Origin of the sequence: Butyrivibrio sp. YAB3001 (assembly GCF_900112195.1) — a bacterium.
In the GTDB taxonomy this organism is placed as follows: domain Bacteria; phylum Bacillota; class Clostridia; order Lachnospirales; family Lachnospiraceae; genus Butyrivibrio.
Window position 1 is genome coordinate 57,672 of sequence record NZ_FOKR01000009.1, and the last position, 108,375, is coordinate 166,046.

Annotated in this window: 97 protein-coding genes, 4 tRNA genes, 1 other RNA gene and 2 riboswitches (1 of these 104 cut by a window edge); of the genes, 88 read left to right on the top strand and 14 right to left on the bottom strand. The window is 39.6% G+C overall.

All coding sequences use genetic code 11. From position 1 onward, the window contains the following. The 23 genes from BM086_RS10835 to BM086_RS10940 form a co-directional block, all read left to right on the top strand. On the top strand, positions 1-244 hold the end of the coding sequence (locus BM086_RS10835; RefSeq protein ID WP_092326262.1) for a 4Fe-4S dicluster domain-containing protein. The gene continues 1,229 nt to the left of window position 1, outside the view; only the last 244 of its 1,473 coding nucleotides appear in the window; its start codon lies off the left edge, out of view; its stop codon occupies positions 242-244. A 120-nt stretch (positions 245-364) separates the two neighbouring features. Then, on the top strand, positions 365-3,433 hold the full coding sequence (locus BM086_RS10840) for a response regulator (protein WP_092326264.1): 3,069 nt from the start codon (positions 365-367) through the stop codon (positions 3,431-3,433). A 29-nt stretch (positions 3,434-3,462) separates the two neighbouring features. Then, on the top strand, positions 3,463-4,233 hold the full coding sequence (locus BM086_RS10845; protein WP_092326267.1) for a response regulator: 771 nt from the start codon (positions 3,463-3,465) through the stop codon (positions 4,231-4,233). 5 nt (positions 4,234-4,238) lie between these two features. Then, on the top strand, positions 4,239-5,162 hold the full coding sequence (gene pyrF / locus BM086_RS10850; RefSeq protein ID WP_092326269.1) for an orotidine-5'-phosphate decarboxylase: 924 nt from the start codon (positions 4,239-4,241) through the stop codon (positions 5,160-5,162). A gap of 40 nt (positions 5,163-5,202) precedes the next feature. Then, a complete protein-coding gene (gene pyrE / locus BM086_RS10855; RefSeq protein WP_092326271.1) occupies positions 5,203-5,880 on the top strand; it encodes an orotate phosphoribosyltransferase in 678 nt (225 codons plus the stop codon). Between the two features lie 136 nt (positions 5,881-6,016). Beyond that, positions 6,017-6,169 (top strand): hypothetical protein, encoded by a 153-nt coding sequence (locus BM086_RS20925; protein WP_175560219.1) that lies wholly within the window; start codon positions 6,017-6,019, stop codon positions 6,167-6,169. A gap of 3 nt (positions 6,170-6,172) precedes the next feature. Continuing rightward, positions 6,173-6,535, top strand: coding sequence for a DUF6142 family protein (locus BM086_RS10860; protein WP_092326273.1), 363 nt, complete (start codon positions 6,173-6,175; stop codon positions 6,533-6,535). A gap of 20 nt (positions 6,536-6,555) precedes the next feature. Continuing rightward, entirely contained in the window at positions 6,556-8,658 is a 2,103-nt protein-coding gene (locus BM086_RS10865; protein ID WP_092326276.1) for an aminopeptidase, read from the top strand. An 87-nt stretch (positions 8,659-8,745) separates the two neighbouring features. Then, complete coding sequence (purE, locus tag BM086_RS10870; RefSeq protein ID WP_092326279.1) at positions 8,746-9,246, top strand: 5-(carboxyamino)imidazole ribonucleotide mutase; 501 nt, start codon at positions 8,746-8,748, stop codon at positions 9,244-9,246. A 79-nt stretch (positions 9,247-9,325) separates the two neighbouring features. Then, the gene (gene purM / locus BM086_RS10875) at positions 9,326-10,351 is read left to right on the top strand and encodes a phosphoribosylformylglycinamidine cyclo-ligase (protein WP_092326512.1); all 1,026 of its coding nucleotides are present in this window, start codon (positions 9,326-9,328) and stop codon (positions 10,349-10,351) included. A gap of 50 nt (positions 10,352-10,401) precedes the next feature. Then, complete coding sequence (purN, locus tag BM086_RS10880; RefSeq protein WP_092326282.1) at positions 10,402-11,040, top strand: phosphoribosylglycinamide formyltransferase; 639 nt, start codon at positions 10,402-10,404, stop codon at positions 11,038-11,040. A 53-nt stretch (positions 11,041-11,093) separates the two neighbouring features. Then, complete coding sequence (gene purD, locus BM086_RS10885; RefSeq protein ID WP_092326285.1) at positions 11,094-12,380, top strand: phosphoribosylamine--glycine ligase; 1,287 nt, start codon at positions 11,094-11,096, stop codon at positions 12,378-12,380. After that, positions 12,377-13,834 carry an SH3 domain-containing protein gene (locus BM086_RS10890; protein WP_092326288.1) on the top strand — a complete coding sequence of 486 codons (1,458 nt, stop codon included), beginning with the start codon at positions 12,377-12,379 and terminating at the stop codon, positions 13,832-13,834. Before purD ends, BM086_RS10890 begins: the two co-directional genes overlap by 4 nt. A gap of 113 nt (positions 13,835-13,947) precedes the next feature. Beyond that, positions 13,948-14,331 carry a GntR family transcriptional regulator gene (locus BM086_RS10895; protein ID WP_092326291.1) on the top strand — a complete coding sequence of 128 codons (384 nt, stop codon included), beginning with the start codon at positions 13,948-13,950 and terminating at the stop codon, positions 14,329-14,331. A gap of 39 nt (positions 14,332-14,370) precedes the next feature. Further along, positions 14,371-16,920, top strand: coding sequence for an ATP-dependent Clp protease ATP-binding subunit (locus BM086_RS10900; RefSeq protein ID WP_092326294.1), 2,550 nt, complete (start codon positions 14,371-14,373; stop codon positions 16,918-16,920). 87 nt (positions 16,921-17,007) lie between these two features. Continuing rightward, on the top strand, positions 17,008-17,418 hold the full coding sequence (locus tag BM086_RS10905) for an endosialidase (protein WP_092326297.1): 411 nt from the start codon (positions 17,008-17,010) through the stop codon (positions 17,416-17,418). A 100-nt stretch (positions 17,419-17,518) separates the two neighbouring features. After that, positions 17,519-18,898 (top strand): DNA repair protein RadA, encoded by a 1,380-nt coding sequence (radA, locus tag BM086_RS10910; RefSeq protein WP_092326301.1) that lies wholly within the window; start codon positions 17,519-17,521, stop codon positions 18,896-18,898. A gap of 166 nt (positions 18,899-19,064) precedes the next feature. Beyond that, positions 19,065-20,102 (top strand): hypothetical protein, encoded by a 1,038-nt coding sequence (locus BM086_RS10915; RefSeq protein WP_092326304.1) that lies wholly within the window; start codon positions 19,065-19,067, stop codon positions 20,100-20,102. 52 nt (positions 20,103-20,154) lie between these two features. Further along, positions 20,155-21,120, top strand: coding sequence for a transglutaminase domain-containing protein (locus BM086_RS10920; protein ID WP_175560220.1), 966 nt, complete (start codon positions 20,155-20,157; stop codon positions 21,118-21,120). 17 nt (positions 21,121-21,137) lie between these two features. Next, a complete protein-coding gene (locus tag BM086_RS10925) occupies positions 21,138-21,548 on the top strand; it encodes a hypothetical protein (protein WP_092326310.1) in 411 nt (136 codons plus the stop codon). 94 nt (positions 21,549-21,642) lie between these two features. Next, positions 21,643-22,305, top strand: a complete 663-nt coding sequence (locus BM086_RS10930) for a hypothetical protein (RefSeq protein ID WP_092326313.1) — start codon at positions 21,643-21,645, stop codon at positions 22,303-22,305. A gap of 103 nt (positions 22,306-22,408) precedes the next feature. Beyond that, positions 22,409-23,482 carry a substrate-binding domain-containing protein gene (locus BM086_RS10935; RefSeq protein ID WP_242952175.1) on the top strand — a complete coding sequence of 358 codons (1,074 nt, stop codon included), beginning with the start codon at positions 22,409-22,411 and terminating at the stop codon, positions 23,480-23,482. A gap of 121 nt (positions 23,483-23,603) precedes the next feature. After that, positions 23,604-23,676: transfer RNA gene (locus BM086_RS10940), tRNA-Pro, on the top strand. Positions 23,677-23,783: 107 nt separating this feature from the next. On the opposite strand, the gene BM086_RS10945 is transcribed toward BM086_RS10940, so the two are convergent. The 3 genes from BM086_RS10945 to BM086_RS10955 form a co-directional block, all read right to left on the bottom strand. Further along, a complete protein-coding gene (locus BM086_RS10945; protein WP_092326316.1) occupies positions 23,784-25,106 on the bottom strand; it encodes a tyrosine-type recombinase/integrase in 1,323 nt (440 codons plus the stop codon). A gap of 46 nt (positions 25,107-25,152) precedes the next feature. Then, positions 25,153-26,034 (bottom strand): plasmid recombination protein, encoded by an 882-nt coding sequence (locus BM086_RS10950; protein ID WP_092326319.1) that lies wholly within the window; start codon positions 26,032-26,034, stop codon positions 25,153-25,155. A 186-nt stretch (positions 26,035-26,220) separates the two neighbouring features. After that, complete coding sequence (locus BM086_RS10955; RefSeq protein ID WP_092326321.1) at positions 26,221-26,808, bottom strand: hypothetical protein; 588 nt, start codon at positions 26,806-26,808, stop codon at positions 26,221-26,223. 542 nt (positions 26,809-27,350) lie between these two features. Here BM086_RS10955 and BM086_RS10960 point away from each other — a divergent pair. After that, a complete protein-coding gene (locus tag BM086_RS10960; RefSeq protein ID WP_092326323.1) occupies positions 27,351-27,794 on the top strand; it encodes a replication/maintenance protein RepL in 444 nt (147 codons plus the stop codon). A 51-nt stretch (positions 27,795-27,845) separates the two neighbouring features. On the opposite strand, the gene BM086_RS10965 is transcribed toward BM086_RS10960, so the two are convergent. Beyond that, entirely contained in the window at positions 27,846-28,088 is a 243-nt protein-coding gene (locus BM086_RS10965) for a helix-turn-helix domain-containing protein (protein WP_092326326.1), read from the bottom strand. A gap of 123 nt (positions 28,089-28,211) precedes the next feature. Next, a riboswitch (cyclic di-GMP riboswitch) is annotated at positions 28,212-28,285 on the top strand. A gap of 92 nt (positions 28,286-28,377) precedes the next feature. Here BM086_RS10965 and BM086_RS10970 point away from each other — a divergent pair. The 10 genes from BM086_RS10970 to BM086_RS20935 all read left to right on the top strand — a co-directional run bounded on the left by BM086_RS10970 (position 28,378) and on the right by BM086_RS20935 (position 34,053). Further along, the gene (locus BM086_RS10970) at positions 28,378-28,941 is read left to right on the top strand and encodes a hypothetical protein (protein WP_092326329.1); all 564 of its coding nucleotides are present in this window, start codon (positions 28,378-28,380) and stop codon (positions 28,939-28,941) included. Positions 28,942-28,957: 16 nt separating this feature from the next. Then, entirely contained in the window at positions 28,958-29,869 is a 912-nt protein-coding gene (locus tag BM086_RS10975) for a hypothetical protein (RefSeq protein ID WP_141107734.1), read from the top strand. 21 nt (positions 29,870-29,890) lie between these two features. Then, complete coding sequence (locus tag BM086_RS10980) at positions 29,891-30,553, top strand: hypothetical protein (protein ID WP_092326334.1); 663 nt, start codon at positions 29,891-29,893, stop codon at positions 30,551-30,553. Positions 30,554-30,593: 40 nt separating this feature from the next. Then, positions 30,594-31,463 (top strand): hypothetical protein, encoded by an 870-nt coding sequence (locus tag BM086_RS10985; RefSeq protein ID WP_092326337.1) that lies wholly within the window; start codon positions 30,594-30,596, stop codon positions 31,461-31,463. Between the two features lie 77 nt (positions 31,464-31,540). After that, complete coding sequence (locus BM086_RS20930) at positions 31,541-31,678, top strand: hypothetical protein (protein WP_175560221.1); 138 nt, start codon at positions 31,541-31,543, stop codon at positions 31,676-31,678. Positions 31,679-31,981: 303 nt separating this feature from the next. Further along, entirely contained in the window at positions 31,982-32,599 is a 618-nt protein-coding gene (locus tag BM086_RS10995; protein WP_092326343.1) for a hypothetical protein, read from the top strand. Then, positions 32,596-32,880 carry a hypothetical protein gene (locus BM086_RS11000; protein ID WP_092326345.1) on the top strand — a complete coding sequence of 95 codons (285 nt, stop codon included), beginning with the start codon at positions 32,596-32,598 and terminating at the stop codon, positions 32,878-32,880. The genes BM086_RS10995 and BM086_RS11000 overlap by 4 nt, the downstream gene beginning before the upstream one ends. 201 nt (positions 32,881-33,081) lie before the next feature. Next, on the top strand, positions 33,082-33,327 hold the full coding sequence (locus BM086_RS11005; protein WP_175560222.1) for a hypothetical protein: 246 nt from the start codon (positions 33,082-33,084) through the stop codon (positions 33,325-33,327). 50 nt (positions 33,328-33,377) lie between these two features. Continuing rightward, the gene (locus BM086_RS20520; RefSeq protein WP_141107735.1) at positions 33,378-33,806 is read left to right on the top strand and encodes a hypothetical protein; all 429 of its coding nucleotides are present in this window, start codon (positions 33,378-33,380) and stop codon (positions 33,804-33,806) included. Between the two features lie 94 nt (positions 33,807-33,900). Further along, positions 33,901-34,053 (top strand): hypothetical protein, encoded by a 153-nt coding sequence (locus BM086_RS20935; protein WP_175560223.1) that lies wholly within the window; start codon positions 33,901-33,903, stop codon positions 34,051-34,053. A 155-nt stretch (positions 34,054-34,208) separates the two neighbouring features. On the opposite strand, the gene BM086_RS11010 is transcribed toward BM086_RS20935, so the two are convergent. Beyond that, on the bottom strand, positions 34,209-35,498 hold the full coding sequence (locus BM086_RS11010) for a GHKL domain-containing protein (protein ID WP_092326348.1): 1,290 nt from the start codon (positions 35,496-35,498) through the stop codon (positions 34,209-34,211). Continuing rightward, a complete protein-coding gene (locus tag BM086_RS11015) occupies positions 35,495-36,217 on the bottom strand; it encodes a LytR/AlgR family response regulator transcription factor (RefSeq protein WP_175560224.1) in 723 nt (240 codons plus the stop codon). The genes BM086_RS11010 and BM086_RS11015 overlap by 4 nt, the downstream gene beginning before the upstream one ends. Before the next feature lie 126 nt (positions 36,218-36,343). Between BM086_RS11015 and BM086_RS11020 the strand changes: the two genes are divergently transcribed. The 13 genes from BM086_RS11020 (at position 36,344) to BM086_RS11075 (ending at position 52,198) form a co-directional block, all read left to right on the top strand. Further along, on the top strand, positions 36,344-38,296 hold the full coding sequence (locus BM086_RS11020) for a glycoside hydrolase family 2 protein (RefSeq protein ID WP_092326353.1): 1,953 nt from the start codon (positions 36,344-36,346) through the stop codon (positions 38,294-38,296). Positions 38,297-38,329: 33 nt separating this feature from the next. Next, positions 38,330-39,862: an MFS transporter gene (locus BM086_RS11025; RefSeq protein ID WP_092326356.1), complete on the top strand. Its 1,533-nt coding sequence runs from the start codon at positions 38,330-38,332 to the stop codon at positions 39,860-39,862. 55 nt (positions 39,863-39,917) lie between these two features. After that, entirely contained in the window at positions 39,918-43,121 is a 3,204-nt protein-coding gene (locus BM086_RS11030) for a glycoside hydrolase family 3 C-terminal domain-containing protein (protein ID WP_092326359.1), read from the top strand. Between the two features lie 2 nt (positions 43,122-43,123). Next, on the top strand, positions 43,124-43,570 hold the full coding sequence (locus BM086_RS11035) for a hypothetical protein (protein ID WP_092326361.1): 447 nt from the start codon (positions 43,124-43,126) through the stop codon (positions 43,568-43,570). Positions 43,571-43,868: 298 nt separating this feature from the next. Further along, entirely contained in the window at positions 43,869-44,984 is a 1,116-nt protein-coding gene (locus BM086_RS11040; RefSeq protein ID WP_092326364.1) for an iron-siderophore ABC transporter substrate-binding protein, read from the top strand. Between the two features lie 100 nt (positions 44,985-45,084). Then, positions 45,085-45,975, top strand: a complete 891-nt coding sequence (locus BM086_RS11045) for a FecCD family ABC transporter permease (RefSeq protein ID WP_334292757.1) — start codon at positions 45,085-45,087, stop codon at positions 45,973-45,975. Beyond that, the gene (locus BM086_RS11050; RefSeq protein ID WP_092326367.1) at positions 45,972-47,006 is read left to right on the top strand and encodes a FecCD family ABC transporter permease; all 1,035 of its coding nucleotides are present in this window, start codon (positions 45,972-45,974) and stop codon (positions 47,004-47,006) included. The genes BM086_RS11045 and BM086_RS11050 overlap by 4 nt, the downstream gene beginning before the upstream one ends. Then, a complete protein-coding gene (locus tag BM086_RS11055; RefSeq protein ID WP_092326369.1) occupies positions 47,006-47,809 on the top strand; it encodes an ABC transporter ATP-binding protein in 804 nt (267 codons plus the stop codon). The genes BM086_RS11050 and BM086_RS11055 overlap by 1 nt, the downstream gene beginning before the upstream one ends. A 70-nt stretch (positions 47,810-47,879) precedes the next feature. Then, positions 47,880-48,140 carry a hypothetical protein gene (locus BM086_RS20940; RefSeq protein ID WP_092326372.1) on the top strand — a complete coding sequence of 87 codons (261 nt, stop codon included), beginning with the start codon at positions 47,880-47,882 and terminating at the stop codon, positions 48,138-48,140. A 46-nt stretch (positions 48,141-48,186) separates the two neighbouring features. Further along, positions 48,187-50,355, top strand: a complete 2,169-nt coding sequence (locus tag BM086_RS11065) for an alpha-L-rhamnosidase-related protein (protein ID WP_092326374.1) — start codon at positions 48,187-48,189, stop codon at positions 50,353-50,355. A gap of 235 nt (positions 50,356-50,590) precedes the next feature. Then, a complete protein-coding gene (locus tag BM086_RS11070; RefSeq protein ID WP_092326377.1) occupies positions 50,591-51,634 on the top strand; it encodes a hypothetical protein in 1,044 nt (347 codons plus the stop codon). Between the two features lie 114 nt (positions 51,635-51,748). Continuing rightward, entirely contained in the window at positions 51,749-51,895 is a 147-nt protein-coding gene (locus BM086_RS20945) for a hypothetical protein (protein ID WP_175560225.1), read from the top strand. Positions 51,896-51,919: 24 nt separating this feature from the next. Further along, positions 51,920-52,198: a hypothetical protein gene (locus tag BM086_RS11075; protein WP_092326381.1), complete on the top strand. Its 279-nt coding sequence runs from the start codon at positions 51,920-51,922 to the stop codon at positions 52,196-52,198. Between the two features lie 707 nt (positions 52,199-52,905). On the opposite strand, the gene BM086_RS20950 is transcribed toward BM086_RS11075, so the two are convergent. After that, on the bottom strand, positions 52,906-53,067 hold the full coding sequence (locus BM086_RS20950) for a hypothetical protein (protein ID WP_175560226.1): 162 nt from the start codon (positions 53,065-53,067) through the stop codon (positions 52,906-52,908). 151 nt (positions 53,068-53,218) lie between these two features. On the opposite strand from BM086_RS20950, the gene BM086_RS20530 reads away from it, so the two are divergent. After that, positions 53,219-53,467 carry a hypothetical protein gene (locus BM086_RS20530; protein ID WP_141107736.1) on the top strand — a complete coding sequence of 83 codons (249 nt, stop codon included), beginning with the start codon at positions 53,219-53,221 and terminating at the stop codon, positions 53,465-53,467. Between the two features lie 12 nt (positions 53,468-53,479). Here BM086_RS20530 and BM086_RS21935 read toward each other — a convergent pair whose 3' ends face one another. Further along, complete coding sequence (locus BM086_RS21935; protein WP_092326387.1) at positions 53,480-53,716, bottom strand: helix-turn-helix domain-containing protein; 237 nt, start codon at positions 53,714-53,716, stop codon at positions 53,480-53,482. Positions 53,717-53,828: 112 nt separating this feature from the next. Here BM086_RS21935 and BM086_RS11090 point away from each other — a divergent pair, with 112 nt between their 5' ends. From BM086_RS11090 to BM086_RS11100, 3 genes are all read left to right on the top strand, one after another. Continuing rightward, positions 53,829-54,419 (top strand): OB-fold protein, encoded by a 591-nt coding sequence (locus BM086_RS11090; protein WP_092326390.1) that lies wholly within the window; start codon positions 53,829-53,831, stop codon positions 54,417-54,419. A 935-nt stretch (positions 54,420-55,354) separates the two neighbouring features. Further along, positions 55,355-55,600, top strand: coding sequence for a GNAT family N-acetyltransferase (locus tag BM086_RS11095; RefSeq protein WP_092326392.1), 246 nt, complete (start codon positions 55,355-55,357; stop codon positions 55,598-55,600). A gap of 288 nt (positions 55,601-55,888) precedes the next feature. Continuing rightward, complete coding sequence (locus tag BM086_RS11100; protein ID WP_092326395.1) at positions 55,889-56,980, top strand: HD domain-containing protein; 1,092 nt, start codon at positions 55,889-55,891, stop codon at positions 56,978-56,980. Positions 56,981-57,051: 71 nt separating this feature from the next. Here BM086_RS11100 and BM086_RS11105 read toward each other — a convergent pair whose 3' ends face one another. Next, entirely contained in the window at positions 57,052-57,825 is a 774-nt protein-coding gene (locus BM086_RS11105; protein ID WP_175560227.1) for an AraC family transcriptional regulator, read from the bottom strand. 345 nt (positions 57,826-58,170) lie between these two features. Between BM086_RS11105 and BM086_RS11110 the strand changes: the two genes are divergently transcribed. After that, on the top strand, positions 58,171-60,120 hold the full coding sequence (locus BM086_RS11110) for a beta-L-arabinofuranosidase domain-containing protein (protein WP_092326401.1): 1,950 nt from the start codon (positions 58,171-58,173) through the stop codon (positions 60,118-60,120). A 153-nt stretch (positions 60,121-60,273) separates the two neighbouring features. On the opposite strand, the gene BM086_RS11115 is transcribed toward BM086_RS11110, so the two are convergent. Next, a complete protein-coding gene (locus tag BM086_RS11115; protein ID WP_092326405.1) occupies positions 60,274-60,627 on the bottom strand; it encodes a hypothetical protein in 354 nt (117 codons plus the stop codon). A gap of 329 nt (positions 60,628-60,956) precedes the next feature. Between BM086_RS11115 and BM086_RS11120 the strand changes: the two genes are divergently transcribed. Beyond that, positions 60,957-62,033: a tRNA dihydrouridine synthase gene (locus BM086_RS11120; protein WP_092326408.1), complete on the top strand. Its 1,077-nt coding sequence runs from the start codon at positions 60,957-60,959 to the stop codon at positions 62,031-62,033. A gap of 266 nt (positions 62,034-62,299) precedes the next feature. Here the strand turns inward: BM086_RS11120 and epsC are convergent, their stop codons facing one another. Next, a complete protein-coding gene (gene epsC / locus BM086_RS11125; RefSeq protein WP_092326411.1) occupies positions 62,300-63,193 on the bottom strand; it encodes a serine O-acetyltransferase EpsC in 894 nt (297 codons plus the stop codon). A gap of 288 nt (positions 63,194-63,481) precedes the next feature. Between epsC and BM086_RS11130 the strand changes: the two genes are divergently transcribed. From BM086_RS11130 to BM086_RS11195, 14 genes are all read left to right on the top strand, one after another. Continuing rightward, positions 63,482-65,188, top strand: a complete 1,707-nt coding sequence (locus tag BM086_RS11130; RefSeq protein ID WP_092326414.1) for a flagellar hook protein FlgE — start codon at positions 63,482-63,484, stop codon at positions 65,186-65,188. A gap of 225 nt (positions 65,189-65,413) precedes the next feature. Then, a riboswitch (cyclic di-GMP riboswitch) is annotated at positions 65,414-65,500 on the top strand. A gap of 261 nt (positions 65,501-65,761) precedes the next feature. Beyond that, the gene (locus tag BM086_RS11135; protein WP_141107737.1) at positions 65,762-66,415 is read left to right on the top strand and encodes a hypothetical protein; all 654 of its coding nucleotides are present in this window, start codon (positions 65,762-65,764) and stop codon (positions 66,413-66,415) included. Next, positions 66,408-66,986, top strand: a complete 579-nt coding sequence (gene lepB / locus BM086_RS11140) for a signal peptidase I (protein WP_092326420.1) — start codon at positions 66,408-66,410, stop codon at positions 66,984-66,986. Before BM086_RS11135 ends, lepB begins: the two co-directional genes overlap by 8 nt. 47 nt (positions 66,987-67,033) lie before the next feature. Further along, positions 67,034-72,730, top strand: coding sequence for a Spy0128 family protein (locus tag BM086_RS11145; protein ID WP_175560228.1), 5,697 nt, complete (start codon positions 67,034-67,036; stop codon positions 72,728-72,730). A 90-nt stretch (positions 72,731-72,820) separates the two neighbouring features. After that, positions 72,821-74,323, top strand: a complete 1,503-nt coding sequence (locus tag BM086_RS11150; RefSeq protein ID WP_092326425.1) for a SpaH/EbpB family LPXTG-anchored major pilin — start codon at positions 72,821-72,823, stop codon at positions 74,321-74,323. Positions 74,324-74,646: 323 nt separating this feature from the next. Then, a complete protein-coding gene (locus BM086_RS11155) occupies positions 74,647-75,510 on the top strand; it encodes a class C sortase (protein ID WP_092326428.1) in 864 nt (287 codons plus the stop codon). Between the two features lie 9 nt (positions 75,511-75,519). After that, entirely contained in the window at positions 75,520-76,617 is a 1,098-nt protein-coding gene (locus BM086_RS11160; protein WP_092326431.1) for a Cna B-type domain-containing protein, read from the top strand. 79 nt (positions 76,618-76,696) lie between these two features. Then, entirely contained in the window at positions 76,697-77,338 is a 642-nt protein-coding gene (locus tag BM086_RS11165; protein ID WP_092326434.1) for a sortase, read from the top strand. A gap of 206 nt (positions 77,339-77,544) precedes the next feature. After that, a complete protein-coding gene (locus BM086_RS11170; protein ID WP_092326437.1) occupies positions 77,545-78,318 on the top strand; it encodes an adaptor protein MecA in 774 nt (257 codons plus the stop codon). A 9-nt stretch (positions 78,319-78,327) separates the two neighbouring features. Further along, positions 78,328-79,218, top strand: a complete 891-nt coding sequence (locus BM086_RS11175) for an arginase family protein (protein WP_092326440.1) — start codon at positions 78,328-78,330, stop codon at positions 79,216-79,218. Positions 79,219-79,487: 269 nt separating this feature from the next. Beyond that, positions 79,488-79,820, top strand: coding sequence for a hypothetical protein (locus BM086_RS11180; protein ID WP_092326443.1), 333 nt, complete (start codon positions 79,488-79,490; stop codon positions 79,818-79,820). Positions 79,821-79,840: 20 nt separating this feature from the next. After that, positions 79,841-79,923, top strand: a tRNA-Leu gene (locus tag BM086_RS11185). 57 nt (positions 79,924-79,980) lie between these two features. Then, positions 79,981-80,064, top strand: a tRNA-Leu gene (locus BM086_RS11190). A 184-nt stretch (positions 80,065-80,248) separates the two neighbouring features. After that, positions 80,249-81,424 carry a hypothetical protein gene (locus tag BM086_RS11195; RefSeq protein WP_092326445.1) on the top strand — a complete coding sequence of 392 codons (1,176 nt, stop codon included), beginning with the start codon at positions 80,249-80,251 and terminating at the stop codon, positions 81,422-81,424. A gap of 54 nt (positions 81,425-81,478) precedes the next feature. On the opposite strand, the gene BM086_RS21615 is transcribed toward BM086_RS11195, so the two are convergent. Continuing rightward, positions 81,479-81,610: a hypothetical protein gene (locus tag BM086_RS21615; RefSeq protein ID WP_255367806.1), complete on the bottom strand. Its 132-nt coding sequence runs from the start codon at positions 81,608-81,610 to the stop codon at positions 81,479-81,481. A 337-nt stretch (positions 81,611-81,947) separates the two neighbouring features. Between BM086_RS21615 and BM086_RS11200 the strand changes: the two genes are divergently transcribed. The 10 genes from BM086_RS11200 (at position 81,948) to BM086_RS11245 (ending at position 92,049) form a co-directional block, all read left to right on the top strand. Next, complete coding sequence (locus BM086_RS11200) at positions 81,948-82,535, top strand: MBL fold metallo-hydrolase (RefSeq protein ID WP_092326448.1); 588 nt, start codon at positions 81,948-81,950, stop codon at positions 82,533-82,535. A gap of 188 nt (positions 82,536-82,723) precedes the next feature. Continuing rightward, positions 82,724-83,260: a hypothetical protein gene (locus BM086_RS11205; protein WP_092326451.1), complete on the top strand. Its 537-nt coding sequence runs from the start codon at positions 82,724-82,726 to the stop codon at positions 83,258-83,260. A 187-nt stretch (positions 83,261-83,447) separates the two neighbouring features. Beyond that, positions 83,448-83,531 (top strand) — tRNA-Leu (locus BM086_RS11210). 285 nt (positions 83,532-83,816) lie between these two features. Further along, positions 83,817-84,215, top strand: a complete 399-nt coding sequence (locus BM086_RS11215) for a hypothetical protein (protein WP_092326453.1) — start codon at positions 83,817-83,819, stop codon at positions 84,213-84,215. 24 nt (positions 84,216-84,239) lie between these two features. Next, positions 84,240-84,563, top strand: a complete 324-nt coding sequence (locus tag BM086_RS11220; RefSeq protein WP_242952176.1) for a hypothetical protein — start codon at positions 84,240-84,242, stop codon at positions 84,561-84,563. A 291-nt stretch (positions 84,564-84,854) separates the two neighbouring features. Then, on the top strand, positions 84,855-85,862 hold the full coding sequence (locus tag BM086_RS11225) for a deoxyguanosinetriphosphate triphosphohydrolase (protein ID WP_092326456.1): 1,008 nt from the start codon (positions 84,855-84,857) through the stop codon (positions 85,860-85,862). A 3-nt stretch (positions 85,863-85,865) separates the two neighbouring features. Further along, positions 85,866-87,647, top strand: coding sequence for a DNA primase (dnaG, locus tag BM086_RS11230; protein ID WP_092326459.1), 1,782 nt, complete (start codon positions 85,866-85,868; stop codon positions 87,645-87,647). 317 nt (positions 87,648-87,964) lie between these two features. Then, positions 87,965-89,191, top strand: a complete 1,227-nt coding sequence (rpoD, locus tag BM086_RS11235; RefSeq protein ID WP_092326520.1) for an RNA polymerase sigma factor RpoD — start codon at positions 87,965-87,967, stop codon at positions 89,189-89,191. 3 nt (positions 89,192-89,194) lie between these two features. Continuing rightward, on the top strand, positions 89,195-90,031 hold the full coding sequence (locus BM086_RS11240) for a class I SAM-dependent methyltransferase (RefSeq protein ID WP_092326462.1): 837 nt from the start codon (positions 89,195-89,197) through the stop codon (positions 90,029-90,031). Positions 90,032-90,396: 365 nt separating this feature from the next. After that, a complete protein-coding gene (locus BM086_RS11245; RefSeq protein WP_092326465.1) occupies positions 90,397-92,049 on the top strand; it encodes a nucleoside kinase in 1,653 nt (550 codons plus the stop codon). Positions 92,050-92,232: 183 nt separating this feature from the next. On the opposite strand, the gene BM086_RS11250 is transcribed toward BM086_RS11245, so the two are convergent. Beyond that, positions 92,233-92,778 carry a QueT transporter family protein gene (locus BM086_RS11250; RefSeq protein WP_092326468.1) on the bottom strand — a complete coding sequence of 182 codons (546 nt, stop codon included), beginning with the start codon at positions 92,776-92,778 and terminating at the stop codon, positions 92,233-92,235. Between the two features lie 151 nt (positions 92,779-92,929). On the opposite strand from BM086_RS11250, the gene rnpB reads away from it, so the two are divergent. The 11 genes from rnpB to BM086_RS11305 all read left to right on the top strand — a co-directional run bounded on the left by rnpB (position 92,930) and on the right by BM086_RS11305 (position 106,476). Beyond that, an RNA gene (gene rnpB / locus BM086_RS11255) (RNase P RNA component class A) lies at positions 92,930-93,280 on the top strand. Positions 93,281-93,636: 356 nt separating this feature from the next. Further along, the gene (kduI, locus tag BM086_RS11260) at positions 93,637-94,500 is read left to right on the top strand and encodes a 5-dehydro-4-deoxy-D-glucuronate isomerase (RefSeq protein WP_092326471.1); all 864 of its coding nucleotides are present in this window, start codon (positions 93,637-93,639) and stop codon (positions 94,498-94,500) included. Between the two features lie 127 nt (positions 94,501-94,627). Then, positions 94,628-95,467, top strand: a complete 840-nt coding sequence (locus BM086_RS11265; RefSeq protein WP_175560229.1) for a gluconate 5-dehydrogenase — start codon at positions 94,628-94,630, stop codon at positions 95,465-95,467. A 191-nt stretch (positions 95,468-95,658) separates the two neighbouring features. Continuing rightward, entirely contained in the window at positions 95,659-96,618 is a 960-nt protein-coding gene (locus tag BM086_RS11270; protein WP_092326474.1) for a bifunctional 4-hydroxy-2-oxoglutarate aldolase/2-dehydro-3-deoxy-phosphogluconate aldolase, read from the top strand. A gap of 126 nt (positions 96,619-96,744) precedes the next feature. Continuing rightward, complete coding sequence (locus tag BM086_RS11275) at positions 96,745-97,770, top strand: sugar kinase (protein WP_092326477.1); 1,026 nt, start codon at positions 96,745-96,747, stop codon at positions 97,768-97,770. A gap of 253 nt (positions 97,771-98,023) precedes the next feature. Further along, positions 98,024-99,289, top strand: a complete 1,266-nt coding sequence (locus BM086_RS11280; protein ID WP_092326480.1) for an HD-GYP domain-containing protein — start codon at positions 98,024-98,026, stop codon at positions 99,287-99,289. Positions 99,290-99,393: 104 nt separating this feature from the next. Further along, positions 99,394-100,443 carry a LacI family DNA-binding transcriptional regulator gene (locus tag BM086_RS11285; RefSeq protein ID WP_092326486.1) on the top strand — a complete coding sequence of 350 codons (1,050 nt, stop codon included), beginning with the start codon at positions 99,394-99,396 and terminating at the stop codon, positions 100,441-100,443. A 222-nt stretch (positions 100,444-100,665) separates the two neighbouring features. Next, positions 100,666-101,622 (top strand): ABC transporter permease, encoded by a 957-nt coding sequence (locus tag BM086_RS11290; RefSeq protein ID WP_092326488.1) that lies wholly within the window; start codon positions 100,666-100,668, stop codon positions 101,620-101,622. 43 nt (positions 101,623-101,665) lie between these two features. Beyond that, positions 101,666-102,586 carry a carbohydrate ABC transporter permease gene (locus BM086_RS11295; RefSeq protein WP_092326491.1) on the top strand — a complete coding sequence of 307 codons (921 nt, stop codon included), beginning with the start codon at positions 101,666-101,668 and terminating at the stop codon, positions 102,584-102,586. A 63-nt stretch (positions 102,587-102,649) separates the two neighbouring features. After that, complete coding sequence (locus BM086_RS11300) at positions 102,650-104,296, top strand: ABC transporter substrate-binding protein (protein ID WP_092326494.1); 1,647 nt, start codon at positions 102,650-102,652, stop codon at positions 104,294-104,296. 311 nt (positions 104,297-104,607) lie between these two features. Continuing rightward, complete coding sequence (locus tag BM086_RS11305; RefSeq protein WP_092326497.1) at positions 104,608-106,476, top strand: glycoside hydrolase family 35 protein; 1,869 nt, start codon at positions 104,608-104,610, stop codon at positions 106,474-106,476. Positions 106,477-106,677: 201 nt separating this feature from the next. On the opposite strand, the gene BM086_RS11310 is transcribed toward BM086_RS11305, so the two are convergent. After that, positions 106,678-108,258 (bottom strand): serine hydrolase domain-containing protein, encoded by a 1,581-nt coding sequence (locus BM086_RS11310; RefSeq protein ID WP_092326500.1) that lies wholly within the window; start codon positions 108,256-108,258, stop codon positions 106,678-106,680. Positions 108,259-108,375 lie beyond the last annotated feature (117 nt).

The following is a 108,375-nucleotide window of genomic DNA, read 5'->3' on the forward strand; positions in this document are numbered from 1 at the left end:
TGGCGGACTTGAATGTAAGAAAGCACTTACCCTTTTGAAGGTAGGAAAGCTTCCTGAAGATTTCATAGAAGGAATGGTATGTCCGGGCGGCTGTGTTGGAGGACCGTCAAGACATAAGAATATTACAGAGATAAATAAGGCAAGAGAGAATCTTTTGGCGAAGGCAGATGACAGAAAAGTATTGGAAAATCTAAAGAACTATCCTATGGATAAATTCTCTATGCACAGAGACGGGCATATGTAATTACAGTCAACGACATAAAGCAAATGCAGATGTCATTTACGATATACGTTAAGTTGAACTACTGATTGTTGATTTTTTATAACCCCGTTTGATTCCCGCAGTATTGCAGGAGGTAAGGCAATGGATAGCAAGAAAACAGGCATCTTTTTTGGCAATTTCTACAGGTCCAAGGAACCAACAAAGATTATCGTAAACATGATGCTGGTGCTTACCACGGCATATTTATCCATCATGTACAGTAACCATGTCTTATACGTCCATAATGGCAATCAGATCGTTGCGGGGGCTGTTTATGCATTTAAGTACATTCCCATTATCCTGGCTACAGCCTATGGAGGGGCTGTGCCGGGAATGATGAGTGTGCTTATGATCTTTTTTTACCGCTCTATTATTTCCAGCAGCTTTTCTTATCTTACATTCATATATCTAATTGTTGTATGTGTTATTGACAGATTTTCCAAAAATCATTTTTTTTCAAAAATCTATAAAACGCTGATAGTTGTAGTTACTCTGCAGTTTGTATTGGGGGATCTGTGGGGGATTCTATTATGGCTTTTGTCGGGTAAAACTATATCAAGTCTATCTGCCGATAAGCTTATTTATTTCTTTTTAAACGAATTTGCAGGTGCATTTATTGCATGCATGATAGTTTTTCTTACTTATAAGTATATGCCTGATGAAAAGAAGCGCTATTTTAGTAACGGAAAATACTATATAGACAATTCTCTTTTATCAGATGATGAGAGATATGAGGTTGAAGGCCATTCCAGAGTTGGGCGCGTTGTGATGCGAGTCATAGTGTTTGAAGCGATTATTCTGGGCGTATCTGCTGAAATTGCATCAAATACCCTTGTCCCTACCATGAAATATATAAACGCATCCAAGGATCAGGTCATAGTTATCGAGGAAGATTATGACTATATAACAAATACTGAATTCTTAGAAAGCAGAGTAAGTTTTAAGCTGTCAAAAGAGGCAGCAGATTCTCAGGCCGCTGAGGTAAAATATTCCATGAGTCTTGGACTTAAGGATTCACAGTTTAGTGTAAAGCTTGCAATGCTTATTTCGATAATTGTCATCCCGCTTGCGGTTTTTGTGAACAGATATGCTCAGAGAAGAATTGCTGAGCCTATCAGGGTTCTGTCAAAAGCTGTCTCGGATATTTATAATTCTCAGGAAGGCGAAATTAACGAAAAAGTAAATGAGGTTCACGAACTGAGATTATCAACAGGTGATGAGATAGAGAATTTATATCGTGCGGTAGACCTGACCTTTTACAGGCTGATGGAGTATATCGAACTTGTTAAGAGCAGGCAAAACATTGAAGATCAGCTGGAAGTTGAAAAGAGTGCAAACGAAGCAAAATCAAGATTTTTGTCTAATATTTCCCATGAGATAAGAACACCTATAAATGCTGTTCTTGGTTTTGATGAGATGATTCTCAGAGAGAGTACTGATGAATCGATTATTGGTTACGCCAGAGATATCCATGGCGCAGGCAAAACTCTTTTAACACTTATAAATGATATACTTGATTTCTCCAAGATTGAGGCGGGGAAAATGGTTATTATCCCGGTTGAGTATGAGCTTAGTTCTGTGATAAATGATCTTGTAAATATGGCTTCAATGAGGGCAAAAGACAAGAATCTGAAGTTTAATGTTGAGGTGAACAAGGAACTTCCGCATATTCTTTACGGTGACGAGGTACGCATTAAGCAGTGTATCCTGAATATTCTTACTAATGCGGTCAAGTATACGGAAGAAGGAAGTGTTTTACTGAATATTGATTATGAGGATGTGATTCTTTCAGATGAAGATGATGAAGATGAGGAAGATACTACATATGATGATTATATTCTTTTGAAGGTAAAAGTAACAGATACCGGAATTGGCATCAAAGAGGAGGATATAGAAAAGCTCTCTACTGCATTTGAGAGAATAGATGAAAAGAGAAATCGTACAATAGAAGGAACAGGACTTGGAATAAATATCGTTAACAGTCTCCTTACCATGATGGATTCAAAGCTAAATGTGGAGAGCGTATATGGAAAGGGATCGGTTTTTTCTTTTAACATAAAGCAAAAAGTTATATCCAGAGAACCTATAGGTGATTTTGCAAAGACATATAAGGAAACGGTCCGTAATGATAATGAATACTCGGAGAGCTTCCATGCGCCTGATGCAAAGATACTTATTGTGGATGACACAAGGACAAACCTGACAGTAATAGAGGGACTTCTTAAGAAGACTCAGATTCAGATAGATACTGCCACAAGTGGAAAAGAAGCACTTGAAAAGGTAAAGGTAAAGAAATACGACATTATTTTCTTAGATCACAGAATGCCGGAGATGGACGGAATCCAGACTTTCCATGCAATGCAGGAGCTTTTAGATAATCCGAACGCTGATACACCGGTTGTTGCCCTTACGGCAAATGCCATATCGGGTTCAAGAGAGATGTATTACAGCGAAGGCTTCTCGAATTATATGTCAAAGCCTGTGGACCCGGGCAAGCTTGAAGAGATGATACTTGGCTATCTACCTGGGGAAATTGTTAAACGACCGGGAGATGAAGGATTTGTCTCTGATTCCGGAAAAGGAGATGAAGAGAGCATTGCTGCAATGCAGGAGCTTCTTACTATTTCAGGAGTTGATATTGAGTATGCGCTTGAGCGGTGCGGCTCACCTGAGGCAGCAAGAGATGTTATGAAGGATTTCAGACTTGCCATATCTGAAAGATCTGAGATCATCGAGAGAACTGAACGTGAGGGAGATATAGCAAATTATACGATATACGTGCACGGCCTTAAGAGCTCAGCAAGAGCCATAGGAGCCATAGACCTCAGTGAAAAGGCAGAATATCTTGAAAAATGCGGCAATGAAAATTGGGTTGAAGAGATACATGAGCTGACGCCTGAGCTTTTGGAATTATATAGAAGTTATCTTTCAAAGCTTGAGATACTTGCTACTGAAGATGACGAAGGAAAAGAACTTATAGATCCTTCAGAACTTGAAGGCGCTTATAATTCAATAAAAGAATTTGTATCGGGTTCTTATTTTGACAGCGCAGATGATATTATGAAAATGCTTGAAGATTATAAGATACCTGATGAATACAAGAAAAAGCATGAAGAGGTCAAAAGATTATTAGCTGCTGTTGACAGAGATGGACTTCTGAATATACTTTAATAGTAGCGTTTAAAATAGAAAGGAACAAAATGGATAAACATGTTTTGCTGATAGGCAATCAGAAAAGTTTCATGCTAAATGCTATTGGTAAGGGACTTGAAAAAGAAGGCTATAAGGTGACCAGTGCTTCACCGAGCGGAGAAGAAATCAGGAATATTGCGAATAAGCCCGGGATATATCTTTTATATCTTGGCGATCTTACCGCAGAGGATTCTGAGGCTTTTAAGTACCTGAATGAGGCTATAGACGCAGAGCATTTCCTTCTTTATCTTATAGGTAATAAGGAAGAACTTAATCTTGCTCTTATGTATATTGCCAAGGAAAAGGTGCAGGAGAGCTATCTTAGACCTTTGGATGTCAAGCTTTTGGCTGAACAGCTGGATACAGTTGTTGACTATAGCGCTGTCGATGAGAATCTCAAGAAAAAGATCCTTATCATCGATGATGACGGTGCTATGCTCAGAATGATGAAGACATGGTTCTCAGTAAGATACAGAGTATACATGGCCAGTTCAGGTAAAATAGCGCTTACATTCCTTCAGCAAAATCCTGTGGATCTGGTCCTTTTGGATTATGAAATGCCGGTTATGAGCGGCCCTGAGGTTTTAAAAGAGATGAGAAACACTCAGAGCATAAAGGATATTCCGGTCATTTTCTTAACTGCCAAGGATGACAAAGAAAGCGTAATGAAGGTAGTAAGTCTTAAACCTGAAAAGTATCTTCTTAAGTCAATGTCCAAGGAAAAACTAACAGGCGCTATCGATGATTTTTTTATATCAAAAGCTAACAGGAAAAGGTAACTAATATGATATCAAGATTGATTGACAGAATTGTAGACACAGGCGCACCTATTGTTGTAGGGCTTGATCCTAAGCTTTCTTTTGTACCTGATTCCATAAAAAAAGACTGCTTTGAGGAAAAAGGAGAAAACCTGGAAGGAGCAGCAGAGGCTTTTTGGCGCTTTAATAAGGAAATAGTCGACAATATTTACGATATTGTTCCGGCTGTTAAACCACAGATTGCCATGTATGAGGAATTGGGAATACCGGGACTCATCGCTTTTAAGAAAACTGTTGACTATTGCAGGGAAAAGGGACTTATTGTTATCGGCGACATAAAGAGAGGCGATATAGGTTCAACATCGGAATCCTATGCTGTTGGCCATCTTGGAAGCGTCAAAATAGGTGACAAAACTTTCAGAGGTTTTGAAGAAGATTTTGCAACTGTTAATCCATATCTTGGTTCAGATGGTGTAAAGCCATTTATCAATGTTTGTAACCGTGAAGATAAAGGCATTTTTGTGCTGGTTAAGACATCAAATCCGTCAAGCGGAGAGTTCCAGGACAGACTTATTGATGGAAGACCGCTTTATGAGTGGGTTGGTGAAGAAGTAGAAAAATGGGGGCTTGATTCCATGGATGGCTCATACAGCAATGTGGGAGCTGTTGTGGGAGCAACATATCCTGAAATGGGTAAGACACTTCGCAAGATAATGCCTCATGCATATATTCTTGTGCCGGGGTACGGCGCACAGGGCGGAAAAGGTAAGGATCTTGTTAATTTCTTTAATGAAGATGGCCTTGGAGCTATTGTAAATTCCTCAAGAGGAATCATTGCTGCATGGCAAAATGAGAATTACAAGGAATTTGCAGATGGCAGAGTGGGCGAAGCTGCCCGTGCAGCAGTTCTTGACATGAAAGAAGATATTTCATCAGCACTTGCTAAATAAAGTAAATACAATGTTTTTAATATAAAGGAGTGAGAGGGGTATGGAAAGATACAAGGAAGAGTTTATCGAGTTTATGGTGGACAGCAATGTCCTGAAATTTGGTGAATTTACATTGAAGAGTGGACGTAAATCACCATTTTTTATGAATGCGGGAGCATATGTTACCGGCTCACAGCTTAGAAAGCTTGGAGAGTATTATGCAAGAGCTATTCATGATACCTTTGGTCTTGAATTTGATGTGCTTTTTGGACCTGCTTATAAGGGAATTCCGCTTTCAGTTATCACTTGCGTGGCTATCAGCGAGCTGTATGGCAGAGAAATCAGATATTGCTCCAACAGAAAAGAGATAAAGGACCACGGTGACAAGGGTATCCTTCTTGGATCAAAGTTAAGAGACGGTGACAGAGTTCTTATTATCGAGGATGTTACAACTTCCGGTAAGTCTATTGAGGAGACAGTTCCGATCATTCAGGAACAGGCTGATTGTGATATCGTTGGTCTCATGGTTTCTCTTAACAGACAGGAAAAAGGCCAGGATTCAGACATGAGCGCCCTTGACGAAATCAAGGAAAGATATGGTTTTAGCGCACATGCCATTGTTACTATGGATGATGTTGTAAGTTATCTGTATAACAGACCTATTGACGGAGAAGTGATCATCAATAAAGATATCAAGAAGTCAATCGACGAATATTACGCAGAGTATGGCGCAAAGTAATTCATGAATCGGCCGGGAACTGCGAAATGGTTTCAGGGGAATGATTTAGTTAGCTGTATTATGGAATTTATTTAAACACTTATAGGGTTTACAGACATAATCTTACTACTGATCTTGTGATTTATAAGGAGAAAAAATGGACGAGCGTACATACAAAGTAATGGGGAATACAGGTGCTATAAATATCGCATTTGGGGTAATTGCTATTGTTGCCGGAATAGCTTCAGGAGTGCTTTTGATCATCAGTGGCGCAAAGCTTCTTGGCAGCAGAAAAAGAGTGATCATTTAATATATGTCTAAGGAAAGCAGATTTAAACTTCATATTAAAAAGCTTGAACCTGTAAGAGACAGGTTTATGTTTACTGATAACAGACATCCCGAGAAGGGCATCATGAGTGCCGTCTTGGGGTGTATTTCGGTTACCTCTTTAATACTTACTGTCGTACTGACCTATAATGAGGGCGGTCAGGCAGATTTAAAATACGCCGCGGCGGCATTTGTTGCGGCGATATTTTCTGTTGTGGGACTTATAATTGGTATTATGTCCAGATTTGAAAAGGATATATTCAAACTTTTCCCCAATATCGGAATAATTCTTAATGCAATCGCGGTTGCGTTTGTTGTTTTTTTGATAGTACTTGGGGTTATAGCTTAAAAAATAGATAAGGAAAAAATATGAGTAATAGTGAAGAATTAATTTACGAATTTGAAAGCGGAAACGAAGTGCTTAAGGAGAGATATGCACTTGCAGTTGAAAGACTTGGCAGCATTGAAGAAGAGCATCTTTCAGATGAAAAATATGATATATATTTTCATTTTGTAAAAGATTTTATTTTGATGCTTACAGAAACCTATGACTTTATCAAAAATGGCGGTTTTGACAGTGTCTCAATTGAAGAACTGGCTGAGCTAAACAGAAAGCTTTACGAGGATATACTGCCATCAAATTATGATAAGAGCTATGGGAATCCTACTTTTGCCTGTGAGGAGTTTGGCGATGACTTCGGACATCTTTTGTCAGCTCTTTATTTTGAAGTTCGCGGACTTATAACAAATGTATTTAAAAATGAATTATTTGAGCTGACAGTAACCATTGAGCTGTTCCTGGAAGTGTATGGGGCTTTCCTTTCTGCAGATCAGAATGGAGCTAAGCCTTCATATGAAGAAATAAGGAAAATCATGTACTGGTTTGGTAGCGATTACGCTGAGCAGTTCAGAGAGAATGGCTTTGCCGAGATGGTTGTCTCAGACAAGAATTTTGTCAGAGATATAGTTCTTGAAGCTGATCTCACAGACCTGCGTTATCTGTACAGATTCGGAGAGTATATAACAGATAATGAGCTGAAAACAGCGCAGCATTTAAATTCACTCTCTCAGGAAGAAATCGACAAGCTGGCAACAACCTTTACTGAAGGTTACAGAATAGGTTTTGAGATAACCGGAAAAGATATATCTATAAAAAAGACTGCTTCGCTTCATTATAATATTGGATTTGAGAGAATGGTCAGAAAAGCTATAGATAATCTTGAAAAGATCGGGCTTAAATCCACAATCCAGCTTTTCCCAATGAGCATTTACGGAATGGGAGGCAGTGCTTCAAGAGGAGGAACTTACGGAGCTATCCCTAATAAGCAGTTTAACTATGATCACAAAGAAGATGTGGCTCTTTTCCTGGATAACAGCTTTGTGACCAGAAAGCTTGAGGCTGCAAGGGCAGCAGGTGAAAAATATAAAAAAGAGGCAAAACTATTTGGAGGCCCTGCAGTAATCGAAGTCTTTGGTGAAGTGCCATTTTCTCCTAAGACAAATGAAAAGGCTGTAAAACTTTCTCCTGCACAGCAGAAGATGCTCAGTGAGTTCAGAATCCAGAACAGTCTGATAGTAAATGATTACATAATAAATAAAGAAAGAAGCTTTACGATTATTTCTTTCCCGGTTCCTGATATCGGTGAAAAGTTTAATGATATTTTCAATGAAACAGTAAGGATAAACACTCTTGATTATAAGCTGTATCAGGGTATTCAGCAGAAGATAATCGATGCTCTCGATGAAGCTGAATATGTGATTGTTAAGGGTATGGGTGATAATCATACTAAGATGAAGGTCATGCTCCATGAACTGAAGGATAAGGCGCATGAGACTAATTTTGAAAACTGCGTTGCAGATGTAAACATACCTGTGGGCGAAGTATTCACATCTCCTGTTTTGACAGGAACAGAGGGAACTCTTCATGTGACAGGAGTTTATCTTGAGGGCTTGTTCTTTAAGAACCTCGAAATTAAATTTAAGGATGGCTGTATAACCGATTATAGCTGCAGCAATTTCGACACTGAGGAAGAGGGTAAGAAGTATATCAGTGATAACATTCTCTTTAACCATAAGACACTTCCAATCGGTGAGTTTGCAATCGGAACAAATACTACAGCCTATGTAGTAGCCAGAAAATATGGCATTGCAGATAAACTTCCAATTCTTATTGCTGAGAAGACCGGTCCTCATTTTGCAGTTGGTGATACCTGCTACTCATATGAAGAGGATACTGTAACATATAATCCGGATGGAAAGAGCATTATTGCAAGAGATAACGAAATATCTATAAAGAGAAAGACCGAACCTGATAAAGCATACTTTAGCTGCCATACTGACATAACAATTCCATACGATGAGCTTGGTGAGATCAAGGCAGTCAGACATGATGGAAGTAGTATTACCATCATAGAAAAGGGGAGATTTGTTCTTGAAGGAACAGAAGAATTGAACAAGCCAATGGATGAGTAAAAAACAATAAAAATAGTGGAACAAAATGTGGCGTTATGTTATGATACAAAAGATTTGTGTAGTTTTTTGATTCAATGGAGGATTGGTATGGCCAAGGTTGGAATTGTGATGGGTAGTGATTCTGATATGCCTGTCATGGCAAAGGCTGCTGACATTCTGGAGCAGCTTGGAATCTCGTATGAAATGAGAATTATTTCAGCACACAGAGAACCTGATGAGTTCTTTGAATATGCAATGACCGCTGAAGAAAAAGGCTTTAAGGTAATTATTGCGGGAGCAGGAATGGCAGCGCATCTTCCCGGAATGTGTGCGGCAATTTTCCCTATGCCGGTTATTGGAATCCCAATGCATACAACATCCCTTGGAGGCCGTGATTCATTATATAGCATTGTTCAGATGCCTACCGGAATACCTGTGGCAACTGTAGCCATTAATGGCGGAGCCAATGCGGGTATCCTTGCAGCTAAGATTCTTGCTACAAGTGATGATGCTTTATTACAGAAATTAAAAGAGTATTCTGCATCTTTAAAGGAAAGCGTTGTAGCTAAGGATGCGAAGCTTCAGGAAGTCGGATATAAGAATTATTGATAATTTAACTGTTTTTTGTTTGTTTTGTCGTAGTAATAAAAACTTTTATGTATTAAAGGAATGAGGAGAAATTATGGCACTGGATTACAAGAAGGCAGGCGTTGATATCGAGGCAGGCTACAAGTCTGTGGAGCTTATGAAAGAGTATGTGAAGGAAACTATGAGACCGGAAGTTTTGGGTGGTCTTGGAGGCTTTTCCGGAGCGTTTTCATTAAGCAGGATAAAGGATATGGAGGATCCGGTTCTTTTATCCGGAACTGACGGAGTTGGAACAAAGATTAAGCTTGCTTTTCTTCTTGATAAGCATGACACTATCGGCATCGATGCAGTTGCAATGTGCGTAAATGACGTTGCATGTGCAGGTGGTGAGCCATTATTTTTCCTGGATTATATAGCTTGTGGAAAGAATATTCCTGAGAAGATCGCAGCAATCGTTAAGGGAGTTGCAGAAGGCTGCAAACAGTCTGAGGCAGCGCTTATTGGCGGTGAAACAGCTGAACATCCGGGTCTTATGCCTGAGGATGAGTATGATGTTGCAGGCTTTGCGGTTGGTGTTGTTGACCGCAAGGATATGATCGATGGAAGCACTATAAAGGATGGAGATGTTCTTATTGGCGTAGCTTCAACAGGTGTTCACAGTAACGGTTTTTCATTGGTTCGTAAGGTCTTTGATATGACCAAAGAAAGTCTTGAAACATATTATGATGAACTTGGAACTACACTTGGAGAGGCTCTTTTAACACCTACAAGAATATATGTTAAAATGATGAAATCCATCAAGAATGCAGGGGTAAAAGTTAAGGGATGCAGCCATATTACAGGCGGCGGATTTTATGAGAACATTCCGAGAATGCTTCCTGATGGAATAAAAGCAGTAGTTAAAAAAGATAGTTACGATATTCCTCCTATTTTCACTCTTATGCAGAAGAAGGGTGGAATCGAGGAGCATATGATGTATAATACGTACAATATGGGCCTTGGAATGGTACTTGCAGTAGATAAGGCAGATGTTGATAAAACTCTTGAGGCTATCAAGGCATCAGGAGATAAGGCATGGGTTGTTGGTAATTGCGCAGCTGGTGAAAAAGGCGTTGAGCTTGTATAAATGCATAGTTTCAATACATAAAAAAAACACCCGCGGGAGGAACAACCTTAATGAAGATTGCAGTACTAGTATCTGGAGGTGGAACAAACCTACAGGCCATTATTGACAGCATAAATGATGGGAGAATAACCGGAACTGAAATATGTCTGGTTTATAGCAATAATTACAATGCATACGCTATCGAGAGAGCAAAGAATGCAGGTATACCTGTTGTAGTAAAGAGCCCTAAGGAATTTGAAACAAGGGATGATTTTAACAAGGCTCTTTTGCAGATATTGCTTGATGCAGCGCCGGATCTTATTGTACTGGCAGGATGCCTTGTAGTTATTCCGGATTGTGTTGTGAAGGCTTTTCCTAACAGGATTATCAACATTCATCCGTCTCTTATTCCTGCTTTTTGCGGAACAGGCTTTTATGGGCTTAAGGTTCATGAAAAAGTTCTCGAAGGAGGAGTCAGAGTGTCCGGAGCCACAGTTCATTTTGTAGATGAGGGAACAGATACCGGTCCTATTATTTTGCAAAAACCTGTAATGATAAGGCAGGATGATACGCCAAAGTCATTACAGCAGAGGATTATGGAACAGGCAGAGTGGATTATTTTACCCAAGGCCATAGATCTTATTGCAAATGGCAAAGTTAAAGTTGAGAACCATAAGGTTATCATAGAAGGTTACAGTACTGATATATAATGGGGAGTACATTTATAAAAAATGTACTGTTTTGAGGAAGGGAAGTATTTTTAATGAAAGTTTTGATTGTTGGCGGAGGTGGCCGTGAGCATGCTATTGCTGAGGCTGTTTCCCGAAGTAAGCAGGTTGATAAGATTTATTGTGCGCCGGGAAATGGCGGAATTGCAGCTCTTGCTGAGTGCGTGCCGATTACTCCTATGGAGTTTGATAAGCTTGTTTCTTTTGCTAAGGAAAACGAGATTGACCTGACAATAATTGGAATGGATGATCCACTTGTTGGAGGCATAGTTGATGTTTTTGAAGCTGAAGGATTAAGAGTATTTGGACCAAGAAAGAATGCGGCTATTCTTGAAGGAAGCAAGGCTTTCTCCAAGGATCTTATGAAAAAGTATGGAATTCCTACCGCAGCTTACGAAACTTTTGACAATGCTGGGGATGCACTTACTTATCTTGAGAATGCTAAATTTCCTATCGTGTTAAAGGCTGACGGACTTGCACTTGGTAAAGGAGTTCTTATCTGTCAGAATCTTGATGAGGCAAAAGCCGGCGTTAAGGAAATAATGGAAGATAAAAAGTTTGGCGATGCCGGCAATCACATGGTCATAGAGGAGTTTATGACCGGGCGTGAAGTTTCTGTTTTATCTTTTGTAGACGGAAAAACATATAAACTAATGTCTTCTGCTCAGGATCATAAGAGAGCAGGAGATGGCGATACAGGACTTAACACCGGTGGTATGGGTAATTTTTCACCAAGTCCGTTTTATACTGATGAAGTTGACAGGTTTTGCCGTGACAACATTTATGGGAAGACTGTTGAGGCTATGGCATCTGAAGGAAGAGAGTTTAAGGGCGTTATTTTCTTTGGACTTATGCTTACACCTGATGGACCGAAGGTTCTTGAATATAATGCAAGATTTGGCGATCCTGAAGCACAGGTTGTACTTCCAAGATTAAAGACAGATATCATAGATGTCATGAATGCCTGTATTGATGGCAAACTTGATGATATGGATATAGAATTTGAGGACAAGGCTGCAGTTTGTGTAGTTCTTGCAAGTGATGGATATCCTCTTAGCTATGAAAAGGGTAAGCTTATCACGGGGCTTGATAAGTTTGATGGAAAAGACGGATATTATTGTTTCCATGCAGGAACCAAGGCTACTGAGCAAGGCATTGTGACAAACGGCGGAAGAGTCCTTGGAATTACAGCTAAGGGAGATACGCTTAAAGAGGCCAGAGAAAAGGCTTATGAAGCTACAGAATGGGTTAGCTTCGAAAATAAGTACATGCGTCATGATATAGGAAAAGCTATAGATGATGCAAAGGAGGTAGTAAAATGAATAAGTTGGGAAAGAGAGTAGCAGGTATTATGCTTGCTGCCGGCGTTGCAATTTCGGTTTTTGCCGGCACAGGAGTTTCAGCGTTTGCTTATACTCAGACAACCGGAAAGGTTACTTCTGATAATGTAAAGGTCAGATCATCAGCAAGCACGACTGCATCACAGGTATCAAGTCTTAAGAATGGTGATACGGTTGATATTGTAGATGAGGCAACAGATGCTTCAGGTTATGTTTGGTACAAGATTTTTGTAAACAAGAGTGAATACGGATATGTTAGAAGTGACCTTGTCAGTAAGTCCGGTTCTTCTGACGGCGCAGCTTCACAGCCTGCAACTCAGACAGCGGTTTCACTTCCTGAAACACAGGCAAGTGCAGTTGAGCAGAAAAATGCAACAGTTATTGCTGATAATGCCAATGTCAGAAAAGGCGCAGGCACAGCATATGATTCAGTAGGAAAAGTTTCAAAGGGTGATACAGTTGTTATTACCGGTGAAGCTACAGGTACAGATAATAAGAACTGGTATCAGGTTACTTTTGGAGCTAATTCTTCAACAGGTTATCTTAGAGGCGATCTTGTAGAGATATCAGATACTCCTGTTGAGAATGTTGAAAATACAGAAACAACTGAGGCAGAGAATTATGATGTTACTGCAGAAAACGGAGAATCCGGAGAAACAGCACAGGATCAGCAGCCTGTGATTGATTCATCAACAGGTGATGGAGCATATTCTTTGGTTTATACCTCAGATGATGAAGGCAATTCAGTATGGTATCTGTATGACAACGAAGGCGGTTACCGAGTTAAGGTAAAAGAACTTATTGAGGCTGCCCACAGCGCAGATGCTGTTTCAAAGCTTCGTAAGAATGCTGATAACTATAAGACAATAGCAATTATTCTTGGACTTATATGCCTTATTCTTGTAGGCGGTGTAGTATTCCTTGGAATTAAGCTTAGAGAATCTCTTTATTATGAAGAGGACGAAGAAGAGGAATATGATCGTTACTCTCAGGCACCAAAGAAGCAGAACGATAATAACTCACGCAGACCTGCAAGAGAGAACGAAAATGAGAGACCTGCAAGAAGACCTGTAGAAAGACCTGAACAGGATGAGAGACCTTCAAGAAGGGTTTCAAATGATGAGCGTACAGTAAGACCTACAAGAAGACCTGCTGAAGAAGAGTATGAGAACCGCTCAGCTCGCAGACAGCAGAGACCTTCAGATGAGCGTGAGGATTCACGTGGCTACAGAAGATCAGATGATGATTATGAATCAGAGAGACCTTCAAGAAGACCATCAAGAGAGCAGCAGGAACGTCCTTCAAGAAGAGGTCCTGAGGACAGACGCAGTCAGAATGTGGACAGAGATCCGGCTCCAAAGCGCAGAGCACGCAACTTTGTGGGCGAGGACGATGATTTTGAGTTTGAGTTCCTTGATCTCGATGATGACAAATAAATAGAATTCATTAAGTGGGAGATTACATTTGCGAAGAATGTGATCTCTCTTTTTTATTGAAAAATGTGTAATATCTGTTATACTAAAGTTGTCACAGAAAAGGAGGCGATGGCATGATCATAGAGATAGATTTTAATAGTGATGAAGCAATTTATGTTCAATTGTGCAATCAGATAATATTAGGAATTGCTACGTCTCAATTTCGAGAGGGCGAGCAATTGCCAAGCGTAAGACAACTTGCAGAGACGATTGGAATTAACATGCATACTGTTAATAAGGCGTATTCTATTTTGCAACAGGATGGCTTTGTGAAGATAGACAGAAGGCGTGGAGCGATAATTGCCATTGATATTAACAAGCTGCAGGCACTTAAGGAAGCCAGGTCAGAATTGGCAGTGGTTTTAGCCAGAGCAATTTGCAAAGGCATTTCAAGAGATGAGATACATGGTCTTGTTGATCAGCTTTATGATAACTATGAACGCAACACCATGGCTTGAAGATACTAATGTTTATGATATTTACGAAAGGAAGTAAAAATGGATTCTAAGTTTACAGTAATGGCCGCTGATGCTCTTAAACTTGCTAAACGAACAGCCAGAAGCCTTAAACTTAACTATGTGGGCACTGAGCATATCCTTATGGGACTTATCCTTGAGGATGGTAGCGTGGCATCACGAATCCTGATCGATAACGGGATTGATGAGAATCGCATGATGGATATGATAAGGGATCTTATCGTACCGGACAGCAGCGTTCGTACATTGGATAGAGATGGCTTTTCCCCAAGAGCTGAGAAGGTCCTTGAGGAAGCTCACAGAATGGCTGAGCGTTTTAAGGCTGACAAGACAGGTACAGAGCATATTCTTTTAGCACTTATTAAGGAAGGGGAGAATGTGGCTGTTAGACTTATCAGCACACTTAATGTTCCGATTCAGAAGATTTATGCAGAAACCCTTGCCGCCATGGGAGAAGATCCCAATCTGGTAAAAGAAGATCTTGGCAAGAAGGTTGCTGCAAGAACCGGCAAGAAAGCATCAATCCTTGCACAGTACAGCCGTGATATGACTGCGCTTGCTTTGGAGAACAAGCTTGATCCGGTTATTGGAAGAGAAAGAGAGATAAAGCGAGTTATACAGATTCTTAGCAGAAGAACCAAGAATAACCCATGCCTTATCGGTGAGCCGGGAGTTGGTAAAACTGCAGTTGTTGAGGGACTTGCTCAGCGCATTGCCGCAGGGGATGTGCCCCTTACGGTTCAGAATAAGAGACTGGTCACACTTGACCTTTCCGGTATGATTGCAGGTTCCAAGTATCGTGGTGAATTTGAAGAGAGAATAAAGAAAGTTATCAAGGAAGTTTCCGAAGATGGCAATATTATTCTTTTTGTGGATGAGATGCATACGCTTATAGGTGCCGGCGGCGCTGAGGGAGCGATTGATGCTTCAAATATTCTTAAGCCTTCTCTTGCAAGAGGCGAGATACAGATGATCGGCGCAACTACTATTACAGAATATCGCAAGTATGTAGAGAAGGATGCTGCGCTGGAAAGAAGATTTCAGCCTGTCAATGTTGATGAACCTACCAAGGAAGAGGCAACAGAGATTTTAAAAGGCATTGTGAGCAAATATGAAGAGCATCATAAGGTGACAATAACACCGGAAGCTATTAAGGCTGCAGTTGATCTTTCTGAGAGATATATCAACGACAGAAATCTTCCTGATAAGGCAATTGACCTTATCGATGAGGCTGCAAGCGCAGTAAGACTTAGAACTATGGGTGTTTCACCTAAGGTAAAAGAGATAGAAGAGAGCATTCAAAAGCTTGATGGAGACATCGAACAGGCTTTGAAGGATGCTGACTTTACAAAGGCAGGAGAGCTTAACAAGGAACAAAATCAGCTTATTTCAAAGCTTGGCAGAGTAAAGAATGCTGAAAAGAAGAAAGAACAGTCAGCAGGATTTGTTGTAAATGAGAATGATATTGCAGAAGTTGTTGCTGAATGGACAAGAATACCTGTTAAGAAGATTGCTGAAAAAGAATCTGAAAAGCTTCTTAAGCTTGAGTCAGTGCTTCATAAGAGAGTAATAGGTCAGGAGGATGCAGTAAAGGCTGTATCCAAGGCAATAAGAAGAGGAAGAGTAGGACTTCAGGATCCGAACAGACCTATTGGTTCATTCCTTTTCCTGGGACCTACAGGTGTAGGTAAGACAGAACTTTCCAAGGCGCTTGCTGAGGCTATGTTTGGTGATGAAAATGCCCTTATCAGAGTTGATATGTCCGAATACATGGAAGGTCATTCGGTTTCAAAGATGATCGGATCTCCTCCAGGATATGTTGGCTATGATGAAGGCGGACAGCTCAGCGAGAAGGTAAGAAGACATCCATATTCCGTTATCCTTTTTGATGAAATTGAAAAGGCACATCCGGACATATTTAATGTTCTTTTGCAGGTGCTTGATGACGGACATATCACAGATGCCAAGGGAAGAAAAGTAAGCTTCAAGAATACTATTCTTATCATGACATCCAATGTGGGCGCGCAGAAGATAGTTGATCCCAAGAAGCTTGGATTCGGTGCGGGCTCTGATGCCAAGAAGGACTACGAAGACATGAAGTCGGGAGTTATGGAGGAAGTTAAAAAGCTTTTCAAACCCGAATTCATAAACCGTATAGATGAGATCATGGTATTCCATACTCTTAATGAGAAGGAAATGATGGATATCATAACGCTTCTTTCACAGAATCTTAGTAAGAGATGCAAGACGCAGATGGGCATAAATCTTACTATTTCACCTGCTGTTAAGAAGTTCCTTGTGGATAAGCATTCTGATGCTAAAATGGGTGCAAGACCATTAAAGAGAGCTATTCAGTCTGTGATAGAAGATGCCATGGCAGAAGAACTGTTAAAGGGTAATATTAAGGCTAATTCAGACGTTACTGTAGGGCTTAAGGATGAAAAGATTGTTTTTACAACTTCAGAGGGAAAAACATCTGTAAAAAAAGCTAATGTAAAGACTACGAAAACTACAAGAACAACTAAAACAAAGGCTGCTGTTACCACCAAAAAGAAAAAATCAAAAGTTTAAAAAGTTTTAATATAAAATGATTCCAATATGAATTATAATGTAGGTGTTCAGATACATAATAGTAGTTTTTACGACAGGAGGTTTGATATGGCTGTCATAGAGCAGTTGATACGTGCTGAGGATGACGGAAGCATCAGTTTTGGCAATTATAAGCTTCCGGAGAAAAAGAAAGTTGAGAATTTCGAACACAACGGGGATCTCTTGAAAGTCAAGACGTTCAAGGATATTACAAAGCTTGAGAGTAATGAAAACTTCGTTTACGAATCAGTGCCGGGAACAGCGGTTCACGGTTTTAAAGAAACAGATAAGGGAGTTGAATTTGACGTCGAAGGTGACAATGATGCGCAGATAACTCTTGGACTCTTGGAGAATACAGAGTATAGTGTGTTTGTAAATGGCAGTAGTATCGGTAAGATGAGCACAAATCTTGGAGGAAAGCTTAATCTGAGCGTTGAGCTTGCATCAGAGGGAAAAGCAAACGTAAGAGTTGAAATGTAATTAAAGTCATTAAGGTACGGTTCTTGTCTATTCATTATTTGGAACGAATAGATGAGAACCGTCTTTTTTTAGGTGTGTATTTAGTGAGATTGGAGGAGTAATGGCGAATAAAATAAAGACAGTATTTTTTTGCCAAAGCTGCGGTTATGAATCATCAAAATGGATGGGGCAGTGTCCGGGGTGCAAACAGTGGAACACTTTTGCAGAAGAAGTGGTAAAACCTGCGGTTAAAGGTAGTGTTAAAACAAATTCTATTGGTCTTTCCGATGGAGAAGCTTCAAAACCTCTTACACTTTCAGAGATAGTTATGAAAGATGAGGACAGGGCAGATACCCATATAAATGAGCTTAATCGTGTGCTCGGCGGCGGACTGGTAAGAGGTTCGCTTATACTTGTGGGCGGAGATCCTGGAATTGGAAAATCCACTCTTTTGTTACAGGTGGCAGGAAATCTTGCAAGGGATAAAAGAGATATCCTGTATATCTCAGGCGAAGAATCATTAAGGCAGATAAAATTAAGGGCCAACAGAATCGGTGATTTTTCTGAAACATTAAAGTTTTTGTGCGAAACTAATCTTTCAAATATTGAAGAGGCGATACTTAGAGCCAAACCAGAGGTTATTATTATTGACTCTATTCAGACCATGTTTAATGAGTCTGTATCATCTGCGCCCGGAAGTGTTTCTCAGGTCAGAGAATCCACGGCAGTGCTTCTCAGGATTGCAAAAAGCATGAATATTTCGGTGTTTATCGTGGGACATGTGACCAAGGAAGGACAGGTGGCAGGACCAAGAGTTTTGGAGCATATGGTCGACACTGTTTTATACTTTGAAGGAGATAGGCATGCATCCTATAGAATTTTGAGGGCGGTTAAAAACCGTTTCGGTTCAACCAATGAAATTGGTGTCTTTGAAATGCAGGAGCAGGGGCTTGTGGAGGTGGCTAATCCTTCTGAATTTATGCTGGATGGAAGACCTGAAAATGCCAGCGGTTCGATAGTTACCTGTTCTGTGGAGGGTACAAGGCCTATACTTATAGAGGTTCAGGCGCTTGTCTGTCATACGAATTTTGGATTCCCGAGAAGACAGGCAAATGGTACGGATTATAACAGAGTGAATCTTTTAATGGCTGTTCTTGAGAAGAGAATAGGGCTTCAGCTTGGCGATTTTGATGCCTATGTGAATCTGGCTGGCGGAATGAAAGTTGCGGAGCCTTCGCTTGATCTTGGTATATGCCTTGCGATAATATCGAGTTTTAAGAATAAACCTGTAAGTGATGATATGGTTGCATTTGGTGAAGTCGGACTTTCCGGCGAGGTAAGAGCGGTTAACATGGCGGAGAGCAGAGTCCAGGAGGCTCAAAAGCTTGGCTTTAAGACATGTATAGTGCCTAAAGCACTTGAAAATAAGCTTAGATCAGCTGTAAAAGGCATAGAGATCATTGGTGTTTCCTCGGTTGTGGATGCGATGAAATTAATTTGATATAAAACTTTTTATGGAGTTATTTTTTTTCAAAAGATGTCGATAAGATTAATGTGTGGAGCCTTATCGACATCTTTTTTGTCGTGAAACATTAAGGCGCATATTTACTGAGTTTGTTAAAAATGCTGAGTCGGAATAATAACGCTTTACAGTGGAGGAAATAACGATGACATGTAAAAGGTGTTTGAGAAAAGTAATTAGGATCAGCGCATGTCTGATCATGGGAATGAGTGTTCTTTTTTCTACTTATACAAGCAGAGTCTATGCATCAACATATTCGGATGCAGTTGGAATATCTGAGGATACCTATAATACCCTTATAAAAGGCACAACGGTCTATAATGGTGTTGATTATGCCAAAAAAGACGGATATAACCCGCTTTATTATTTCCTTAACTATGCGGATCTAAGAGCTGCATATGGCGCAGATCCGGCTAAACTTGTAGAGCACTGGGCAATATTTGGACGAAATGAAAAGCGTACGTCAAATACGCAGCTGGCGCTTGCTCCGCAGGCAAATAGCAGTAAGAAAGAATATGTTGTGCCCTCCAATCAGAAGACGAAAACCAAAAAGGATGGTATGGTGGTTATTCCGCAGGAAATTCACAGTAACGGTGGAATGAACAGAAGGCAGGAAACGGAAGCTAGAAGTGTTGCGCTTCAGCTTGCTCAGAACATATACAATCAGGTAACTACAAATGGCGGTGGTACGCAGATTGAAATGGTATGCTATGCGACAGGAATCGTAAAAGCATATCTTGATATTGGAACATTTACAACAGAGGGAAAACTGTACAGAACGGCCTACGGAGTATTTATAGCTCATGAGTATTCGAGCGCAGGCGCAACAAGAGCATTGGGACTGATTTTGGATTATCTTAATCAGTTATGTCAGGCAGACAAGGATAAAGAGTATCCACCTCTTCAGTGGGTTCATGTAAATGCGAATACCTGGGATGACCAGTGGTGTCAGATTGTATGCGACAACCATGAAGCTTATGCCGATGCTATTGTTTCTCAGGCCGGATACGGAAAGCATCCAAATCAGGGCGGAAGTAAGCAGGATGTTCAAAGCTATTATCAGTATGCAACAGAGAACGATATCATCAACACAAGGCCTCCTTATGTCGATGGTGATTATAAGATTACGGAGAACCAGCAAAAGAATCAGAATCCGATGAGCGGTCAGAAACCGGAATACTAAGAAATACTGATCAAATAAGTGCTTATACGTCATATCTATGCGGATATATATTATGAAAATTATTGCAAAAAGAAATCTATATGCATGTTTACTGGTATTTTTCTTGTTTTTTTTTAACACAGTCAGAGTAAATGCCAGTGGAATAGATACAATTGATTCATCTACATTTAAAAGTGACTATAGCATCTCAGAGGTTCATATTGGGAGCAGCGTTAGTGAAATAACATCAACTGCATTTAGAAATCTTGTGAATCTTCGTGAGATAACAGTAAGTGAGAAAAACCCATTTTTTGCTTCGTACAGTGGATGCCTGTATGATAAAGGAATGACAGAGCTGGTCTGCTTTCCTCCTGCCCTTAAAGGTGCGATAATTCCGGATACGGTAATAAGTATCAGGGAAAATGCGCTTCATGGTCTTTCTGAGGATTTAAAGGAGCAGGTAAGAAGTGTGGTGGAGGAACAGGCAAATTGGAATCTTCCTGAGGCGGAAGTTCCCGGCGAGCATTTTGTTCATACCATTTATGGAGTCAGATGGCGCCAGAATGATGGAAACATTGTTTTGCCATACTCAAATATAATGTCACTTGCAGGCACAATTGTTGACGCGAGTTCAACAGGCGATATGACGCAGCCAAAACAGTTAGAGGAAGCATTCAATTTCTTTTCCGATGCTATTACGTATGAAAGAAGTATGGATGTGCCCTCAGGCGACTGGATAAAAGAATATGCATCTAAAACTCTTAGTGAGAAGAAAGGTAATTGCTACGGCTATGCAGCTGCATTTGGATATGTTGCAAGAGGACTTGGATATGAGGCAAGAGTTTGCACGGGCACGGTGGAATCTGCACTTGGCGGACGGGCAGCACATGCATGGACTGAGATCAAGATGAATAATAAGTGGTATATCTTTGACACTGAGATGCAAAATGCCAAGGGAAGCGGCTATTATAAACAGACTGATGCCACTTACCCGGCAGGACCGATTGAACGACAGGCAATATACACGATTGAGTTTTGAAAAAGGCAGGGAAGAATATGAGAAAATTTGTTGGGTTTTCATTGATCTTTTCAGGAGTTATTTTTTCGGTGTTTTTAGCGAATCTATTGCTATATTGCTTTGTGCCTTCATACAGGAATGCTCTCGAAAGAAGGATAGGAAAAGATGATGATATTCCGGTAATTGTCATTGAGAAAACACAGAATGCCTCTGAAACAGAGGCTCTTTCGCAAGAGGAAGATAATATATCGGAAATACCTGTTCCTTTGGCGGCAACCTATATTGGGACGGAAGATTCTGTTATTGAAGATGGCGAAGAAGAATCTTTTGATGAGAAACCGCAGATAGTTGATAAGGACTATTATGAGGATTGTGGGACAGGAAGGGTTTATTGGGTAATCCGCTATTCCGATGGCACCACAGAGATAGAGAATGTATCACTGCCATGATTATAAAGGGTGTATACTTAAATTGTGGCAGTTTTTTACTACGATGGAGATGATAGATTGTAGATGTCGATATAATGAATAATACAGGAGCAAAATGCATCAGGCTACTCATATTACTTATGGTGAGGGAAAAGTTAATATCTTGCTTGATTCTACAAGCCTGAATGAGGTCGCGTCTCCGGAATTCAGATTTGCTGACTATTCCGATGTTGTGACCAGTTGTTTTACGCAAAAAGAACTTGATAGGATAAGCGAAGGTGAAAATGCGGATCTCGTCTTTTCGTTTGTGGTTTCTGACAAAGCGGAAGATGAGAGCATACAGAGCGGATTTGATGCTGCTTTAAAAGAGTATGAGGATGAGTATGGCACTTTAAATGAGGGAATATACATAGATGTAACTGCGTCCAAAAATTTTACCGATGGCTATGATGTAGAATTTTCAAATACCAGGGAAGAAGTTGATATCCAGATGGATATTCCCCTTTACCTTGTTAAAGAAGACAGAGAATATTTCTTTTTATCAAATTATATGGGAGAGTATGTGTTAGTAGAGGATTCATCACCTGATGCCGATGTGCTTACAGTAAAAACAAATGTCATCAGTGATGGATTTCTTGTTTTTCAGGATAGAGAAGAAAAGATTACTGATAATTCCGGTGGCGGCTTCCATATAAAGGGACAGTATGTCTTTGTTTTGGCTACTATTATTCTTGTTATGCTATGGTTTATGTTTGACCATTTGCATAAGAAACAGTAAACTATAATCTTCTATATTTTTGGGATTTGTGCTAATATATTCCTTGGGCTAAATTTAGCTTTTTTAGCTAAAAAATAGCGCATGGCATGGGGAGCGTGAAGTTGTGGGAATTAAAGGAAATAGAATTCATATAGCCCACTGTTTGGTTACATTATGTGTGGCTTTTTCTTTGTTAGTTGGTTGTAATGGGACTGGTAATCTTGTGACTGGTGATGTGGCTGCTACTCAGAGCTCATTTCGGGACAAGCACGTTGGTGTCTGTATTTATGAGCTAAATGACAGCTTTATGTCTCTTTTTACCAACGAACTTATCAGATACCTTGTTTCTGAGGGTTTTTCTAAGGAAAATATTAAAGTATACGGTGGCTCCAATAACGAAGCGGTTCAGCTTTCTCAGGTTAAGGCGCTGGTTGACGAGAGAGTGGATGCACTTGTTATTAACCCGGTAAATGCATCGGTGGCGCATACTATTACTGAGCTTGCTACAGGCAATTCGATTCCTGTTGTTTATATAAACAGAGAGCCTACAGGAGATGAGGAAGATAAATGGGAAGAGTATAACCTGAAAGCTACCTATGTTGGCTGTGATGCGAGACAGTCAGGGATTTACCAGGGTGAACTTGTTCTTGGAATCGGAATGGACAAGCTTGACCGCAATCGGGACGGAATCTTGCAGTATTATATGATAGAGGGCGCGCCGGAAAATATCGATGCCGGATTCAGAACGGTATACTCTGTTTCAACTATTAAAAATGCCGGAATAGAGATGGAATGTCTTTTGGATGAAGTTGGAAACTGGGAGGAAAAAAAGGCAAAACTCATAACAGATAAGGGGTTAGAGCAAGGGCTAATTCCGGAGGTTATCATATGCAACAATGATGCAATGGCGCTTGGCGCAATTAAAGCTTTGCAGGATAACAATCTTGTACCCGGTAAGGATGTGTTTGTAGTCGGCGTTGATGCCCTTCCAGAGGCACTCGACAAGATTAAAGAAGGAACTCTGGTGGGTACAGTCTTTAATGATTATATTCGACAGTCCCATGAGGCAGCAGACGTAATGATCAATTATCTTCAGGGAAAAGACAATGAGCATTATGTTGCCTGTAACTATGTTAAAGTTACCAAAGACAATGCTGATGCCATTTTGAATGAGATTGATAATAAGAAACAGAAGTAAAAAGTTAAATGTTACTTCTGTTTGACGACCTGATGAGAAAAGGTTAAATGAGAAAAATTTCAAAAAATAAAAAATAAGTGTTGATTTTCTAATTACACCGTTATATAATAGAGAACGTCGTCGGGGTGTGGCTCAGTTGGTAGAGCACTATCTTAGGGAGGTAGGGGCCGCGTGTTCGAATCACGTCACTCCGATTGAATTGAGAGGCTACGAGTTCAGTATTTAACTGGCTTGTAGCCTTTTTGCTTGTTTGAAACAAGTGGTTCCTAAGTGGTTCCTACGAAAGGCTTAACCATGCTGGTTAGCCGAATACCTTTTCCCACCTCTCGTCTGCAACTGCTTCATTACTGGCATTTCGCATATAATGAAGAGTAGTAGACTTGCATCTGTGACCACTATTATGCTGGATTGTTAATAAATCCATTCCTGCTTTTGCTTGTTCTGTTACAGCGTAGAATCTGATTTTGTGACTACTAAGATATCTTACACCACACGCTTCGCAATATTTCTTCAGATATTCGTTGAATTTGTTAGTCTTAACAGTTGTTCCTGCTTGATTTGTAAGAATAAACTCGCTATTACCACTTAGAAGCTTGAGCTGTGATAATATGTTTCTTGCAGTCTTCGAAACCGGTAGCCATCTGTCACCATCTTCACCAGACTTTGTGTAATCAAGCTCCAACTGACACCATTTGCCATTTTCGTCCTTACGGTCAACAATCTGATTGTGAATGTATATCTGTCCTTTGTTTTCGTTATAATCAGTCCAGCGAAGAGCTTTCAGTTCTCCAATCCTTACATCCAAGCAGAACATCAACATAATTCCCAGAGTGTAAACATTCTGAGGAAGAGATTGAAGATAAGTGAATAGCTTTTCTCTCTCTTCAGGTGTATACACCTTATCCTTATTGTTCACAATCTTACATTTAAGGCTCTTTGTTGATACTGTTTTGGCAATATTGGAGCTTACGATATCATTAACTACAGCGTAGTCATATATCATATTGATGATACCCTTGATATTACCTAGCTCAGCTCTTGAGATTGATCTTCCAGAGGTAAAGCTCTTATAGAAATCAAATATCTTCTTGGCTGTGAGCTTAGATAGTGGAATAGTTGTTATCGGATTTCCCTTATAATACTTGTCCCACGTATTAACATTTCTGTCATAGGTCTTAGAGGATATATCAGCATCTGCTTTTCTTTCAGCCAACCATTTAACATATAGTGCTTCTAAGGTTGTGTTCTCGATATCTCCAAAAAGATACTTGTGAAGCTTATCCCACATCTGTAGTTCTGAAACTGCGCATTGTGGCGCAGGATTATCCTCTACAATGAGTGCTTTGGGAACACGAGCCTTGTATTGATTTTTGGATGGACAGTAATATACTATCTTCGAAGTATCCCTGACATAGGGAGCAAACTTCTCTACCACATCTTTCTTTAATTTATCTAATGTCATTTGATATATTGCGACATCCTTTGAGACGATTTTATCAGTTAAAATGGCATCTAACAATTGCAATTTTTCATCTTCCGACAAAGAAATATAGAAAGTATCGATTAAAGGCTTGTCTTTCTGATGAAAAGAGGTGATGACATTTTTGCTATTCAGTTGTTCCAATGCCAACACCTCCTTCCTTCTGATATGTGGCAATGTAAGTATTCTATTATCTTGTTAAACAGTCTCTGTTAACGATATGTTCCTTGCTGACAATTTGATGTGCCAGCTTTGTTGCACCATGCTCCAAGCTATTGATGGTCTTATTCAGATCATTATGGTAATCAATCAGTCCGTTTATTCGATTTATGAGAAGACTTTTCTGTTCTTCAAGCTGTTTGTTTTTACGCTCAAGCTCTTCAATCATCTTTTGCTGACGATATTCATTTATGTTCATGTGCGCCTGCTTCTCTCTCTTTGGATGGTCAATCTCTAGTCCATGTAAGTTGCATATTCGTTCTAACTCTTGATTTTGAGCCTTTTCCCATTGAATTTGAGCTGTATCGTGAATGTTCTTAGAATCCAGTCCATATCCCATCTGATTCAAGGATTTTACAAGGGCATTTTGACGTTTCATACCTCTGCTGAGGTTATCTGCGACTGGAATATAATCTATATGCACATGATTAGCGCCAGCTTCATCGGCATGATAGTAGCAACCTATCATTACAAGATTAGGATTCCTCTCGCTCCAACTAGCACAGAATTCTTTTAAAATCTGTTCAGATGTAGTTGAGTCAGGATGATTTTCATAAGATCCTACTGCAATAATCATTTCATACACAGAGTGTTTCTTCTTGTCCTCTTGTATTTTCTTATAGTAGTTTTTTATCTGTCGTTCAGAGTGTCCCTTTTGCTTCTGGTTTTCATTGTATTCTTTGACTGCTTCATTAAAGATGGTTTTATAGGCTTCTTCTGGTTTTATATCCAGCCAAGTTTCATGCCTTCCATTTAAGTCAACATGTTTTTCTTTGGATACAACTTTTGAGTTACGTAGGTTGTGTTGCCTAGCGATGTTAGTTCCGTTATGGGTTGATATCGTGTATTTCATTCGTGTGTCCTTTCTTTTCCTCAGAATGTTCTAGTAATAATCTCTGATATGTTGAGAGATTATTATTAGCACCTCTGAGAAACGAAAAGACCCACTCATAGTAACCTAATACTACTTGTGGGCCTCCCCTCAAGTGATTAGGGCAGGAGGAATATCCTCCTGCACCTCCTTTTAGAAAAACTAAGATTAATAATTCAAATCAAGTTTTTCAAGCTCTCTTCTTTCATCTGTTAAAGAGACGTTAGAATCAGAAAAGTCTGAGTCAAGATTCTGCATAAGTTCGTTGTAAGCTCTTCCCATGTTTAAAAATCTTGCTGACTGCAGTCCAGCCACATTTAAAAGATTGGTATATTCTTTATATGTGTGTATGAGCCTTTCTGCGTTCAAATCAATCAGCTTTCTATACACAGAGTTTTTCTGATACTTGATTGGATCAAAATAGCCCAAACCAAGCGGACTAGAAAAACAGAGTCTTGCATAATCGAACGTAGCATTTGGGAGTCCAAGATCACAGTAAGTACTTTCATATTTTTCGTAGTACATCTGTAACTCGTTGTTGATTCCTTCGACATCTGCCTCAGAAAGCGGTGTCAACTCTTTGACTGTTTCTTCGAGGGCTTCGTTTTCCGTCTTGAGGCTACTGTTTTTTGAACTCAGATGCCTGTTCTCTCTACGTAACTTCTCGAGTTCCTCTTTGATAGAACGTAACTCTTCGTCTTTTTTCTCAAGCTCGGTTTTAAAAAAGTGTTTTGTTTTAAAAATAGTGTTTTCCATAATATCTTCTCCTTTCTGGAAAACGGGCAGCGTCAGTATTATAGGTAGAAAAGCAACTGCCCTCTTGCTTTCCTGCATTTAATTTGGTTTTTTGTGTGGAATGTCTAAAAAGAAATAGCATTTTTCAAAAAATATCTTAAAAAAGATTATCGGATATGTATTCAGTTGAAATATTTAACCGTAATAAACAGTAGATACTTTTTCTTCTGATAATAAGGTGTGTATTGTCTTCTGATGAAAACACAGGCTAATAAAGGATGATTTGGTATGAAATATATAAATAGGAAGGAATCGGAAAGGTTACTACGGAGGTTAGTACCTAAAGATAAGAATAAAATCTGAAACAAAAAGCATATAAACCTAGTGAATAAGCGGGATTGAAGCGGATGGATTTGTTCGGATTATCTTAATAAGATGTTCTATTTTTTTATATTATCCCAAAGACGTTTGCATAGCATGTTCTTTTTCTTCTTTAAAAAAAAACTTCCATATTATCTGTAGCGCGCTAGAAACAAAAAAATTTTCAGAAAGGAAAAAGAAACATGATTAGAGAAAATAGTAAGACAAGAAAGAAGATGAAAACTGTAGGTATGCAGGAATATGTTAACGCTGATACTGGAGAACTGAAGCAGTTTAAGGTTGAGTCCGTTGAGGAGAGAGATTTTAACTTTTATAAGGTATGGATGCCGGCGTTTATCACCTCCCTCTGTGCTGTCAGCAACCAGAAGGCTAAAGTGATGTGCTGGATTATTGATAACATCAACAAAGAGAACCAGCTTATTTATACTCAGAGAGTAATCGCTTCTAAGACCAACTCGAGTCTTGAAACTGTAAACTCAACAATTAAAGAGTTGCTCAAGAAGGATTTTATGAGAAAAGTAGGTAAGTGCTACATGGTTAATCCCAACATTCTTTTTAAAGGTACTATGAATGTGAATGCTCGTTTAAGGGCTGTTGACGAATATTTGGGTGCTAAAAGAGGCTGATAGAAAGAAGAAAAACATGAAAAAAGAGGCTACATAATCACATGCAGCCTCTTAATCTTTTACAGGGTCTATATTCTTAAACAAATCATCAGAGAAAAAATCATAAATACTTATTCCCAAAGCATCGCATACTAATTGAATAGTTATGATACCAGTATTCTTGCTAGTGCCATATATAATGTTTTTTAATGTCGAACGAGGCATTCCTGCCTTTACTGATAATGCGTTTACTGTTAAACCGTATTCCTTACATAAGTCTAAAATGCGTTGTTTTACTGCTTCTTCTATGTCCATTTTGTTCTCCCTTAATTAAAGACTACTAAAGGGAATAAATTTTTGTGGACTTTATAAAGACCATGTGATATAATCACTTTCGCTTTCGATAAATCATTAATCAATGAGTGGTTAATTGATTTATATGATAAAGGGCAAAATTAGAGTAATCTAATGACGCAAAGCTAAAGGGTCCTACGGGATAGCCAGTTGCAAGTGATTGGTAGCGATGCGTATGTATCGCTATTTTTTTTGCTCTTTTTTAAGCAAGAAGACAAATTGTTATGATTATGATTAAGGAGATGCAGAAATGAAAAATGGTAATGAAATGAGTAGAGAAGAACTAATAAGTGCGTTAAAAAATGCTTTAAATGAATGTTCTTCAATAGCATTTAAAGACATTGAAGGACAGGAACAGCTGGTTTTGAGTGAATACGAATTAGAAACGGATAGATTAGAAAGGAAAACTGAAACCAAATCAACAATAACGTGTTTTTTTGCTAGCTGGTTTATTTTTGGAATTTTTGTTGATTTTTTTACTTATGTGTTCATGAATGCAGATTCAGGTTCAAGTGCTTATGGTACCTTTTGGGGATTAGTTATAGCAATTGTTTTCACGAATATCAGGAAAAAAAGAGCAATGAATAAACAAGAAAAAATGTCTGATGAAAAAGGTAAGAAAATGGATGAATTGGAAGAGAAGAGAAAAGCTTATCTGCACCAACATCCTGAAATATTTGGATTTATACCGGATATATATGTTGATAGTAACGTTATTGCAATACTATTATACTATGTCACCAACATGCGTGCGGACAATCTAAAAGAAGCTTTAAATCTTTTTGAACAAGAAAGAGCTGCTGGAATTTTTTAAAAATGGAGAGTTAAAAGTGAAAAAGAATTTATTAAAAGTATTATCGTGTTTAGCATGCATGTGTTGTGTATTGATTATCTGTCCTGCACTAAATGTGCAAGCAAAAAAAGGGTGGGTTAAAGTTCAGGAATGTAGTCCTGGAGCACCTGTTATTTATAGTGAATATGAAATTCCAGATGATCCATACGAACGTTTGAATAATTGTATAAATTTTTTAAGAAAACAGGGATGGAGTGAAGAGAATATTGCAGATGGAATACCTCAGGTATTAGAAAGCCTTGGCTTACCACCTGAAGCAAATCCATATAAGAAAACTCCTAAGTACACTCAAGAGCAGATAGATGCAGCATGGGAGGAAGTTTCAAGAACAGATGCTACTTGTACTAAAGGAACTACTGTAGAGTACAAGAATTCACTTACAGGCAAGACCAAATCTGAGGAAATATCAGAACCTATTGCTCATTCTTATGAAAAGATTACAACTGAGCCAACATGCACATTAGAAGGGCTTGATACATTCACATGTTCAGGATGTGGAGATTCTTATGAAGAGGTGCTTCCTGCAGTAGGACACAGTTACGAAAAAGTAACTGTGGATCCAACCTGTACTGCTGACGGAACTGATACTTACACATGTACTACATGTGGAGATTCATATAAGGAAAGTATTCCGGCACTTGGCCATTCTGAAGGAGAAGCTGTGATTTCAAAGAAGCCTAGAGCTTTTTCTGAAGGTGAGCAGACTATTAGCTGCATTACTTGCGGAGAAATACTGGAAAGCATTATTCTTCCACAGACGTTTCCAATCTCGTTAAAAACTACGATTATTATCGGTGTTGCTGCGATTGCTTCTCTTTGCTGCTTGACTGCAGGTTGGCGCTTAGTTAGAAGTAATAAGAAAATAGATGTTATTAATGACAATGTTTAATGTTGTCTAGGAGAAAAATAAATGACTAATAAAAAAATAATACTTATAACAGCGCTTGTTAGCGCTTTGCTGATGAATGTAACTGCCTGTGGCAAGGCAAATGACTCAGCGACTGTATCTGTTAAAGATGATACTGTACAGATTGAAACAAATCAGATTGAAAAAGATATAGAAATGAGCGCTGAAACAGCAGATATAAAAGTTAAGGAATTACCAGTTGAAGATTTTGAAGCACTTGTGAATACTGGCTATGACGGATATGCTCCTATTGATTATGGTCAGGGAATAAGTATAACGCAAACTGGAAATGGTGTTGAGTTTGGCCGAGATGGAGTGAAGGATGGCGGACGAATTTGGAATGAATTACTCCATAAGGACAAAAAGCTAGTGTTTGCTGATGGCCATTATATGGCATGGTGTGGTAATGATGTAGTCTATTATCTGGAATTTGAAGCACCTATTGACAATATGTATTTTGGAGAATTGTTTGGCACATTGCGAGGTGAATTATGTCATTTTATGATTGCTAACACTTCTGGCGACCAAAATGTTTACTATCTGCATGATACAATTTCTCTTGATAATTATACGATGCTGGTAAATGGTTTAGAGGATAATAGCGAAGAAATATATGAAATCTATATATTTGATTCAGAAGGTAATTTGATTGACAGATACGAGTAATAAATGTAAAAAAATAAGAGTTAAAGGTGTCTTTTAGAAGATGAATAAAATAATAAACAAAATAATAAATAAAATATCATTAGGATTGTGTACGGTAGCTTTGCTTGGTATTTTTAGCTCTATTGAAGCAGATGCTAGAGTTCAAAATCAGTCTGACGATATATTTTATGTAGATAGTTGGAGTGGATTTCAGAGAAACGAAACTAATCTTCCTGTTGATGCATACATTGGGGATGGATATTATTCATGTGGTTCTGCAGATTTGTCGGTAGTTATTACTGCGATAAATGAGGCTCATGGTGATGAAAGTGAAGATAAGTATCATCAGGGATACCCAGAAGGTTCAATGAAGACAGCATTTCAAATGATGATGGATGGTTGGTTGCCAGCGGACTGTTATTACATGATGTTTGATTTTGGTTACTATACTGAGTATGTTGACTATTTCAAAACAAAGGGATGGATTAGTCCATCTTACCAGTTGCCAGATACATTCTATACAATGGAAACAAAGAAAGATTATTCTAAACCGTATGTGTTCTATTATTGTGGCACATACACAAAACTCACATCATATAGCTATACACATGCAACAGATTGTAAATATCTTGCGGAGTATAATAATAGACAGAGAAGATTAGATTCCACACCAGTGCATAATTACGAGATTACTGATCATAGAAATGGATTAGGTGAATATATTCCAAAGTCCTATTTAGAGGACAACGGTTTACTTGGACAGCCATTGCCATATATTGAACTTTTAAAAAATTGGATAGGTAATAGTGCAAAATTTAATGCTTATGATTACTATATGGCAAACCCTGAATTGCAGGAAAAATATGGCCCTGACCCAATTGCTCTTTATTATTATTGTATCGAACAAAATCCAAACTTATTAATTCAATAATCAATTAGTATAGATATAGGAAAAGTGGCCGTAGCACTCTAGAGCGAAAGCCACTTTGTTTTATATAAAGTAATGGTATGGAAGTAGTTACAGCGGTAAAGAAATACAATAATTTTCTGAACAATGAATATGAATTGATAGTGGTTCCTAAAGTGGTTCTTAAGAAAAAAGGATGCCGCAAACCTCCTTTCCATGCATGTTTCAGAGATGGGTGATTATTCGAATCACGTCACTCCGATTAGTAAAATAGAGGCTTTCAGCTTTTTTGGCTGGAAGCTCTTTTTTTATAAGGTTGACAGTTTAATGACAAAACAAGGTTGGCTTATTTTAGTCTTTGTTATTGTAAGTGCACTGCCAAAAGATAGACATATTATTGATATAAGCATGCCCTAAAAAGCCACAATATAGTGTCGTGGGATCATTAAAACGTTGTGATATTATCGGAAAAAGAAGTGGAGAGTATGATTTTATGATGTGATATAATTGGGATAGAAATAGATATAAGGATATGAAAATAAATGCAGGAAAGCATAGTTGCACAGAAAAAAAGAAACAGGCCAATAGCAATAACGGATGTTGCTATAGAAAAGGTTCCAAGAACACATATATTTGGTTTTACAAATGAGCAGAATCAGTTTATACAGGAAATGCACAGAGAAGTTTTGAGAGTTGCTAAAGAGCTTTGTGAGAAATATAAAAGTAATAGCATGGAGGCAGTCATACTTCTCGATTCTCATACATGGGACAGTTGGATTATTAAGGGTAAAAAGGATAGAATTGTAGATATAAAGAATAATCCTAAGGCTAAGGAAGTACTTGACACAAGTACTAAAAATTCGTTACTTTTATTGCATAATCACCCAAGTACAGGAACTTTCTCAGCAAGGGATTTGAGGACGTTTTGCAACAATGATTCCTTGTATATAATGACAGTAGTTGGGAATGATGGTTCAGTATATGTGCTGATGAAAAATGTTGGATTTGATCCAAGTGCAGTTCTGGAAGAGTACGGACGTCTTGCAGAACAGTTTGAAAAGCAGGGTTGTAAATATAATGCTACAGAAGCTATAAAGTATATGCTAAAGAATGCCGAGAAGTATAATATGTCATACAAGAAAGGTAGGAAAAAGATATGAGAAAACAGAATAATACCGTATCAAAACCTCAACCTTTTATTGCACCTGGTTCGGAAAAAAAGCTGACTCCTGAGGAGATAAATAAAAGAAAAATAAAGTTTGAACGGTTAGAAAAGATTGGCGAAAAGCATACCATTATAACAGGGTATGATGCAGAAGGGGAAACAGAGAACCCCTATAGGATAAAGGCGATGATTTTGATAAATCAGGACAAGGATGTACCTGAGGAGCTTATAAGGCAGATTGAGGAATATGATAAACAGCTATTGAAAACAAAATAATGTAAAAATACATGCTCTACTATGAATAGGTAGGGCAGTTTTTTGTTGTAGGAATATCAGATTTGAAATTAATAATAGAACTTCAAGAATTTAAATTAAGGCACAATCCCTTATAAATCAGGATAATCTTATTGCAATATCACCACTGACAATGAAATATATCAGCGTTTTAATAAATCCAGATTAGGATATAAAAATGATATGAAATTAAGAACTGATTTGGACGTGCATATGCTTAAGAGTATGCAGGAAGTACTTGAATATGGATTTGAGGAAAAGTTGAACAAGACATGCACCATCATGGATTCGCGGGGAGCAATTGCCGGAGAGAATAACACGTTGATCTGCTATATCAGTTATTTTGAACTACCGCTCATGAAAGAGATAATTTCTGTACATTCCGGAAGTTTTAGTACGGTTTCTACTATAGATGAGATATTAAGATAATCGGGATACATTATATTACAAGGACACAGATTGATAAGAGGATAATTATATTGAAAAGTATTTGTACGATTAGGAACTTCATACTGGCTCTTTTATCAATGGCCATCATTATCGGTGGTCTGTTCTTTGGTGCGCATGAAACTCTCGAATTAACAGAAGACTATGATTATATATTACAGTCATCATCAGAGGCTACATGTTTGCCACTAAGGTCTCATCTGATGATCAAGGCGAGTGACTCTTGTATTATCTCAGCTTCTGAGGTAAGGGATGTAAGAGTTGTAAGTGAAGTATTAAAAAGAATAGAGAATAATTCTTCCAGTAAAAGAATTGTCATCTTGTCTTTAATAATCTGTATATTGATTTCTGAGGGGGCTTTCTACACTTCTGTTTTACCCTCAATCTATCCTTGGACGAGCTTTATATCGTCAAGGCATAGCATAATGTGCTACATCCATAATCAGGATGGGGCAAAATAATCTCTTTTTTTTCCAAACAGTGAAGAATAGTTAAAAAAATGGACAGGCAAGGTCTGTCCTCATTTGCGTGTCATACGCAGGAAATGGAGAGAAAATGTTAGTTTCAAATATTATTGTTGGTATTTGTTGTGTGTTGGCCTTTGGAGCAGTAGCTTGGGCGGTAATAAATGAATTCAAACCTGAATCCAAAGATGAGACAAACGAAAGTATAGAAAATGAAGATGGAGAGGAAGAAGATCATGAGTGATATTCTTATATTTGTTCTGCCTAAAAAACCACTGCCCAATATATAAAACATCATTTTTCAGAATATCTGTTTCAGCAGATCCTATATCACCAGAATCTGTTTCAACAGATTCCATTAGAACGACTTTCTGCAGATAGCTATCTTTGGACATGGTTTCAGCTTTTTAACGGAAGAATGATATTTAAGTGGAAGATATCGTTCTCCGTATTTGTGTTGAGGGCTCCTTCGAACTTGTCTACAAGCAGCTTGATGCTCTTGATTCCATAGCCGGTTCCGGCACTGCTGACGTCTCTGACCGGCAATTCATCTTCAAAGACTATATTTCCTTCATAATAATTCCAGATATGTATCACAACAGAATCACCAAATTGCTTGAGGCTCACATCTATGAGGCGTTTGTCGGAATCGGTGACCAGATCCGCAGCAGCTCTTGCATTGTCGATGGCATTGGCAAACAAAAAATACAGAGACATACTGTCATATTTTCCAAGGCAATCAGTGTAGCTGACGCAGTTAAAGCGGATGTGCTGACGGGTGCAGAGAGTGCTCATGTTGCGAAGAAGTACATCCAGAACGTCATTACCTGTTTTAACAAGAGGAGAGAAGTTGGAAACGGATTCTCTTATGGGACCAAGATCAGGAAGATCTAGATTTTCCTTGTCGGCGAGTCTCTCAATACGGTCAAGCATATGCTTGAGGTCGTGGGTCTGCACACCGATGAATTCTACCATTGTTTTCCACTGTTCGTACTGCTTTTCCGAGGCAGTAAGAAGCTCTTTTACAACTAGAGCCTCGGCCTTCTGCTGTTGCCATCTGTAGAGATAGAGCTGGATGACAAGGGCAAGGATACAGCATATGATCGCATAGATACAGGATGCAGCCTCATAAAATATGTTTCCTCCCGGATGATCGGCAATCAGTCTGTTAACTCCGATGCAGGTTATGATGATAAGAACGGAAACGGCATTTAAGCGCATGGAGCTATTCTGAGGTTTGTAATGCCTTGCAAGAAGAAGATAGGTAAGAAGATAAACTACAAAAAACACGCACAGATCTGACAGAATATAGAATGACGAGATCCATGAAAGCTTACTAAACGCAGGTATGAGCATGAAAAGTGTAAGCACCTTATTTGCAATGTGCTGCGTAGCAACTCCGGCTATACAGGCTGGGAAAAGAATCAGAAACGGAGCGTCAAAAAGAATACAGATCCCTATTATACTTACTGCGATCACAATAAGAAGATACATAAGTCTGATGAAAGTGGATGCGGTCTGATAAAGGTCCACAAAGGACATCAGAAAAACAGAGATGATGAGAAAAGAAATGAGCTTTGGATAAAACAAAGCTCGTTTTTTTAAAGAATATACGAATAAGAATTCTGCGATAAAAATTTCAAGAAAGTAACCAACTGCTCTATAGCTGTTTAACCAATCAAAGATCATTTATATCCCCCTCCAAGATACATGTTAAGCTGCTCCATAAAGGCCTTCTTCTTAGAACGGCCTATTTTTATCCTGTCACCGCCAACAGCGATCTCATCTCCGTACAGCCCTGTAACATAGGAAAGGTTAACCAGGGCGGAGGCACTGCATCTTGCAAAATTGCATCCGGACAGCTCATTTTCTCTTTCACTTAAGCCACCATAGGAGTCTATGACGCCGTCAACAGTGTGGAACATAAGATCATGGCCCATTACATCGATGTACATTATATCATTGGAAGAAACTATTCTTGTTCCCTCTTTTTCTTTTATCTTAACAGGCTGACCGCTTCTACTTGAAAGGAGCTTGATCGCTTTGTCAATTTTGACAGAAAGATTGCTGTAGCTGATGGGTTTTAAACAGTAATCAAGAGCATTCACACTGTATCCCTCAGGGGCGAACTGAGGCATGTTGGTCACAAAGAACAAGATGACTGTATCGTCGATATTTCTCAGTTTCCTGGCGGCGTCCATACCGTTCAAAAATCCTTTTCCCAGGTCAACATCCATAAATACGATGTCAAAAGCTTTTTTGTAGTTATCCAAAAATGTTTCGGCCTTATTGAAAATTTGGGTATTAAAAATAAAACCCTTCTCAGATCCGTATCTTGAAAGGCATTTTTCAAGGAAAGAGGAGTACTCATTATCATCTTCCACAATGGCTACAAGTAATTGTTTCATAGGCTTATTGTACAGCATTTTATAGATGATTGTAAATTACGCTGTAAAAGGTGCAGATTATTCCATCTTGATTGAAGTTACATTCCGGAATTTTGTAAAATTTTGACAGATTAAAGGAGTCGTGAAATGAAAAAGTTCTACAACATCAACAACGGTTGGAAGTTTTATTTGGAAAAAAATGATCCGGTTATGGTCAATATTCCCCATACCTGGAATAACATTGACGGACAGGATGGGGGAAATGATTATTTAAGGACCCTGGCCAGATATGAGAAAGAGATAGATTGTCCTTCTTTTGACAGGGAAAAAGAGGACGTGTACATCGAATTTGATGGTGTTAACTCGGAGTGCGATGTATACCTGAATTCGCAGAAAGTTATAAGACATGAAGGCGGATATTCAACCTTCAGAGCAAATATTACAGATCACCTTGTTGAGGGAAAAAATTTCCTCAAGGTCAACGTGGACAACAGACCAAATCAAAGAGTATATCCTCAGAAAGCCGATTTTACATTCTACGGCGGAATCTACAGGGACGTAAGACTCATTGTTGTAAATAAAGAAAGATTTGATCTTGATCACTTCGGAGGACGCGGACTAAAGGTGAGTGCCCGTCCGATCGAAGGCTACAAGAAGGCAGACGTCAGAGTGAGCTGCTATCTTAATACAAACAGAGGCAATGTAAGGATTATTGTCTCTGATATGGAGGGAAAAGAGTTTTTTTGCCAAAATGCAGGCAGATCTTTGAACGAAGCACATCTTGAATGCTGCATCCATGAAGTGGAGCTGTGGGACGGAATTGAGAGACCATATCTTTATAACGCCAAGGCTCAGCTTGTTATAGACGGAGAAGTCGCAGATGAAGTTGAAACACGCTTTGGTGTCAGGGATTTCCACTATCATCCAAAGACCGGTTTTTATTTGAACGGCAGGAGCTATGCACTTCACGGTGTCTCAAGACATCAGGACAGAAAAGGCCTTGGAAATGCCATCACAGATGAGATGCACAAAGAGGATATGGACCTTATCTGCGAAATGGGTGCAAATACCATAAGACTTGCACATTATCAGCACAGTCAGACTTTCTACGATCTCTGCGATGAGAGAGGAATGATAGTCTGGGCCGAGATTCCATATATTTCAGAGCATATGCCTGAAGGAAGGGCCAATACCATCAGCCAGATGAAGGAGCTTATAGTTCAGAACTACAATCATCCTTCAATTGTCTGCTGGGGTATATCCAATGAGATAACAATATCCACCAAGGACAAGGCAGATATGCTGGACAATCACAGACAGCTCAATGACCTTTGTCATGAGATGGATAATACAAGATTTACAACACTGGCATGTTATGCAATGTGCGGACCGTTCAATAAGGTGGCACACATTACAGATACAGTCAGCTGGAACCTTTATCTGGGCTGGTATGTTCCGGGGCTTTTCCTCAATGATATCTGGATGAGATTTTTCCACATGGTTTATCCGGACAGAAGCCTTGGTTATTCAGAGTACGGATGCGAGGGAATGCCGAACCTTCACAGTGAGCACCCAAGAAGAGGAGATCACACAGAGGAGTATCAGGCAATCTATCACGAGTACATGCTCAGATGCTTTGAAAGAAATCCTTTCATGTGGGCGACTCACGTTTGGAACATGTTTGATTTTGCAGCTGATGCAAGAAACCAGGGTGGCGAGCCGGGAATGAACCACAAGGGCCTTGTTACCTTTGACAGAAAGGTTAAAAAAGACAGCTTCTATCTGTACAAAGCATGGTGGAGCAATGATCCGTTCGTCCATATAACTTCAAAGAGATTTAAAGACAGAACGTCAGGAAAGATAAAGATTAAAGTCTATTCCAATCAGAATGAAGTAACTCTTTTCAAGAACGGAAATAAGATCGCAACAAAACATGGACAGCATGTTTTTGAATTCACAACGACGCTGGAAAACGAATGCACCTTTAAGGCTGTCAGCGGCTCTTTTAGCGATGAAGCAGTTTTCAGGAAGGTGAGCAGACCAAATCCTGACTATAAGCTTAAGGAATCCGGAGACAATGGCGCAAACTGGACAAAATAAATCAGAAATATCAAAAAGATTCGGAGATAAAAAATGGGAGAAACAGTTACGAAAAACGACGGGATCAACAGAGCAAAGCTTTATCAGCTGGTTCTTTTCCCACTGAACAATGGGGCGACAAATGTCTACTATGTTCTGGTACTTGCCTACATAGCAACATTTGGTTCAAACGTGCTTGGGCTTGGAGTTTTGTTTGCTTCAGTGATGGTTACGGGAATGAGGGTGTTTGATGCTTTTACAGACCCGATAATCGGAGCACTTATGGACAGGACCAACGGTAAGTTTGGTAAGTTCAGACCCTTTATGGTTATAGGAAATCTGATAATGGCACTCAGCATTATCACCATGTATGTGATAACACCGGGAATCCCGGAATCCATGATGGGACTTAGGTATGCAGCATTTGTAGGACTATATGCGATCTGGGTTATCGGATACACTTTCCAGACATCCTGCACAAGAGCCGGGCAGACAGTTCTTACTTCAGATCCTAATCAGAGACCACTGTTCACCATTTTCAATACAGTCGGATCTCTCGCCGGAATGGGTGTCATGCAGTTCCTTGCACCGATCATCAGGGCAAATGTTGCAGATTACTCTAAGGCAGAGTTTTACAAAGTTCTTACACCAATTGGAATTACGGTATCAATTCTTTTGACTATCCTTGCAATTATCGGTATCTGGGAAAAAGACCAGCCGAAGTACTTTGGAATCGGAGGCAGCAAGCAGGAAAAAGTAAAGATCTCCGAATACATCGAGATCATCAAAAACAACAGCCCTATGAAGAGGCTGATGATCGCAGGAGCAGGCTGCAAGCTGGCCCTTTCGATCGCAACAAACACTACGGTTTTGTGCATGCTCTACGGATCAATGATGGGCAACTATGATGGTCTTTACCTTCCGATGATGATAGTTGGTTATATTTTCTCGGTTCCTTTCTTTGTCCTTACAGTAAGGACCAGCCAGAAGAAGGGACAGAGAGCATCACTCCTTCGATATGTATCTCTGGCACTTATCTGCTATGTGGGAGTACTTGTTCTTCTCCTTGCATGGAAGCTGGATGTACCGGCACTTAACCTTGTGCTTATATCAAACGGAAAATTCAGTATAAACCTTTATACGGTTTTATTCATATTATTCTTTGGAGTTGGCTATGGAGCTTATTACTCCACAGCAGATATGCCAATTCCAATGGTAGCTGACTGTTCAGACTATGAGACCTACAGATCCGGAAAATATATTCCGGGAATAATGGGAACTTTGTTCTCACTGGTAGATAAGCTTGTTTCTTCTTTATCTGCCACAGTTGTAGGAATAGCTGTAAGTCTTATCGGAATCAAGTCTCTTCCAACTGCAGAGACGCCCTTTGCACCGGGGATGAATGCAGTTGTTATCATACTTTTTTGCATAGTACCAATGATTGCATGGGTTATCACGATCATAGCCATGAAGGGCTACATTCTCACAGGGGATGAGATGAAGAAGATCCAGGATGTCAACCAGAAGCGAAAAAAAGCCATTGCAGAAGGTATGAGTATCGAGAAGGCAATGAAAGAATTCACCTGATAAGTGAAATCAAAAGGCAATGGAAGAGTATAGAAAAAACCAGGAGGAAAAAACATTGAAAAAGACAGGACTTTTCAGGGGCATGGCCGCTGTGACGACATTTCTTTTGTCTGTTTCCGTTATTGCGGGAAACACATTGGAGTCATTTGCATCTACTATTGACACTGCCCTTGGAACACAGAGTGAAATGATGGTAACAGATGACAAGGATGCCGTGTATGACAAGTTTGCACCACCGGCAAACCTGCTTAATGAGGATGGGACGGGCAATTCTCATGCACTCATTCAGGCAGCCATCGATCTTAACAGACAGCAGGCGGCAGAGGGATCAGTTCTTTTAAAGAACAACGGAGTACTTCCACTCGCAAGCGGATCTAACGTTTCATTATTCGGAATCCGCTCTCAGGTGCCAATCCTTGGATCAAGCTTTGGTGTTAAGGCTTGCGGAGGATTTATTAATCTTGATGAAGCACTTCAAAATAACGTTACAGATTTTGCAAATCATATCACAACTTCTCTTTCACAGAACTGGGCAACAGGCCAGGTTGAGAGAGGATATACAACTGATGGATGGTCAGGAGACGAGTTTGAGTTTGACGGTGCAGGCTTCAAAGTAAATCCTACTATGACATCAATCTATACAAAGCTTAACGAGACTTATCTTCACACAGAAAATGCAGGCCCTTCCGAGGAGTATGATCCGGGTGAGCCATCTGTAAAAGAGATCGAGTCAGTAAATTCTTCTTACAAGGACAGCTTTGCAAAGTATGGCGATGCAGCTATCGTTGTTATCGGAAGACCAAGCGCAGAGAGTGAAGACTATCTTCCGGGCGGAATTGTTTCAGGCCTTGGAGCAGAGGAGCCTCTTGCACTTACAACAAATGAAAAAGATATGATCGCTCTTGCAAAAGAGTGCAGTGACAAGGTTATCGTTCTTGTTAACAGCGCTTCTGCAGTAGAGATCGGAGATCTTAAGGGCGATGCGGATATTGATGCGATCCTCTGGATCGGTGCACCCGGCTCATATGGAATGCTCGGTGTTGCAGATATCCTTAGCGGAAAGGTAAGCCCTTCAGGCGGACTTGCAGATATTTTCCCTACATATAACCTTTCAGCACCTGCTATGCAGAACATGGGTAACTTCTCTTACAAGAATGCAGCTGATGTTATCACAAGAGAAAACAGCAGCAACTACATCATTGAGGCTGAAGGCATCTATGTTGGATACAGATATTACGAGACCAGATATTATGATGCTGTTCTTGGACAGGGCAATGCTGCATCAAAGGCAGGAACCTATGCTTCAAAGGGCAACTGGAACTACGATGATGAAGTAGCGTACGGCTTTGGCTACGGTCTCTCATACACTACATTTGATATGGAGTTCGACGGAGAGCCTGTAATCGAGGTTTCCAAGGAAGGCGATGTTACAACAGCTACTGCAACCTTCAATGTAAAGGTCACAAATACAGGTAAGGTAGCAGGTAAAAAGAGCGTTCAAATCTACGGACAGGCTCCTTATGAGCAGGGTGGAATTGAAAAGAGTGCAATTGTCCTTCTTAACTATGGCAAGACAAAAACTCTTCAGCCCGGCGAGTCAGAGACTGTTTCTGTAAAGGCTGATCTTCAGTACATTGCAACTTACGACAGCTCTTTTGACAACGGAGACGGAACAAAGGGAACATATATCCTTGATCCCGGAACATACTATTTTGCATTCGGTAACGGTGCACATGATGCCCTCAACAACATCATGGCTCTTCAGAATGTAGATACAGCAAGCCTTGTGGGCGAAGCTAATCCTGCATATGCATTCCAGACAGAGATCACAGAGGACGTCATTTCAAGAACTGCCTTTGCTTATTCAAAGACAGGAGACAAGATCTCTAACCAGCTTGATTATGCTGACTGGAACTATTTCCAGGACGGTGAGGTTACATACCTTAGCCGTGCTGACTGGGATAAGACATATCCTAAGACTTACAGCGATATGACTCTTACAGACCAGGGACTTATCGATTACTTAAACGGTAAGTACTATACACTTAAGACAGATGATGATACATCAGACATCAAGTGGGGCGTTAACTCTGACCTCATGTTCTATGAGATGGCAGGCGCATCCTTTGACGATGAGAAGTGGAATGAGCTCCTTGATAAGATGACTCTTGAAGAGGCTCAGTATATTGCAACTTTTGGTGGCCCAAGTATTCCCGGAGCATCATCAATCGGAACTGTTGAAACTTACATGACAGAGAATGCCGGAAACGGTATTGCGGTTAACCTCAATGCGTCAAAAGACACTGAGGCTCCATGGAACATCAAGAGCGATGATCCAAACGGAAACTGGCACCCTGAAGTATTCGGCAGCAGCCCTCTTACAGCAGCTGCATTTAACCCTGAACTTTCCTATGCTCTTGGTGAGTTCATCGGAATCGAGTCACTCTTTACAGGTATCCCGATCCTTTGGGGCCCTGGACTTAACACACACCGTCATGCATACAACGGACGTAACGGTGAGTACTATTCTGAGGATCCTATCCTTTCAGGATATACAGCAATGGAATTTGCAATCGGAGCACTTAACTATGGTCTTATCGCAGCACCTAAGCACTATGCGTTCAACGACCAGGAGACTAACAGAGCAGGCGTTGCTCCTTTCATGACAGAGCAGAGAGCCCGTGAAGTTGAGCTTAGAGCATACCAGATCGCATTCGAAGCAACAAAGTATGACACAGATTCTTATGACGCAGGTATGAGAGGCCTTATGGTATCCTTCTCAAAGATCGGACCTGTTGAGTGTACAGTAAGTACAGGACTTATGACAGAAATCCTCAAGAAGGAGTGGGGCTTCACAGGATATGCAGTAACTGATATCTATGATGACTTTGATCTCTACACATCAGTTCTTACTTCAGGTGCAACCTGCTACGATACAAGAGGTATGTCAGGCTTCTATACAGATACAACTCTTGACAGCCCTAGATTTGCAAACCAGGCTGACGGCGCAGCTATCAGTGCCACAGTATTTGCAGGTGATGCAAATGCTCAGCAGGCGGTAAAAGAGTCTGCACATAATGTACTTTATGCAATCGCATCCAGTAACCTTATGAACAGATACAATGCAACAACTCATGTAGTTAAGCTTAACACATGGTGGAGAACAGCATATAGAACAGCAATTGGAGTTTGCGCTGCTCTTACAGCTATCTTTGCTGTATTGTATATTCTTTCAAAGAGAAAAGAGAAGGAGGCGTAATAATGGCAGACTTTATGAAAAAGCAGAGCGTTGGAGCTTACTTTAATATAATTGCAGCAGTACTCGGCGTTGTCGGAATTGTTGCAGCTGCTATCTGCAGCAATATGACAGTTACCTATGCACTTGGCAATCTTGGAACAGTTATAGCACTTGGATGTAGCGGAATTGTTTTGGCAGTTCTTGCGGTAGTACTTCCAAATAAGTTTGGAAACCATGATATTCTTGGCACTATTTCAGTTTTGGGAGCGATAGCTCTTTTCACTACAGCCTTTGGAAAAATCCTTTCAGAGAGAATCCTTCTCATCGCAGGACTTTTCAGCTACGACTCAGTTAATACTGTAGGCTGGCAGGTATTTAGCGTAACAGTAGTTGCATTTGCAGGTTTCATTGTGGGAGCGCTTGTTCTTATAATCGGTGCCTTCACCCGTTCTGTAAAGGAAAACGCATAATTTGTACAAGATAATAATTCTTGAGGAAGACTCCCGGCAGCTGCCGGGAGTTTTTTGATCGTATAGGAAATTGCTCCGCAAATCCCTATACGATCAAAAACGCTCCGCTATGGATGCGCAACTCGCGGAAATGAAAGTATTGCTTACGCAATCCGCTCGTGCGCGAAAGAGTCGCGAGCGACTCTTTGTTCCATATAATAAAAGATATAAAAATTGTGCAAGATTATGTTGACAACAATCGTAATTTATGAGAATATGGATGGGCGTTAGCAAATGCTAACAAGAGAGGAGCTTATTCATGAAGAAGAAATTATTATCTACAATTATGGCAGCAGTTATGGGTTTATCAGTAGTGGCTTGCGGAGCTTCAAATGAGACACAGACTGCCTCAAATTCAGTTAATACAGAGACAGAAGTAAATTCAGAAACAGAGGTAAAATCAGAGACAGCTGAGGGTAAGGCAACAGAGGATGCTTCTACAGACGAGATTTCAGCATCTGAGGATGTTTTCCCGCTCACTATCACACACGGCCTTGGCGAGACTGTTATTGAGTCAAAGCCTGAGAATGTTGTGGCAATTGCGTGGGGCAACCCCGATGTACCTCTTGCTCTTGGAGTTATGCCGGTTGGAATTTCAGAGGCCAATTTTGGACCAAGAGATGAGAATGGACTTCTTGCATGGACTGCCAAGGCTTTTGAGGATGCAGGCGTAAAGCCGAATGTATTTGATGATACAGACGGATGGGATTATGAGGCAATTTCAGATTGTGCTCCTGATGTGATCCTTGCAGCTTATTCAGGACTTAGTCAGGAAGAGTATGACAGATTATCAGAGATAGCACCTGTTGTTGCTTACCCTGAGATTGCATGGTCCACAACCTGGCAGGAAGAGACAGTAAATGATGCCATTGCACTTGGCATGGAGAAAGAGGGCAGAGAACTGGTTGAAGATACAGAGAAGCTCATTGCTGATAAACTTTCTCAGTATCCCGAGCTCGAAGGCAAGAGAGTTGCTTTCTTCTGGCTTTCAGAGGATGACCTTGGAACCTTCTACATTTACACAAGCAATGATCCAAGAGCTGCCTTCCTTTCAGACCTTGGATTTGTAACACCTGACAGCGTAAAGAGCCTTATCACAAGTGATCAGGATTTCTCAATCACAGTAAGTGCTGAGAATGCAGATCTTTTGACTGATGTAGATATCATCATCACTTACGGAACAGAGTCACTTGTAGATGCAATGCAGGCCGACGGAAGATTTGCAAACATTCCGGCTGTGAAGAACGGAGCATTTGTGCTTCTCGATTCAAATGATGTTCTTGCAGCAGCCAGCACACCAACAGTTCTTTCCATTCCTTATGCAATTGATGACTATTTGAAAGCGCTTAATGATGCAGCAGAAAAAATTCAGTAATTACAAGTTAATAACAGGGCTGGTGGTGGAGATCGCCTTCGTGCTTTTGGGAGTTTTTCTCTAAATATCCTATGGCAGCAAGAGCATTCCTTTTTCGGATGTGACGGGCTTTTTTACAGGGGCACTTACAGATGACTTCATTTCAGCAGTTATCTCAGCCAGAATACCCAGAACAGTTTTTGGGCTTCTGGCCGGTGCTGCGCTTGGGGTATCGGGAGCACTGATGCAGGCTATCACCAGGAATCCTATTGCTGACCCAAGTATCCTGGGAGTCAACACCGGGGCTTCGCTTCTTGTGGTGATCGGGATAGCATATCTTAATATTTCCTCCGGAATAAAGCTTATCGGACTTTCTTTTACAGGAGCGCTGCTTACAGCTCTTTTTGTATACGGGATTGCATCAGTGGGCTATGGCGGTGCAAACTCGATAAAACTTGCCCTGGCGGGAGCTGCGGTATCAACAGCTCTTGGAGCGCTGGTAAACACCATTATGCTTCCTGATTCACAGGTCATGAAGGAGTTCAGATTCTGGCAGGTGGGCAGCATAAGCGGAGCTACCTGGGATGATGTAAGGCTGCTTATTCCGTTTTTTGTTGTCGGTGCAGGGTGTGCACTTCTTTGCGCATCCCCTTTAAATGCACTGGCTCTTGGAGATGAGATGGCTGTATCCCTTGGGGTAAAGGTTGGACAGATAAGGCTGTTTACTGCGTTTGCAGGAGTGCTTTTATGCGCGTCAGTTACTGCTCTTGCAGGACCTATCGGCTTTGTGGGACTTATGCTTCCACATGTTTGCAGGCAGCTTTTTGACAATGATCTGAGAATAATAATTCCAATGTCCATGATCGGAGGAGCAGGTCTTTTAACCTTTTCCGATGTACTTGGAAGAATACTGGGAAGACCCGGGGAGCTTGAGGTTGGAATTATTACTGCAATAGTCGGCGCTCCGGTATTTATCTGGATCGTTTGGAAGACAAAGGCAAAAGGTATATGACAAATTCAATAGATAATGATTTAAGAAAAATATATAAAAAGCATGACGTTCAGAACGCCTTTTGCATCGTGGCTCTTGTTGTCATCATCGGCATCCTTTCAGTGTTTATGATGACTCTTGGCAATACTGATTATTCGTTAAAAGAGGTGTTTGGATACCTGTTTAGTAATGAAACAAAAGGAGCTGCATATACCATAAAAACCTTGAGGCTTCCAAGAATGCTGGTAGGCGGTTTTGCGGGATTTGCTTTTGGCATTTCAGGATTTACTTTTCAAAATCTGTTAAGAAATCCTCTTGCTTCTCCGGATATTATAGGAGTTACGGCAGAATCCTCTGCGGCAGCTGTTTTCTGCATTTTGATCCTTGGAATATCCGGTGCGGCTGCTTCCTTTTTTGCCGTGGCAGCAGGACTTATCATAACTACACTGATATTTCTTTTATCAGGAAAAGGACATGCATTCTCAAGCAGGATGATCCTCATAGGAATCGGAATGCAGGCGGTTTTGAATGCACTGATATCATGGATGCTGCTGGTGGGCTCAGAGTATGATGTAGGAACTGCGCTCAGATGGCTTCGCGGAAGTCTTAATCTTGTGCAGATGAGTGATGTTCCGGTAATTGTGACAGTGACTGTTATTTGCAGCGGACTGCTTCTTATATGTAACAGATACCTTCGTATGATGCAGCTTGGTGACGAATATGCAACGACACTCGGAGTACCGATGACAGCAGTAAGAGTATGCTGTATGGTCTGCGCGCTTGTGCTTAGTGCAACAGCGACAGCTGCCACAGGCCCGATCGCATCGGTTGCATTCTTATCAGGGCCGATTGCCCAGAAATGCACCAGGAACGGCAAAAATGCCATGGCTGTTGCAGGCCTTGTGGGAACGATACTTGTTTTTGCATCAGAACTTGTCAGCAAGAACGTTTTTGAGACGAAGTACCCTGTTGGTGTTATAACAGGACTTTTAGGGGCACCGTATCTTCTTTTGTTACTGCTAAACCTGAACAGAAAGGGAGAAAAGATCTAATGGATGGATTTGCACTTAGTCATGATTTCTGTGCCAAGAACATCAGCACGGGATATGAAGAAAAACTGATACTTGAGGATATGAACATTACCATCCCTGCCGGAAAGTTCAGTGTTTTGATCGGACCAAACGGCTGCGGAAAATCAACTTTATTAAAGAGCTTTGCACGTCTCTTAAAACCAAAGTGCGGAAACGTTCTTCTTGACGGAAAATCAATTTACGAACTTCCAACCCAGCACCTGGCAAAGGAGATTGGGCTTCTTCCCCAGTCGCCGATTGTCCCTGCGGGCATAACAGTGGCAGACCTGGTTGCGCGAGGAAGATTTCCTTATCAGAATCTTTTCGGGCAGCTGTCAAAGGCTGACTATGAGGCTATTGCCTGCGCTATGGAAGCAATGGGAATAGCGGAGCTTGCAGATAAGAGTGTGGATTCACTATCCGGCGGCCAGAGGCAGAGAGTATGGATTGCGCTGGTCCTTGCGCAGGACACAGATATCCTTCTTCTCGATGAGCCAACCACCTACCTCGACATTGCATATCAGGTAGAGATCCTGGACTGCCTGGCAAAACTTAACAAATTAAAGAAGACCACAATAGTGGCCATCCTCCACGACATCAACCTATCCATCAGATATGCTGACCACATCTTCGCTATGAAGAAAGGACAGCTCCTTGCAGAAGGAACTCCAAGAGACATCATCACAACCGATCTCATGAAAGAAGTCTACGGCATGGAGAGCTCCATCATCACCGATCCCGAAACCGGAGACCCCTACGTTATACCAAGGAGCAAAGCCGGCTGATGTTTTGAAAATTATGATGTGAAAATTACCGATTTTGCGGTTCGCCTTTTTGGCGGACCGCTATTTTGTTATGTTCAAAAAAGTAGTGCCGCCGAATGGCGCAGAAATGATTTTATGTTTATCCGCAGCAAATAGAGAAAGAAATCACAGGCATAAAACTATGTCTTTTGTAAAGGGTCTTCCGGTAAAACGGAGGGCTTTTTGCTTTTTTTTAAATTGTGATAAAAAACATGGGATTGTTTTGGTCAGACAGCTGAAAAAGCTTGATGAGAGAGCAAAGATTCCGACATTTATAACAGCCATGACACGTGGCATTATTGGAACTTGCTAAAGAGATAACAGGAGAAGTATGATGTTACTTGGGAGGACATTAAAAGATGAACGCAAAATGGATATGGAAACAGGGCAAAAACGGTGAAAACACATGGATGGATTTTGTAAAGAGATTCACGCTTGAAGGCGCACCGGAAAGGGCTATAGCGCAGATAGCTGCCGATTCAAAGTATTGGCTCTATATAAACGGTGAAATGGTCGTAATCGAGGGCGGCATCAAGCGCGGGCCGTCAAGGAACTCTACATATTATGATGAGGTGGATATTACAAGGCATCTTAGTGATGGTGAAAATACGATTGCCGTGCTTGTGTGGCATTTCGGTCAGCAAGGCTTTTCTCACTATTCAAGCGGTATGGGCGGACTGCTGTTTGAAGCGGATATTGATGGCATGATCGTATCGTCGGACAGCTCGTGGAAAATCATGAAGGATCCCGCGTATGTTGTGGCGGACGAAAATGACTTCAAGGCGAATTTCAGGCTTCCGGAATCAAACATATATTATGACGCATCAAGGGCTTTGGGAGAATGGTATATGCCATCGTTTGATACAAGCGATTGGGATAATGCCGATGTTGTCGGTAACGCTGGCACGGATGCGTGGGGCGAGCTAAGAAAGCGTATCATTCCGCAGTTTAAGGACTACGGTATTGAGGACTACATAAACAGCGCCGATTATACAGGGTTTACTGCCACAAAGGACACTGTGCTTGAAATGCGTTTGCCGTATAACGCGCAGATAACTCCGTATCTGAAGGTCACAGCACCTGAGGGGAAACGAATAGATATCAAGGCTGATAATTATATCGATACCTTATACGATACGCAAAGCGTTATGGCAGTTTATTATACAAAAAATGGAGAGCAGGAATACGAATCGCCAGGCTGGATAAACGGTGAAAAAATGTATTACAGCATTCCCGCAGGTGTTACGGTGCATGAGCTGAAATACCGCGAAACGGGCTATGACACGGAATTTGCAGGCAACTTTGAGTGTGATGATGAATTTTTAAACAAGCTATGGCAGAAATCGCTCCGCACGCTTTATATCACTATGCGCGACAACTTTATGGACTGCCCCGACAGAGAACGTGCGCAGTGGTGGGGAGATGTCAATGTAGAAATGCAGATGATGATGTACTCCCTTGACGAAAAGGCTCTTTTGCTCTACAAGAAGGGTGTGGACGCAATGGCGGGCTGGGCGGAGGATAGTGGCTATATGCTTACGGTGGTTCCGTCAGGAAAGGATCAGTTTGAGCTGCCTCTGCAAAACCTCGCGGGAATATGGGGCTTTTGGTATTACTATGAATATACGGGTGATAAAACAGTACCCGAGCGTGCATACAATATGTCAAAAGATTATCTTTTAAGCTATGCTATGAAGAACGGTCTTGTAGAACATAAAACCGGCAGCTGGGACTGGCCGGACTGGGGCGACAATGCCGATATCGCTCCTATGGAAAATGCATGGTACTATATGGCGCTCACTGCCTGCCGCAGCATGGCGGAGCTGCTCGGATACAGCTCTGACCTTCCGCTGTATGATGAGCGCCTTGAAAGCATAAGGGCAAATTTTGACCTTATGTTTTGGAAAGACGGTCATTACTATGACAATACCGAAAACGGCGCACCCGATGACCGGGCAAACGCGCTTGCCGTTCTGTCAGGACTGGCGGATAAGGATAAATACAGCGATATATTAAAAATAGTACTCACGACCGAGAATGCGAGCCCGTATATGGAAAAGTATGTGCTTGATGCGCTGTGCAAAATGGGACATATTAATGAGGCTGTAGACCGCATAAAAAAGCGTTATAAGGAAATGGTCGAATTTGACTACTCCACGCTCTGGGAATACTGGAACAGGGAAGGAACATTAAATCATGCATGGTCGGGTGGTCCGCTTATTACGATGTCAAAGTATATAGCTGGCATCCGTCCGCTTGAAACGGCGTACAGACGCTTTGAAATAAAGCCATATTTGGGCGGGCTGAAGCATATAAAATGTACCGTTCCGTCGGTTGCCGGAGCTATTGTGCTTGAAATAGACGCTGGCGCGGCAATAGAAATGAGTGTCAGAATACCCGAAAACACTACCGCTGAAGTATATCTGCCGCTAATAAACAACGAGCTGCCCAAAAAAACGGAGCTTGAATTTACCGTTTTGGACGGTTACGCGCGATTCATCCTCACCGGTGGGGAATACAGATTATGATTCACACTCAAATCCGTATCTATAGAATTTGGAGAGGAATACACTACAATGTGCGTTTGTACAGTTACAGGTGGTGGTGGAACTGACCCAAAGATAGATAAATGGTTGTGAATCCAAATGGTAGTTTTGATGTCAGGGCTTGACTAAAAGTTATTTTTTGCCGATATACAAATAGAAAACCATAACTATGCATGATACATGATAGTGTCAGATTTATCACAGGTGGAGGTGCTTTATGAGGATACAACATAACACGGATGTTCAAATAAATCCTTTTCAAAATCAGGATAATGTCAGGACTGCCGCAGGTGCGGGAAAAACCGCTCATAAGAGTGGTAATCTGTCCTCAGTATCCGGGGCTAATCTCAAGGGTGAAAGCCTTGTTCAGCAGAGGCGGGGCCTTGCAAGAAAGCAGGCACTTAAGGTTGTGTCAGATGCATTTGGCAGCGAGAAGAAGCTGGATGCCCAGATGCAGGGGATAAAGGACGAGATAAAGCGTCTTCAGGATGTGATAAACGAAAAGACTGCTGATACGATGGAGAATGATGCCAGGATAAAAGAACTTCAGGAACAATACGGAATTGATCCTGACGGTGAGGAGAGCAAGGAACTTTCAAAGCTTGCATTTAAAGCAAATCATTCCAAAGAAGGACTCTCGGATGAGAAAAAGAGTCAGATGTCCGAGTACCAGCAGCAGGCGCTGTACTATGTTGCAAAGAATCAGCAGAATGCTCTCGATATTGATCAGGCTAAAGCGCAGCAGGCAGGTAATGTCCAGGGGTATGCTGACATGAAGAGGGAACGCGCTAAGTCTCAGGATATGATTAAGGCACAGGATGCAGCTGAAGAGATTATGGATGCTGCAAATGGCGAGTCGATAGCTCTTTTGACACAGGAAGCAGTTGAGCATGTAGATGAAGAGCAGAAAGAGCGCGAGGAAGAGGCCAAAGAGGCTGCCGAAAAGAAGAAAGAAGAGAAGAAGGAAGAAGCAAAGAAGCTGGAAAAAGAAGCTATGCAGCAGGAAATGATAGAGAATATCAAGGAACACGCTGCAGAGAGTAATAGGACCAGTGCTGATACCAAACGAGCCATTGCCAGAAGAGAACGTGCAGAAGCTGACAGTATGGGAGTAGAGGAAGCCCAGAGAACTATTATTTCTGAAAGTGCATCTATGGAAGATACGCAGAATGCTGTTAATTCCGAAATAACAAATATCCTCAATAAGCTTAGTCTTCTTTCAAATGATGTTAAAGGTAGTACCGTAGATAGCCAGATATAAAAGTATTCATGACATAAATGATGCTATTGGTGACATTCCTGTTATCTGATAGAGGGATTGCGTCGATAAGAGAGCAGAGAAGTCTTTAGTTCATGTACACGGAGGTAGATGATTATGACAGGAATCAATATTACTTCAGTGAACAGACAGGCAAAAGATATTAGCCGGGCTATGAAAGACTATAATCATAACCTGATCAGAACTCAGGAAAGGATGCTGGCAAATAAGAAAACCAAGACCAATGATGATCCTGCATCATGAAAATATTTTGGCATTGAGGTTAATGTGCCAAGTGAAGTAAGAAAATCAACTAATGCGTATGCAAGCACAGAGATTGCAACAAATCAGGATCTTATTGCAAGCATCCGTAACAACATCAAGAACACAGATCTTTCAGACAAAAATTCTGTCAACAACTTAATAGCCTCGTATGAAGATATGATGAGACCTGCTTATAATGCACAATACCCAGATGTGCTTAAGGCGAACTTGGATGATGCACTTTCTAAGGATATAAGCGAATTTCTTAAACTTATCGAATATGCAGACAAGTTGGTTAGATAGCAGAGTTATATACTGCAACAGATTTTATACGGATATATTCAGAGAGAAGCAGGAAATCCTTTGCAACTAAAATTGCTAATACCATATTTGACAGAAGGAATTATGAGGAAACATTCTTTAGAGATCTTGTGGAGGCAAATAGTGAGGTTGTGATATCGAGTCCAAGGCTAACAAGGTACAAAGTATCAAAAGCAATAGCTCTTTTGAAATCAAGGCAAGAATCCGGTGTAGTTGTAACTTTAATCAGCTAGGAGTTGATAGAAAAAACATGTTTGCGTTTTAAAGGACAATTGGGCTGAGAATTGGAAAGAGATAGTTATATCGATGTGTTAAAAATCTATGAAGAATGCTGTTATTGCTTGTAAAACAGTATCCTTTATCGTATTATTTAGTTAGAAATAGTTGACTTTGTTGTGGTGATAATGTATCATATAGATTTATTGTATTAAAAGATATGCAGGCTCACTTGCTGAGGGATTCACGTCGGCTGAACCGGGCACTCCCCTGCTTAAAAAATAATCGTGAACGATTGCCGATAGTAAAGCTTTTGGCTCTGGACAAGAGCTTTACTTTATTTTTGGAGATAATCATGGACATTACAGATATCAGGAAATGCGCTCAGGCATTTGCCACTTATCCAGAATATTACTGGGCTTGCTGTTTTTTTTGTAACTTTTTTGAAGTGGTTCCTAAGTGGTTCTTGAACATTAACGATAGATTTCTTCAAGTCGTTTGTCCTTTACTGCGCTTTTTTCAGCTCTTCTGACATATCCAAGCTTTGTATCAAGATTTTTGTGTCCGTGATGGTACTGAACACGTTCTATTGATATCCCTTCTTTAATCTGTTCTGTAACAGAATAGAAACGCATCTTGTGGCTGCTTAGGTATCTAATTCCACTTGCAAGGCAAGGAATAACACAAGATAGAATTGATAATGCTAAGGATATAGACTTAATCCAGTATTTACAGGATAGATATCAAGATAAGATCAGACAGCGCAAGACGGGAGAATTGGTTCTCTTGTCTAATAAATCATTTGTTGTATATAAAGACCATGCCTATGACTTTGGAGAAGTCAAACATCCATATAAAGATAGCATTTTTGTTGAGCAAATGCTGAGCGGTTGCACGTTCATGGAAGCCGTTGAACGATTAGAAATATGGCTCGCTGAGCAAAAAGGCGGTATTCATATGTTTGATAATCTTGATTCAAAAAGAAATGATGATGTTGACGAAGGGATGATGCAGATTCCATATGGATTATGGTAATAGTAAAAGCCTCTAATCAGTATTAAACTGATAGGGGCTTTTTTCCTCTTTTTCGGGGATAAAGCGAAGGATATCTTTGACATCACAATGCAGAACTAAGCATAAGTCATTTATGGTTCTGGTTGAGATATCTTTATTATGTTTCAGTCTATGAAGCGTGCTGTGAGAAAAGTTGTGCTTATTAGTAAGCGTGTACCAATTTTCGCCAGAACGCTTTAACGTTTCCCAAAATGGCGCATAATCTATCATTAGTTAAATTCCTCTAAAAAAAGGGTAAAATATCTTGCGTTTGTTGAATATCTTCTATAAAACGAATATAATAAGAATATATTCGTAATAACGTATATTTTGGAGGTGGAAAATGGCTGATAATCAGAATGCAAATCTTAAACCTTGTAAGCATTGCGGACAGATGATGGCAAAAAGCGCAAAGGTATGTCCTAACTGTGGTGGAAAAAATAAACCACCAATCTACAAGCGACCATGGTTTATTGTTATAGCAGTTATTTTTGTTCTTGGTGTAATTGGAAGCATTGGCGGTGGTGGGAATTCATCTAATTCTGGAAGCAGTTCAACTACTACTAAGACAGAGACAGCCAACACTACAACACAAGAAACAAAAGAAGAAGTTATAGAATACACACATTATGATGTGTCTGAAATGATGGACGACCTTAATGGAAACGCTATGAAAGCACAAAACAAGTATAAGGGTCAGTACATTGAAATTACTGGAAGGTTGAATACCATAGACAGTGATGGAAAATATATATCAGTGACAAGGTCTGATGATGAATGGGCTATACTTGGTGTTCATTGCACAATAAAGACAGATGAGCAGCGTAATAAAGTTATGGATATGACTATAGGTGATACTGTTACAATTCGTGGAAAGTGCACAGATTGTGGTGAGGTTTTAGGATTTTATCTGGATATTGAGGAAATAGAATAATATAAATAAAAAGTGACGTTCTGAGAAAGAGCGTCACTTTTTTAATAAGTGGTTCCTAAGTGGTTCTTAAAAATAGCGTAACCATGCGGTTTATCCAAACACCTTTTCCCATCTCTCGTCAGATACCGCTCTGAAATTGTAAAACTTCCGTAAAAAAACTTGCATCTTATTGACACAATCCCAGCAAAATCAATATATTGTAAATAGATAAGCAAACACTTGAGGTTTGCTTGAGCGATGAAGTCGTATGGAGAGCTGGTATGCTTTGCACGATGGAGCCATAGGTGGGTTTGATAAGTAACCACAAGCCAGCTAGGAGTAATCTGAAAGAAAATTATCAAATAATGTTTTTTTAAAAAACGTTTGTCTCTTTTCATTGACACAAGCCGTGCAAACGCTTATATTGTAAGTATAAAAAAGGTGCTACCCGTACAGCAACGGTTAGTCCGAAATTTGACGATTATTAAAATAACCGCTTAGTTTGCAGACCGGGCGGTTATTTTAATGCTTGCTATTCCTACCGATGGAATAGCCAAGACCAAAGAACGTTGCACAAAGCGCAAGTACTGAAATCATGCCTTCCATGGTTATCATAGGGCAGGTTCCTCCTATAGTTATTCCCTTGCGGGTTTCTATATAAACAGGGCTTGTACTCCCTGATAGAGGACTAACCGCAACCGTTTAGGTAGCACCAATAGCATAATTATATCAATAAATTTTGCCTTGTAAATCCAAAATGTTATTAAGGATACAAGGCTATAATATTTCGTAAATGGTTCTCAAAATGGCTGCAAATAAAGCGGTTATTTATTAAGTGGTTCCTAAAGTGGTTTCTAAGAAAAAAAGGATGCCGCATACCTCCTTTCCATGCGTGTTTCAGAGATAGGTGATTATTCGAATCACGTCACTCCGATTGAATATTAGGACCGCAAATAATGTTGGCTTTTGTTCAGAAGGATTATCACAACCAGGGTATCGGTAAAGCTCTCTTTGAGCATGTTTTGCATGAGATAAGTGCTGCTAATAATTCTGCTTCAACTATTACAGTTAATGCATCACCATATGCTGTAGGATTCTATGAAAAACTTGGCTTTACTGCAACTTCAGAAGAGCAGGAAAAACATGGAATTCGATTTGTGCCGATGAAGTACGCGATTGAAGATATTAGATTTGAGTTATAAATAAAGCCGGTATTCACAGCAGTTTGCAATCGTTATTCGATTGTAAGCTGTTTATTTATGAATCCTTGGGGTTCATCAAGAAAGAAAGCGGGAATCTGCTGACTGCGTATTGGAAAGTGCCAGACGATAAGGCTGTGCAGAATTGTATGAATTGATACGTGATAGGATAGGTGCAATAATTGGGAGCCCTGAACAGTAAAAACTACAGTTAAATAAATATACAATAACTTTTACAGTTAATATAATAATATATTAGTATATGGGCTAAATACGAAATGGGGGATTTCTATGATTCTAAAAACATCGCAGAACGGTCAGGAACTTGAGAATGGAAGTGAAATACTTGAATTTATAGATGTTCCGGAGGAAGACGCACTTAAACTATATTCACCTGTAACTAATGCGCTTGTTGTGGTGAAATGCGGCAGCAGGCATCTTCTTGGCTTTAATAAATGGCGCAGGCGCTTTGAGATATTCGGAGGGTGTCGTGAGGAAGGTGAAACTCTAAGGGAATGCATTGTCAGAGAAACTGAGGAGGAATTAGGCCTTAAGGATGTTGCTTTCGAATATATAGGGCTTGTGCATTACAATATGGCGCCGTCATACTTTAGCAAGGAATGGCATGAGGAATATGGTGCATTGTATGGACTGACTGTTTCAGAGGATAGATTGCCTGAAATAGAAAAAGCACGAACAGATAAGGAAGAGATAGAAAGACTTGCCTTTTACGACGATATTAAGGGAAAAGAAGTTGTTGCTCAGATAGACGAATATCTGCTAGGTTTGTATGACGATGTTGTACCAACGATAGATGTGGCAAAAGAGCTTTTAAAAGAGGCAGCAGGCCTTAATCCCGGTCCGTGGGAGAGGCATAGTGAAAATGTGGCATTGGCTGCAAGAATGATAGCCAAGGAGTGTGATGATCTTAACCCGGATAAAGCATATGTTTTAGGGCTTCTTCATGATATCGGAAGAAGATTTGGTGTAAGCTTTTTGGCACATGTTTATGATGGGTATCATTTTCTTTTGGAAAGAGGCTATAAGGATGCAGCGAGGATTGCGTTAACACATTCTTTTAACCTGTGCAAACTTGAAGATTATGTAGGAAAATTTGATATCTCAGAGGAAAAGCAGGATGAGCTCAGGAGCCTATTAGCATCAATTAAATTAGATGATTATGATTATCTCATACAGCTTTGTGATGCGCTGGCGCTGCCTGAGGGAATCGTGCCTGTTGAACAGAGGATGAACGATGTAAAGAGCAGACATGGTTACTATCCTCAGGATAAATGGGACAGAAATCTTTTCCTGAAAGAATACTTTGAGAATAAGATGGGAAAAGACTTGTATGAGGTTCTAATGCAGACAAATAAAAACTAAATGATATTAAAGTGTGTAGAATCAACAAAAATCATTGGTTGGCTTTCATGATATATAGCCTTTGATGCACCTCATACATGATAAAGAAGCCTTTTTGCAAAGGTGTTTCTGTAGTTGCTTGGAGTTAATCCTATTGTGGCTTTGAAGGTTCGGGAGAAGTTGTGAACATCTGAAAAGCCGACAGCGCTTGCTATTTCTGTGATTGACTTGTTACTGTCGGTAAGGAGAAAGCAGGCGGTGTCCATTTTTTGAGAAATTACAAATTGCTTTAGTGAACTTCCGTGTATTTCGCTGAAAAGGTGAGAGAGGTATTTGGGGCTATAGCCAAAAGTATCTGCAATCTCACCTATTTTTATATTCTTAGAGATGTTGCGTTTTATATAATCTGCGATATCAGAGTAAATCTGTTTCTGGCCGAGAGGGTCTTTTTCTAATGTGTTTTCTGCGGTAAATTGACCATAAAGCATCGCTATAATGGCTGTGGTCATAACGTCCAATGTCATATCCGGATAATTGTTCCTTTCAAGATCCTGAAGCTGCTTCATTTCGATGGCTATTTTTTCAAAACGAGGTATAGGCGCAGTCTGAGGAATGATAAAACATCCATGTTTCTGATATGCCGGAAATTCGTCACTGTCTATAATTGCAGGAAAAGGTTCAATATCTGCTGTGAAGTGAACCCAATAGAAAGCGCAGTAGGACTTCTTGAAGCCTTCACGCATGGATTTGCTTGGGGGCAGGATAAGGTATTCGCCGGCATTTACCGTGAAATCTATTTCCATATATTCCAGGTAAAGAGTTCCTTCTGTGACAACAATAAGCTCATAATCGCATAAAAGCGGCATTTTAAGATGCTTCCAGTCTGAGGAGAGCGCCACAAATTTGCCTGAGCGTAAATAATGAAGGGGATTTTTTCCCGGGAAAATAAGATAATTTGATTTGTTAGTCCTTTTTATAGCCATTTGTCTGCCAATCCTTTTAACACCAAAAATGAAAAAATAACACCATTTGGATAAATATTAACACAAATTGTAAAAATTAATCCACTATAGCACGATGAAATAAGGAATTATTAAGTTTGGAAAAAATGACACTTTATCGATAAGTCAGCTATTTAACCACTTTGCAATATGGGATAATCTAGTACAGTGGTTTTTGAATATTAAGAAATTCAGATGGGGTGAAAAGAAATGGAAAGTTTATGGAAAAGCGTTCCTCATGGAAACGTCAAAGTGACAGATGTTTATTACGATGAGGCACTCAAGATTGATGTGAAGAACATGCTTCTTCTAGATGTGGATAGGCTCCTGGCGGGATTCAGGGAGGCAGCAGGATTTATTGCGGGTCTTGACGCGGATGCCAGAGAAAAGCTGATGAAGGGTAAAAAACGTTATGGCGGTATGTGGGAAGATGGCATGATAGGCGGCCATACACTTGGGCACTATATCACTGCGATGGCGCAGGCAATGGCAAATCCGGGACTTTCACAGGAGATGCAGGCTGAAGTTGCAAAAAAGCTTGAATATGTGATTGACGCGCTCAAAGAGTGTCAGGATTACACTGTCGGAACTGAGTATGAGGGATTTATTTTTGGTGCAAATCTTCCTACAAAGGAGTTTCAGGAAAATCCGGCTCTTCAGTTTGATAACGTGGAAAAAGGACTTGGAGAGATTTTTACACAGGCATGGGTTCCGTGGTATACAATGCACAAAATTCTGACGGGATTAAATGCTGCGTTTAGAGTAGCAGGAAATGAAAAGGCTTTGCAGGTTGCAAATTCACTTGGAAAATGGATTTCAAACCGTACAAAGAAGTGGGATAAAGAGACGCACAGAACTGTACTTGGAATAGAGTATGGCGGGATGAACGATTGCCTCTATGAACTTTATCAGATAAACAAAGATCTCAATGAGAAAAACAGTAATCTTTGCGATTCTTCATATGAGGAGTTTAAGGAAGCAGCTCACTGTTTTGATGATGAAACGCTTTTTGAGAAGATTTTTTCGGGAAAAGAAAATGTTCTAAATAATACACATGCAAACACTACAATTCCGAAGTTTATTGGCGCGCTTGCCAGATATGAAGTTGATCATAATGAAGCAAAATACCTGGAATATGCAAAAGCGTTCTGGGATATGGTTGTTCTGCACCATACATATGTGACTGGTGGCAACAGTGAAGATGAGCACTTCGGAGAAGACGATGTTCTTGATAAGGAACGAACAAACGTCAACAATGAAACGTGCAATACCTACAACATGCTTAAGTTTTCCAAGAGACTTTTTGAGGCTACCGGGGAAAAGAAATATCTTGAATATGTGGAAAGAACTCTGATAAACGCAATCATGGCTTCACAGAACCATGAAACCGGATTTACTACATATTTTCAGCCCATGGCAACAGGCTACCACAAGGTATTTAACACTCTTGATGGCAATTTCTGGTGCTGCACAGGAACAGGTTATGAGAATTTTACCAAACTTCAGAGAGGCATATATTATCAGGGAAAAGAAAAAATGCTGATTGCGTTGTATCTTGCTTCGGAGTGCAAGATGGGAGACTATTCGATAAAACAGGATTGTGATCTTTCAAAAAGTGATGAGATAAGAATTACAATCACACCAAATGAAGGAAGAACAGTTAATGACGATATATGGCTTCGCAAACCGGAATGGATTTGTGGCAAACCGGATGTAAAGATTGAAGGAACTAACGAAAAGGCAGAAGAAAAAGAAGGATTTTTTGTCATACCAAACGATTTTTTAACGAAAGAAACTACAATTGTTGTCAGATTCCCCATGTCTATATCATGCACGAATCTTCAGGATGGCATGGATACATATGCTTTTTCATATGGACCATTTGTATTATCGGCAAGGCTCGGAACTGCCAAAATAAGCACAACTTCCCATGGAGTTGCTGTAAGTGTTTCGGCATCCAGGAGTGTTGAAAGTGACCACTTAAAAGTTACAGCTGAAAAATCAGTGGATGAATATATCAAAAACATCGATAAGTACCTGATAAAGAGAGAAGGTCAGATGGAATTTGATCTTACCGGAGTATCTAAGGATCTGGTATTTACAACTCACTATAACCAGTACAAAGAAAGCTATGGTATATATTGGGCATTCGAGTGCTGAAAAAATCTCTCCTATGGAAAAAATAAACCATAGGAGAGATATCTTTGTAAATTTGCGTGTATATACTGTGACTCTGTTAGAATATGATTAAAATGACTTGCATGGCAATTGACTTGGAAGGGTCAATTTGCCCACTATACATGAATAATCGAATCAATTAGCGGAAGCCTCTGATTCTGTAGTCTCAGTTGAGGTTTCTGTTTCAGTTGTTTCCTCTGAAGAACTCTCTGCAGAAGCTTCGGAAGTGTCTGCTGTTCCTTCCTCAGTTGTCTCAGATACAGTTGCATCAGTAGCATCTGTTGATACTTCTGTAGCGGAAGCATCAGAAGATGAGTTTGATGCGCTGACTTTATTCCAAACAATTGAACCGGCAATGGCAATAACGATGGCAGCAACAACGACTATGCTGGAAATCTTTATGATTTTATTTCTCTTTTTCTGCTTGGCGATTCTTTCTTTACGACCTGCTTTTTCTTTTTTGTAAGCGTCTATTTTTTCCTGACTCATAGTTTTTCCCCATTTCTATAGTTTTGAATTTGTGTTGTGCATTTACACAAGAATATATTATACTCCAATTGTGAATAAAATGATAAATAAATATGTGGGATTTATGTTTTAAACTATACATTCTTTGTTGCACGAAAAATGTAGTAAATGCGTGCTTCTGAAAATTTTTTAATAACATATATCATATTAAATCATTAAGCCTGTGTGTCTGTGAATATTTATCAGCATTGCCAAAGCAATTCTTTAGTGCTGAATATTATCACATCAGTATAACTATATTTATAATACAAAATGAAAACGCTTACATTTTAATAAGGATGGAATAGAAAATGAAATTTTATTTTGCGCCGATGGAAGGGATTACACTTTATCCTTTGCGAAATGTTCATCATATGATGTTTGGGCAGCAGATTGACAAATATTACACACCATTTCTTACTGCTGCACACACATTTCATTTTAAGAAAAGAGAAAAAAGAGATGTGCAGCCGGAATTTGCCCGAGGGTTTGAAAACTTCGGAGAGGAGATAGTGCCGCAGATCATGTCAGGGAGCGCAGATACGTTTGTCTGGGCAGCCAAGCAGATGAAGGAACTTGGATATAATGAGGTCAACCTCAATGTGGGATGTCCTGCGCCGACGGTGACAAACAGGCATAAGGGAGCAGGTCTTTTACTGGATGTTGAGCATCTTGATAATATGCTATCGGGCATCTTTGATGAAATGACTGATTCATATGAAAAATCGCAGATATCTGTAAAGACAAGGCTTGGCTTTTATGATGAAGAAGAGGCAACGGAACTCATGAAGGTCTATGCCAAATATCCGATAAAAGAGCTTATTATCCATGCGAGAGTAAGAGAGGATTTTTATCGCGGGCAGCCAAGAATCGATGCCTATAAGAATGCTGTCAAAGTTTACCGAGAAAACGGCGGCAAGGCTGAAATCTGTTACAATGGCGATATTACAAGTGCGGAAGATTTTTGGAAGCGCTTTTCGAATGAGAAGCCTGAGGGAAAAGAATGTTCAACTACAGATTTAAGTATTGATAGCGATAATACTGCTAGTCAGGAAAAGAATGGTGCCTATACAGATGGCTATCCTGACTCAGTTATGATAGGAAGGGGCCTTTTGGCAAATCCTGCTTTGGTAAGAGAAATAAATGGCGGAGAGAAGCTTAAGCCTGGTGAATTAAAAGAATACCTCGACAGATTATACCGTGGGTATGAAGAATTTATCCCCGAGGAAAGAAATGTTATCTTTAAAATGCTGGAGCATTGGGCGTTTCTTATTCCTCATTTTGAAAACAGTGAAAAATACATTAAAGCGATTCGCAAATCAAGAAGTAAGAGCGAGTACATGGCGGCAGTCAACAATATTTTCGCTGGTACTGAATTTACTAATTAAACAATAAATTATTTATGTGAAATTACAGAGATACGAATTTAATGTGCCCTTTCTGTGAAAATGGTTCAGTGACAGATATGTTTTGTGGAGAATTTGCAAGGTGCGAAAACTGTAATCATTTAAGAATACATATAAATTTGGCATGAATAAAAAAATCAGAAATGATAGCGTGATAACTGATCATTTCTGATTTTTTGTTTCATGTAATATTCTTATCGATTAAAATCGCTTTGCTATGAATGCGCTTTCTTGGGATTAGTGTATATTTATTTCTGCATCGAAATCTTACTCTCCGGTGGAACAGATTCCGTGATGAAAGCATTTGCTCCGATAACTGAGCCTTCACCAATGACTGTCTCGCCACCAAGTATGGAAGCTCCTGCGTAGATAGTAACATTGTTCTCGATTGTGGGATGTCTTTTGACACCCTTAAGTGCCTGTCCGCCGCGGGTAGAGAGACCACCGATGGTAACGCCCTGGTAAATCTTGACATGTTCGCCGATTATGGAGGTTTCACCGATTACGATTCCTGTGCCGTGGTCGATCATCAGATATTTTCCAATGGTTGCTCCCGGATGGATATCTATTCCGGTCCTGCTGTGAGCATACTCGGTCATCATACGAGGGATAAGCGGCACTTTTAAAAGATAAAGCTCATGCGCGATTCTGTTTATTGAAGAAGCAAGAAGTCCCGGATAGGAGAGGATTATCTCCCCTTTGCTGTATGCGGCAGGGTCGCCATCGTAGCAGGCCTGCAGGTCTGAGTTGACATATTCTCGTATCTTGGGAATCTTTTTGAAGAATTCATGTGTGATGCATCTTGCTCCGCAATCCAAAGTTTCATCGGTCGCGTTAATATATTCGGGACTGTGATGGAAAGCAATTGCAATCTGCTTTTGCAGGTTGTAAATTACGTCTTCTATGACAATTGCGATGCGATTGTTGTCATTATAACTTTTGTAGATTTTGTCTCTTGAGTAGCCGGGATAAATGATTCGCAGCAGCTTTACCACGATATCTTTTACCGCATCCCTGTCAGGCTGGTTATATACATCCATCTGATCAATGTCGCGACCATTTTCATAATCAGCGAGAATAAGATCAACAATGGATTTTATCTCATCTTTGAGTGCATCATTATTACTTTTATTGAAGTCCATTTTTGCAGTCCTGCCTATCTTTAGTATTCGTAAAGGTCAGAATTTTCCGCACCTTTTCACCATTATACAATCAATATTCATATGTTAAAAGAAAAAAATAGCCTTCCACTAAATAATTGCAATAAAAATGTCGATAAAAAGAGTGCAGATGTTATATGGTTCTTTTCTAAATGTGAAATTCACGTTACTGTTCATACAAAAAATGCGCATTTCGTGAGGAAATGATTTGGTCACATTTGTACACGGACGTACGGGGAAAAGACGCAAATTTTTGGAGGTACGTGTACTATGTTGAGATCACTTTGGTCTGCTGTTTCCGGCCTTACAACCCATCAGATGGAAATGGATGTTATAGGTAATAACATCTCTAATGTTAATACGTCAGCGTTTAAATCCGAGACTACAGGGTTTAAAGATATTCTTTATCAGACAATGAGATCGGCAGGAGCGCCCGGTAACAACAGGGCAGCAACTAACAGCTCCCAGATTGGTCTTGGTGCAAGAGTTGGCTCTATTTATACCAATATCACAACTCAAGGATCGGCAATCACGACGAATAATCCATTTGATTTAATGATTACTGGTGATTCGTTCTTTGTAGTGTCTGCAGCTGCTGGTGCCGCTAATCAAGACACGTTTTTTACAAGAGATGGTAGCTTTTTGATTGATTCTAATGGATATCTTGTTACTCAAGATGGTCTTTATGTTAACTTTTTAGAAGGAACTGGCGTTGGTGGTGAAGTACCGCTTATTTCAGATGCTACTAAGTCAATAGCTGGTACTGCGACAAGTGAAGCTGTTTTTAAAGGTAACATTGATAGATATGATAATGGTTTGACCGATGGAAAGACTATAAGTCTTGAAGTGTTTGGAGCGGATGGTAATGTCTATAATCTCAAATTTAATTTGACAGATGCCGGCGATAATGATGATACGACATATTTGTTGTCTTTACAGCAAATTATGGATAAGGATGGGAATACTATACGAGGTAATTCAGATAAACTATTATTAAAGTATGGTGCAGCTGATGGCGAATTGGAAGGGATTATTCCATATACCACTATGTATTATGGTGATAATGAAGAAACACTAGATGAATCTGGAAAAGTAACTGAGACACAATTTAGTGTAAATGGTACTATAGGTGTTCATTCTGAATATGGACACAACGTAGTTGGAAAAGATGGGAAGACATATACACTCATTTTTTCTACAGATTATAGTGAGGAAGAAAATGCAGATTATGATTTCTCATTAACTGGTGTAATAAAACCAGATGGTGAACGAGTTGATTTTGATGAAAGTGTAGCACTGGATTTTGATGGACTAACAGGACAATTAGTTACTGTCAATGATACTGCGGAAAGTTCATATACTTTTAAATTTGATAAATACGATAAAAAAGATGATAGAAATCTTGATATAGGACCTGTTGTTGTTGATTTTTCTGAATTGAAAGAGGCTGTTGTTACTGGTAATACATATAAATATGATTTTACTGGCGATGCTTCAGTGCTTGGTTCAATTACGGTTGATTTTGCATATACACATAATTATGCGGGACAGAATTCTGGTCATGTTAGTAGCATAAATGCATTAAAGGGAAATATCAATGGCGAAAACAAAGGATATGCTAATGGTGAAATGTCTGGAATTTCAATATCAAACGATGGTTCTATTATTGCAAGTTATACTAGCGGAAGGACGGTTACATTAGCTCAAATAGCAGTTGCTCAGTTTACTAATGCTATGGGACTGGACAAGGTTGGAACAAACCTATATAAAGCATCGGCTAATTCGGGTGATCCTATGTATTATGATATAACAACAATAGATGGAACTATCTCATCAGGCGTTTTGGAAGGCAGTAATGTTGACCTGGCAAAAGAGTTCACAGACATGATAACAACTCAGCGTGGATTCCAGGCAAACAGCAAAGTTATCACCACTTCTGACGAGATTTTACAGATATTAAAGGGATTAAAACCGTGATGAAATAGCGTCAAAAAAATGGAAACCTGAAAAATTTTACATCTTGGAATGAAATTTTGAATCAATGAGCTGGACTGATGTTCAGCTCATTTTTACGTGGAAACTGTGAAAATTTTATGAAAAAGTGGTTGTATTAATAATCCGATGGGTATATATTTATCTCACGCGGCAAAATAATCTTAGCTAAAAAAAAGTAAAATTAGCTTAATATAGTTAAGATTCATACTAAATAAAGGGCAAAGCCATTGAAAGATGGTGACGCAAAGCTAAAGGGTCTTAAACGTTTCGGACGAAAGACAGCCAGTTGCTGGTGCTTGATAAAGCATCAATTATATGGCCGGCCTGTTAGTGATTAAACAGACGGTTATTTTTTTTGAGAAGTTAAAGTGCGCGGTAGTTCAAGGATGAACGGATCACATTGGTAATGTGGTCATGTTACAGGGAGTTATTTCTTTTGCGACTGACGTAGCTTTGCATTTGCCTTAAACAGTTTTTTAACTGGAGGGGTATTCTGCATAGTTATGTTTCATGCAGAATACCCCTTTCTTATTACGTAATTTAGGACAGAAACAAATGGCAGACATAAATCTTAAAAAGCTTAGCAGAGCTGAGCTTCTGGAAATGATGATCTCATTTTCGGAGGAGACAGAGGCAGCCAAGCAGCATGAAAAAGAGCTCAAGGAAGAGCTCGAAAGAGAAAAACTTCAGATGCAGCATGAATTTGCGGAAGAAAGAGCTGCAATGCTGAAAAGCTTTGATGATGAGAAAGCTGAGATGAGAGCCAAGTTCAACGAACAAAAAGCCCTTATGCAGCAGAAATTTGATAAAGATATTGCAGGACTTAAGGCAAGACTTACCAGAGAAAAGAATGAAATGCAGCAGCAGGTTGATGACGCGCTTACTAAGATAGAAAACTCACAATCCCTTGCTGAAGCTTCAATACAGCTTGGCGGAATAATGGAATCAGCACAGAAGGCTGCAGATCTTTATGTCAACACTCTTAAAAAGAGTGCTGAAGAAGAGTACAAGGCTCTTATGAAGGAAATTCAGGAGAGCAAATTAAAGGTTAAGAGAGCAGAGGCGCTTCAGCTTAAAAAAATAGCTGAGATGACGGCAGCAGATCTGCCTGTCAGTGAAATATCAAACAGCGCTTCTACTAAAGAAAGCAGTTCTAAAGATGCAGACAGTAAGCCTGTAAAACGCACCAGAAAGAAAAAAGATGAGTGAAGAGAAGTTACAAAAGCCCTCATTGGAAGCATTAAAAAAAGAGCTTAAGAGGGAGAAGAACAAAAAAGAATATAGAAATGTTCTACGAAACACTCTTTTAGTAGTTGTTTTTGTGGCGGCGCTTGCAGTGCTGATCTCAAGCTTTTTCCTTACAGTATTAAAGGTTACGGGAGACAGCATGACGCCAACCCTTGAGACAGGGCAGATAGTAATAGCACAGAACAGTCAGGAATTTGAGGTTGGAGAGCTTTTAGCTTTTTATTATAACAACAAGGTATTGGTAAAAAGAGTAATCGGTTCACCGGGGGATTGGATCGATATTGATGCAGACGGAAATGTTTCGGTAAACGGAATAACACTTGAAGAAAGCTATGCATCTGATAAAAGCCTGGATCCTACTGATATAACTTTTCCTTATCAGGTGCCTGAAAACAGGTGGTTTGTATTAGGAGATCACAGAAACGTTTCGATAGATTCAAGATCAAGCGTGGTGGGCTGTGTAACAAAAGAGCAGCTTATCGGGAAAGTAATCTTCAGAGTTTTTCCGTTTAAGGCATGCGGAAGACTTTGATCGTAACAAAAGTTTGTTGGGATAAATAAATTTTAGAGGTAATGGGAATGCGCAAAACAGATCAGAATCGCGCAGAAAACTACATTAAGAAGCATCGTAACAACAGGAGATGGCTTGCCTTTGCATTATGTGTTTCGATTTTTACCGGAACAGTAACCTTGTATATGCTAAACAAGCCTGCGACAGCTATGACAGAAGATGGTGCTAAGCAGGTAGGTCTTGTGCTAGAGACAGCAGATGATGAATTTGAACAGGGGCTCATCGAACAGATGAATAAATCAGCTGCTGAAAATGAAGAGGAAAAAGAAATATCGGAATCTGCAGAACAGGCTGAAGAAAGTGCAAGTGAAGGCTCTGAAACTTCAGAGAGTAATGATAATGCAACTTCTGAATCCGGAGAGGATAAGGAAGATTCATCTAAAGGTACTGATGAAAGCATAGATGATTCTTCTAAAGAAGCTTCTGATGATGCAGCAAATGAGCAGTTATCCGATGAAGATAACGCATCAGATGAAAAGACTTCTGAATCAGATAAGAAGAGTGATAATGCTGACAAAGATAAGTCATCAGACGATGAAAAAGCCGACAATGAATCTTCAAAAGAAGATGAGGCTAAGGATGAAGCTGATTCAGAGGATACTTCCGAAGATAAAGATAGCAAGAAGTCATCTAAGGATAAGAAGTCTAAGGATGGAAAATCCAAAGACACGAAGACTGATGAAGAGAAGATAAAGGAAGAGAAATCTGAGGAAAAGGATTCTGACAAGAAAGAAAAAGAATTATCTTCTGAGGATATAGAGCTTTTAGAGGATGTTGTTCTTACTGTTTCCTATGTAGATGAGGATGGAAATAGTATTGCGGATGAAAAAGAGATTAGTCTTTCAGACAGTCTCGATTTTGAAAGCGAAGCACCTAAGCTTGACGAATATACATTTAAGCAGGCAACCATCGATGAAACAATAATTCAAGTTATCACCGTCAAGAGGGATGAAGAGGAACACAGATATTACGAAGTAACTCTTGAGGATGGCAGCGTAGTTTCTATTAAAGAAAACAAGACAGTAGTTCTTACCTATACTTCTGATAGCAAGGAAGAATCTGCTGAAGAAGAAAAAGATAAAAAAGAAGTAAGTTCAGTTAAGCTTACAGCAAGATATGTTGACAAGAATGGCGAAGAAATATCAGAAGCGTCAGAACTTAATGTTCTTGAAGAACTCTCAATTTCAAAGGATACAGCAGAGAACATTGATGGTTATTTCTACACCGGTGCTGTATATGATGAAAAGAATGTTACAAAGATAACACCTATTTTCATGGATGAAGAAGAACTTGCTGCAGAATCTGATGACAGCAAAGATGGTGAATCTTCTGATAAGAAGTCAAAAACAGAAAATGGTGATCAGTACGCATCTGGCAAGGAAGCAACAAACGAAGATAGAAAGACAGCTGACACTGAAAAGACTGGTGATGAAGCTGTAGATACCAGTGAAGGCAACGATGCTAAGGCTGGAAACGAGGCTCTACCAGAAAATGAAACTCAAGAGACCACAGACCAGCTTGTAGGCGGATACATCTTTACTACAGAAGATGGTCAGGAACTTGAGACAAGAGAAGATGCCGAGATTTCTTTTACCTATATAAAGGCTTCTGAAGAGACAGAGTTTGTTTACTCTGATGACAAGGTGACAGTAACAGCAGTAACCAATGAAAAGGGACTGTTCCCTGAAGGAATTGAATTTAAGGTTACTGAGATCACTTCGGAATCTACTAATTACAATTACGATGCTTACCTTAATGCATTAAATGATAATGCTCAGATGATAGCCGATGAGGCAGGCCTTGAAGGCACAAATGAATACGATGACAGCAACACACTCATGTTTGATATCGCGTTCATGTATGAGGGAAAAGAAATCCAGCCTTCAGAGGGAAAAGTCAGCATAAGCATTGAGTTTAAGGACAATCAGCTTACTACTGATCTTGCAGCTTCTGCAGAGGAAGAGATTACAGTGCTTCACCTTCCTATTAAAGAAGAAGTAAAAGAATCAAATGAAATCAGCAGCACTGAAGAGGCAACTGAGATTACAGCTGATGACATTGAAGTAAAACCTTTGAATGATGCATCAGCAGCAGTTGAAAACGAAGAGAAGGTTGAATTTAGTTCTGAGAGCTTTTCTGTATACGCGGTTACTGTTTACCAGAAGCACGATGCAGGTACAGATACTTTTAAGACAGTTCTTGGAGATGCTGTGAACTTTGGTATGGTTGCAGATAATCTCTATATCGGAGAATCTGAGACAAACTTTGCAGTAAAGAATGCTTATACCACATCTCATTCAGGTAACGATCTTACTAACCCTGCTGAGCAGACTTTCATAGCAGGAAGGCTTGAGGGTAACTTCCAGATCAAAGGATACCCGGCCTACTTTATGATACCGGCTGAGTATACCAAGCAGATCACACATGCGTCAGGCGATTGGTATCTTAAGTTTGATACTGCATATAGCACCTATGAGCTTGATTCTTTAGTTGAAGACATGATGGTGTACGTAAGAGAGGCATCTCGCGATCTTGCTTCAAGAAAAGCTACAGCAAAGATTGTATATGATACAAAAAGTCAGAAATACAACCTTGATATAAGGTCATATGGTCCGGGAACATATTACGTATCGTTGGATGACGTAGAAATGGGCAACATAGCCCGAACTAACACGGCTGATAATTCAGACAAGCTTCATATTTATAAGAATTCAGACCAGGTAATAGTATTTAATGTTACGGCTTCACCTACAGTAAAGATTCAGAAGTTTTCAGTAAGTACTGATTCTGGTGAACTGCTTGGTTCTGATACTATGGCAGGTTCAAACCAATATAGCGCAGTGAGCCGCACAATTATATGGAACTTTATCAATGCTACAGAAGTTGAAAGTGCCGGTGGTGTAGTAGGCGTATTCATTTCAGGCCAGAAGAATGCCAAGTGGGTCAATTATTCAACATGTGGAGGATGGGTTGCATTCCCTACTGTAGAAATTGAGAGCGGTGAGTGGCATAACACCTACACAGAAGTAACACAGATAAGCGGAACAGCTCAGTTCCAGGCTTACAAGAATATTGACGGAGAGTTCGCTACAGCTTCAGGATTTAAGTTTACTTTATATAAGAAGGATTGGAGTGCTCAGGATGGATGGAAAGAAATCCAGACTGTAAGCAACAGCGCAGATACTCCTCATAATATTGTTTTCACACCAATTACATATGGTGGTGAGAAAGGTAATGATAAGTCAAATTATCAATACACATCAATAGGTTATGAGGGAGCAAGCGAGACCTTTGTTTATAAGATCGTAGAGAGCAGCGGTGCTACAGATTCGCAGGGTAATGCTTATACGGCCGATAAGACTGTATATTATGCAAAAGTAACTGTCACAATGAAGAAGATGAATGAAGTTACCAAGCATATGTATTATCAGGTGAGTGCTCCGGAGTACTTCACTGACGAAGCTTGCACTAAAAAGTATTACAGCAAAGACGGGGATATAATTCCTACATTTAATAACACTACTACGAAGGGAAGCGTCGGAATATCTCTTCACAAGTTTTTGAATAATGGAGATCCCGGTGATTTCAAGTTTACATTTACTGTTAAGGTCGTTGATGCAAAAAATAATCGACTTGAGACTTTGACAGATTCACTTACTAATGTAGGCGAGGATATATCATTTAGCTTTAACTACAATAATAATTACATTTACAATGACAGTGTTTACTTCGTTATCAATGAGAATGATATAAAAAATGATGATTCTTCAGGAATAAAGATAACAAAAGATGACAGTTATATTGTAGTCAGAGTAGTGTACATTGGAACTCCAAATCAGGTGGCATATTATTACAGATTAAAGCCTACGGATGAGGAGATTGAGGTAAGAGCTACAGGAAAGAAAGGCACGGCAGATATCCCAAGATATATATGGGGAATCACAAAGCAATCAAAGTACGCGATGGATTCAAGCAAAGCTGGATTCTATAACACAGGAACAGGGTGGCTTCGTATCCATAAGATGGTAGTTAATGACTTTGGTTCAGGCTTTGTGCGCAATAACACAGGAACAGCGCTTTTATCAAATGTCAAGTTCAGGCTTACCAATAATGCTACGCAAAACTATATAGTCGTTAAGGGATTTACAGGTAAAGCAGGTGACGTTGGTCAGGAAAAAGCCAAGGAGTATGATGCAAACACTCATGCACCAACAGGCAGGGAATTTTCTGTTGTTTACAACCAGAGTGCACAGTGGACAATCCTTGATCTTCCGGTTGGAGAGTATACAGTTGATGAGGTTGCAGACGGATTGACCTTTAGTTACAGCGAGGAAAATAACTTAAGCACAGTCATTGAAGAGACAAATCTTTCCAGAGTTACAAAGTATGATGTGACTTGGGATGAGGAAGTGCAAGGCGCCTGGGAGTATGGAACAGGTGGTGGAAACAGGAGAATGGTATTCTCTGTAGACTTAGCTAACCACAGTGTTAAGGCTCCATCAAATGTAAAAGTAGGCGGTGCTGTAGCTACGGTTCAGGTATGTAACTATTACAGTATTCCTATTGGACCAATACAGGTAACCAAAAACTTTAGCGGCGGAGTATGGGATGAAAATCTTTCTTTTACTTTTAAGCTAGAGCCAATAGCTTACTACGCTAAGGATTCCGAGGATAATCCGGTTACACTTAAGACGCAGCCGATGCCTTATGGAAGCGATACAGCAATAGTTACAGCAGCTGATGCCAAGAGAAATGAAAACGGCTCTTATACTGCAATAGCAAAGTTTGAGTCAATACCATACAGATTTAAAGGAAATTATTATTACAAGATAACTGAGGTTGCTACAGGAATAGATGGAATTACTTACGATGAGTCAGTTTATTATCTGAGAGTTGATGTTGAGGAGAAATATACTAAGTTCGAAAAGACATATACAGAAGATAATCTGACCAAATATGCTAAATATACCAAGACCACAACATTACTTGAAGATTTCTACTATCTCGGTGCAAAAGTAACTTATTCAGATGATGAGGATTTTAATAATGTTCTTGCTGAATGTAATCTGGAACTTACCGGAAAACCTGATACGTCAAAGAAGTATGACAATCATTTCACTGTGACATACACTAAGGGCTCAGTCGACAAAGTTGCTTTTAACAATACTCTTTCAGGCAAGGTGACAGTTAACAAGGTTTGGCTTGATTCTGATGGAAATATTGATTCAGCTGAACATTCACCGCTCACGCTGATCATCTGGCAGAGAGTAAATAATGGTCCTTGGCATGCATACGGTAATATTCAGTTATCCAAGAATAACAATTGGACATTTGTTAAGGAAGGACTTCCTATTACAGATGAGCATGGTAATTTGTATGAATACACCGTAAAAGAGCCTGACAGTTACGTGAAGACATATCATGTAACCTATGCTGTAAATGGTGGACAGCCTATTGATGGTAATAGTCAGGGCAAGATCACGGTAGACAATGAAAGCAATATCGATACCGGATATGTCCTTGGAATAGATTCAACAGGAAAGAGCTATGGTGTTGTTACCATAACAAACAGGGCGGTTTGTACAAATGTCATTCCATCAACAGGAGGCAGCGGAACAGCTCCATTTACTACTGCAGGCATTATAATTACAGTTTTTGCGGCTATCGGATTTCTTTTTACAAGAAGAAAGAAAATGATGCTGTGAACTAAACTGGAGAGAACTTCGGTTTATAAATCATTACGATTTTTAAGCAATATATTTAATCAAAAAGACAAGATTCAAAAGGAGAGGAAAATGAAAGGATTTAAGAAACTACTAACAGGAATTCTTGCAGCAACTATGATTTTTTCCATGGGGATAACTGCAGGAGCAGCAAGCACAGCAGATGCTACAACAACAATTAAGTCAAGTATCGAGATTGACAGTAAGAATGCTAATCAGGATGCACCATACGATGAGAAAAAAGCACCGATTATTACTTATGATTATTATAAGATTTTCGATGCAGATATTCTTTCAATTGATAAGACCAACGATAAGAATTCTACTGTAGCTTACTATGTAACAAATGGCGAGTTTGCAGATCTTATAAAAGGCACAAACCTTTTCAAAGTAACTGCTGCTTCAACTGCATCAGGAAGCCGTTGGAATATTGAGCTTGCAAAAGACGGTATTACAGGCGAAGACATTGCAAAGGCGCTTAATGATGACGCAATTAAGGGACATGCATCAGTAAAACATGGTGATTTTAAGTCAGCTAACGGAACAGCTAAGGTTGAAAATCTTGATCCTGGATATTACCTTATCGTTTCAAGCCTTGGTACAGTAGCTGCAGTTCAGACAGTTGGTGACGTAAAAATCAACGAAAAGAACACATATCCTACAGTTACAAAGATTGATGATCAGATTGATGTTGAGATGTTCAACACAGTTGTAACTTATAAAATTACAGTTAATGTTCCTCAGAACGTTGCAGATGAAAAGCCTATCAAGGTAGTTGATACAGCAACAAAGGGTCTTACATTTGATACAAAAAATGAGTCAATAGTAGTAAAAGTTGATGATACAGAGGTTAAAAAATTGACATGGACAGCTGGAACATCAACAGATGCTAAAAATGTTTATGTAACAGAAATCCCTTATGATGTAGTATATGGTAACCGTGGAAAGAACATTGTTCTTACTTATACAGCAACAGTAAATGAGAATGCAGTTGTACTTGTAAAAGAAACTAACACAGCTCATATTGAGTATGATAACTACAGTTCTTCTGAAACAGAGGAAGTTGACGTTGTAACACTTGGCCTTAAGATCAAGAAGGTTGACGGAAGCAATACAACAAAGACACTTACAGGCGCTGAGTTCACACTTTGGGATTCAAAAGAAGGCGGAAAGCAGATCCCTGTTATAAAGGTAGTGAAGGATAATGGTGAAGTTATCTACCGTGTTGCAAGTAAAGAAGATCTTACAGCAGAGAAGCCAAACGGCGATAATATTGCAGTAGATGAGAATGGTCTTGCTACAGTAATTGGTCTTAAAGCAAAGGAATATTACCTTCAGGAGGAAGTTGCTCCTACAGGATACAACAAGCTTAATGAGAGAGAAACATGTGATATTAATTATGATACAGAGATAAAAAATAAGGAGCTTACAACATTTTCAATTATCAACAATTCAGGTTCAATTCTTCCTTCAACAGGTGGTGTTGGTACAACAATCTTCTATGTTGTTGGCGGAATGCTTATAATCGCAGGTGTTGCATTCTTCATGCTTCGCAGAAAGGCTATTGCTGACTGATATAAATGATATCAGGGGCAAAAGGCTGAAACAGCGATAAGATTGCTTGAAAGCGTGTGAAGAATCTATATGTACTTGGGGAAGTATGTAGTTTGAAATCTTTCTATGCTATAGAGCAAGAATAAAAAGATAAAAGTTTTGGGTGAGTCAGAATAAAAGAGATAAATATAAATAAGAAATAAAATTTGAATCTTGTTTCTTGGGGATAAATAGAAACTTACTGTATTTTCCGAAAGAATCATTGAATAGATGAATATGTGTCAGCTATTGCAATGTATTCTTTCGGAGATACAGATTAAGATTCAAGGCATTTTTTTAACGAAATGAGTAAGAAACTAAAAAAGCAGATACCCAATATAATATTCGGTTTGATTTTTCTGGTGGGAATAGTTATTTTCCTATATCCGTCAGTGAGTAATTATATAAATTCCAAGAATCAGAGTAGAGTAATATCCGACTACGAAGAAATGCTTGGAAATATTTCAAAAGAAGATTATTCAAAGATATGGCAGGCGGCAAATGAGTATAATGAAAAACTTGCCGAGCAGCCCCTTCGTTTTAAGTTAACAGACGAAGAACTACAAGAATATAACAGCATACTTAATCCAACAGGAACCGGAATTATCGGTTACATTGAAATTGAAAATATCGGAGTGAATCTTCCAATTTATCATGGAACGCAGGAATCGGTCCTGCAGGTCGGTATTGGTCATCTTGAAGGTACTTCTTTTCCTACGGGAGAAAAGAATACACATACGATACTATCAGGACATCGAGGACTTCCTTCATCAAAGCTCTTTTCAGACCTGGACCAGATGATAGTTGGAGATACATTTCTGTTACATATATTAGATCAGACTTTTGCATATCAGATAGATCAGATAAACATTGTTTTGCCGGAAGAAACAAATGACCTGGCAATTGTTGATGGAAAAGAATATGTCACGCTTGTTACCTGTACACCCTATGGTGTCAATACCCACAGGCTTTTAGTTAGGGGGAAGCGTGTTGATTATAATGAAGAAACAAAACTTATTGTGCCTTCGGATGCAACGAGATATACGCCTTTGATGGTGGCGCCTTTTATAGCAGCTCCGATGCTGCTTATAGCATTTATAATCTATTTAGTTGTTACGTCCAAATGGTTTAAACGCAGGCACAAATCTGCGGGTAAGCCGTTAAAATGAGGAATTCTTATGAAAAGAACCGGTTTATTACCAAAATTTAATATGCATATTCTATTGATGGCATTTATAGTGCTATCAATGAGTATGTCGCTTAAAGCCAATGCAAGAGATCTTATCGATGTATCGCAAAAAGGAGATCTATCCCTCACTTATCAGTGCGCTGAGGCGGAAGATTCTGATAAGCTTGTTTCTATATCGGGTGAGACAGTAAGCATATATAAGATTGCAGATATCAATAGTTCAGGACAGTACACACTTCTTGACAGCTATTCCAATATCAGTGATTTTCCTGTTACAGATATCAATAAGATAACCGATCAGGAGTCATGGAAAGATATCGCTACCTCAGTAGGAGGCTACATTTATTATAATAATGTTGCACCGACAGCTTCTGCAGTTACTGATGAAAGTGGTCTTGCACATTTTGATAATCTTGATCTTGGACTGTATTTTGTTGGAAATGTTTCACAGAAAATCGATGATTGTTTATATGCATTCTCATCATTTGTGGTTTCTGTACCCGGCATTGATGACAACGGTGAATGGACAAACTCAGCATATTATGTAATCGGTACGGTTAAATGTAAAAAGACTATTTTCCCTCATGAGATATCATATGAGTTATTAAAGGTATGGGATGATACAGGATATGAGGTTTTCAGACCATCAAAGATTACAGTAACCATATATTGTGATGGAAATGAATTTGATACAGTTGAGCTTGGAGTGGATAATAACTGGAAATACACCTGGGAATATGAAGAAGGCCATGAATGGACTATGGCAGAGCATGTTGAAGGGGATCTTTCTTATACCACTACACTTACAGTGAACGGAACGACGTATAGACTCATCAATACTTATGTTGAGCCTTTGATCCCGGATGAACCAAGAACTCCCGAAGAACCACGTATTCCAGAAGAACCAAGAATACCTGAGCTTCCGGAAGTTTTGGGAGCGATAAGAAATCTTGATCTTCCTGCAGTTCTCGGTGCAAGAAGACTTCCGCAGACAGGTCAGTTGTGGTGGCCTCTTCCGATACTTGTGATAGCCGGAATCGCTTTTATTATCGCAGGAATCCGTAAGAATGCGGCAAAAGAGAAATGATTATATAGTTGACTTATAAATTTAGCCCTGTGATATTTATTTCATGGGGCTTTTATATTTTTAGTTTGAGGATTATATCATGAAAAGAATAAATGGATACATACTGATACTTATAGGAGCTTGTTTGATCATAAGCGCAGCTGTTCTTGTAAAGCATAATATGGATGAATCAGCAGCTGCTGGGGGCGCATCTGAGGAGATGCTTGAAGGTGTTCTTGATCAGATGCCCGGGCAGGTTCTTGCAAATGATTCCGGAGATATGCCTGTTGTGGATGTTGATGGGCATAGTTTTATAGGAACTGTTGAGGTTCCTTCTCTTGGACTTCTTTTACCTGTTCAGAGTGAGTGGAGCAAGCAAAATGCAAGATATGCGGTTTGCAGATATATGGGCTCTGTTTATGAGGATAATCTGATAATTGCAGGACACAACTATCCTGAGCATTTTGGAAACCTCAATCAGCTTTCTAGTGGTGACGAAGTTATAGTTACTGACATGAATGGAAAGAGCTTTTATTATCAGGTTGCGAATATTGAGACACTTGGCGCCTATGATGTGGATGAGATGGAAGCAGGAGACTGGGGACTTACTCTTTTTACCTGTACTGTCGGGGGCGCAAACCGCGTGACTATCCGTTGCGAAGCAACAGGTAAAGCATCAGAGATAGGATCTGTGCCTGATGTCATTGAAGCTGCAAAGAAAAGTGAACATATAAGAAAATGAGGGTTTTTATAATTTTTTTTTATTTATTTAATGTCATTTGGAGGATATTGGAATTATAATAAAATCGAGAAAATACATAAAAGACTCAGCTTTTTTACAAAATTATTTCTCTCATTAGCACTCGACGCTAGACAGTGCTAATCATTTATCATATAATGTGGTTGATAACAGGAGTAATGAATTCCAGGGAGAGGAGATGATGCATAGTGATTATAGTTAAAATGAACGCAACAACTGTAGAGTGTAGTATCGCAGCATCAGAACTTCATGAGATTGGGCTTACTCCCGAGGCAGTCATAGAAGGCGCTGAGAACACTACATCGTTCTTTGCACAGCTCAACAAGGAAGTTGGACAGCAGCTTGATTATAACCCTGAGACAGAGGTTATGATGATGAGCAAGAATATGATGATGGATGGCAGTGTTCGTATTTTTGCCGTTAAGATGAGTAATGAAGATATTCAAAAAGCAACAGACCGTATACGCGGGGCAGCTGAGACTATCCTTAAGACGCTGACTCAGGAGAGAGTGGACGAGATTAAGTCCAAGACAGGAAGAGAAAAAGGTGTTGCTCTCAACGAGGTTATTACCAACGTAACAGAGACAATAAATAAGATTTACGGAAGAGATGCTGAATTTGAGATGATGCCTGAAGGCCCACAGGCAAAATATCAGCCATTATCTGAATATGCCAGATATATGGTTGAGTTTAATGAGCTTAATGAGGCAGAGCGGTTTTCAAAAGTAGTTCAGAGACTTCCGATTGTTGATTCCATTCTTTATAAACATAAAGGAAGGTATTATATGCATGTCGGACTGATGTCATCTGATGAGGGCATTATTTACGAGATGCGTAGGGCTGGAGTTGAATACTCACAGCTTCTTACAGTAAATTCGCCGGAGGCAATGTTTATCGCAGAGCATGCTGAGAAAGTTATAGCCGAGGATGCGATAGTTCATTTGGCGGATCTTGCAAGGTGATTTTTGATAATGAAGAAAAAAGTAAGCATATTTAATTTTTCAGGTATCTACAAAAATGAGAGCTTTTATCATATTGATAAAAGCTCTTCTATTTATGGAATGGAAACAAGTTCGTTTAGGGATGTGAGCTCGCATGATAGGAAAATGCTGCATGAATTAGGCTGTGCTCGGCGAGAGAGTTTCGCGAGCGATATTCTGTCTTGTGCAATTGAAAAAGAGATTTTGGAAATTGATTGTAGCGATATTCCAGGGACAAATTGTATGTGTGACGATGCTGCAAGAGAGAGTATCAGAAGCATTATTGAGAAAAATAGTGTTGGTTCCGATGAGATTCATTTTATCGATTCCGGCAACTATCATTATATGTCGGCAATACTTCTTGAAAAGGTACAGACTCCTTTTTCGCTTGTGGTGCTGGATCATCATCCCGATATGCAGGCTCCGATGTTTGGCGATATATTATCTTGTGGAGGATGGGTGCTTGATGTTATAGAGAAAAATGAATATGTTCGCGATATTCACGTTATTGGCGCAGATCTTTCTCTTATAGCTGCACTGGAGGAAAAAGATCGAAACAGAGGACATTTTTATGAAATAAGCGATATTTTTTTACCGGAGAGTATAGCTTTGCCGCAAACACAGTTTCCGGTATATCTTTCTATAGATAAGGATGTCTTATCCCGTGATGAGATTATTACCAACTGGGACCAGGGAGAAATGTCGTTTGAGCAGATGAAGCTTTTTGTGGAGAAAGTACTTGATTCAGGGGATGTTGTAGGTATTGATATCTGCGGTGAATGCGCGCCGGATCAGGAAGAAATAGATATTGAAAGCGCTATTTTAAAAAATGATCAGGTTAATCAGGAACTTTTGGAGCTTATTACAATTTGTGAAATGTGAATGTTTAATGTTCAGATAGGAATAATTTAGTATTGTGCTAATTTCATCGATGAAGTCGCGCGTGAATGAGCTAACTGGTTAATGGATTATAAGGTATGCTCTTGATTTGGATTGCCGATAAAGCGTATAATTGTTATTGCACACTTAAAAGACTAGCGAGAGATATATGTAAAAGAGGAGTTACTGTTCGGGTAGAAATGGGTATACAGTAAAGGTCAAAATTTACATTTTACCTTTGCATCATAACACTAATAATATGGTGGGGCATTATGGAAAAAAGATTCAGGGAATATTTAAAACATTTTGAAAAACTGGATTATGATGTTTTGTCAGAGGAAGAAATTCAGGATGAAAAAACAAATCTGCAATTGAAAATGTCAGTTATTCATCAGGAACTTGTAAGAATGCTTGTTATGATAATGGGATTTTTGGTTTGCTTTAGTATTTTTTTGTCAGCAGGGATTGGTTTTGAAAAAATAATTTGTGATATAATTTCTGCTGTAATGGGCATTGCAGCTGCGTTTATGGCAACACGTTATAAAGAAATTTCAGAAATTTTAAAAAAACTTGATTTTTATGTAGACAAACTAACAAGGTTGTGATAATATACATATTGTCGCTCGCAGGAGTGGCGGAATGGCAGACGCGCATGGTTCAGGTCCATGTGTTGGCAACAACATGAGGGTTCAAGTCCCTTCTCCTGCACTTAGTTGCAAAGCGGCAGGAAAAACTTGAGTGCTTTAATTATTGAAGCATAGAAATGCGGAAGTGTCGGAATTGGCAGACGAGCAAGACTAAGGATCTTGTGATAGTTTTATCGTGAGGGTTCAAGTCCCTTCTTCCGCACTACAAAAAAGGATCAACTCAGATGAGTTGGTCCTTTTTTCGTAGTGCGAAAGAGGGACTGTAGTTAAGAGCAGCACAGGGTTGTTGTTTTTCTACTTAAACGATTTAATAGTTATTTAATATTTTCGGTACACAAAATGTATTACGATTTTATAAGATGAAAACATATGAGGAGGAAAATATTATGAAGAAAAGAATTGTTGTTTTGACTACTGTGTTTGCGCTTACTGTTGGTATGATCGCGGGTTGTGGAGCTGCAAAGGAGGCTACATCTTCCGAAACTACTCAGGAAGAAACATCGGCAGAAAATGTTCAGGAGACAACTGCTGAGGCAAGCGATAGTGCTGATGCAAAGGAAGAAACTGTAGGAATTGCTAATCCTTGGGTATCTATCACTGAGGAAGAAGCAAAGGAAAAGTGTTTTAGGCTCTTCAAGGCACCTGATGGAGCTACTAATCAGGAGTGGTCAATGTGTGAAGAACTTGGTGATCCTGAAAAATATCTGGGGCCACTTGTACAGCTTAGCTTTACGCTTGATGATATGAGTTTTACAGCAAGAGCACAGCAGGGCGCTGCTGAAGATGCTGATATTGCCGGAAACTATGTTGACTGGACTGTTGGCCCTGATGAAGTGACGCTGGCAAATTGGGGCGAAGGAAATATGACCGGTAAGACATATCGTGCTGTTACTGACACTGGATATGTTGATATGATCACATGGTATGATATAGAGATTGGCATAGCTTATTCACTTTCTGTGGCTGCAACTGACCTTGATGGTTTTGATATCCAGGCGGTTGCTGAGCAGATGTACAATCCGGAAAACGAAGGCTTTACAGATATGCCAAGCGATTTCCTTCAGGAACAGGCAGGAAAGACATCTTTTGACTCATATGATGATGTTATCGCAGCGTTAACACCTGGACAGGGATATGCGTATATCAAGCTTTATGGAAGTGATGCAGAATACCTTGCGGTAACTGATCTTGTGTTTGAGGCTGACAACACAGCTTGTGAAGCTTCAATTTATGGCATTCTGGATGGAAAAGTAACACAGCTTTCTCTTGTTTCAGGTGCTGGTTCTGCATATCCTTTAAGACTTGAAGATGGCATTCTCTATGCAGGTTCTAATCACAGCTATGAGACTTATTTCATATCAGCTGACTTTGGCGGACTTATGATGAAAGACTATATCACAGATGGCGTAGATACCGGAACAAATGAGATTACAGGCTTTACAAGACAGGAAAACACCTTTGATGGTGAGACTGTTGATTTCACAGGCGGTCAGGAAGAACTTAATAAACTCCTTGCTGAAAGAGAAAACAAGAAGGTTATTGAGTTTACAATGGTAAAATAATAAAAAAGCTTCAAAGTGTTTACTGAGCGACACTTTGAAGCTTTTTTCTATATTTTATGCAACCTCTACTACTCTAAGAGAGCAGTTTTCTATGAATTCTGTAATAATTCCCTTCTTCTTGAGCTCTGCAGCTCTGATTATTACAGCATCGATTGTGTAGCATGCAATGATTTCTCCAACGGACATTTCTTTCGTACCTCCTGGTAGTTTGATTTTTGTTTTTTCTCGTTTCTGATATCAATATATCAAAAGGTATATCACACAATTATCACATTCTACGATTAATAGAGTTCATGCCATAGAGTAAAGATATACGATTTCTCGCTAATATAGGTTACAATAATAGTTGATAAGTTTTACCGTAAAAGTGTAACAACTATTTCATGGATAGGAGAAAAATGATTGCGGTTTTAGGAATTCAATTTGCAGTTCTCGGTGCATTGGATATAGGAATCAAGGCTGCGATAACACTTGTTCTTTACGTTATAAAAGGGAGATTACATATACTTAGGGGATGATCTAAATGCGCGAGATTAATGACTATTTTAGAATTTTGGAGCCGGGCTATGACCCGCTTTCTGCGGATGTCTATTTTATCAAAGGGAAAGAATATACCTATATTGTAGACGTGGGGAGCAATGATACGGCGTTCCGATTGATAGACGGAATAGATAAAAAGAAAATCATTATCACCCATTTTCATGCAGATCATATGAAGAATATGGAAAGAATAGATGTCACGGATGAATGTCTGTTTGTAGGTGACTATTCTTACAAGGTCCTGGGGCGGGGAACTTTGGTGCAGAATAATATAGAGATTGATGATGGCGTGAAAATAAGGATTGTCCCATTACCTAACAGTCATGCAAAAGGGGCGTTATGCGTCATGGTAAATGATGAATATCTGGTTCTTGGCGATTCTTTTTACTGCAGTAAGAGAGGCTATAATGTTTCACTTCTTCATGATGAAATAGCAGTTCTTGAAGAGTTTTCTTTTTCCAAAGTTCTTTTAAGTCATGATGAAAAAATATATGCCCGGGAAGAAATCCTTTCTGAGTTAAAATATATTTATAAAAATCGCGAGAAAGGAAATCCATATATTTCTATATAATGAAATGTTCTTAAATGAAATTGTAAGAGATATTATTTAACCGTTTGAGTAGTATAAAATATCTTAATAACAATTAAAAATATATTAAAAAGCGCTGTTTTTCACCATTATTTCAAGCGATAGTATTATAATCCAATTGTAATAATGTCAATATGTATTTTGAAAAAACGATACATCGGAGGAATACTATGGCGAAGAATACTGATGGAAAAGCAGCTGCTGCAAAAAGTGATATCCGCTTTATGGACAGTATAAAAACCAGACTTATAGGAATAATGGTTTTGGTTACTGCGGTGCCGCTTATTGTTGCAGTGATTGTAAGTTATGTAACTTCAACCAATAAGGCCATGAAGGATGCACAGGATATCCTGGAGTGGCAGGTCTGGTATATAAACAGTGATTTTCAGAAGATTGTCCTTACTAATATGAATATGATAAGGAGTATTGCGGATAATCCCACGATTATAAATTATGTAAAGGGAGAGGGCAATATTCCTTATGATGCTGTTCAGGCAACAATTCTTGAATGTGATGCCATTTTGGCGGATGGAGATAATACTTCAATAACAGATGCAACGGGCATGCAGATTGCCAGAGGAACCGGCGATTTTATTGATGTATCCGCGCGAGAATATTTCAAAAATGCCTATGGAAGAGCTGTCTGCTACAGTTACAACTCTTGCAGGTTCAGCAAACAGTTTGAAAGAAATTGCAGAGCAGCTTAATGAAGAAATGAAGTTCTTCAAGGGAGAAAATAAGAAAAATTCTGCCTTTTCAAATGCTGGAAAGGCAGAATTTTACTGGGGTTAACACGGATTTTAAAAATATACGAAAAAAAGTTTATAAATTTTTGTTGACGTTTTATATATTTCTTGCTATTATAAACAAGTCGTCACGAAGTGATGACGGTTTGCGGAAGTGTCGGAATTGGCAGACGAGCAAGACTAAGGATCTTGTGATAGTTTTATCGTGAGGGTTCAAGTCCCTTCTTCCGCACGATGGTAAAAGCCTCAAAGTGTGATGAACAGCACTTTGAGGCTTTTTGTGTTTTACAAGAAGATATCTAGTGTACTGTCTAGCTCATATTCAATCAAATAACTTGTATCTCAATTTCATATGCTACGTCTGAAAATCTTGACAATGCCCGCATTGCCTGCGATTTATCATCCTTGCCTATGAAATAATGATCTACTTCGTCATTTGATTAAATATGAACAAGCCAGCACACTAGTAAAAACATTTCGCTGAGGCTTTACATCAAAAATAAAAGGGGGATTTTTTATGGATGAGGTTAAGACAATGAATGGTAATGATGAACTTGTGAAGATTGCTAAAAAGCAGCTGTTTTTCAACAGGATATCCGCGTTGTGCATGGCGGGGATGCTTGCGGTTTTAATTGTAGTGGTTGTGATACTTGTTCCAAAGGTAGAGACTACATTGGGACATATCAATTCAGTAGCCCAGAATGTTGAGTCTTCTTTAGATGACATTAATGTGATGGTAAAGAGCATAACTGATTCAAGTGAGAATCTTAACAAACTTGTAGATCAGAATGCGCAGGAACTTACCGATGCTGTTACATCTATATCTGAGATTGATTTTGAAGGCCTTAACAAGGCAATCCAGGATCTTCAGGATGCAGTTGGACCTCTTGCATCATTTTTTAAGAAATTCAATTAAAATTATTTTGTAGTTGAGATAACAATGAAAGGCAATTACTCTATGCTGATACCGGTTAATACTTTTTTTAATCTGAGCCATTATGAATATGGCGAGGCTTTTTTTGGCAGCTATAAAGGAATGAGGTACAGACTGGCAAGAGAACCTCTGGAAAATGTTAAATTCACGCCTATAGACAAAAGAGGACCGGCGACGCTTATGGCAACTGTCTGGCCTGAACCTAATTCATATGGTCAGACTGATAAATCACTTATGACCTCGGAACATTTTGAAGTTTCTCAGGAAGGCCTTGAAAATGCGGTGAAATGGATCAATGAGCAATATGAATCCCGCAGCTGGGAACAATAAATTGTAAAGAAATTTCTCAAACATTTTAATTACCAAAACTTTTCTAAAAATTTTTTACAATTAAAAAAGGATTTTTAAAACCCATGTCGAATATATAAGATATGGGTTTTATTATTTCATAGGAAATCACTTCGAATTTCCTATGAAATAATAACGCTCCGCTGCGGATGCGACTGATGTGCAGATGTAAATGCAAGCTAAAGCTTGCGCACATCAGCGCACAAAGAGTTGCATGGCAACTCTTTGGTCATTGGATAGCTACCGAAAAAGCAAATCGCCGAGGGACCAATAATGAAAATCAGAGAGCAAATGGAAGAACGCGAAGAACAGCTTCTAAGCAGATATGCAACTCTTAGCAGAAACACTAAAGGAAGGGAAAAAGAGGAAAAATCGTGCGACATCAGACCTTGTTTCCAGAGAGACAGGGACAGAATCCTATATTCCAAGTCTTTTAGAAGACTTAAAGATAAGACGCAGGTTTTTTTATCGCCCTATGGGGATCACTACCGTACTCGTATGACTCATACGCTGGAAGTTTCCCAGAATGCGAGAACAATTGCAAAGGCACTAAGGCTCAATGAAGATCTGGCTGAAGCAATCGCTCTTGGACATGATCTTGGACATACACCATTTGGTCATGCAGGAGAGAGAGCGCTTAATGAAATCTGCCCGCTTGGTTTTAAACACAATGAGCAGAGTCTTAGAATTGTGGAAAAGCTTGAAAACTACGGGCAGGGAATGAATCTTACATGGGAAGTGCGTGACGGAATACTAAACCATGAGATGAATCTTAGGCCGGCAACTCTTGAAGGGAGAGTTGTGAGACTCTCTGATAAAATAGCGTATATGCATCATGATATGGATGATGCGATCAGAGGAGGAATACTTGTTGAGAGTGATGTTCCTCATTCTTTGGCGAAGGTTATCGGCTATACTAACAGAGAATGGATAGACACATTTATCCATAATATTATTTTAAGCAGCACCGGCAAAGACGATATTACAATGTCTGAAGAAGTTTATGATGCTTTTCACAAGCTTCGTAAGTTCATGTTTGAAAGAGTTTATACCAATCCCGTTGCCAAGGGGCAGGAGGGAAAGGTAGAAGTTATGATCAAAATGTTGTATCAATATTACATTGATCATATCGATAAATTACCTGATTATTTAAAGAAAATGATGGATGAGGGTGTGGAAAAAGAAAGACTGGTATGCGATTATGTCAGCTCAATGACTGACAGATATGCCGTATCGGCATTTGAAGAGGTCTATATACCTAAATCCTGGGGAGTAATGTAAAATATGCGATATTCTGATGAATTCATCGAAGAAGTTCGCTCAAGAAATGACATTGTGGATGTTATAGGGCAATATGTTCATCTACAGAAAAAAGGCGCATATTATTTTGGACTATGCCCTTTTCACAATGAAAAATCCGGCTCGTTTAGCGTATCGGGAGGAAGCAAGCAAATGTTTTACTGCTTTGGATGCGGCGCCGGAGGAAGCGTTTTTACTTTTTTGATGAAATATGACAATCTTACTTTTTACGAAGCTGTGCAACAGCTTGCCCAGAGGGCGGGAATGACTCTTCCTGATGAGGATAATTCTGACGAAGCAAGAAAAAGTAGGGAAAAGAAACAGATTCTTCTTGATATTAACAAAGAAGCGGCCAAATATTATTACTATCAGCTAAGAAGTCCCGCAGGCCAAAAAGGCATGGAGTATTTTAGGGAAAGAAAGCTGACTGATGAGACCATGAAACATTTCGGACTGGGCTTTGCGAGTATCACCAGTAACGCTTTGGTGGGGCATCTTAAAAGCCTTGGCTATACTGACAGTCAGATAATAGATGCAGGACTTGCGTCTTTTGATGACAAACATGGAACTCATGATAAATTCTGGAACAGAGTTATGTTTCCTATACAGGATACCGCGCAGAAGGTCATAGGTTTTGGCGGAAGAGTTATGGGTGATGGTAAACCTAAGTATCTTAACTCTCCGGAGACGATGATCTTTGATAAGAGCAGAAATCTGTTTGGACTTAATTACGCCAAGAATTCCAAGGCGGGATACATGATAATCTGTGAGGGCTATATGGATGTTATAGCCATGCACCAGGCAGGTTTTAATATGGCTGTTGCATCGCTTGGAACAGCGTTTACAACCGGACAGGCAATGCTGTTAAAGAGATATACAAGCGAAGTTATTTTGTCTTATGATAGCGATGAGGCCGGAACAAAGGCGGCTTTGCGCGGAATAGGCATTTTGAAGGAAGTCGGGATCAAGGGAAAGGTGCTTGATCTAAGGCCCCATAAAGATCCTGATGAATTTATCAAGAATGAGGGAAAAGAAGCTTTTGAGGAAAGAATCCGAAATGCTGAGAATACTTTTTTCTTCGAGATAAGGATAATGGAATCCCGTCATAATATGGCGGATCCCGAGGATAAGACACAATTTTACAGGGAGATTGCCGCAAAGCTGTGTGAATTTGAGGAGGCGCTTGAGCGTGAGAATTACACATCGGCAGTAGCGGCTAAATATAACATTCCAGTGGAGGACCTTCGCAAACTGGTGGCAATTACGGCAGCAAAGGGCGTAGGAGTAACACCTGCCAAACGACCGGAATCAGGAATACAAAAAAAGAGTGAACCGGAAGATGGAGCCAAAAAGAATCAGAGGCTTCTTCTTACCTGGCTGACAGATGAGCCTGAAATATTCTTTAAGGTCAAAAAGTGGGTTACGCCCGAGGACTTTTCTGACGATCTATATAGAAAAGTCGCTGGTGAAGTGTTCGAAGGAATGGATAATGGGAATTTTTCTCCGGCAGCTATCTTAAATCATTTTTCGGATGAGGAGCAGCATGCAAAGGTAGCTGAGATGTTTAACACAAATCTTGTGGATATTGAGACCAAGGATCAGCGAAGAAAGGCCTTCAGAGATATTATCCTTGGGGTAAGGCAGGCAGGATTTGAAAGGGTGAAGCGTGAACTTAAGCCGGATGATCCGGAATTTCTGACAAAGACAATTCAGGGGAAAAAAGAGCTTGAAAAACTGGCACACGCAGATATTTCACCTGATGATTAAGAAAATCGTTCATATAATTTGAAAATAAGCAAACAGTAGAAAAGGAAATTATTAAAATGGCTAAGAAAGAATTAACAACTAAGGAAACAGAGGTAAAGAAGACTGCAAAGGTTTCTGCAAAGAAAGAAACAGGAGCAAAGCTTTCGGCAAAGGTAGCCGATGAGGCTAAAGACACCTTCGATGAAGATGCAGTAGAGAAAAAAGAGGCAAAGGCTTCTAAGAAGGCTGCCAAAGCAGAAACTGAAGGAAAGGCTCCCAAAAAGGCAGGAAGAAAGTCAGCGAAGGCAGAGCCTGCACAGCAGTCTGAAGATGGCGATCTGGATGAGGCAACCAAAGAGTTCTTTGCACAGAAAGTTAAGGAGATTCTTAGCCTTGCAAAGAAAAAGAAGAATGTTCTTGAATACAATGAAATTTGTGATTTCTTTGCTGAACTTAATTTAAATGAGGAACAGTTTGACAATGTTCTTGAAGTTCTTGAAAATTCAGGAATAGACGTACTTAGAGTGTCTGATGACGTGGATGATATTGATACTCTTCCTGATGATGAAGACATGCTTTTGGTAGATGTGGATGATGAAGAAGAAGTCGACATGGAAAATATCGACCTCTCAGTTCCTGATGGAATCAGTATAGAAGATCCTGTAAGAATGTACCTTAAGGAAATTGGTAAGGTTCCGCTTCTTAGTGCTGATCAGGAGATTGATCTTGCCAAGGCTATGGAAGCAGGAATGGATGCGGAAAAAGAACTTGCTGATGATGAGGGCAAAAATGAAATCACACCTCAGAGAAGAAAAGAATTAAATGCAATTATATATGAAGGCGAAGAGGCTAAAAAACGTCTTGCAGAGGCTAACCTTCGTCTGGTTGTCAGCATTGCAAAGAGATATGTTGGTAGAGGAATGCTTTTCCTTGACCTTATTCAGGAGGGAAATCTTGGTCTTATCAAGGCTGTTGAGAAGTTTGATTTCCGTAAGGGATTTAAGTTCTCAACATATGCAACCTGGTGGATCAGACAGGCTATCACAAGAGCTATTGCTGACCAGGCAAGAACAATCCGTATTCCTGTACACATGGTTGAAACAATCAACAAGCTCATCAGAGTAAGTCGTCAGCTCCTTCAGGAACTTGGACGTGAGCCACTTCCGGAAGAAGTTGCAAAAGAGATGAATATGCCTGTTGAGCGTGTTCGCGAGATACTCAAGATTTCTCAGGAGCCTGTATCCTTGGAAACACCTATCGGTGAAGAGGAAGACAGCCATCTTGGTGATTTCATTCAGGATGATAATGTTCCTGTACCTGCAGATGCAGCTGCATTTACTCTCTTAAAAGAACAGCTTGTTGAGGTGCTTGGAACACTTACAGAGCGTGAGCAAAAGGTTCTAAGACTTCGTTTTGGTCTTGATGATGGAAGAGCTAGAACTCTTGAAGAGGTTGGTAAGGAATTTAACGTTACCCGTGAGCGTATCCGTCAGATTGAGGCAAAGGCTTTGAGAAAGCTTCGTCATCCAAGCCGCAGCCGCAAGTTAAAGGATTATCTTGATTAAGCCATGGATGAAAGAAATAATAGTGTTTCTGCAAGAATGTCCAACAGACTGATAACTATTGCAAATATGCTTGGGCAGAGCAGTAGTTTGAAGGGAAAAGAGATATTTTCCGAGGGAGAGCTTACATCTGCTTTAGTAGCTGATGTAGGCTGTGACCACGGATATATCTCAATATATCTGGTTCAAAGTGGAATTGCGAACAGTGCCATAGCAATGGACGTCAGAAAGGGACCGCTTGCAGGAGCTGAGAATAATATAAGGGAATTTGGGCTTGGCGATAAGATTTCGACCAGGTTATCAGATGGGCTAAAAGAACTCAAGCCTTATGAGGCTGATGCAGCTGTAATAGCCGGAATGGGTGGAAAGCTCATGATAAAGATTCTTCAGGAAGGAAGAGTCAGAGATTTGGGCCTTAAGCAGGCAATTTTACAACCACAGTCAGACATCTGCGAGTTTAGAGAATATCTTCGCATTGAGAACTTCGTGATTCTGGATGAAGAAGTCGTTTTCGAGGATGGGAAATACTATTTTCCTATGAGAGTGGCTTTTTTAACACCTGTTGAGGAAAAGAAAAATGTATTCCTGAACGAGGCTATTGATAAGCTGGTGGAAATGTCTCATTGCGACAGAGAAAGCGCTAATAGGATATGTAACCGCTTTGGAGAACATAATATATTGAAGGCTAGTTCTCTTTTACGGGATTATTTAAGGCACGGAGAAGAGGTTTCAAAGTCTATTCTTGAAACGCTTGATAAAGACAGCCACATGGAAAGAATAAAGGTGCTTGAGAAAGAATTAAGTGATATTCGGTCAGTGCTTTGTTTATATGAAGATAAGTAGTTAGAGCATTCCTTCGGCGAAGTTGAATTGGAATGAATGCGTAAATATTTTACTGGAGCTACATGCGAGTGAATATTAACGACTTTAAATGGGCTATTTGCATATATTCTTGTATTTTATGATATAGGTGCCAAAAGTCATAAATGCGTACATGCTGGCATGTTAAGCATTTTGACTTTATGGCCCAAACAAATATGAGGAATTAGCAATTTACGCAGTAAATTAGCGGTTTCCGAATATTTGTAGAATTGCGAGAATGACGATAGTCATGGAGCAATTCGTATATCAAATGGTGTCAAAAGATACTTTTGACACCTACATCATTTTATATTCAATAATACATGATTGATTAGGGGGTGTTTCATATGCCGACTATAATTATAGATGGAGTTAGCAAGGAGTACGAAAAAGGAATAACCTTTGAAAAAATAGCAAAAGAGTATCAGCCGCAGTTTGATCATAGGATAGCTGCGGTTATTTTTAATGGAAAAATACGAGAGCTTATGAAGACTGTCAAACATGATGGAACGCTTTCGTTTATTACATTCAGTGACAATATTGGATATAAGACCATGCGCAGGACCGCTATAATGATGCTCATAAAGGCAGTTAGAGATGTGGGCGGTGATAAGAACCTTAGCACCAGGATTGAATTTACGAACGGAAACGGCTATTATTGCACGCTTGTAGGCAATCAGGAGGTCACTGAGGATTTCTGTGAGGCGGTATCTGAAAGAATTCAGAAGCTTATTGATCAGGAAATTCCTATTGTAAAAAAAGTGTATCCGCTCGATGATGCGATAGAACTTTTCAAAAAGCAGGGAATGACTGACAAAGTAGCTCTTTTGAAGTATAGGAGAAGCTCTGAGATCAATATTTATAAGCTTGATGATCTCTATGACTATTTTTATGGGTACATGCTTCCAAATACATCATATATTGAGAATTTCCATGTAAGTAAGTTCCATGACGGATTTCTTTTTACATTGCCGACAAGGCACGAATCTCATAAGATCATCATTTCAGAGCCAAGGGAAAAATTGTTTGAGACTATGAAACTCTCCAGCGAATGGGGAAGCAGAATGGGAATTGACAACGTTGGCGACCTTAACAATCAGGTTTGCGCAGGGAATATAAATGAGATGATCCTTGTTCAGGAAGCGCTGCAGGAGCGAAGAATTGGTGAAATAGCCAAGAAAATCCATGATCGTAAGGATGTTAAGTTTATTATGATCGCTGGACCAAGTTCTTCAGGAAAGACAAGCTTTGCCAACAGGCTTTCTATACAGCTTAGGACCTATGGCATGGTTCCGCATCCTATAAGTCTTGATAATTATTTTGTTGATCGTGAAAATACACCGCTTCATCCTGACGGAAGCTACAATTTTGAATGTCTGGAAGCTATGGATGTGGAGCAGTTTAATGATGACATGACAAGGCTTTTAAACGGTGAGCGTGTTGAAATGCCTGAATTTAACTTCGTGACAGGAAAACGCGAGATGAACGGTGATTTCCTTTGCCTCGGTGAAAATGATGTCCTTGTTATCGAAGGAATTCATGGACTTAATGAGCGGATGTCTTATGCACTTCCTGCTGAGAGTAAGTTTAAGATTTATATCAGCGCTCTTACAACACTGAGCATTGATAATCACAATCGAATCCCTACCACCGATTCAAGACTTCTGCGCAGAATTGTAAGAGATGCAAGGACAAGAGGAGCTTCTGCAAAAAGAACCATCAGTATGTGGGCGTCAGTTAGAGCCGGAGAAGAGGAAAATATTTTCCCGTTCCAGGAGGATGCGGATGAAATGTTCAATTCTGCGCAGATCTATGAGCTAGCTGTAATAAAACCTTATGCTGAACCGCTTCTTTTCTCTATTAATAAAAATGAGCCGGAGTATTACGAGGCAAAAAGACTTTTGAAGTTCCTGGATTATTTTGTGACTGTGGATAGTTCGATGCTTCCAAAGAACTCTATCTGCAGAGAATTTATCGGGGGAAGCTGCTTCAAGGTGTGATTTCTGAATGTTACGTAGGATTATGGGAGCGCACTGTGCAGAACAATCCGTGACATTGCTTTTGAGCTTTATATAATGAGATAAAAAACGTTTCTTTCAAATATCTGAATGATGTTGAAAGAAACGTCTTTTTGTTTACTGTTATTTCTGTTATATCAATTTAAATTGGTTAATTTTTTTTTATCAAGCCATGCCCTGGCGGAAGATATTCTCTTTCCTTGGCTCAAGAGCGTGAAGAAGAATCATTCCAAGGATAAAGCAGGAGATAACTTCACCGATTCCTACTGTAAGCATAAGGAAAGGAACTGAGTCAGTTGAACCATAGCAATATCTTATTACCTGAGGAACAATGATCACATTTGCTACGATTGGAGGAATAGGGCAAAGCCATTTTCTTACTGGGTTGACTTTGTTAAATTCCTTGGTGTAAGGCTTGTTAAAACCATGAGCAATCAGGTATGTCACAACAGCTCCGATGAGGGTTGCAAGAGAACCGAAAACAGTATCAAGTGGATGACATCCCGTAAGGATATTACTGATGATACAGCCGACATATAAACCCGGAATAGCAGTTGGTGTAAAGAAAGGCAGTATGGTAAGTGCCTCAGAGAAACGAACCTGAATTGCATAATTTGCAAGTCCAAGAGCGTTTGCAAGTAGTGTGAGCACTACATAAAGAGCCGCGATAATAGCAGCCTGTGAGATAAATAAAACTTTTTTGTTACGCATATAAAATTCTCCTTTAGTTTTGTTTTGTGTCAGGAAGGTTTCGAACTGACATTTTAAAGCAACGTTTCATATATTAGCATTTAAATAAGTGTTTGTCTACAAGAAAATAAAAAAATTGACAAAATCAGATTTGGATATTACATTATATGAATGAGTAGGACAGATGATCGCTGCCATGCAGACGAAAGGGCATGGGAGAGGAAAGTCCGGGCTTCGCAGGGCAGGATGCCAGATAACGTCTGGTGGAGGTAACTCCCAGGCTAGTGCAACAGAAATATACCGCTTAGCATTTTGCTAAGTAAGGGTGGAAAGGCAGTGTAAGAGACTACCGTGCTGGTGGTAACATCAGTAGCCATGTAAACCCCATTCGAAGCAAGACCGAATAGAAAGCTATGAATTTGCCCGATTCGCTTTCAGGTGGGTCGCTTGAAACTGTTGGTGACAGCAGTTCTAGATAGATGATCATCCAAGACATAACCCGGCTTATCGTTCTACTCATATAAAAAGAATAATTTTTAGAGGTGCCATTTTTGTCAGTAGTGACAAGATGGCGCTTTTTTATTGAATAGGGAATTCTTGTTCAAAATGTAAAAAATATGAAAGCTCTTACAAAAGGTCAAGATTTGCAAGTTTTTATAACAAAAATGAACTGACAAAGAATATATTATACGTTATGATACAAGAGTTAGTACAGTTACTTGTAATAAAGTAAGTTGTTACATCAGTAAGGAGCTTATTTTTCTTTTGCCCTTACATAATATAAACAGACAATTCAGACAGTGATAGTCGATATGATTTGTCTTTTGTCATAAATATATGATTTGAATATATACATAAATATAAGAAGGAGATGATAAGATGGAGCTTAGAACAGCATGCTCACCTAAGGATGAAAAGAATTATGATACAAAGAGACTTAGAGAGGAATTTCTGATCGATGATCTCTTTCAGCCTGATGATATCAAGCTTGTTTACAGCCATATTGACAGAATTATTACTGGTTCAGCAGTTCCTGTAAATAAGGAATTAAAGCTTACAGCAGGTGATGAACTTAGAGCAGAGTACTTTTTACAGAGACGTGAAATGGGTGTCATCAATATTGGCGGAGCTGGAGTAATCACTATTGACGGCAAGAAGTATGATGTGGATTATAAGCAGGGAATGTACATTGGAATGGGCTCAAGAGATATTTCTTTTGCCAGCAAGGATTCTGCTAAACCTGCCAAGTTCTATATTAACAGCGCACCGGCTCATAAGACATATCCGACAGTTCTTATCAAGAGAGAGGGAACTCCAGAGGAAGGCGTAGTAATAATCAAGGACGAGAACAAGAAGGAACTTGGAAGTCTTGAACAGGCTAACCACAGAGTAATCAATAAGTATATCCTTCCCGGACAGGTTGAGACTTGTCAGCTTGAAATGGGAATGACTGAGCTTAAGCCTGGAAGTGTATGGAATACAATGCCATGCCACACACATGACCGCAGAATGGAAGTTTATCTGTACTTTGATATTCCGGAAGATGCGCTTGTAATGCACTTTATGGGCGAGCCAACAGAAACAAGACATATTATTATGAGAAATGAGCAGGCTGTTATCAGCCCTAGCTGGTCAATTCATTCAGGCTGTGGAACTCAGGCATATACATTTATCTGGGGAATGGTCGGAGAAAATCAGGATTTTGATGATATGGATGACTGCGCAATGCAGGATTTGATGTGATAAATGTCAGGGTCGAAAGCCTGAACCCACGACAAGCTTGCTTGAGAGTGGGTGAAAGACCTTATGACCCACCGGAACATTTTTTGAACTTTAATAATAGGAAAGCATAATTAAGGAGGGTATTTAAATGCAGGATTTTTTGAAGAATTTTTCACTTGAAGGAAAAGTAGCCTGGGTTACAGGAGCTTCTTACGGACTTGGACTTGCATATGCAACAGCATTTGTACAGAGCGGAGCAAAGGTAGTATTTAACGATATTAACCAGGAACTTGTTGATAAGGGACTTGCTGAGTACGAAAAACTTGGAATCGAGGCTTATGGTGCTGTTTGTGATGTAACAAAAGAAGATCAGGTTCAGAAGTTTGTTGCTGATGTAGAGGCTAAGATTGGAACAATCGATATTCTTGTAAACAATGCAGGAATTATCAAGAGAATTCCTATGACAGAGATGACAGTTGATCAGTGGCAGCAGGTTATTGATGTAGACCTTACTGGTCCATTTATCTGCTCAAAGGCAGTTCTTCCTGCAATGATCAAGAAGGGCAGCGGTAAGATTATCAACGCTTGCTCAATGATGTCAGAATTTGGTCGTGAGACAGTATCTGCTTATGCTGCAGCAAAGGGCGGACTTAAGATGCTCACAAGAAATATCTGTTCTGAGTATGGTCAGTACAACATTCAGTGCAATGCTATCGGACCTGGCTATATCGCAACTCCTCAGACAGCTCCTCTTCGTGAGAAACAGGCTGATGGATCAATGCATCCATTTGACAGATTCATCCGTTCAAAGACACCTGCTCAGAGATGGGGCAAAACAGAAGATCTTATGGGACTTGCAGTATTCCTTGCTTCACCTGCTTCAGACTTTATCAATGGACAGGTTGTTTATATTGACGGCGGAATTACAGCATATATTGGTCAGGATCCTTCAAACCTTGATCCTTCAAAGCTTCAGGACGTTGACTGATAAATACATCCCCGCATGTTTATATTGAGATGTTTTTAGCAATAAGTGCGTAGTTTACAGCTTTGTATTTTATTAAGATATAAATCTAACGATTATTAAGTCAGATACTGTGAGTAATGCATTTACAGTATCTGATTCTATGAAAAAAGCAAGTTTTAAGAATTGTTAACTTAAGAAGAAAGGCTATTAAAATGGATAAGATTTGTGAAGAACTCTATAAAATTGGTATTGTACCTGTTATAGCAATTGATGATGCGAAGGACGCTGAGCCACTTGCAGAAGCTCTTATAAAGGGTGGACTTCCAGCAGCAGAGGTTACATTCCGTACAGCTGCAGCAGAAGAGGCAATCAGAATTATTTCTCAGAAATTCCCTGAGATGATCGTTGGCGCAGGCACAGTTCTTAATAAAGAACAAGCTGATCGTGCTAAGGCAGCAGGAGCAAAGTTTATCGTAAGCCCTGGCTTTAACAGATCAAATGTTGAATATATTCAGAGCATTGGTGTTCCTGTAGTTCCCGGAACAGCTACTCCAGGCGAAGTCGAGCAGGCTATTGAACTTGGACTTGACTGTGTTAAGTTTTTCCCTGCTGAGCAGAACGGTGGTATTGCCAAGATCAAGGCAATGGCAGCTCCTTACACAAAGATGCACTTCATGCCAACTGGCGGTGTAAACAAGAACAATCTCAATGATTATCTCAGCTTTAATAAGGTATTCTGCTGCGGCGGAAGCTGGATGGTTAAGAAAGACCTTATTTCAGCAGGCAAGTTTGATGAGATTGAAGCAATGACAAGAGATGCAGTTAATGCAATGCTTGGCTTTACAATGAAGCATGTAGGCATCAATGAGACTGACGCTGCAGCTGCTGAAGCTACAGCAGATAAGTTTGATCTTTTTGGCTTTACTAAGAAGGTTGGCAACTCATCTGTATTTGCGGGTTCAGTTGTTGAAGTTATGAAGTCTCAGGGACGTGGCACACACGGTCATATCGCTATCGGAACTAACAATGTTGACAGAGCAGTTTACCATCTTGGAAAGCAGGGAGTTAAGTTTGACGAGACTTCATTTAGCTATGATGCTGATAATCATCTTAAAGTTGCTTACCTTGCAGAAGAGTTTGGCGGATTTGCGGTTCATCTTGTAAAGAACTGATGAGAGCAGACTTCTTTATCTGTTAATAAGTTTTATAACAAGTAATTGATTGCTTTTATCTCATTAGAATAAAACATGTATTTGTAGCGTTTTTTTATAAGAATATTAGAAAGAAGGATTAGTACTATGGCAAAAAAAGTTGTAACATTTGGTGAAATCATGCTTCGTCTTCAGCCTGATAATTATCTTAGATTTGTTCAGGTTGACCATTTAGAGGCAACATTCGGCGGCGGAGAAGCAAACGTTTCTGTTTCACTTGCTAATTATGGACTTGATTCAGTATATGTAACAAAGCTTCCAAAGCATGAAATTGGACAGGCTGCTGTTAACTCTCTTAGAAAATATGGTGTTGACACATCTAAGATAACAAGAGGCGGCGACAGAGTAGGTATTTACTTCAACGAAAAGGGTGCTTCACAGAGAGGTTCAAAGTGCATCTATGACAGAGCTCATTCTGCTATTGCAGAAGCAGTTCCTGCAGATTTTGACTGGGATGATATCTTTGATGGAGCAGAATGGTTCCACTTCACAGGAATTACTCCTGCTGTAAGTGACAGCCTTGCTGAGATTACTCTTGAGGCTTGTAAGAAAGCTAAAGAGCATGGCCTTACAGTTTCCTGTGACCTTAACTACAGAGGAAAGCTTTGGAGCAAAGAAAAAGCAGGAAAAGTTATGGCTGAACTTTGCCAGTATGTAGATGTATGTATCGCAAACGAAGAGGATGCAGGCGATGTATTCGGAATCAAGGCTTCTTCTACAGACGTTACAACAGGTAAGCTTAACAGAGAAGGCTACATTGAAGTTGCTCAGAAGCTCACAGAGCGTTTTGGCTTCAAGAAGGTTGCTATTACACTTCGTGAATCTATTTCTGCTAATGACAATAATTGGAGCGCAATGCTTTATACAGATGGAGAAGCATTCTTCTCAAAGAAATATGCACTTCATATCGTTGACAGAGTTGGTGGAGGAGATTCATTTGGTGGCGGACTTATTTACAGCTGCGTAAACGGATTTGATTCACAGGCAACTATCGAATTTGCTGTAGCTGCTTCAGCTCTTAAGCACTCTATTGAAGGTGACTTCAACCTTGTTACAGTAGATGAAGTTAATAAGCTTGCAGGTGGCGACGGATCAGGACGTATCCAGAGATAATTCGCTAAATAGGATATTTATCAGATATTAGAAAATTCAAGGGCTCTTTCTTTTGGCAGATAGCTAAAAGAAAGAGCTCTTTTTGGTACAGGAAATGCTGTCTTATGAAAATAATCTTCCGTGTTTGTTAATGTACATTTGGACGTGAATATAAACACATTATGCCGTATAATATATTTGGGAGAATAACGAAAAAAGTTGCACTATAGATACACACTTGTGCGGACGAAATTCTTTCTTATGAGAGGCTTTTATGAAAGTTGATAAGACTATTAATTCTTTTTTATTATATTTAGCTGTCTTTTCCATGCTGATTACAGGTTACTATGTTAACCGAATTGCGCTCAGCAATAATGTAGCGGGAGAATATGTTACGCAGATAAGTCTTACCGGTTCCAGACTGTCTGATAAAGTATATGCTACTGTCAGCAAGAATTCTGAAAGAAAGATAGCTGATGTTTATAGCACGGAATATGCATGTGTGCTTTATAACATCAGTGATAGCGCTATGAAGAATTGGAAAATGCTATTGACTGTGCCGGAGGGAACGATTGTTGAAAGTACACAAAATGCTGAATCTATCTTTTATACAGACAACAGCACACTTATAATAAGCCCCGAGGATTACAATGTGGAAATAGGTTCCTATGAGGCAATAGATTTTTTTGTCTCTTTGAGCACAAGAGAAGAGTTTAATCCCGGTCAGATCAAATTTGTCGGATATCAGGATTATACTAAGAAGCATGATTATTTAGGTGGAGTGATCATTGCTGCAATTTTTATTTGGAGCATTGCTTTTGTGGGATTTTTGGTAACAAAATACAATCTGAGAAGTTATTATGATAAGCAGCAGAATAGTGCCAGGATAATCCTTCAGTCAATGAATACTTTCATTAGCTTTATCGATGCTAAAGATCCTTATACAAGGGGACATTCCAAGAGAGTTGCAATGTATGCAGCAGAGATGGGAAAAAGAATGGGACTTTCAGAGGATGAGGTTCAGAATATCTATTACGCAGGTCTTTTGCATGATGCCGGGAAGATCAGTATTCCTGATGCTGTTTTAAATAAACCCGGGAAACTGACCGATGAAGAGAGGCGATGCATCCAGGACCATACAATTTCAGGCGGAAATATGTTGAAGCAATTATCGTCCATAAGAGGAATCAGGGAAACAGCGCTTTATCATCATGAGAGATTTGATGGAAATGGTTATCCTGAAGGACTTAAAGGGGAGGCGATTCCTTTATATGCAAGAATTGTGGGAGTGGCAGATTCATATGATGCAATGTCCAGCAATCGTGTGTACAGAAGACATCTGAATAAGGATGAAATTATAGAAGAAATTCAAAAAGGCTCCGGAACGCAGTTTGATCCGGATATTGTTAAATACATGGTTGATATGATCAATGATGGTTATGTTAATGTTGTAAAAATGGAGACATCTGACAGCGATGAGGATAGTAAAGATTTTCATCTGTCAGAAAGTGATATACCCGGAGTATATATGGGCTATTGATTTTGCTGCTCATACAGAAATGATTCAGTATTGACATGGTTGTTCCAATCTCGTAATATGTAATTGAAATCGGTTTCAAACGGTCCCCCAAGGATGGAGTTAGTATGGAACGAGACAAATCTAGTGTCGGTAAAACAATTACGATATATGATATAGCAGAGGAAGCGGGAGTTTCAGCTTCTACTGTTTCTCGCGTGCTCAATGGCAGCGCGTCTGTCCGTAAGGAGAAAAAAGAGAAAATCCAAAGTATAATAGATAAATATGATTTTAAGCCAAACGCGCTTGCAAAGGGGCTTTCTGATACAGCAACCAAAATGATAGGTATTTTGGTGGCAGATGTGCGCAATCCCTATTATTCAGAGATGTTTGCTTCCTGTGAAAAGGCGGCAGAGGAAGCGGGCTACAGTGTTGCGCTTGTCAATTTCCATGGAAGTAAGGAAAGGGAACTTGCTCAGCTTGATAACCTTATAAGACAGCGTCCGGATGCCGTTATCCAGATGGGAGGCCGTGTTGATGATCTGATAACTGACGATGCGTATGCTGAAAAGATCAGGCGTGTTTCACAAAATATCCCATTTATCATAACTGGCAAACTGGATAAAACGTCTGTGCACAGTGTTGTTATTGATGAGTCACATGGAATGGATCTTGTGATGGATCATCTTATTTCTCTTGGACATACAAAAATTGCTCTGGTCGGCGGCGAAATGCGTGTTGTTTCCACATACAAGAAGTATCAGAGTTATCAGGAAAGCCTTCAAAAGCACGGAATTGTTGAAAGAGGAGAGTATGTTGTTAACAGCTTCTATGATCCTGAATCCGGTTACGAAGCAACTAACAAAGTACTTGAGTTAAAAGACAGACCGACTGCAATCATTACCATAAATGACTTCGCGGCAAGCGGCGCACTCAGAAGCATCATAGAGCATGGACTTCGTATTCCGGAGGATATCTCTATTGCAAGCTTTGACAATACTTATATTGCAGAGCTCACTGTTCCTAAGCTCACAAGTATAGATTATAATTATTCGGATTATGGAAAAAAACTTGTGGATACAGCAATCAGTATTATACAGGGGAATGATGCAGAATATATACAGATGGTAGAGCCAAGACTTATAATTCGTGAAAGTACAGGACCGGTGCCGGAATGATTCGGCAATATTACCAAAATTGGAGAGATGTTCCCAAGGGAATGTCTCTTTTTTGTTGCATATTGCCAAAAATGCAATCGGTTTCAAAAAATACGTTGACGATAATGGTGAATTAATGATTAAATTATTATATGAAATCGGTTGCAAATAGTTAAAATGCACAAATGGGGACGTTGCTGATTTTTCAATCGATTGTGATTCTACCAAATGTGGGAGGCTATTATGAGTAAAAATAGTAAAACATCTTCTACTACAGGAATAAGAAAACGCGGAGTGCTTGAAACTTTGTGGAGATACAGGGTTCTTGAGCTCATGTGCCTTCCTGCAGTTGTCTTTTTCTTTTTGTTCAGTTACATGCCGATGCCGGGAATTTGGGTTGCATTTGTTAAGTACAATTACAGAGATGGTATTTTTGGAAGTAAATTTGTAGGACTTAACAATTTTAAGTTCCTTGCTGAATCAGGTAAACTCTTTGATCTTACCAAGAATACAATTTTATATAACATAGCATTTATCATACTCGGAAATCTGCTCGCAATTGTGGTGGCTATTCTTCTCAATGAGATGCAGAGCAAGATGTTCAAGAAGGTTTCACAGACAATGATGTTTCTTCCTTACTTCATTTCACAGGTTCTTGTAGGAATCCTTGTTTACAACCTTTTGAACTATGACTATGGATTTGTTAATGAGATTCTCACTTCACTTGGAAGAGAGAAATGGGGACCATACTCAGATGCATCTGTCTGGCCGGTAATTCTTGTTATCGTTCATCTATGGCAGCAGACAGGCTATAACTCAGTAGTTTATTTTGCTGCAATCTGCGGAATAGATGCAGAGATAATTGAGGCTGCAAAGGTTGATGGAGCAAACGCTTTCCAGAAGATCAGATACATCATTCTTCCCGGACTTAAGCCAACAATCGTAATTCTTCTTTTGTTTGCTCTGGGCGGAATCGTAAAAGGTAATTTTGGTCTTTTCTATAATATTATTGGTACAAACTCACTTCTGTATCCTACAACAGATATTATTGAGACTTATGTATACCGCGCAACAATCACAGACTTTAACTTTTCTACAGCTTCAGCTGTTGGTTTGTATCAGTCGATTATTGGTTTTGTGATGGTTATGGCAGTCAACTTTATAGTTAAAAAGATTGATCCTGACTATTCATTATTCTAAAGAAATACTGAATTACCATAAAGATAGAAAAGAGGAGCACAAAATGTCCAAGAACAACGAAATTGAGATGACAGGTGTCAAAGTAAAACTTGGCGTTTCAGATATCATAATAAGAACTGTCGGCTATGTGCTGATAACATTTTATGCACTTGCCTGCGTTTTTCCATTTTTGATCATTATCGGAACATCTTTTACAAATGAATCAGTTATCAGAGCAGAAGGCGTTAAGCTGATACCAAAGGAATTTACGGTAAAGGCCTATGAGATGGTTGTAAGAGGCGGAATGATCTGGAAATCCTATGGACTTACAATAACACTTACATTGTGTGGTACCGTATGTGGTCTTTTGATCATTGCCATGACAGGTTACGCACTTCAGAGAAAAGACTTTCCTCTGAGAAATGCAATTTCTTTTTACATTTACTTTACATCTTTGTTCTCAGCAGGACTTGCACCATATTACCTTCTGATGACACAGACCTATAAACTTAATGACAGCTATCTTGCAGTATTCTTTCCACTTTTGATGTCACCATGGCTGATCATTCTTATGAAAAACTTTGTTAAGGCTATTCCTCATGAGATTACCGAATCAGGTAAGATTGACGGAGCGGGGGATATGGTTATTTTTACAAGACTTATCCTTCCTATGCTTAAGCCGGCACTTGCTACTATAGGTCTTTTCCTTGCCCTTGGTTATTGGAATGAGTGGTATCAGTCATCACTGTTCCTTAGTTCAAGAGTGGCGGTTAAGCCTCTTCAGTTCCAGTTATACAAGGTTGTTAACGAAACACAGGCCCTTAAGAATTCTATCGCGGGGCAGTATATCACACTTACAGATGTGCCTACAGAATCACTTAAGATGGCAACAGCGGTAATGGCTACAGGTCCTATCGTATTCCTGTATCCATTTGTTCAGAAATACTTTATCGGCGGTATTACAGTCGGTGCGGTAAAAGGTTGAGCAGAAATGAAATTCACATTATGTGAATTCACATATTTTTTCACATTTTAAAGGAGGATAAAAATGAAGAAAAAGTTATTAGCAACATTACTTAGCGCAAGCATGGTAATGGGAATCGTAGCATGCGGCTCATCGACAGATGGAAGTACAACAAGTACTGACGCAGGAAAGACAGAGACAACAACAAGTACTGACGCAGGAAAGACAGAGACAACAACAAATAATGTAAGCTCAGATGCTTCAGCGGTTGACACATCTGAACACGTAGTTGTTACTTACATGACAACAGGTGGCGCACCTGAAGGAAACCAGACAGATGCAATGCTTGAACAGCTTAATAAGATCCTTACAGAAAAAGTTAATGCTGAACTTGAAGTTTACTATATTGACTGGACAGATTATCTTTCTAACTACAACTTAACACTTGCACGTATGGATGGAACAGTAGACCTTGTAGGAACAGCTTCTGACTGGCTTGATGCATGGCCAAATGCTAAGAACGGCGCTTTCCTTGAACTTTCAGAGGATATGCTTAAGACCTATGCACCTAAGACTTGGGCGTCTGTTTCACCTGAGCATTGGGAACTTTGCAAATACAACGGAAATATCTACCTTATGCCTGAAGATAATTATGCACAGTGGACTAACCACGGCTTTGCATATCGTCTTGACTGGGCAAAAGAAGCTGGATTATCTGATGGTGTAAAGAGTTGGGAAGACCTTACAACATATTTCAGATATGTAAAAGAGACATATCCTGATGTTATTCCTTGGGATTCAGATGGTACACAGTATGCAACAATGGTTGGTGGATGGATCACATCTCATTCTGACTATGTTTCAATTGACGGTATCAATTCAGGCGCTATGTGGGGCGGCAAAAAGAACGACCTTTACACAGTATACTCACCTTATGTAACAGATACAGATTCACTTGTTGAATTTGCTAAGATGATGAAGGAATGGGATGAGATTGGCGTTTGGAAGACAGACGTTCTCAACAATACAACGTCTGACAACAGAGAAGATTTCAAGATCGGACGTGTAGCAGCAGAGCAGCACCACACACAGACATGGACAGACCTTTGCTCACACAAGGATGGTTACACAATTTATGATGATCCTAAGGCTGAGACAGGCTTCTTCTACTTTGGTGAAGAGACAAATAACCTTGTAGCTCTTTCAATCACTCATGGCGCAATGGCTATTTCAGCAGCTTCCAAGAATCCTGAGAGAGCACTTATGGTTTACGATCTTATCAGAAACGATCCTGAGTGCTACAAGCTCTTTAACTATGGTGTTGAAGGAAAGTCTTATGAGATCACAGCAGATGGCATGAGAAAGACACCTGAGGGATACAACTCAGCTACAGACGGAATTTCTGTAAACTACTGGTGGGGACGTAATGATGACCTTGAGATCAAGGATTCTACATTGAACTGGGATGCTATCGAAAAGCTTTATGCTGAGTATGATAAGATCAAGATTGACTATCCATATGGTCAGTTCGTTCCTGATGTAGACGATATTCAGTCAAAGATTGACAACATCAATGATATCCACACAACATATATGAAGCAGATTGCATTTGGTAAATTCCAGGGAACTGCTGAAGATATCGTTGCTGAGTATCAGGCAGCTCTTCAGAAAGCCGGTATCGATGATGTTACTGCAGAGCTTCAGAGACAGTTCGATGCTCTTTACAAGTGATTAAGTTCTGAGTTAAAAAGGGAATACTGTGAACTATACGCAGTATTCCCTTACTTTGAGAAAAAGGAAACTGTCATTAAAAAAATCGTTTTTTGTTTTTATACCTTTACTTCAATCTACTGGGATTTGAAGTAAAGATATAAAGGCAAAAAGAAAATATGATTTCCAAATGTTACGTAGGATTGTGGCAGCGTATTGTGCGTAATAATCGTGACATAATTTTTGACCTTTACATCATGTTAAGACTGAATAATGAACTGTGAAGTTGGAGAAAGTCACTTAGAGCTTTAATAAGGAGGTAGATAATAAACATGGGAAAATTTGAGATTAAAGACACGTTTTATCTTAATGGTGAACCATTTAAGGTAATCTCAGGTTCTTTTCATTATTTCAGAACTGTTCCGGAATACTGGCAGGACAGACTTGAGAAACTAAAGGCACTTGGTTGTAATACTGTAGAAACTTATATTCCTTGGAATCTTACAGAACCTAAAAAGGGCGAGTTTAATTTTGAGGGCTTTTGCGATATTGAGAAGTTCATACAGACAGCTACAGAGCTTGGACTTTATATCATTATAAGACCATCACCTTATATTTGTGCAGAATGGGAATTTGGCGGACTTCCCGCATGGCTGTTAAAAGACAGAAATATGCGTCTTCGTGTAAGCTATAAGCCATTTCTTGATGCAGTAGAAGATTACTATAAGGTTCTTATGCCAAGGATCACTAAGTATCAGATTGATAACGGTGGCAACATAATCCTTATGCAGGTAGAAAATGAATATGGCTACTATGCAAACGACCATGAATACATGAAATTCATGACAGACCTCATGAGAAAATATGGAGTTACAGTTCCTCTCATCACTTCTGATGGCCCATATCATGAGAGTTATCGCGGCGGATATGCAGAAGGAACTCATCCTACAGGAAACTTTGGTTCCAAGACTGAAGAACGTTTCGATGTGATAAAAGACTATGCTAATGGTGGCCCACTTATGTGCGCTGAGTTCTGGGTTGGCTGGTTTGACCACTGGGGAAATGGCGGTCACATGAAGGGCAATCTTGTCCAGAGCACCGAGGACCTTGATAAGATGCTTGAACTTGGAAATGTCAGCATTTACATGTTCCAGGGAGGCACAAACTTTGGCTTTATGAACGGTTCTAACTACTATAATGAGCTTACACCTGATGTTACAAGCTATGACTATGACGGAATTCTGACAGAGGATGGACAGATCACTGAGAAATATCGCAAGTATAAAGAAGTTATTTCAAAATACGTTGATGTCCCTGAAGTGAATTTTAGCATGGATATAAAGAGAAAGAGCTATGGAGAGCTTACCTGCAAGGAAAAGACAAGTCTTTTCTCAGTTGTAGATGATTTAAGCACTCCTGTGCATCTGCCATATACAGTAAATATGGAGGAACTTGATCAGAGCTACGGATATATCCTTTATCGCTCAAGATTACATTCCGAGGCAGGAATTGCCAAGCTTAAGCTGTGGGAGACTGCTGACAGAGCCAATGTATTTGTTGATGAAAAACCGCTCATCACTCTTTATGATCACGAACTTGATGCAGAACATAATATTCCTCTTGAGAAATATCTTGCATGCAGTCAGCCTGCGCAGATGCTTGCTGGAAAGTTCATGATGGAGAATGGACTTACTCCTGAGACAGCAGCAGGTGCTATGCCCGAAGCCGGTCTTGGAACAGGTTCTTTGGCAGGACTTAATGAAAGATTTGACGTTCTTGTTGAAAACATGGGAAGAGTAAACTTTGGACCTCGCATGGAAACTCAGAGAAAGGGTATTGGCCGTTGCGTACAGATAAACGGACATATTCACAATGACTGGGATATTTATACACTTCCTCTTGATAACATAGATAAAGTTGATTTCTCTAAGGACTACAAAGAGGGAACACCGGCATTTTATCGTTTCGCTTTTGATGTTACAGAAAAGGGCGATACTTTCCTTGACTTTGAAGGATGGGGCAAAGGTGTAGCATTCATTAATGGCTTTAATCTTGGAAGATTCTGGGAAATCGGACCTCAGAAGAGGTTGTATATACCGGCTCCACTTCTTAAGGATGGAGAAAATGAGATAATAATTTTTGAGACTGACGGCAAGGTTAAGGACACAATTGAACTTATGGATGAACCAGATATCGGATAAAAGAGTCTAAATATAAATAAGGACAGTTTTTGTAAGCATACAGAATATTGCTTGCGAAAACTGTCCTTTTATTAAATGATTGTTTGTGCGCAGAAGAAACGATATGGCTATATAATATATCATTTGAATGCTCAAAATTCGCTTCCCCAAGGAGTTAGTATGATTTTAATAAAGTATGGCAGGAAGTGTTGACTGGTAATTCTAATTACATTGCAGATATCCGTGCAGATGTCCGTCGAATTCTTTGAAATAAGTTTCTTCAATCTTGCGCATGAAAACAGTGATTTCTTTTTCTTCAAAGAATAGTTCAAAGCGCACTGAACCAACGCATTCGCCGATCAGATGAACGCGTATATACAATGTATTTTCTCTAAGCCAGATGGCACCTGCTGTATAGTGGGTGCCATATTTTGGAAAAATACCTTCCTGCATGTTCTGAATACCAAAGTTTATGTCATACTGAAGAGGAGAAGTAGACTTTTCATCATTTCTTATCAGTCTGAGCGTTGACACTCCGTTGTGGGATAAGTTAAGCTGAAGCGAGCTAAATCCCTGGGCGTTTTCATCAAGATCATATTTTAACACTGAGAAGTTTCCGGAGTTATCCCGTAGGCTATCTGCGGAATCAATATTGGCTCCTTTGGGATTGGCGACTCCTTTTATGAATTCGGGAAGATCCTCAAGAATCGGATTCACAAGGCGGCTTTTGGGCATTCTTGGAGGTGCTATCTCGAGGAAATTTGCAACTTCAACGAGAGAATCGTAGGCACTTTTCTTTTCATCCATTATGGTATTGAGCGGTGCATTCTTTATGCTTGGTAAAAGAATATTGTAAATCGCGTCATAAATTACCTGATTTCCGCCAGCTATTCCCTGAGTATCAGCAGTTGTCATGATGAGCAGCTCTTTTTCAGGGAGACTGATTGCCAGCTGGCCACCCATGCCGTATAAAACGTAGCCGCCCATTTCATTTTGCCATATCTGCATTCCGTAGCCGGAAGCTTCGCTTGGAAGGGGACCTGTCATGATAGTGTCACTTAAGTTTGAGGTGGCTTTTTCGATAAGCTCGGGATTTAAAAGTGTCCTCACAATACCATCATTGCAGGTTATAGTCCCTTTTTTATCCAAAAGGAAAAGAACTTTAAGCACATCCATTGGAGTTGCCATAAGTCCGCTGCCACCGATGGATACGCCAAAAGGGTCTTTTATCATGTAGGATTCTTTGCTAAAATCCATATAGTTTAGGATTTTTTCCTTGAGATAGTCAAGCATTGGCTTTCCTGTGAGTTTCTCCACAAGAGCGCAGAGCACATGCGCAGCGGATGTATCATAGTGAAAAACAGTGCCCGGTTTATGAGTGGGAAGGGTTGTAAAAAAGCTCTTTGTCCAATCTGAAGTCATATCTGCCTTGTAGGTTGCAGCTGCATGACAGGTGCGCATCATAAGCATATTTTTTATGGTGGTGGCTTTTATCCAGGGATGCGTATCTGCGTTTACATATTCCGGAAAATAGTCAGTAATAGAATCATCTAAAGTGATTTTCTTTTCTTCAAGAAGCAGAAAGATAGCTAACGCAGTAAAGCTTTTACTGATGGAAAACATTCTGTGAAGCGTATCCTGAGCGTAAGGGGCATAGTATTTTTCTAAGACAAGTTTGTCCTGACGCATTATAAGCATAGAATGCATTGGGATGTCTTTTTTATCAAGGAAAAGAAGTAGTTCCTTAATGCTTGATGATGGGATTCCGACTTCTTCAGGCAAAGCTTTCTTAAAAGTAAACATGGCGCGCTCCTTTACTGACAGGAAATTACTTTTTGATTATTAGATAAATGATATCATAAAAGAAAGATAATAAATATCATATAGAAAATTGTTTTGTTAAAATCACTATGCTATAAT

Bases quoted from the DNA above. Each gene is read 5' to 3' on its own strand.
- BM086_RS11245 (WP_092326465.1), top strand. From the start codon at position 90,397: ATGCCGACTATAATTATAGATGGAGTTAGCAAGGAGTACGAAAAAGGA.
- BM086_RS11115 (WP_092326405.1), bottom strand. From the start codon at position 60,627: ATGAGTCAGGAAAAAATAGACGCTTACAAAAAAGAAAAAGCAGGTCGT.
- BM086_RS10925 (WP_092326310.1), top strand. From the start codon at position 21,138: ATGAGAAAATTTGTTGGGTTTTCATTGATCTTTTCAGGAGTTATTTTT.
- BM086_RS10900 (WP_092326294.1), top strand. From the start codon at position 14,371: ATGGATTCTAAGTTTACAGTAATGGCCGCTGATGCTCTTAAACTTGCT.
- BM086_RS11200 (WP_092326448.1), top strand. From the start codon at position 81,948: ATGCGCGAGATTAATGACTATTTTAGAATTTTGGAGCCGGGCTATGAC.
- BM086_RS10860 (WP_092326273.1), top strand. From the start codon at position 6,173: ATGTCTAAGGAAAGCAGATTTAAACTTCATATTAAAAAGCTTGAACCT.
- BM086_RS11195 (WP_092326445.1), top strand. From the start codon at position 80,249: ATGAAGAAAAGAATTGTTGTTTTGACTACTGTGTTTGCGCTTACTGTT.
- BM086_RS11175 (WP_092326440.1), top strand. From the start codon at position 78,328: ATGAAGAAAAAAGTAAGCATATTTAATTTTTCAGGTATCTACAAAAAT.
- BM086_RS20950 (WP_175560226.1), bottom strand. From the start codon at position 53,067: ATGCGTTTCTATTCTGTTACAGAACAGATTAAAGAAGGGATATCAATA.
- BM086_RS11135 (WP_141107737.1), top strand. From the start codon at position 65,762: ATGGCAGACATAAATCTTAAAAAGCTTAGCAGAGCTGAGCTTCTGGAA.
- BM086_RS11280 (WP_092326480.1), top strand. From the start codon at position 98,024: ATGAAAGTTGATAAGACTATTAATTCTTTTTTATTATATTTAGCTGTC.
- BM086_RS20945 (WP_175560225.1), top strand. From the start codon at position 51,749: ATGACAGGAATCAATATTACTTCAGTGAACAGACAGGCAAAAGATATT.
- BM086_RS11265 (WP_175560229.1), top strand. From the start codon at position 94,628: ATGCAGGATTTTTTGAAGAATTTTTCACTTGAAGGAAAAGTAGCCTGG.
- BM086_RS20925 (WP_175560219.1), top strand. From the start codon at position 6,017: ATGGACGAGCGTACATACAAAGTAATGGGGAATACAGGTGCTATAAAT.
- BM086_RS11120 (WP_092326408.1), top strand. From the start codon at position 60,957: ATGAAATTTTATTTTGCGCCGATGGAAGGGATTACACTTTATCCTTTG.
- BM086_RS11100 (WP_092326395.1), top strand. From the start codon at position 55,889: ATGATTCTAAAAACATCGCAGAACGGTCAGGAACTTGAGAATGGAAGT.
- BM086_RS10955 (WP_092326321.1), bottom strand. From the start codon at position 26,808: ATGGAAAACACTATTTTTAAAACAAAACACTTTTTTAAAACCGAGCTT.
- BM086_RS11020 (WP_092326353.1), top strand. From the start codon at position 36,344: ATGAAAAAGTTCTACAACATCAACAACGGTTGGAAGTTTTATTTGGAA.
- epsC (WP_092326411.1), bottom strand. From the start codon at position 63,193: ATGGACTTCAATAAAAGTAATAATGATGCACTCAAAGATGAGATAAAA.
- lepB (WP_092326420.1), top strand. From the start codon at position 66,408: ATGAGTGAAGAGAAGTTACAAAAGCCCTCATTGGAAGCATTAAAAAAA.
- radA (WP_092326301.1), top strand. From the start codon at position 17,519: ATGGCGAATAAAATAAAGACAGTATTTTTTTGCCAAAGCTGCGGTTAT.
- BM086_RS11015 (WP_175560224.1), bottom strand. From the start codon at position 36,217: ATGAAACAATTACTTGTAGCCATTGTGGAAGATGATAATGAGTACTCC.
- BM086_RS11250 (WP_092326468.1), bottom strand. From the start codon at position 92,778: ATGCGTAACAAAAAAGTTTTATTTATCTCACAGGCTGCTATTATCGCG.
- BM086_RS11300 (WP_092326494.1), top strand. From the start codon at position 102,650: ATGAAGAAAAAGTTATTAGCAACATTACTTAGCGCAAGCATGGTAATG.
- BM086_RS11240 (WP_092326462.1), top strand. From the start codon at position 89,195: ATGGATGAAAGAAATAATAGTGTTTCTGCAAGAATGTCCAACAGACTG.
- BM086_RS11150 (WP_092326425.1), top strand. From the start codon at position 72,821: ATGAAAGGATTTAAGAAACTACTAACAGGAATTCTTGCAGCAACTATG.
- purE (WP_092326279.1), top strand. From the start codon at position 8,746: ATGGCCAAGGTTGGAATTGTGATGGGTAGTGATTCTGATATGCCTGTC.
- BM086_RS11160 (WP_092326431.1), top strand. From the start codon at position 75,520: ATGAAAAGAACCGGTTTATTACCAAAATTTAATATGCATATTCTATTG.
- purN (WP_092326282.1), top strand. From the start codon at position 10,402: ATGAAGATTGCAGTACTAGTATCTGGAGGTGGAACAAACCTACAGGCC.
- BM086_RS11050 (WP_092326367.1), top strand. From the start codon at position 45,972: ATGACAAATTCAATAGATAATGATTTAAGAAAAATATATAAAAAGCAT.
- BM086_RS11035 (WP_092326361.1), top strand. From the start codon at position 43,124: ATGGCAGACTTTATGAAAAAGCAGAGCGTTGGAGCTTACTTTAATATA.
- BM086_RS11275 (WP_092326477.1), top strand. From the start codon at position 96,745: ATGGCAAAAAAAGTTGTAACATTTGGTGAAATCATGCTTCGTCTTCAG.
- BM086_RS10980 (WP_092326334.1), top strand. From the start codon at position 29,891: ATGACTAATAAAAAAATAATACTTATAACAGCGCTTGTTAGCGCTTTG.
- BM086_RS11290 (WP_092326488.1), top strand. From the start codon at position 100,666: ATGAGTAAAAATAGTAAAACATCTTCTACTACAGGAATAAGAAAACGC.
- BM086_RS11130 (WP_092326414.1), top strand. From the start codon at position 63,482: ATGTTGAGATCACTTTGGTCTGCTGTTTCCGGCCTTACAACCCATCAG.
- BM086_RS10970 (WP_092326329.1), top strand. From the start codon at position 28,378: ATGAAAAATGGTAATGAAATGAGTAGAGAAGAACTAATAAGTGCGTTA.
- BM086_RS11180 (WP_092326443.1), top strand. From the start codon at position 79,488: ATGGAAAAAAGATTCAGGGAATATTTAAAACATTTTGAAAAACTGGAT.
- dnaG (WP_092326459.1), top strand. From the start codon at position 85,866: ATGCGATATTCTGATGAATTCATCGAAGAAGTTCGCTCAAGAAATGAC.
- BM086_RS11010 (WP_092326348.1), bottom strand. From the start codon at position 35,498: ATGATCTTTGATTGGTTAAACAGCTATAGAGCAGTTGGTTACTTTCTT.
- BM086_RS10995 (WP_092326343.1), top strand. From the start codon at position 31,982: ATGCAGGAAAGCATAGTTGCACAGAAAAAAAGAAACAGGCCAATAGCA.
- BM086_RS11055 (WP_092326369.1), top strand. From the start codon at position 47,006: ATGGATGGATTTGCACTTAGTCATGATTTCTGTGCCAAGAACATCAGC.
- BM086_RS11145 (WP_175560228.1), top strand. From the start codon at position 67,034: ATGCGCAAAACAGATCAGAATCGCGCAGAAAACTACATTAAGAAGCAT.
- BM086_RS10915 (WP_092326304.1), top strand. From the start codon at position 19,065: ATGACATGTAAAAGGTGTTTGAGAAAAGTAATTAGGATCAGCGCATGT.
- purD (WP_092326285.1), top strand. From the start codon at position 11,094: ATGAAAGTTTTGATTGTTGGCGGAGGTGGCCGTGAGCATGCTATTGCT.
- BM086_RS20940 (WP_092326372.1), top strand. From the start codon at position 47,880: ATGTTCAAAAAAGTAGTGCCGCCGAATGGCGCAGAAATGATTTTATGT.
- BM086_RS11065 (WP_092326374.1), top strand. From the start codon at position 48,187: ATGAACGCAAAATGGATATGGAAACAGGGCAAAAACGGTGAAAACACA.
- BM086_RS11270 (WP_092326474.1), top strand. From the start codon at position 95,659: ATGGATAAGATTTGTGAAGAACTCTATAAAATTGGTATTGTACCTGTT.
- BM086_RS11040 (WP_092326364.1), top strand. From the start codon at position 43,869: ATGAAGAAGAAATTATTATCTACAATTATGGCAGCAGTTATGGGTTTA.
- BM086_RS11295 (WP_092326491.1), top strand. From the start codon at position 101,666: ATGTCCAAGAACAACGAAATTGAGATGACAGGTGTCAAAGTAAAACTT.
- BM086_RS21935 (WP_092326387.1), bottom strand. From the start codon at position 53,716: ATGATAGATTATGCGCCATTTTGGGAAACGTTAAAGCGTTCTGGCGAA.
- pyrE (WP_092326271.1), top strand. From the start codon at position 5,203: ATGGAAAGATACAAGGAAGAGTTTATCGAGTTTATGGTGGACAGCAAT.
- BM086_RS11285 (WP_092326486.1), top strand. From the start codon at position 99,394: ATGGAACGAGACAAATCTAGTGTCGGTAAAACAATTACGATATATGAT.
- kduI (WP_092326471.1), top strand. From the start codon at position 93,637: ATGGAGCTTAGAACAGCATGCTCACCTAAGGATGAAAAGAATTATGAT.
- BM086_RS20935 (WP_175560223.1), top strand. From the start codon at position 33,901: ATGTTAGTTTCAAATATTATTGTTGGTATTTGTTGTGTGTTGGCCTTT.
- BM086_RS21615 (WP_255367806.1), bottom strand. From the start codon at position 81,610: ATGTCCGTTGGAGAAATCATTGCATGCTACACAATCGATGCTGTAATA.
- BM086_RS11305 (WP_092326497.1), top strand. From the start codon at position 104,608: ATGGGAAAATTTGAGATTAAAGACACGTTTTATCTTAATGGTGAACCA.
- BM086_RS11205 (WP_092326451.1), top strand. From the start codon at position 82,724: ATGGCGAAGAATACTGATGGAAAAGCAGCTGCTGCAAAAAGTGATATC.
- BM086_RS11070 (WP_092326377.1), top strand. From the start codon at position 50,591: ATGAGGATACAACATAACACGGATGTTCAAATAAATCCTTTTCAAAAT.
- BM086_RS11110 (WP_092326401.1), top strand. From the start codon at position 58,171: ATGGAAAGTTTATGGAAAAGCGTTCCTCATGGAAACGTCAAAGTGACA.
- BM086_RS10960 (WP_092326323.1), top strand. From the start codon at position 27,351: ATGATTAGAGAAAATAGTAAGACAAGAAAGAAGATGAAAACTGTAGGT.
- BM086_RS10985 (WP_092326337.1), top strand. From the start codon at position 30,594: ATGAATAAAATAATAAACAAAATAATAAATAAAATATCATTAGGATTG.
- BM086_RS10890 (WP_092326288.1), top strand. From the start codon at position 12,377: ATGAATAAGTTGGGAAAGAGAGTAGCAGGTATTATGCTTGCTGCCGGC.
- BM086_RS11225 (WP_092326456.1), top strand. From the start codon at position 84,855: ATGAAAATCAGAGAGCAAATGGAAGAACGCGAAGAACAGCTTCTAAGC.
- BM086_RS11005 (WP_175560222.1), top strand. From the start codon at position 33,082: ATGAAATTAAGAACTGATTTGGACGTGCATATGCTTAAGAGTATGCAG.
- BM086_RS10895 (WP_092326291.1), top strand. From the start codon at position 13,948: ATGATCATAGAGATAGATTTTAATAGTGATGAAGCAATTTATGTTCAA.
- BM086_RS20930 (WP_175560221.1), top strand. From the start codon at position 31,541: ATGGAAGTAGTTACAGCGGTAAAGAAATACAATAATTTTCTGAACAAT.
- BM086_RS10840 (WP_092326264.1), top strand. From the start codon at position 365: ATGGATAGCAAGAAAACAGGCATCTTTTTTGGCAATTTCTACAGGTCC.
- pyrF (WP_092326269.1), top strand. From the start codon at position 4,239: ATGATATCAAGATTGATTGACAGAATTGTAGACACAGGCGCACCTATT.
- BM086_RS10950 (WP_092326319.1), bottom strand. From the start codon at position 26,034: ATGAAATACACGATATCAACCCATAACGGAACTAACATCGCTAGGCAA.
- BM086_RS10965 (WP_092326326.1), bottom strand. From the start codon at position 28,088: ATGGACATAGAAGAAGCAGTAAAACAACGCATTTTAGACTTATGTAAG.
- BM086_RS11095 (WP_092326392.1), top strand. From the start codon at position 55,355: ATGTTGGCTTTTGTTCAGAAGGATTATCACAACCAGGGTATCGGTAAA.
- BM086_RS11310 (WP_092326500.1), bottom strand. From the start codon at position 108,258: ATGTTTACTTTTAAGAAAGCTTTGCCTGAAGAAGTCGGAATCCCATCA.
- BM086_RS11105 (WP_175560227.1), bottom strand. From the start codon at position 57,825: ATGCCGCTTTTATGCGATTATGAGCTTATTGTTGTCACAGAAGGAACT.
- BM086_RS11220 (WP_242952176.1), top strand. From the start codon at position 84,240: ATGAAAGGCAATTACTCTATGCTGATACCGGTTAATACTTTTTTTAAT.
- BM086_RS11090 (WP_092326390.1), top strand. From the start codon at position 53,829: ATGGCTGATAATCAGAATGCAAATCTTAAACCTTGTAAGCATTGCGGA.
- BM086_RS11155 (WP_092326428.1), top strand. From the start codon at position 74,647: ATGAGTAAGAAACTAAAAAAGCAGATACCCAATATAATATTCGGTTTG.
- BM086_RS11165 (WP_092326434.1), top strand. From the start codon at position 76,697: ATGAAAAGAATAAATGGATACATACTGATACTTATAGGAGCTTGTTTG.
- BM086_RS10845 (WP_092326267.1), top strand. From the start codon at position 3,463: ATGGATAAACATGTTTTGCTGATAGGCAATCAGAAAAGTTTCATGCTA.
- BM086_RS11215 (WP_092326453.1), top strand. From the start codon at position 83,817: ATGGATGAGGTTAAGACAATGAATGGTAATGATGAACTTGTGAAGATT.
- BM086_RS10865 (WP_092326276.1), top strand. From the start codon at position 6,556: ATGAGTAATAGTGAAGAATTAATTTACGAATTTGAAAGCGGAAACGAA.
- BM086_RS10930 (WP_092326313.1), top strand. From the start codon at position 21,643: ATGCATCAGGCTACTCATATTACTTATGGTGAGGGAAAAGTTAATATC.
- BM086_RS10920 (WP_175560220.1), top strand. From the start codon at position 20,155: ATGAAAATTATTGCAAAAAGAAATCTATATGCATGTTTACTGGTATTT.
- BM086_RS11000 (WP_092326345.1), top strand. From the start codon at position 32,596: ATGAGAAAACAGAATAATACCGTATCAAAACCTCAACCTTTTATTGCA.
- BM086_RS10905 (WP_092326297.1), top strand. From the start codon at position 17,008: ATGGCTGTCATAGAGCAGTTGATACGTGCTGAGGATGACGGAAGCATC.
- BM086_RS11025 (WP_092326356.1), top strand. From the start codon at position 38,330: ATGGGAGAAACAGTTACGAAAAACGACGGGATCAACAGAGCAAAGCTT.